This window comes from Geodermatophilus sp. DSM 45219 (genome assembly GCF_900104025.1).
Classification (GTDB): Bacteria; Actinomycetota; Actinomycetes; order Mycobacteriales; family Geodermatophilaceae; genus Geodermatophilus.
The window spans coordinates 508,982-622,777 of sequence record NZ_FNIQ01000001.1 but is presented as its reverse complement, the minus strand read 5'-3'; the positions used below and the strand labels follow the sequence as shown (position 1 = coordinate 622,777).

General features: G+C 75.9%; 109 protein-coding genes, 2 tRNA genes and 2 pseudogenes (1 of these 113 running past the window's edge). 81 read left to right on the top strand and 32 right to left on the bottom strand.

What is annotated here, in order from left to right; translation table 11 throughout:
• Window positions 1-44 precede the first annotated feature (44 nt).
• From def to cobM, 3 genes are all read left to right on the top strand, one after another.
• On the top strand, window positions 45-602 hold the full coding sequence (def, locus tag BLR12_RS03005; protein WP_091374288.1) for a peptide deformylase: 558 nt from the start codon (window positions 45-47) through the stop codon (window positions 600-602).
• Window positions 603-682: 80 nt separating this feature from the next.
• A complete protein-coding gene (gene cbiE / locus BLR12_RS03000) occupies window positions 683-1,891 on the top strand; it encodes a precorrin-6y C5,15-methyltransferase (decarboxylating) subunit CbiE (RefSeq protein ID WP_091373216.1) in 1,209 nt (402 codons plus the stop codon).
• A gap of 40 nt (window positions 1,892-1,931) precedes the next feature.
• The gene (gene cobM / locus BLR12_RS02995; RefSeq protein WP_091373214.1) at window positions 1,932-2,681 is read left to right on the top strand and encodes a precorrin-4 C(11)-methyltransferase; all 750 of its coding nucleotides are present in this window, start codon (window positions 1,932-1,934) and stop codon (window positions 2,679-2,681) included.
• Here cobM and BLR12_RS02990 read toward each other — a convergent pair.
• Window positions 2,672-3,763: a cobalt-precorrin-5B (C(1))-methyltransferase gene (locus tag BLR12_RS02990; protein ID WP_091373212.1), complete on the bottom strand. Its 1,092-nt coding sequence runs from the start codon at window positions 3,761-3,763 to the stop codon at window positions 2,672-2,674. The genes cobM and BLR12_RS02990 overlap by 10 nt on opposite strands.
• 26 nt (window positions 3,764-3,789) lie before the next feature.
• Between BLR12_RS02990 and BLR12_RS02985 the strand changes: the two genes are divergently transcribed.
• A complete protein-coding gene (locus BLR12_RS02985) occupies window positions 3,790-4,590 on the top strand; it encodes a cobalt-precorrin-6A reductase (RefSeq protein ID WP_218120514.1) in 801 nt (266 codons plus the stop codon).
• Here BLR12_RS02985 and BLR12_RS02980 read toward each other — a convergent pair.
• Window positions 4,535-4,924, bottom strand: coding sequence for a hypothetical protein (locus BLR12_RS02980; RefSeq protein ID WP_091373210.1), 390 nt, complete (start codon window positions 4,922-4,924; stop codon window positions 4,535-4,537). The genes BLR12_RS02985 and BLR12_RS02980 overlap by 56 nt on opposite strands.
• Window positions 4,925-4,962: 38 nt before the next feature.
• On the opposite strand from BLR12_RS02980, the gene BLR12_RS02975 reads away from it, so the two are divergent.
• On the top strand, window positions 4,963-5,649 hold the full coding sequence (locus BLR12_RS02975) for an HAD hydrolase-like protein (protein WP_091373208.1): 687 nt from the start codon (window positions 4,963-4,965) through the stop codon (window positions 5,647-5,649).
• Between the two features lie 109 nt (window positions 5,650-5,758).
• Window positions 5,759-6,367 carry a flavodoxin family protein gene (locus BLR12_RS02970; RefSeq protein ID WP_091374282.1) on the top strand — a complete coding sequence of 203 codons (609 nt, stop codon included), beginning with the start codon at window positions 5,759-5,761 and terminating at the stop codon, window positions 6,365-6,367.
• A gap of 35 nt (window positions 6,368-6,402) precedes the next feature.
• Here the strand turns inward: BLR12_RS02970 and BLR12_RS02965 are convergent, their stop codons facing one another.
• From BLR12_RS02965 to BLR12_RS02935, 7 genes are all read right to left on the bottom strand, one after another.
• A complete protein-coding gene (locus tag BLR12_RS02965; RefSeq protein WP_255363255.1) occupies window positions 6,403-7,620 on the bottom strand; it encodes an MFS transporter in 1,218 nt (405 codons plus the stop codon).
• Window positions 7,621-7,679: 59 nt separating this feature from the next.
• Complete coding sequence (gene mftD / locus BLR12_RS02960) at window positions 7,680-8,849, bottom strand: pre-mycofactocin synthase MftD (RefSeq protein ID WP_091373204.1); 1,170 nt, start codon at window positions 8,847-8,849, stop codon at window positions 7,680-7,682.
• A gap of 184 nt (window positions 8,850-9,033) precedes the next feature.
• Complete coding sequence (locus tag BLR12_RS02955; RefSeq protein ID WP_091373201.1) at window positions 9,034-10,548, bottom strand: precorrin-2 C(20)-methyltransferase; 1,515 nt, start codon at window positions 10,546-10,548, stop codon at window positions 9,034-9,036.
• Window positions 10,545-11,165 carry a precorrin-8X methylmutase gene (locus BLR12_RS02950; RefSeq protein WP_091373198.1) on the bottom strand — a complete coding sequence of 207 codons (621 nt, stop codon included), beginning with the start codon at window positions 11,163-11,165 and terminating at the stop codon, window positions 10,545-10,547. Before BLR12_RS02950 ends, BLR12_RS02955 begins: the two co-directional genes overlap by 4 nt.
• Entirely contained in the window at window positions 11,165-12,337 is a 1,173-nt protein-coding gene (cobG, locus tag BLR12_RS02945) for a precorrin-3B synthase (RefSeq protein WP_091373196.1), read from the bottom strand. The genes BLR12_RS02950 and cobG overlap by 1 nt, the downstream gene beginning before the upstream one ends.
• Before the next feature lie 60 nt (window positions 12,338-12,397).
• Window positions 12,398-13,111 (bottom strand): DUF4383 domain-containing protein, encoded by a 714-nt coding sequence (locus BLR12_RS02940; RefSeq protein WP_091373193.1) that lies wholly within the window; start codon window positions 13,109-13,111, stop codon window positions 12,398-12,400.
• A gap of 90 nt (window positions 13,112-13,201) precedes the next feature.
• Entirely contained in the window at window positions 13,202-13,897 is a 696-nt protein-coding gene (locus BLR12_RS02935) for a DUF4383 domain-containing protein (protein ID WP_091374280.1), read from the bottom strand.
• 126 nt (window positions 13,898-14,023) lie between these two features.
• Between BLR12_RS02935 and BLR12_RS02930 the strand changes: the two genes are divergently transcribed.
• Window positions 14,024-14,344 (top strand): tetratricopeptide repeat protein, encoded by a 321-nt coding sequence (locus tag BLR12_RS02930; protein ID WP_091374277.1) that lies wholly within the window; start codon window positions 14,024-14,026, stop codon window positions 14,342-14,344.
• A 33-nt stretch (window positions 14,345-14,377) separates the two neighbouring features.
• On the opposite strand, the pseudogene BLR12_RS24995 reads toward BLR12_RS02930, so the two are convergent.
• Window positions 14,378-14,791 (bottom strand): annotated as a pseudogene (locus tag BLR12_RS24995) (Scr1 family TA system antitoxin-like transcriptional regulator); the annotation flags it as partial.
• Window positions 14,792-14,852: 61 nt separating this feature from the next.
• Complete coding sequence (locus tag BLR12_RS02920) at window positions 14,853-15,629, bottom strand: PIG-L deacetylase family protein (RefSeq protein ID WP_091373191.1); 777 nt, start codon at window positions 15,627-15,629, stop codon at window positions 14,853-14,855.
• Window positions 15,630-15,732: 103 nt separating this feature from the next.
• Between BLR12_RS02920 and cobN the strand changes: the two genes are divergently transcribed.
• Entirely contained in the window at window positions 15,733-19,335 is a 3,603-nt protein-coding gene (gene cobN / locus BLR12_RS02915) for a cobaltochelatase subunit CobN (RefSeq protein WP_091373188.1), read from the top strand.
• Window positions 19,336-19,399: 64 nt separating this feature from the next.
• A complete protein-coding gene (locus BLR12_RS02910) occupies window positions 19,400-19,600 on the top strand; it encodes a hypothetical protein (RefSeq protein ID WP_255363254.1) in 201 nt (66 codons plus the stop codon).
• A gap of 121 nt (window positions 19,601-19,721) precedes the next feature.
• On the opposite strand, the gene BLR12_RS02905 is transcribed toward BLR12_RS02910, so the two are convergent.
• The 3 genes from BLR12_RS02905 to BLR12_RS02895 are packed head-to-tail and all read right to left on the bottom strand — an operon-like array spanning window position 19,722 to window position 21,536.
• The gene (locus BLR12_RS02905; RefSeq protein ID WP_091373183.1) at window positions 19,722-20,459 is read right to left on the bottom strand and encodes an adenosylcobinamide-GDP ribazoletransferase; all 738 of its coding nucleotides are present in this window, start codon (window positions 20,457-20,459) and stop codon (window positions 19,722-19,724) included.
• The gene (gene cobU / locus BLR12_RS02900; protein WP_091373181.1) at window positions 20,456-20,977 is read right to left on the bottom strand and encodes a bifunctional adenosylcobinamide kinase/adenosylcobinamide-phosphate guanylyltransferase; all 522 of its coding nucleotides are present in this window, start codon (window positions 20,975-20,977) and stop codon (window positions 20,456-20,458) included. The genes BLR12_RS02905 and cobU overlap by 4 nt, the downstream gene beginning before the upstream one ends.
• Window positions 20,978-20,984: 7 nt before the next feature.
• Window positions 20,985-21,536 (bottom strand): histidine phosphatase family protein, encoded by a 552-nt coding sequence (locus BLR12_RS02895; protein WP_091373179.1) that lies wholly within the window; start codon window positions 21,534-21,536, stop codon window positions 20,985-20,987.
• Window positions 21,537-21,611: 75 nt separating this feature from the next.
• Between BLR12_RS02895 and BLR12_RS02890 the strand changes: the two genes are divergently transcribed.
• Window positions 21,612-22,400, top strand: coding sequence for a Fic family protein (locus BLR12_RS02890; RefSeq protein ID WP_091373176.1), 789 nt, complete (start codon window positions 21,612-21,614; stop codon window positions 22,398-22,400).
• A 40-nt stretch (window positions 22,401-22,440) separates the two neighbouring features.
• Window positions 22,441-23,415 (top strand): aldo/keto reductase, encoded by a 975-nt coding sequence (locus tag BLR12_RS02885; RefSeq protein WP_091373173.1) that lies wholly within the window; start codon window positions 22,441-22,443, stop codon window positions 23,413-23,415.
• A 124-nt stretch (window positions 23,416-23,539) separates the two neighbouring features.
• Here the strand turns inward: BLR12_RS02885 and BLR12_RS02880 are convergent, their stop codons facing one another.
• A complete protein-coding gene (locus BLR12_RS02880; RefSeq protein ID WP_091373170.1) occupies window positions 23,540-24,388 on the bottom strand; it encodes an HAD-IB family hydrolase in 849 nt (282 codons plus the stop codon).
• Between the two features lie 127 nt (window positions 24,389-24,515).
• Here BLR12_RS02880 and ssd point away from each other — a divergent pair, with 127 nt between their 5' ends.
• From ssd to BLR12_RS02845, 7 genes are all read left to right on the top strand, one after another.
• The gene (gene ssd, locus BLR12_RS02875) at window positions 24,516-25,610 is read left to right on the top strand and encodes a septum site-determining protein Ssd (RefSeq protein WP_091373167.1); all 1,095 of its coding nucleotides are present in this window, start codon (window positions 24,516-24,518) and stop codon (window positions 25,608-25,610) included.
• The gene (locus BLR12_RS02870) at window positions 25,607-26,746 is read left to right on the top strand and encodes a TadA family conjugal transfer-associated ATPase (RefSeq protein WP_091373163.1); all 1,140 of its coding nucleotides are present in this window, start codon (window positions 25,607-25,609) and stop codon (window positions 26,744-26,746) included. The genes ssd and BLR12_RS02870 overlap by 4 nt, the downstream gene beginning before the upstream one ends.
• Window positions 26,743-27,534 (top strand): type II secretion system F family protein, encoded by a 792-nt coding sequence (locus tag BLR12_RS02865; protein WP_091373160.1) that lies wholly within the window; start codon window positions 26,743-26,745, stop codon window positions 27,532-27,534. The genes BLR12_RS02870 and BLR12_RS02865 overlap by 4 nt, the downstream gene beginning before the upstream one ends.
• Window positions 27,531-28,253, top strand: coding sequence for a type II secretion system F family protein (locus BLR12_RS02860; protein WP_091373157.1), 723 nt, complete (start codon window positions 27,531-27,533; stop codon window positions 28,251-28,253). The genes BLR12_RS02865 and BLR12_RS02860 overlap by 4 nt, the downstream gene beginning before the upstream one ends.
• A gap of 124 nt (window positions 28,254-28,377) precedes the next feature.
• Window positions 28,378-28,653, top strand: a complete 276-nt coding sequence (locus tag BLR12_RS02855; RefSeq protein WP_091373155.1) for a DUF4244 domain-containing protein — start codon at window positions 28,378-28,380, stop codon at window positions 28,651-28,653.
• Complete coding sequence (locus BLR12_RS02850; RefSeq protein ID WP_091373151.1) at window positions 28,653-29,030, top strand: TadE family type IV pilus minor pilin; 378 nt, start codon at window positions 28,653-28,655, stop codon at window positions 29,028-29,030. The genes BLR12_RS02855 and BLR12_RS02850 overlap by 1 nt, the downstream gene beginning before the upstream one ends.
• Window positions 29,027-29,434, top strand: a complete 408-nt coding sequence (locus BLR12_RS02845) for an Rv3654c family TadE-like protein (RefSeq protein ID WP_091373148.1) — start codon at window positions 29,027-29,029, stop codon at window positions 29,432-29,434. Before BLR12_RS02850 ends, BLR12_RS02845 begins: the two co-directional genes overlap by 4 nt.
• A 60-nt stretch (window positions 29,435-29,494) precedes the next feature.
• Here BLR12_RS02845 and BLR12_RS02840 read toward each other — a convergent pair whose 3' ends face one another.
• Window positions 29,495-31,978 (bottom strand): DEAD/DEAH box helicase, encoded by a 2,484-nt coding sequence (locus BLR12_RS02840; RefSeq protein WP_091373145.1) that lies wholly within the window; start codon window positions 31,976-31,978, stop codon window positions 29,495-29,497.
• Window positions 31,979-32,173: 195 nt separating this feature from the next.
• Between BLR12_RS02840 and BLR12_RS02835 the strand changes: the two genes are divergently transcribed.
• The 6 genes from BLR12_RS02835 (at window position 32,174) to BLR12_RS02810 (ending at window position 41,197) form a co-directional block, all read left to right on the top strand.
• Complete coding sequence (locus BLR12_RS02835) at window positions 32,174-34,435, top strand: sodium-translocating pyrophosphatase (RefSeq protein WP_176832313.1); 2,262 nt, start codon at window positions 32,174-32,176, stop codon at window positions 34,433-34,435.
• Between the two features lie 170 nt (window positions 34,436-34,605).
• Window positions 34,606-34,923 carry a hypothetical protein gene (locus tag BLR12_RS02830; RefSeq protein WP_091373138.1) on the top strand — a complete coding sequence of 106 codons (318 nt, stop codon included), beginning with the start codon at window positions 34,606-34,608 and terminating at the stop codon, window positions 34,921-34,923.
• Complete coding sequence (locus BLR12_RS02825; protein WP_091373135.1) at window positions 34,920-36,431, top strand: alpha/beta hydrolase; 1,512 nt, start codon at window positions 34,920-34,922, stop codon at window positions 36,429-36,431. Before BLR12_RS02830 ends, BLR12_RS02825 begins: the two co-directional genes overlap by 4 nt.
• A gap of 194 nt (window positions 36,432-36,625) precedes the next feature.
• The gene (gene topA, locus BLR12_RS02820; protein ID WP_091373132.1) at window positions 36,626-39,511 is read left to right on the top strand and encodes a type I DNA topoisomerase; all 2,886 of its coding nucleotides are present in this window, start codon (window positions 36,626-36,628) and stop codon (window positions 39,509-39,511) included.
• A gap of 5 nt (window positions 39,512-39,516) precedes the next feature.
• Complete coding sequence (locus tag BLR12_RS02815) at window positions 39,517-40,281, top strand: class I SAM-dependent methyltransferase (protein ID WP_091373129.1); 765 nt, start codon at window positions 39,517-39,519, stop codon at window positions 40,279-40,281.
• 157 nt (window positions 40,282-40,438) lie between these two features.
• A complete protein-coding gene (locus tag BLR12_RS02810; protein WP_091373125.1) occupies window positions 40,439-41,197 on the top strand; it encodes a neutral zinc metallopeptidase in 759 nt (252 codons plus the stop codon).
• A 3-nt stretch (window positions 41,198-41,200) separates the two neighbouring features.
• Here BLR12_RS02810 and BLR12_RS02805 read toward each other — a convergent pair whose 3' ends face one another.
• Entirely contained in the window at window positions 41,201-41,989 is a 789-nt protein-coding gene (locus BLR12_RS02805; RefSeq protein ID WP_091373122.1) for a trans-aconitate 2-methyltransferase, read from the bottom strand.
• A gap of 104 nt (window positions 41,990-42,093) precedes the next feature.
• Between BLR12_RS02805 and tmk the strand changes: the two genes are divergently transcribed.
• From tmk to BLR12_RS02780, 5 genes are all read left to right on the top strand, one after another.
• A complete protein-coding gene (gene tmk / locus BLR12_RS02800) occupies window positions 42,094-42,771 on the top strand; it encodes a dTMP kinase (protein ID WP_091374274.1) in 678 nt (225 codons plus the stop codon).
• Window positions 42,768-43,925: a DNA polymerase III subunit delta' gene (locus BLR12_RS02795; protein WP_091373119.1), complete on the top strand. Its 1,158-nt coding sequence runs from the start codon at window positions 42,768-42,770 to the stop codon at window positions 43,923-43,925. Before tmk ends, BLR12_RS02795 begins: the two co-directional genes overlap by 4 nt.
• Before the next feature lie 59 nt (window positions 43,926-43,984).
• Window positions 43,985-44,057: transfer RNA gene (locus BLR12_RS02790), tRNA-Thr, on the top strand.
• A gap of 463 nt (window positions 44,058-44,520) precedes the next feature.
• A complete protein-coding gene (locus BLR12_RS24230) occupies window positions 44,521-44,679 on the top strand; it encodes a hypothetical protein (RefSeq protein ID WP_176832312.1) in 159 nt (52 codons plus the stop codon).
• 57 nt (window positions 44,680-44,736) lie between these two features.
• A complete protein-coding gene (locus tag BLR12_RS02780; RefSeq protein ID WP_091373115.1) occupies window positions 44,737-47,127 on the top strand; it encodes an ATP-binding cassette domain-containing protein in 2,391 nt (796 codons plus the stop codon).
• 113 nt (window positions 47,128-47,240) lie between these two features.
• Here BLR12_RS02780 and BLR12_RS02775 read toward each other — a convergent pair whose 3' ends face one another.
• Window positions 47,241-47,735 (bottom strand): inorganic diphosphatase, encoded by a 495-nt coding sequence (locus tag BLR12_RS02775; RefSeq protein WP_091373112.1) that lies wholly within the window; start codon window positions 47,733-47,735, stop codon window positions 47,241-47,243.
• A 54-nt stretch (window positions 47,736-47,789) separates the two neighbouring features.
• Here BLR12_RS02775 and dacB point away from each other — a divergent pair, with 54 nt between their 5' ends.
• The 10 genes from dacB to BLR12_RS02725 all read left to right on the top strand — a co-directional run bounded on the left by dacB (window position 47,790) and on the right by BLR12_RS02725 (window position 57,263).
• Window positions 47,790-49,208 (top strand): D-alanyl-D-alanine carboxypeptidase/D-alanyl-D-alanine endopeptidase, encoded by a 1,419-nt coding sequence (gene dacB, locus BLR12_RS02770; protein WP_255363253.1) that lies wholly within the window; start codon window positions 47,790-47,792, stop codon window positions 49,206-49,208.
• 90 nt (window positions 49,209-49,298) lie between these two features.
• Window positions 49,299-50,384 carry a zinc-dependent metalloprotease gene (locus BLR12_RS02765; RefSeq protein WP_091373107.1) on the top strand — a complete coding sequence of 362 codons (1,086 nt, stop codon included), beginning with the start codon at window positions 49,299-49,301 and terminating at the stop codon, window positions 50,382-50,384.
• Window positions 50,385-50,386: 2 nt separating this feature from the next.
• Complete coding sequence (gene tilS / locus BLR12_RS02760; protein WP_091373105.1) at window positions 50,387-51,412, top strand: tRNA lysidine(34) synthetase TilS; 1,026 nt, start codon at window positions 50,387-50,389, stop codon at window positions 51,410-51,412.
• Entirely contained in the window at window positions 51,409-51,996 is a 588-nt protein-coding gene (gene hpt / locus BLR12_RS02755; RefSeq protein WP_091373102.1) for a hypoxanthine phosphoribosyltransferase, read from the top strand. Before tilS ends, hpt begins: the two co-directional genes overlap by 4 nt.
• A gap of 355 nt (window positions 51,997-52,351) precedes the next feature.
• Window positions 52,352-54,340, top strand: a complete 1,989-nt coding sequence (gene ftsH / locus BLR12_RS02750) for an ATP-dependent zinc metalloprotease FtsH (RefSeq protein WP_091373098.1) — start codon at window positions 52,352-52,354, stop codon at window positions 54,338-54,340.
• A gap of 29 nt (window positions 54,341-54,369) precedes the next feature.
• On the top strand, window positions 54,370-54,957 hold the full coding sequence (gene folE, locus BLR12_RS02745; protein WP_369803435.1) for a GTP cyclohydrolase I FolE: 588 nt from the start codon (window positions 54,370-54,372) through the stop codon (window positions 54,955-54,957).
• A gap of 60 nt (window positions 54,958-55,017) precedes the next feature.
• The gene (gene folP / locus BLR12_RS02740) at window positions 55,018-55,881 is read left to right on the top strand and encodes a dihydropteroate synthase (RefSeq protein WP_091373093.1); all 864 of its coding nucleotides are present in this window, start codon (window positions 55,018-55,020) and stop codon (window positions 55,879-55,881) included.
• Complete coding sequence (folB, locus tag BLR12_RS02735; protein WP_091373090.1) at window positions 55,874-56,257, top strand: dihydroneopterin aldolase; 384 nt, start codon at window positions 55,874-55,876, stop codon at window positions 56,255-56,257. Before folP ends, folB begins: the two co-directional genes overlap by 8 nt.
• Window positions 56,254-56,760 carry a 2-amino-4-hydroxy-6-hydroxymethyldihydropteridine diphosphokinase gene (gene folK / locus BLR12_RS02730; protein WP_091373087.1) on the top strand — a complete coding sequence of 169 codons (507 nt, stop codon included), beginning with the start codon at window positions 56,254-56,256 and terminating at the stop codon, window positions 56,758-56,760. The genes folB and folK overlap by 4 nt, the downstream gene beginning before the upstream one ends.
• Window positions 56,757-57,263: a DUF3180 domain-containing protein gene (locus tag BLR12_RS02725; RefSeq protein WP_091373085.1), complete on the top strand. Its 507-nt coding sequence runs from the start codon at window positions 56,757-56,759 to the stop codon at window positions 57,261-57,263. The genes folK and BLR12_RS02725 overlap by 4 nt, the downstream gene beginning before the upstream one ends.
• Before the next feature lie 119 nt (window positions 57,264-57,382).
• Here BLR12_RS02725 and BLR12_RS02720 read toward each other — a convergent pair whose 3' ends face one another.
• The gene (locus BLR12_RS02720) at window positions 57,383-58,552 is read right to left on the bottom strand and encodes an ABC transporter ATP-binding protein (RefSeq protein WP_218120512.1); all 1,170 of its coding nucleotides are present in this window, start codon (window positions 58,550-58,552) and stop codon (window positions 57,383-57,385) included.
• Between the two features lie 3 nt (window positions 58,553-58,555).
• Here BLR12_RS02720 and BLR12_RS02715 point away from each other — a divergent pair, with 3 nt between their 5' ends.
• The 4 genes from BLR12_RS02715 to BLR12_RS24225 all read left to right on the top strand — a co-directional run bounded on the left by BLR12_RS02715 (window position 58,556) and on the right by BLR12_RS24225 (window position 62,629).
• Entirely contained in the window at window positions 58,556-59,278 is a 723-nt protein-coding gene (locus BLR12_RS02715; RefSeq protein WP_091373081.1) for an ABC transporter permease, read from the top strand.
• Window positions 59,257-60,006 (top strand): ABC transporter permease, encoded by a 750-nt coding sequence (locus BLR12_RS02710; protein WP_255363252.1) that lies wholly within the window; start codon window positions 59,257-59,259, stop codon window positions 60,004-60,006. The genes BLR12_RS02715 and BLR12_RS02710 overlap by 22 nt, the downstream gene beginning before the upstream one ends.
• 275 nt (window positions 60,007-60,281) lie before the next feature.
• Window positions 60,282-61,253, top strand: a complete 972-nt coding sequence (locus tag BLR12_RS02705; RefSeq protein WP_255363251.1) for a glycine betaine ABC transporter substrate-binding protein — start codon at window positions 60,282-60,284, stop codon at window positions 61,251-61,253.
• 149 nt (window positions 61,254-61,402) lie between these two features.
• Window positions 61,403-62,629: a DUF6779 domain-containing protein gene (locus BLR12_RS24225; RefSeq protein WP_091373075.1), complete on the top strand. Its 1,227-nt coding sequence runs from the start codon at window positions 61,403-61,405 to the stop codon at window positions 62,627-62,629.
• Here the strand turns inward: BLR12_RS24225 and BLR12_RS02695 are convergent.
• Window positions 62,572-62,979 (bottom strand): hypothetical protein, encoded by a 408-nt coding sequence (locus tag BLR12_RS02695; RefSeq protein WP_255363297.1) that lies wholly within the window; start codon window positions 62,977-62,979, stop codon window positions 62,572-62,574. The genes BLR12_RS24225 and BLR12_RS02695 overlap by 58 nt on opposite strands.
• A 331-nt stretch (window positions 62,980-63,310) precedes the next feature.
• Between BLR12_RS02695 and BLR12_RS02690 the strand changes: the two genes are divergently transcribed.
• The 11 genes from BLR12_RS02690 to BLR12_RS02640 all read left to right on the top strand — a co-directional run bounded on the left by BLR12_RS02690 (window position 63,311) and on the right by BLR12_RS02640 (window position 74,631).
• Window positions 63,311-64,261 (top strand): Rossmann-like and DUF2520 domain-containing protein, encoded by a 951-nt coding sequence (locus BLR12_RS02690; RefSeq protein ID WP_091373071.1) that lies wholly within the window; start codon window positions 63,311-63,313, stop codon window positions 64,259-64,261.
• Window positions 64,258-65,106, top strand: a complete 849-nt coding sequence (panC, locus tag BLR12_RS02685) for a pantoate--beta-alanine ligase (protein ID WP_091373068.1) — start codon at window positions 64,258-64,260, stop codon at window positions 65,104-65,106. The genes BLR12_RS02690 and panC overlap by 4 nt, the downstream gene beginning before the upstream one ends.
• A complete protein-coding gene (gene panD, locus BLR12_RS02680; RefSeq protein WP_304440638.1) occupies window positions 65,103-65,618 on the top strand; it encodes an aspartate 1-decarboxylase in 516 nt (171 codons plus the stop codon). Before panC ends, panD begins: the two co-directional genes overlap by 4 nt.
• Complete coding sequence (locus BLR12_RS02675; protein WP_091373065.1) at window positions 65,615-67,285, top strand: L-aspartate oxidase; 1,671 nt, start codon at window positions 65,615-65,617, stop codon at window positions 67,283-67,285. The genes panD and BLR12_RS02675 overlap by 4 nt, the downstream gene beginning before the upstream one ends.
• 32 nt (window positions 67,286-67,317) lie before the next feature.
• Window positions 67,318-68,223, top strand: coding sequence for a carboxylating nicotinate-nucleotide diphosphorylase (gene nadC, locus BLR12_RS02670; protein ID WP_218120511.1), 906 nt, complete (start codon window positions 67,318-67,320; stop codon window positions 68,221-68,223).
• A 3-nt stretch (window positions 68,224-68,226) separates the two neighbouring features.
• Window positions 68,227-69,012 carry a type III pantothenate kinase gene (locus BLR12_RS02665; protein ID WP_091373062.1) on the top strand — a complete coding sequence of 262 codons (786 nt, stop codon included), beginning with the start codon at window positions 68,227-68,229 and terminating at the stop codon, window positions 69,010-69,012.
• A gap of 26 nt (window positions 69,013-69,038) precedes the next feature.
• The gene (gene lysS / locus BLR12_RS02660; RefSeq protein WP_091373059.1) at window positions 69,039-70,544 is read left to right on the top strand and encodes a lysine--tRNA ligase; all 1,506 of its coding nucleotides are present in this window, start codon (window positions 69,039-69,041) and stop codon (window positions 70,542-70,544) included.
• 146 nt (window positions 70,545-70,690) lie between these two features.
• Complete coding sequence (locus BLR12_RS02655; RefSeq protein WP_012946857.1) at window positions 70,691-71,044, top strand: histone-like nucleoid-structuring protein Lsr2; 354 nt, start codon at window positions 70,691-70,693, stop codon at window positions 71,042-71,044.
• A gap of 236 nt (window positions 71,045-71,280) precedes the next feature.
• Entirely contained in the window at window positions 71,281-71,604 is a 324-nt protein-coding gene (locus BLR12_RS02650; RefSeq protein ID WP_091373057.1) for a hypothetical protein, read from the top strand.
• Window positions 71,601-71,861, top strand: coding sequence for a hypothetical protein (locus BLR12_RS02645; protein ID WP_255363250.1), 261 nt, complete (start codon window positions 71,601-71,603; stop codon window positions 71,859-71,861). Before BLR12_RS02650 ends, BLR12_RS02645 begins: the two co-directional genes overlap by 4 nt.
• 241 nt (window positions 71,862-72,102) lie before the next feature.
• Entirely contained in the window at window positions 72,103-74,631 is a 2,529-nt protein-coding gene (locus BLR12_RS02640) for an ATP-dependent Clp protease ATP-binding subunit (RefSeq protein WP_091373054.1), read from the top strand.
• 249 nt (window positions 74,632-74,880) lie between these two features.
• Here the strand turns inward: BLR12_RS02640 and BLR12_RS02635 are convergent, their stop codons facing one another.
• Window positions 74,881-75,780: an HhH-GPD family protein gene (locus BLR12_RS02635; RefSeq protein ID WP_091374260.1), complete on the bottom strand. Its 900-nt coding sequence runs from the start codon at window positions 75,778-75,780 to the stop codon at window positions 74,881-74,883.
• Window positions 75,781-75,856: 76 nt separating this feature from the next.
• Here BLR12_RS02635 and BLR12_RS02630 point away from each other — a divergent pair, with 76 nt between their 5' ends.
• Window positions 75,857-76,549 carry a MucR family transcriptional regulator gene (locus BLR12_RS02630; protein WP_091373051.1) on the top strand — a complete coding sequence of 231 codons (693 nt, stop codon included), beginning with the start codon at window positions 75,857-75,859 and terminating at the stop codon, window positions 76,547-76,549.
• Window positions 76,550-76,571: 22 nt separating this feature from the next.
• Here the strand turns inward: BLR12_RS02630 and disA are convergent, their stop codons facing one another.
• From disA to BLR12_RS02615, 3 genes are all read right to left on the bottom strand, one after another.
• A complete protein-coding gene (gene disA, locus BLR12_RS02625; protein ID WP_091373048.1) occupies window positions 76,572-77,657 on the bottom strand; it encodes a DNA integrity scanning diadenylate cyclase DisA in 1,086 nt (361 codons plus the stop codon).
• Window positions 77,658-77,766: 109 nt separating this feature from the next.
• Complete coding sequence (radA, locus tag BLR12_RS02620) at window positions 77,767-79,131, bottom strand: DNA repair protein RadA (RefSeq protein WP_176832311.1); 1,365 nt, start codon at window positions 79,129-79,131, stop codon at window positions 77,767-77,769.
• Window positions 79,132-79,236: 105 nt separating this feature from the next.
• A complete protein-coding gene (locus tag BLR12_RS02615) occupies window positions 79,237-80,079 on the bottom strand; it encodes a copper chaperone PCu(A)C domain-containing protein (RefSeq protein WP_091373041.1) in 843 nt (280 codons plus the stop codon).
• Window positions 80,080-80,191: 112 nt separating this feature from the next.
• Here BLR12_RS02615 and BLR12_RS02610 point away from each other — a divergent pair, with 112 nt between their 5' ends.
• The 3 genes from BLR12_RS02610 to BLR12_RS02600 all read left to right on the top strand — a co-directional run bounded on the left by BLR12_RS02610 (window position 80,192) and on the right by BLR12_RS02600 (window position 83,320).
• The gene (locus BLR12_RS02610) at window positions 80,192-81,739 is read left to right on the top strand and encodes a cryptochrome/photolyase family protein (RefSeq protein ID WP_218120510.1); all 1,548 of its coding nucleotides are present in this window, start codon (window positions 80,192-80,194) and stop codon (window positions 81,737-81,739) included.
• Window positions 81,740-81,828: 89 nt separating this feature from the next.
• Window positions 81,829-82,422 carry an RNA polymerase sigma factor gene (locus BLR12_RS02605; RefSeq protein WP_176832310.1) on the top strand — a complete coding sequence of 198 codons (594 nt, stop codon included), beginning with the start codon at window positions 81,829-81,831 and terminating at the stop codon, window positions 82,420-82,422.
• Window positions 82,423-82,432: 10 nt separating this feature from the next.
• Window positions 82,433-83,320: a hypothetical protein gene (locus BLR12_RS02600; protein ID WP_091373034.1), complete on the top strand. Its 888-nt coding sequence runs from the start codon at window positions 82,433-82,435 to the stop codon at window positions 83,318-83,320.
• Window positions 83,321-83,339: 19 nt separating this feature from the next.
• Here the strand turns inward: BLR12_RS02600 and BLR12_RS02595 are convergent, their stop codons facing one another.
• Window positions 83,340-84,203, bottom strand: a complete 864-nt coding sequence (locus BLR12_RS02595) for a UbiA family prenyltransferase (protein WP_091373031.1) — start codon at window positions 84,201-84,203, stop codon at window positions 83,340-83,342.
• A gap of 323 nt (window positions 84,204-84,526) precedes the next feature.
• Between BLR12_RS02595 and BLR12_RS02590 the strand changes: the two genes are divergently transcribed.
• From BLR12_RS02590 to BLR12_RS02565, 6 genes are all read left to right on the top strand, one after another.
• The gene (locus BLR12_RS02590) at window positions 84,527-85,009 is read left to right on the top strand and encodes a CarD family transcriptional regulator (protein ID WP_091373028.1); all 483 of its coding nucleotides are present in this window, start codon (window positions 84,527-84,529) and stop codon (window positions 85,007-85,009) included.
• Between the two features lie 41 nt (window positions 85,010-85,050).
• Window positions 85,051-85,713: a 2-C-methyl-D-erythritol 4-phosphate cytidylyltransferase gene (ispD, locus tag BLR12_RS02585; RefSeq protein ID WP_091373025.1), complete on the top strand. Its 663-nt coding sequence runs from the start codon at window positions 85,051-85,053 to the stop codon at window positions 85,711-85,713.
• Window positions 85,714-85,789: 76 nt separating this feature from the next.
• Entirely contained in the window at window positions 85,790-86,290 is a 501-nt protein-coding gene (ispF, locus tag BLR12_RS02580) for a 2-C-methyl-D-erythritol 2,4-cyclodiphosphate synthase (protein WP_091373021.1), read from the top strand.
• On the top strand, window positions 86,287-87,690 hold the full coding sequence (gene cysS / locus BLR12_RS02575; protein WP_091373019.1) for a cysteine--tRNA ligase: 1,404 nt from the start codon (window positions 86,287-86,289) through the stop codon (window positions 87,688-87,690). Before ispF ends, cysS begins: the two co-directional genes overlap by 4 nt.
• Window positions 87,672-88,649, top strand: coding sequence for a 23S rRNA (guanosine(2251)-2'-O)-methyltransferase RlmB (gene rlmB, locus BLR12_RS02570; RefSeq protein WP_255363249.1), 978 nt, complete (start codon window positions 87,672-87,674; stop codon window positions 88,647-88,649). Before cysS ends, rlmB begins: the two co-directional genes overlap by 19 nt.
• A gap of 91 nt (window positions 88,650-88,740) precedes the next feature.
• Entirely contained in the window at window positions 88,741-89,100 is a 360-nt protein-coding gene (locus BLR12_RS02565) for a hypothetical protein (protein WP_091373016.1), read from the top strand.
• An 85-nt stretch (window positions 89,101-89,185) separates the two neighbouring features.
• Here BLR12_RS02565 and BLR12_RS02560 read toward each other — a convergent pair whose 3' ends face one another.
• The 4 genes from BLR12_RS02560 to BLR12_RS02545 all read right to left on the bottom strand — a co-directional run bounded on the left by BLR12_RS02560 (window position 89,186) and on the right by BLR12_RS02545 (window position 93,823).
• Window positions 89,186-90,466: a DUF445 domain-containing protein gene (locus BLR12_RS02560; protein ID WP_091373013.1), complete on the bottom strand. Its 1,281-nt coding sequence runs from the start codon at window positions 90,464-90,466 to the stop codon at window positions 89,186-89,188.
• Between the two features lie 88 nt (window positions 90,467-90,554).
• Window positions 90,555-91,856 carry a S1C family serine protease gene (locus BLR12_RS02555; protein ID WP_091373011.1) on the bottom strand — a complete coding sequence of 434 codons (1,302 nt, stop codon included), beginning with the start codon at window positions 91,854-91,856 and terminating at the stop codon, window positions 90,555-90,557.
• 106 nt (window positions 91,857-91,962) lie between these two features.
• Window positions 91,963-92,739, bottom strand: coding sequence for an ABC transporter permease (locus BLR12_RS02550; RefSeq protein WP_091373008.1), 777 nt, complete (start codon window positions 92,737-92,739; stop codon window positions 91,963-91,965).
• A gap of 178 nt (window positions 92,740-92,917) precedes the next feature.
• Window positions 92,918-93,823 (bottom strand): universal stress protein, encoded by a 906-nt coding sequence (locus BLR12_RS02545; protein WP_091373005.1) that lies wholly within the window; start codon window positions 93,821-93,823, stop codon window positions 92,918-92,920.
• Between the two features lie 167 nt (window positions 93,824-93,990).
• On the opposite strand from BLR12_RS02545, the gene BLR12_RS02540 reads away from it, so the two are divergent.
• The 9 genes and pseudogenes from BLR12_RS02540 to BLR12_RS02500 all read left to right on the top strand — a co-directional run bounded on the left by BLR12_RS02540 (window position 93,991) and on the right by BLR12_RS02500 (window position 103,236).
• Window positions 93,991-94,629, top strand: coding sequence for a hypothetical protein (locus BLR12_RS02540; RefSeq protein ID WP_091373002.1), 639 nt, complete (start codon window positions 93,991-93,993; stop codon window positions 94,627-94,629).
• A gap of 88 nt (window positions 94,630-94,717) precedes the next feature.
• Window positions 94,718-96,121 (top strand): annotated as a pseudogene (locus BLR12_RS02535) (3' terminal RNA ribose 2'-O-methyltransferase Hen1); the annotation flags it as partial.
• Window positions 96,118-98,652 carry a polynucleotide kinase-phosphatase gene (locus BLR12_RS02530; protein WP_091372998.1) on the top strand — a complete coding sequence of 845 codons (2,535 nt, stop codon included), beginning with the start codon at window positions 96,118-96,120 and terminating at the stop codon, window positions 98,650-98,652. The pseudogene BLR12_RS02535 and the gene BLR12_RS02530, both read left to right, overlap by 4 nt.
• Before the next feature lie 168 nt (window positions 98,653-98,820).
• Window positions 98,821-99,462, top strand: coding sequence for a hypothetical protein (locus tag BLR12_RS02525; protein ID WP_091372995.1), 642 nt, complete (start codon window positions 98,821-98,823; stop codon window positions 99,460-99,462).
• A 287-nt stretch (window positions 99,463-99,749) separates the two neighbouring features.
• The gene (locus BLR12_RS02520) at window positions 99,750-100,352 is read left to right on the top strand and encodes a DUF1326 domain-containing protein (protein WP_091372992.1); all 603 of its coding nucleotides are present in this window, start codon (window positions 99,750-99,752) and stop codon (window positions 100,350-100,352) included.
• Between the two features lie 4 nt (window positions 100,353-100,356).
• The gene (locus BLR12_RS02515; protein ID WP_091372989.1) at window positions 100,357-101,187 is read left to right on the top strand and encodes a DUF2182 domain-containing protein; all 831 of its coding nucleotides are present in this window, start codon (window positions 100,357-100,359) and stop codon (window positions 101,185-101,187) included.
• Window positions 101,188-101,327: 140 nt separating this feature from the next.
• Window positions 101,328-101,400 (top strand) — tRNA-Thr (locus BLR12_RS02510).
• Between the two features lie 135 nt (window positions 101,401-101,535).
• Complete coding sequence (locus tag BLR12_RS02505; RefSeq protein WP_091372987.1) at window positions 101,536-102,732, top strand: low temperature requirement protein A; 1,197 nt, start codon at window positions 101,536-101,538, stop codon at window positions 102,730-102,732.
• 132 nt (window positions 102,733-102,864) lie between these two features.
• Window positions 102,865-103,236 (top strand): nuclear transport factor 2 family protein, encoded by a 372-nt coding sequence (locus BLR12_RS02500; RefSeq protein ID WP_176832309.1) that lies wholly within the window; start codon window positions 102,865-102,867, stop codon window positions 103,234-103,236.
• Window positions 103,237-103,251: 15 nt separating this feature from the next.
• Here BLR12_RS02500 and BLR12_RS02495 read toward each other — a convergent pair whose 3' ends face one another.
• Window positions 103,252-104,610: a sensor histidine kinase gene (locus BLR12_RS02495; protein ID WP_091372981.1), complete on the bottom strand. Its 1,359-nt coding sequence runs from the start codon at window positions 104,608-104,610 to the stop codon at window positions 103,252-103,254.
• Window positions 104,611-104,748: 138 nt separating this feature from the next.
• On the opposite strand from BLR12_RS02495, the gene BLR12_RS02490 reads away from it, so the two are divergent.
• A complete protein-coding gene (locus tag BLR12_RS02490) occupies window positions 104,749-105,459 on the top strand; it encodes a response regulator transcription factor (RefSeq protein WP_091372978.1) in 711 nt (236 codons plus the stop codon).
• Here the strand turns inward: BLR12_RS02490 and BLR12_RS02485 are convergent.
• Entirely contained in the window at window positions 105,423-105,851 is a 429-nt protein-coding gene (locus BLR12_RS02485) for a hypothetical protein (RefSeq protein WP_091372975.1), read from the bottom strand. The two genes, BLR12_RS02490 and BLR12_RS02485, sit on opposite strands and share 37 nt — an antisense overlap.
• Before the next feature lie 199 nt (window positions 105,852-106,050).
• Here BLR12_RS02485 and BLR12_RS02480 point away from each other — a divergent pair, with 199 nt between their 5' ends.
• On the top strand, window positions 106,051-106,260 hold the full coding sequence (locus tag BLR12_RS02480; protein WP_091372972.1) for a dodecin: 210 nt from the start codon (window positions 106,051-106,053) through the stop codon (window positions 106,258-106,260).
• 107 nt (window positions 106,261-106,367) lie between these two features.
• On the opposite strand, the gene BLR12_RS02475 is transcribed toward BLR12_RS02480, so the two are convergent.
• The gene (locus BLR12_RS02475; protein WP_091372969.1) at window positions 106,368-106,778 is read right to left on the bottom strand and encodes a DUF5313 family protein; all 411 of its coding nucleotides are present in this window, start codon (window positions 106,776-106,778) and stop codon (window positions 106,368-106,370) included.
• A gap of 90 nt (window positions 106,779-106,868) precedes the next feature.
• Between BLR12_RS02475 and BLR12_RS02470 the strand changes: the two genes are divergently transcribed.
• The 6 genes from BLR12_RS02470 to BLR12_RS02445 form a co-directional block, all read left to right on the top strand.
• A complete protein-coding gene (locus BLR12_RS02470; protein WP_091372966.1) occupies window positions 106,869-107,300 on the top strand; it encodes a CBS domain-containing protein in 432 nt (143 codons plus the stop codon).
• Between the two features lie 46 nt (window positions 107,301-107,346).
• Window positions 107,347-108,264, top strand: a complete 918-nt coding sequence (rarD, locus tag BLR12_RS02465; RefSeq protein WP_091372964.1) for an EamA family transporter RarD — start codon at window positions 107,347-107,349, stop codon at window positions 108,262-108,264.
• Between the two features lie 262 nt (window positions 108,265-108,526).
• Window positions 108,527-108,835, top strand: coding sequence for a DUF3263 domain-containing protein (locus BLR12_RS02460; protein WP_255363248.1), 309 nt, complete (start codon window positions 108,527-108,529; stop codon window positions 108,833-108,835).
• A 419-nt stretch (window positions 108,836-109,254) separates the two neighbouring features.
• Window positions 109,255-110,505, top strand: coding sequence for a LytR C-terminal domain-containing protein (locus BLR12_RS02455; RefSeq protein WP_091372958.1), 1,251 nt, complete (start codon window positions 109,255-109,257; stop codon window positions 110,503-110,505).
• A 92-nt stretch (window positions 110,506-110,597) separates the two neighbouring features.
• Window positions 110,598-113,468: an alpha/beta fold hydrolase gene (locus BLR12_RS02450; protein ID WP_255363247.1), complete on the top strand. Its 2,871-nt coding sequence runs from the start codon at window positions 110,598-110,600 to the stop codon at window positions 113,466-113,468.
• Window positions 113,465-113,796, top strand: the beginning of a protein-coding gene (locus BLR12_RS02445; protein ID WP_091372955.1) for an ABC transporter permease. It continues 541 nt past the right edge of the window; 332 of the gene's 873 nt are visible here — the first part of the coding sequence; its start codon is at window positions 113,465-113,467; its stop codon lies beyond the right edge, outside the window. Before BLR12_RS02450 ends, BLR12_RS02445 begins: the two co-directional genes overlap by 4 nt.

The following is a 113,796-nucleotide window of genomic DNA, read 5'->3' as shown; positions in this document are numbered from 1 at the left end:
CGTGCCAACCGGCTGCCGGGGCGCCGTCCCTAGGATCGGTGGTCATGCGCCTGCCCGGCCGTTACAGCGGCGTCGCCCGGCCGATCGTCACCTACGGCAGCAACCCGGTGCTGCACCGGTCGTGCGCGCCGGTGACCGAGTTCGGCCGGGACCTCCGCCGCCTGGTCCTCGACATGTTCGCCAGCATGGAGGCCGCCGACGGGGTGGGCCTGGCCGCCAACCAGATCGGCGTCGACGCGCGGGTCTTCGTCATCGACTGCCCGGACGCCGACGGCGAGGACGTCGTCGGCTACGTGGTGAACCCCGGGCTCACCGTGCTCGGGCCGCGCGAGGGCGAGCCGGCCGAGGAGGTCACCGACGAGGGCTGCCTGTCGGTGCCCGGCCCGTACGCCGAGCTGCCGCGGGCCTTCCGCGCGCGGGTGGACGGCGTCGACGTGGCGGGTGCGCCGGTGTCGATCGAGGCGACCGGGATGGCCGCCCGCTGCCTGCAGCACGAGGTCGACCACCTCGACGGGACCGTCTACGTCGACCGGCTGCCCGGGGAGCTGCGGGAGCGCCTGCTCGCCGAGGCCGCCGGACCGGCGGGGGAGCTGCCGGCGTGACGACGGCCGCGGGAGCATCGCAGCGAGCGCCAGCGAGCGAGGAGCGGACGGCGGCGCGGAGTCGCGCCCGTGGACTCGGCGTGAGCACGCCGATCGTGGTCGTCGGCATCGGGGCGGACGGCTGGGACGGCCTCTCGCCCCGTGCGCGCCGGGCCGTCGAGGACGCCGACGTGCTGCGCGGCAGTGCCCGCCAGCTGGCCCTCGTGCCGGACGGCGTCCCCGCGGAGCGGGTGCCCTGGCCCTCGCCGATGGCGCCCGCGCTGGCCTCGCTGACGACCGACCACCCGGGCCGCCGGGTGGTCGTGCTGGCCAGCGGGGACCCGATGCTGTCCGGCGTCGGCACCTCGCTCGTCCGGCTGCACGGGGCGGGTGCGGTCGAGGTGGTGCCGCACCCGTCGTCGGTGACGCTGGCCTGTGCCCGGCTGGGCTGGGCGGTGGAGGACACGCAGGTGGTGTCGGTGGTCGGCCGGCCGGTGGAGCTGGTCGTGCCGCACGCCACCCCCGGACGCCGGCTGCTGGTGCTCGGCTCGGACGGCACCACCCCCGCAGCGGTGGCGCGGCTGCTCACCGAGCGGGGTCTCGGCGCCAGCCGGCTGACCGCGCTCGCGCAGCTGGGCGGGCCCGCCGAGCGGGCGGTGGCCGGCACCGCCGCGGCCTGGCCGCACGCCGACCCCGACCCGCTCGTGGTCACCGCCGTCGAGGTGGCCGCCGACCCCGGCACCGTGCCGCTGCCGACCGTGCCCGGCCTGCCGGACGACGCCTACGCCCACGACGGCCAGCTCACCAAGCGCGACGTCCGCGCGGTCACCCTGGCCCGGCTCGCGCCGCTGCCCGGCCAGCTGCTGTGGGACGTCGGCGCCGGCGCGGGCTCGATCGGCGTCGAGTGGATGCGGGTGCACCCCTCCTGCCGGGCGGTGGCGGTGGAGAGCTCGGCGGAGCGCGCCGCGCGCATCGCGCAGAACGCCGTGCGGCTCGGCGTCCCCGGGCTGCAGGTGGTCGAGGGCCGGGCGCCGGCCGCGCTGGCCGGGCTGCCCACGCCGGACGCGGTGTTCGTCGGCGGCGGGCTCACCGGCGAGGGGCTGCTGGACACCTGCTGGGCCGCGCTGCGCCCGGGCGGCCGGCTGGTGGCCAACGCGGTGACCGTCGAGGGCGAGGCGGTGCTGGCGGAGTGGCGCGCCCGGGCCGGCGGCGAGCTGACCCGGCTGTCGGTGGCACGTGCGACGCCCGTCGGCGGCTACACCGGCTGGAGGCCCGCGATGCCGGTGACCATCTGGAGCGTGACCCGGTGAGGGGCCCGCACGGTGCCTCCTGCGCGCGGAAGGCAGTGCCGTGACCGTGTTCTTCATCGGGGCGGGGCCGGGTGCGGCGGACCTGGTCACGCTGCGGGCGGCGCGCGTCATCGCGGCCGCCCCGGTGTGCCTGTACGCCGGTGCGCTGGTGCCCCGCGAACTGCTGGACACCGCGCCCGCCGGTGCCCGGCTGGTCGACACCGCCGACCTGGACCTCGACCGGATCACCGCCGAGCTGGTCGCCGCGCACGAGGCGGGCCTCGACGTGGCCCGGCTGCACTCCGGGGACCCGTCGATCTGGAGCGCCATGGCCGAGCAGATGCGCCGGCTGGACGCGGCCGGGGTGCCCTACGAGGTCGTGCCCGGGGTGCCGGCGTTCGCGGCCGCCGCCGCGGCGCTCAAGCGGGAGCTGACCGTACCCGGGGTCGGGCAGACCGTCGTCCTCACCCGGACCAGCGCCCGGTCCACCCCCATGCCGCCGGGTGAGCAGCTCGCCGCCTACGCCGCGACCGGCGCGACGCTGGTGCTGCACCTCGCCGTCCAGCGGATCGCCGAGCTCGCGCCAGAGCTGGCCGAGCACTACGGCGACGACGGCCCGGTCGCCGTGGTGGCCCGCGCCAGCCGGGACGACGAGCTGGTGCTGCGCGGCACGCTCGCCGACATCGCCGGCCAGGTGGAGGCGGCCGGGGTCAGGCGGACGGCGGTCGTCGTCGTCGGCCCGGTGCTCGCGGCGGCGGAGTTCCCCGACAGCCACCTCTACTCGACGACCCGATGCCGAGGTCAGGCGTGACCCACCACGGTGCCGGCGCGGTCGATGACCACGACGTCCACCTCGACCGGCGCCCCGCGGAGCACGCCGAGCGCCGTCTCCCGGGCGCCGGCGGCCACCAGGTCGCCCAGCGGCAGCCCGGCCGCCTGGCACTGCTGCAGCGCGTGGAGCGCGGTGTTCGCCCCGCGCACCCCCTCGACCAGCTCCGCCGACCCGCCGGCGTCGCGCACCATCGCGGCCAGCGACGCAGGGGACACCTGCGAGCGGCCGGAGTGCAGGTCGAGGTGGCCGTCGGCGAGCTTGGCCAGCTTCCCGATGCCGCCGGCGACGGTCAGCCGGGGCACCGGGTGGCGGCGCAGGTACTTGAGCACCGCGCCGGCGAAGTCGCCCATGTCGAGCAGCGCGTCCTCGGGCAGCCCGTACAGCTCGGTGACCACCCGCTCGCTGGTCGAGCCGGTGCACCCGGCCACGTGCTCCCGCCCGGCCGCGCGGGCGACGTCGATGCCGCGGCGGATCGAGTCGATCCACGACGAGCACGAGTAGGGGACGACGACGCCCGTCGTCCCCAGGATCGACAGCCCGCCGAGGATGCCCAGCCGCGGGTTCCACGTCTTGCGGGCCAGCTCCGCGCCGTTCTCCACCGACACCTCGACCACGACGTCCCCGGTGCCGCCGTGCCGCGCCGCGACCGCGGCGACGTGCCCGCGGACGAACTGCCGGGGCATCGGGTTGATGGCCGGCTCGCCGACCGGCAGCGGCAGTCCGGGCTTGGTCACCGTGCCGACGCCCTCGCCGGCGCGGAAGACGACGCCGGACCCGGGCTCGCCCCGGGTGACCCGGGCCGAGACCAGGGCACCGTGGGTGACGTCGGGGTCGTCGCCGGCGTCCTTGACGATCCCGGCGCCCGCCTCGCCGTCCCCGAGCCACTCCCGCGCCAGCGCGAACGCCGGGTGCTTGTCGTGCGGCAGGTCGATGGTGACGGGGTCGGGGAACTCGCCGGTGAGCAGCGCGGTGTACGCGGCGGTCGTGGCGGCGGTGGCGCAGGCGCCGGTCGTCCAGCCGTGGCGCAGCCCCGTGCCGCCCTCGCGCCCCGCCCCGCTCACCTGGTCAGCATGCACGGGCCGGGCCGGTGACCGAGCCCGGGAGGTCGCGCGGCGAGCTCGGCACCGGCCGGGTGCTGGTCCTCGGCGGGACGGCGGAGGCGCGGCGGCTCGCCGCGCGGTTGGTCGCCGAGGGCGTCGACGTGCTCAGCTCGCTGGCCGGCCGGGTCGCCGACCCCGTGCTCCCGGCCGGGGAGGTGCGCATCGGCGGCTTCGGCGGCGCCGCGGGCCTCGCGGCCGCGCTGGACGGGGTCGCCGCGCTGGTGGACGCCACCCACCCCTTCGCCGCCACCATGACCGCGCACGCGGCGGAGGCGGCCGCGGCCACCGGCACCCCGGTGCTGCGGCTGCAGCGCCCCGGCTGGACCGCGCGCCCCGGCGACGACTGGCGGTGGGTGGACACCCTCGAGCAGGCCGCGGCGGCGGTCGCCGGCTGCCGCTCGGTGTTCCTGACCACGGGCCGGCAGGGGCTGGCGGCCTTCGCCGGGCTCACCGCCCACTGCGTCGTCCGCTCGGTCGACCCGCCCGGGCCGCCGCTGCCGGCGCAGGCCACGGTGGTCCTCGCCCGCGGGCCGTTCACCGTGGAGGACGAGCGGGCGCTGATGACCGCGCACGGCGTCGACGTCCTCGTCACCAAGGACAGCGGCGGGCCGATGACCGCGGCCAAGCTGACCGCGGCCCGGCAGCTCGGCGTCCCGGTGGTGCTGGTCCGCCGCCCCCCGCTGCCCGCCGGCGTGCCGGTGGTCGCGACCGTCGAGGAGGCCGCGGCCTGGCTCAGGGGGCGGTTGGGCGGAACGACCATGCCGCCAGCCACGCCGTGCCCACGGTGAGCACCAGGGCCAGCGGGACGTGCGTCGTGATCGAACCCGAGCTGCCCAGCGCGGCCTGCACGAAGGTGAGCACGAAGACCGCCCCGGCCAGCGCGGCCGGCCACCAGACCCGCGTGCGCCGTCCGTGCAGCACGGTGGCGAGCAGGAGCAGGCCGGTGGTGGCGTGCAGGGCGATCGCCCCGGCGCCGTGGCCGCCGGTCGCGTCCTCGCCGACCATGATCCGGCCGGCGGAGACGAACTGCCAGAGCAGCACGAGCAGGGCCAGCGCGGCGGTGGCCTGCACCGCCCGGAGGGTCGAGGGGGCGGTCGCGGCGGTGTCGCGGGTCCGGGTCATACGGGTCCTCCGGGGCGGACGACGGCAGGGAGAGGTGCTTGAAGAGCGAAGCAGCTGACCGCGCTGCGCACCAGGGGCTGGCCGGTCGTCTCATCCTGTTCGACCTCGACGGCACCCTGGTGGACTCCACGCCGGGCATCTGGGCCTCGGTGCGCGTCGCGGCCGCCGAGCTGGGCCGGCCCGAGCCCACCCCCGAGCAGCTGCGCGGCATGGTCGGCCCACCGCTGGAGGACGGCTTCGCCCTGGTGCTCGGCGTCCCGGTGGACGACGTCCCGCGGGCGGTGGCCGCCTATCGCGCGCACCACTCCGCCGGCGCGCTGCTCCGGGCGACCGTGTACCCCGGCGTCCCCGCGCTGCTGGCCGCGCTGACCCGGGCCGGCGCCACGCTCGCCGTCGCGACCAGCAAGCCCGAGCCCTTCGCCGTCCGGCTGCTGGCACACGGCGGGCTCGACGGCTTCTTCGCCTCGGTGCACGGCGCCACCTTCGACGGCACCGTCCGGCACAAGGACCAGGTGGTCGCCGCCGCGCTGGCGGCGCACCCGGACGGCGAGCGGCCGGTGCTGGTCGGCGACCGGGCGCACGACGTGCTCGGCGCGGCGGCGCACGGGCTGCCCTGCATCGGTGCCGGCTGGGGCCCCGCGCCGCCCGGCGAGCTCGCGGAGGCCGGGGCCGCCGCGGTCGCCGCCACCCCCGCGGAGGTGCTGACCGTGCTGAGGAGCGGCTGAGCAGCGGGTGCCGGGCTTCCTGGACGCCGTGCTGCGCTGACCGGCCCGGCCGGATGACGGGTGGATGACACGGGTGTGCCGGACCACCGGGTCGGGCACGGGCGAGGTCATGACCGAGACCGTGTCCCTCCGTGCCCTCGCCCTCGTGTGCAGCCTCAAGCCCTCGCCCGCGCCCTCCAGCAGCGAGAAGATGGCCCGGGAGGTGCTGGACGCCCTGGGGGACGGCGTGACCGGTGAGGTCGTCCGCGTGGTCGACCACGACGTGAAGCCCGGCGTCGAGGTCGACATGGGCGAGGGCGACGAGTGGCCGGCCATCCGGGAGAAGCTGCTGGCCGCCGACATCCTGGTCGTCGCCACCCCGACGTGGGTCGGTCACATGAGCAGCGTCGCCCAGCGGGTGCTCGAGCGGCTGGACGGCGAGCTGTCCGAGACCGACGACTCCGGCCGCCCGCTGATCGCCGGCACGGTGGCCGTGACCGCCGTCGTCGGCAACGAGGACGGCGCGCACAAGATCACCGCCGACCTGATGCAGGGGCTCAACGACATCGGCTTCACCATCCCGTCCCAGGGCGGCACGTACTGGAACGACGAGGCGATGGGCGGCCGCGACTACCTGGACCTGGACGAGACGCCGGAGGCGGTCGCCTCGACGACGTCCACGCTGGGGGCCAACGCCGCCCACCTGGCCCGCTTGCTCAAGGCCGACCCCTACAGCTGAGCCCGGCCCCCTTGCAGGGGCCCGCCGCGAGGTCGTTACATGGCGACCGGCTGGGGACGCCGTTCCGTGGCGCGGCGTCGCACGCGCAGCAACCCGACCGCGGCCGCGACGGCGAGGACGGCGACGGCGGCGCCGTACACCTGGCCGGTGGGCCGCAACCCCACCTGGCTCGCCGCCAGCCCGGCGGCCATGGCGGGGATGCTGAAGGCGAGGTAGCCGACGACGAAGACGCTGGAGAGGAGCCCCCCGCGCTCCCCCGCCGCCACCCCGCGGGTCACCGTGGCGATCGCCCCGACGAAGGCGGCGCCGAAGCCGAAGCCGGAGACGGCCGCCGCGGTGAAGAACAGGGCGGTGTTGCCGGTGGTCAGCGAGACGACGGTGCCGCCGACCCCGGTGGCGAAGACCAGGCAGCCGAGGAGCATCGCGGTGCTCGGCTCGGTCCGCCAGAGCGCCACCGAGGCGATCGCGCCGGTGCCGTTGACCGCCACCAGCAGCAGGCTGCCCACCAGGTGGTCCTCGATGCCGAAGACGCCGGCCGCCAGTGACGGGCCCAGCGAGAGGTACAGCCCGCCCAGCGCCCACAGCGCCACGAGGCACGGTGTCGCGACGACGAAGGCGGCGCGCTGGGCGGCGGGTACGTGCACGCGCGGGCGCAGCGACGCCAGCGCGCCGGGCACCCGCGGCGAGGTCTCGGGCAGGAGCGGGACGACGACCAGCACGGCGAGCGAGAAGAGCACCGCCAGCACGCCGAACACCCAGGCGGTGGGGGCGCCCAGCCCCTCGATGGCCAGCCCGGCCGCGACCGCACCGAGCGCCAGGCCGACGCCTGGCGACGCACTGTTGAGCAGCGCGGCCCTCGGCCGGTCGCTGCGCTGGGAGTCCAGGAGGATGGCCCCCAGCGTCCCGGTGAGCGCCCCGACCGACAGGCCCTGCACCACGCGCGCGGTCAGCAGCCAGCCCACCCCGTCGGCGGAGAGGAACAGCAGGCTGGCGGCCACCTGCAGCAGCAGCCCGGCGACCAGCACGGGCCGTCGTCCCACGTGGTCGGACAGCCGGCCGACGACGAGCAGTGCGCCCAGCAGGGCGAAGGCGTAGATGCCGAAGACGGCCGTCAGCACGCCGGAGGAGAAGCCGAAGCGCTCCTGGTAGACCCGGTACAGCGGTGAGGGGGCGGCCGAGGCAGCCAGCACCAGGACCAGCAGCGCGGCGGCGGTCCAGAACGTCGCGGCCCGGGACGAGCGGAGGGCGGGCACGCCACTGCGCAAGCCCGCCCGCCCCGACCGCATTCCCGCCGCCCGGCGGGTCGGGCGGCTCAGCTGCGGGTGAAGCCCGGCGGCAGGACGACGTCCTCCCGGGTGAGGTCGTGCACCGACGCCTTGCCCAGCCCGAGCAGCGCCTCGTCGATGCCCTGCCGGAGGATCGCCAGCACGTTCTGCACGCCGCGCTCGCCGTTCGCGGCCATGCCCCACAGGTACGCGCGGCCGATCATGACGGCCTTGGCGCCCAAGGCCATCGCCTTGACGACGTCGCCGCCGCGGCGCACGCCGCCGTCCATGAGCACCTCGACCTGGTCGCCGACCGCGTCGACCACGCCGGGCAGCGAGCGGATCGCCCCGGGCGTCCCGTCGAGGTTGTTGCCGCCGTGGGTGGAGACCGAGATGGCGCTGACGCCGGCGTCGACGGCGCGGCGGGCGTCGTCGGGCCGGGTGATCCCCTTGAGCATGAAGGGCCCGCCCCACTGCTCGCGCAGCCAGGCGACGTCCGCCCAGGTGGGCAGCGGGGTGCCCATCCACTGGCCGTAGGCGCCGAAGAAGTTGGGCGGGTCCTCGCCGCCGAGCGCCAGGTTGGGCACGCTGAGCTCGGGGATGCCGCCCGAGCGCAGGTAGGTGGCCAGCCAGCGCGGCTTGCGCACCACCTCGGGGGCGAACTTGATCGCGTTCCTGAGGTCGATCTTCTCGGGGATCGGCGGGCTGCCCCAGTCCCGCCGCGAGGCGAACGACCAGTCCAGCGTCATGATCAGGCCCGTGGCGCCCGCGGCGCGGGCCCGCTCGGCGCGGGCGAGGATCGTCTCCCGCGAGCCGACCCAGTACATCTGGAAGAACAGCTTGGAGTGCGCCGCGCCGACCTCCTCCACCGGCTTGCTGGCGAAGGAGGACAGGCCCATCGCGACGTCCGCGGCGGCGGCCGCGCGGGCGACCGCCACCTCGCCGTCCGGGTGCACCGCCTGCACGCCGGTGGGGGAGACCAGCACCGGCATGGACACCTCCTGGCCCATCACCGTGGTGGCCAGCTCCCGCTTGCCGTGCAGGTCGGCCACGTGCGGGCGCCAGGCGATCTCGTCGAAGGCCGCGACGTTGTCGGTGGCCGTCAGCCCCTTCTCGCTGCCGGCGACCAGCGCCAGGTACACCGATCGCGGCAGCCGCTTCTTCGCGCGGTGCTGGGCCTCCTCGACGGTCTCGAACCAGTCCCTGGTGCTCGCCATGGAAGCCCTCCCGCGGTCGCCCGGCCGTCGGCACCGTCCCGTCTCAGGGTGACGCGCGCCACTGGCAGGTCATCGTGCCAGCGGTGGCACTGAGTGTCACGCGGCCCCCAGAAGGACCCCGTCCTCCTCACCCCTCGCAAGCTCGGGGCGAGCCTCTGGACGGGGCCTCGCCGGGGATCCTCCTTCAGGAGGCGTCGGAGTGGGTCCGTGGGCTGTAGACGGCGCCGCCGCGGCTGACCCGGGTCTGCGAGGAGCCGACGATCACGCAGCAGCGCATGTCGACGGTCTCCGGGTCGAACTCGCCGAGCGTGGTGACGGTGACGCTCTCCTCCGGGCCACCGACGTCCCGGCCGACGACGACCACCGTGTCGGGCTTGCGGCCCTCGAGCAGCACCGCCTGCGCCTCGGCCAGCTGGTGCGGGCGGGCCTTGGACCGCGGGTTGTAGAGCGCCAGCACCAGGTCGGCGGCCGAGGCGTGGCGCAGCCGCTCCACGACGACGTCCCACGGCTTGCGGACGTCGGACAGGCTGACCACCGCGAAGTCGTGCCCCAGCGGCGCGCCGACCCGGGCGGCGACGGCCTGCGCGGCGGTCAGGCCGGGCAGCACCCGCACCGGGACGCCGGCGTACTCCGGTCGCTCGGCGACCTCGAGCACCGCGGCGGCCATCGCGAAGACGCCGGGGTCGCCGCTGGAGACGACCGCGACCCGCCGTCCGGACCGGGCCAGCTCCAGGGCGTGGGCGGCCCGCTCGGCCTCCACCCGGTTGTCGCTCGGGTACCGGGTCTGCCGCGGGTTGGCCGGTACCCGGTCCAGGTAGGGGCCGTAGCCGACCAGGTCGTCGGCGGCGGCCAGCGCCTCGGCGGCTTCCGGCGTCGTCCAGGACCGGCGGCCGGGGCCCAGGCCCACGACGACGACCTCGCCGGTGCGGGGTGCCGCCTCGTCGTGCTGCTCCGAGCCGGGGGTCGGGCCGGTCAGCGGGCTGGGCAGCAGGGCGAGGGAGAAGTAGGGGACCGTCACCGGGTCGACGTCGGCCAGCGGCATCGTGCGCTGGCGGCTGGTGCTGGCCCGCTCGACGTAGAGGGCGCGGTCGAGCACCCCGGCGGCGTCGAACGCCTCCCGCACGTTGCCGAACGTGCGGCCCAGCTTCATCACGGCGGCGGCGTCCGTGGTCGCCAGCCACTCCGCGAGCTCCTCGGCCGGCAGCGTGCCCGGCAGCACGGTGAGCACCTCGTCCCGCTCGACCAGCGGCCGGCCGACCGCCGCGGCGGCCCCGCTGACGCTGGTCACGCCCGGCACCACCTCGGTCGGGTACCGGTGCGCCAGTCGCTTGTGCATGTGCATGTAGGAGCCGTAGAAGAACGGGTCCCCCTCAGCGAGGACGACGACGTCGCGGCCGGCGTCCAGGTGCGCGGCCAGCCGGGCCGCCGCCGCCTCGTAGAACTCGTCGATCGCGCCCTGGTAGCCCCCGGGGTGGTCGGTGGTCTCGGTGGTCACCGGGTAGACCAGCAGCTCCTCGACCTGGCCCGCGCGCAGGTAGGGCGCGGCCACCGACCGGGCGACCGAGCGGCCGTGCTGCGCGGCGTGGAAGGCCACGACGTCGGCTGCGGCGATCAGCCGGGCGGCCTTGACGGTCACCAGCTCGGGATCGCCGGGGCCCAGCCCGACGCCGTACAGCCGACCGGTGCGGGGTCCGCTCACTCGACGTCGCTCGCGATCGCGTTGACCGCCGCCGCGGTGATGGCGCTGCCGCCGCGCCGGCCGCGCACCACCAGGTGGTCCAGGTCGGAGGCGGCCAGCGCGTCCTTGGACTCCACCGCGCCGATGAAGCCGACCGGGATGCCGATCACCGCGGCCGGGCGGGGTGCCCCGGCCGCGACCAGCTCCAGCAGGTGGAACAGCGCGGTCGGTGCGTTGCCGATGGCGACCACCGCGCCGTCCAGCCGGTCGCGCCACAGCTCGAGCGCCGCGGCGGTGCGGGTGGTGCCGAGGTCGGCGGCCAGGGCCGGCGTGCGCGGGTCGTTGAGCGTGCAGACGACGTCGTTGTCCTCGGGCAGCCGCCGGCGGGTGATCCCCGAGGCCACCATCTCCGCGTCGCACAGCACCGGGGCGCCGGCGTCCAGCGCCTCGCGGGCCCGCGCCACGACGTCGGGTGAGTACGCGAGGTCCTCGACCAGGTCGACCTGGCCGCAGGCGTGCACCATCCGCACGGCTACGCGGGCCACGTCCCCGGGCAGGCCGGTCAGGTCGGTCTCCGCGCGGATGGTGGCGAACGAGCGCCGGTAGATCTCCGCGCCGTCCTTCTCGTACTCGTACATCAGCTCTTCCCGACTCGGTATCCGGTCCCGGTCGCCACGACGTCGACGACCTCGCCCCGCGGCCGGCCGCAGCGCCGCTCGCACCCGGCCCAGTGCTGGCGGGTGCCATCGGCCGGCAGGGTGCCGGTCGCGACGGCCCGGGCGGCATCGGCCCGGACGTCGGCCAGCGACTTCGCGCACCCCGGCCGCCCGGCGCAGGCGGTGACCCGGGTCCAGGGGCTGGCCTCGTCGAACACCATCCCGGTCCGGTGCAGGGCGACCGCGACGTCGTCGACGGCGTCCTCGGTGAGGTCGGGGACGACGACGCTGCGCCACGGCGTCAGCTGCACCTCGCCGGTGACCCGGGCCAGCAGGTCGGCCTGAGCGGCGTCGAGGCGCCCCAGCGGCACGACGGCGATCAGCGCCACCCGCCCGTCCCGCTGCACCACGGATCCGACCGAGGGCGTGGTGCCAATATCGCGATAAAGGCGGTGGGGGGCGGCGGGGAGGGTGGCACCCAGGCGGGCGGCGACGCGGGCCGGCCCGTCCTCGAGCTCGGCCAGGCGCCATGCGCTCGAGGCCTGGGCGGCGCGCTCGGCGAGGAAGCCGCGGGTGGCGGCCAGCGCCAGGGGGACGGCGTCGTCGGGGTGCACGCGCAGGCCGGCGTCGGCGCCCCCGAGGGTCAGCGCGACCTCGTCGGGGGACAGCGCCTGCAGGCCGACGTCCCCACCGAGGCCGGCCACGTCACCGCGGCCGTCGTCCAGCGTGGCCAGGTACCGGCCGGGCAGCCCGGCCAGCGCGGGGTCGGCGCACAGGCCGGCGTCCAGGGCCCGCACCCACGGCCGGACGTCGACGTGCCCGCCGGCGCGGCCGGTGAGCGCGCTGGCCAGCAGGTTGCGCACCCGCTCGTGGGTGGGGCTGGGCAGCAGGCCGGCGGCGGCCAGCCGGTCGCCCAGCTCCGGCTCCGTGCCCGCGGCCAGCCCGCGCAGCTGCACGTTGCCCCGGCTGGTCAGCTCCAGCGCCCCGTCGCCGAGGTCGCGCGCCACGGCCGCCAGCGCCCGCAGCTGGCCGCCGCTGAGCAGCCCGCCGGGCACCCGTACCCGGGCCAGCGCGCCGTCGGCGGCGGCGTGGGTCTGCAGTGCACCCGGGCAGGCGTCGGCGCCCACGCGGACGGCTGCGGGAGGAGCGGTCATGGCGCTGGCGAGGGTACGGCCCGCGGTCCCGTCCCGTCCGGTGACCGGCGGCCGGTCCCCTCAGCGCAGCTCGCGCCCGGCCCCGTCGAAGGACATCCACACCCGGCGCCGGTCGCCCCGGCTGTGCACGCGTGCCATCGCCGCCACTCGCCGGCGCTGGTCGTTCGTGGCGACGTGCTGGACGACGGCGACCTCGGCCTCGCGCATCGCCTGCTCCGCGGCGATCTCGGCCGGGGTGGCCGGGAGGTCGCTGGTCAGGTCGATCTCCTCGTCGTCGCCCGGCCGCGCGTGGGCGTACGGGCTGTCCCCCGGCAGGTGGCCGCCGATCCGGCCGTACGCGCCGAGCGTCAGCAGGAGCAGGCCGACCACGACGGAGAAGACGACGTTCTCGAACTCGAAGGCCAGGATGTTGAACGACGTCCGCAGGACCGCGAGGTTCACCAGGGCGGAGAGCAGGAACAGCGTGCCGACGACGATCATCACGGTCGAGGCCACGCGCGGGCTGCGGGCGGCAGCGACGAGCAGCACGAGGGCCACGACCACCGAGATCGTCGACAGCAGACCGTTGGAGGACAGACCCAGGATCTGCCTGCCCTCGGTCGAGAAGTAGTCCAGGCCGCCGGCGAAGCCGAGGACGCCGAAGACGAGGAGGAACGCCGCCACCAGGACGGCGCCCGCCCGCTGGACGGCGAACACGCGTGCGCCCAGGTGTGGATCGCCGGCCGGCGCAGGGGACCGCGTCGTGCGGTGCGGGAGGTGCAGTCGCGGTGCCATGGCGGACTCCCCGATGGGTGGGCTTCCGACCATCCTCCGCCTCCGCGGCCGGTCCGTACACCACCGCGGCGCCGTGGGTGCCGGCGCGGCTCAGCGGAGCTCGCGGCCGGCCTCGTCGAAGGACATCCACACCCGGCGCCGGTCGCCCCGGCTGTGCACGTGCGCCATCGCCGCCACCCGCCGACGCTGCTCGTTGGTGGCGACGTGCTGGACGACGGCGACCTCGGCCTCGCGCATCGCCCGCTCCGCGGCGACCTCGGCCGGGGTGGCCGGGAGGTCGCTGGTCAGGTCGATCTCCTCGTCGTCCGTGCCGGCCCGGGCGTAGGGGCTGTCCGGCGGCAGGTTGCCGCTGACCCGGCCGTAGGTCCCGAGGACGAGCAGCACCAGCCCCGCCACCACGGAGAAGACGACGTTCGGGAACTCGAACGCCAGGATGTTGAAGCTGGTGCGCAGCACGGCCAGGTTGACCAGCGCGGAGACCAGGAACAGCACGCCGACGACGATCATCACCGTCGAGGCGATCCGCGGCCCGCGTGCCGCGGCGACGAAGAGCACCACGGCCGTGACGATCGAGATGGTCGAGAGCAGGCCGTTGGAGGACAGGCCCAGCACCCGCTCGCCCTCGGTGGAGAAGAACGCCAGCTGGTTGGCGAAGCCGAGCAGGCCGAAGACCAGGATGACCTGGCCGACGACGATCGCTCCGATCCGCTGGACGACCAGCACGCGCTCGCCGCCGGCCGCGGGCCGGTCCGCTGTCTGCTGCCGGGCCTGGGGACGCAGTCTCATGGGGGCTCCCTGGAGGGGTGTGGGGGACAGCCGTTCTTCGCCGGGGCGGCGCTCAGTGGATTCACTACAGCCATGGTGCGACCCGGGGCGCGGGAAGGCGCGGCGAGACCACGGTGTTCCCCCCGCATGACCCAGCGCGACCTGCACTCGGAGTTCCTCCGCGCGGACCTCTTCCTCGCGATGGGCCAGCCGATCGAGGCGGCCCGCCTGCTGGAGCCCCTGGTCCGGGCCGAGCCGACCAACGAGGCCGCCCTCGAGCTGCTGGCCCGGTCCTACTTCGGCTCCGCCCAGCTGGCGCGGGCGGAGGAGGCGCTCACCCGCCTGGTCGCGATGGCCCCGGCCAACGGCTGGGCGCGGCGGGCGCTGGCCCGCACGCTGGAGCGGCAGAGCCGGGCCGGCGAGGCGGTGGCCCACCACCGGGTCGCCGACGCCCTGGGCGCCGCCTGATCCCCACCGGTCGAGCAGCTCCCCGATCCAGCGGACCGACACGTCGGGGTCCAGCGCCATATCGATGAGCAGCTCGAACGCCCGGCCGTAGCGGTGCACCTCGGCCTCGCCGTCGACGAAGGGGATCCGCGTCTCGTCCTCCAGGTAGACGACGTCCGGCGTCCCGGTGGCGCGTGACTCGAGGACGGAGAACGAGCCGGCGGTCACCGGCGGCAGCCCGGCGTCGAGCGGCAGCACCTGTGCGGTGACGTGGGGGCGCGCGGCGACCTCGACCGACCACGCCAGCTGCCCGCGCAGCACCGCCGCGCCCTCGGGCGACCCGGGGGCGCGTGCGGTGCGGCGGAGCACGGACTCGTCGAGGACCGCCCACAGCCGCAGTCCCCACCGGGCAGGGGCGGGAGCACGGCTCTGGCGGTGGCGCGGACGCCGGCGCAGGTGGCTGGGGTGGCGGCTTCGGCGACTGCGGCGGCGGAGGCGGTGGCGGAGGGGACGGGGGCTGCTGACCGGTTCAGCCGGCCGTCCCGGCGGCCGCCGCCATCGCCTCCTGCGCGATGGGCGGCGGCGCGAACAGGTCCCAGGCGCGGAGGAGCACCGCGTGCGGCACCCCCATCGCCCGCCCCTGCAGCGCCGTGATCCCGGTGATCATCGGCCGCGGGGGCGGGTGGCCGGGGATGCCGGCCAGGTACTGCCCGTGCGCCTCCAGCGAGGCGATGCCCCGTTCCAGCGCCTCGCCGGTCACGTCGACCCCGTGGGTCGGCCGGGGGTCACCGCTGCTCAGCAGCCAGCGCACCGCCCAGGGCTCGAGCCCCTCGTCGAGCAGTTCGGGGAACACCCAGCGGTTGCCGGCGTCGCGCAGCGCGTCCAGCCCGGCGAGCCCCGCGACGCGGTGGTCGGCCTGGTTGAGCCCGGCGGCGAACTCGATCTCCCACGTGCCGACCAGCAGGGCGTCGGGGCGGTGCTCGCGGATGACCCGGGCGATGTCGCGGCGCAGTGCCGGACCGTGCTCCAGGACGCCGTCCGGGTGGTCGAGGAACCGGACCTCGGTGACGCCGACCGCCTCGGCGGCGGCCAGCTGCTCCGCCGTCCGCAGCCGGGCGGTCTCCTCGGGCCGGAGGGCGTCCATGCCGGCCTCGCCGCGGGTGAGCAGCAGGTAGGCCACGTCGATGCCCCGGGCGGTCCAGGCGGCGACGGCCGAGGAGGTGCCGTACTCGACGTCGTCGGGGTGGGCGACGACGCACAGCACGCGGCCGAACGCGTCGTCGGGGAGCGGCGGCACGGGAGGCATGCGCGGACGCTAGGGCCGCGGTGTCGCCCGTTCCGGCCGGTCGTGCGTGCGGACCCGGGCGTCCGGGGCGTCGCCACCGGCCGGTCCCGGTAGCGTGCCGTCGGTGTTCACGCTGCTGTCGACCAGCGACACCGACCTCCTCTCCGCCCGCGCCAGTGGCGCCCACTGGCGGCTGGGCAACCCCTCCCGGCTGGACGACGCGGGCATGGCGTCCCTCGCCGAGGGGGCGGAGCTCGTCGTCGTCCGCATCCTGGGCGTGCGGCGGCAGTACGAGGAGCGGCTGGCGCCGCTGCTGGCCGGGCCTGCGCCGGTCGTCGTCCTCGGCGGGGAGGCGCTGCCCGACGCCGAGTTGATGGAGTTGTCCACCGTCCCGATGGGCGTGGCGACCGAGGCGCACGGCTACCTCGCGCAGGGCGGGCCGGACAACCTGGTCCAGCTGCACCGGTTCCTGTCCGACACCGTGCTGCTGACCGGCGAGGGCTTCGAGCCGCCGGTGGTCGCGCCGGACTGGGGCCTGCTGGAGCGGACCCCGCGGGACGACGGCGGGCCGACCGTCGCCGTCCTCTACTACCGGGCGCACCACCTGGCCGGGAACACCGCCTTCGTCGAGTCGCTGTGCGGGGCGATCGAGGACGCCGGCGGCCGCGCGCTGCCGGTCTTCACCTCCTCGCTGCGCAGCGTGTCCGACGAGCTGCTGGACGTCCTGCGCACGGCCGACGCGCTGGTCGTCACCGTGCTGGCGGCCGGCGGCTCGCGGCCGGCCACCGCCCAGGCCGGCGGGGACGACGGCGCGTGGGACGTCGGCCAGCTCGCCTCGCTCGACGTGCCGGTGGTCCAGGGGCTGTGCCTGACCCGGTCGCGGGCGGAGTGGTTGGCCGACGACGACGGACTGTCCCCGCTCGACGTCGGCAACCAGGTCGCCATCCCGGAGTTCGACGGCCGGCTGATCAGCGTGCCGTTCTCCTTCAAGGAGACCGACGACGACGGCCTGACCAGGTACGTCGCCGATCCCGAGCGGGCCGCCCGCGTGGCCGGCACCGCCGTCGCGCACGCCCGGCTGCGGCACACCCCGCCCGCCGAGCGCCGCATCGTCGTGATGCTGAGCGCCTACCCGACCAAGCACGCCCGCATCGGCAACGCCGTCGGCCTGGACACCCCGGCGTCCGTCGTCCGGCTGCTGGCCGCGATGTCCGGCGCCGGGTACGACGTCGGCCCGTTCGACGGGCCCGACGCGCTGCCCGGCGTGGCCGAGCTGGACGGCGACGCGCTGGTGCACGCGCTGATCGCCGCCGGCGGGCAGGACGCCGACTGGCTCACGTCGGAGCAGCTGTCCGGGAACCCCGTCCGGATCCCGGCCGCCGAGTACCGCGCGTTCTTCGACACGCTGCCCGAGGACCTCCGCGGGGCGATGGTGCAGCACTGGGGTGAGCCGCCGGGCACGCTGTTCGTGGACGGGGACGACATCGTCTTCGCCGCGCTGCGGGCCGGGAACGTCGTGGTGATGGTCCAGCCGCCGCGCGGCTTCGGGGAGAACCCGATCGCGATCTACCACGACCCGGACCTGCCGCCGTCCCACCACTACCTGGCCGCCTACTGGTGGCTGCGGTCGGTGTTCGGCGCGCACGCACTCGTGCACGCCGGCAAGCACGGCAACCTGGAGTGGCTGCCCGGCAAGACCGTGGGCCTGTCCGCGTCGTGCGCGCCGGACGCCGCACTCGGCGACCTGCCGCTGGTCTACCCGTTTCTGGTCAACGACCCCGGCGAGGGCTCGCAGGCCAAGCGGCGCGCGCACGCCACCCTGGTCGACCACATGGTGCCGCCGATGGCCCGCGCCGACTCCTACGGCGACATCGCCCGGCTGGAGCAGCTGCTCGACGAGCACGCCAACATCGCGGCGATGGACCCGGCCAAGCTGCCCGCCGTCCGGGCGCAGATCTGGACGCTTCTGCAGGCCGCGAAGATGGACTCCGACCTGGGGCTCACGGAGCGGCCCGAGGACGACCGGTTCGACGAGATGATCCTGCACGTCGACGGCTGGCTCTGCGAGATCAAGGACTCGCAGATCCGCGACGGCCTGCACGTGCTCGGCACCCCGCCGTCCGGGCGGGGCCGGGTCGACCTGGTGCTGGCGATGCTGCGCGCCCGGCAGATCTGGGGCGGTCAGGTGGCCCTCCCGGGGCTGCGCGAGGCGCTCGGGCTGGCGGAGGGGGCCGACCGCGTCACCACCGACGCGGTCGAGGCCCGGGCCGAGGCGCTGGTCGCCGGCATGGAGGCGGCCGGCTGGGCGGCGTCCGCGGTGCCGCCGGTCGTCTCGGACGTGCTGGGGCGCCCGGACGACCGCGTCGAGGCGGTGCTGCGGTTCGCCGTCGACGAGGTGGTGCCCCGGCTGGAGCGCACCACCGACGAGCTGGACGCGACCCTGCACGCCCTGGAGGGCGGCTACGTGCCGGCCGGGCCGTCGGGCTCGCCGCTGCGCGGGCTGGTCAACGTGCTGCCGACCGGGCGCAACTTCTACTCCGTCGACCCACGGGCGATCCCCTCCCGGCTGGCCTGGGAGACCGGCCAGGCGATGGCCGACTCCCTGGTCGAGCGCTACCTCGCCGACACCGGCACCTACCCGCCGTCCGTGGGGCTGTCGGTCTGGGGGACCTCGGCGATGCGCACCTCGGGGGACGACGTCGGCGAGGTCCTCGCGTTGCTCGGCGTCCGCCCGGTGTGGGACGACGCCTCGCGGCGGGTGACCGGCCTGGAGCCCGTGCCGCTCGAGGAGCTCGGCCGGCCGCGGATCGACGTCACCGTGCGGATCTCCGGCTTCTTCCGGGACGCCTTCCCGCACGTGGTGACCATGCTCGACGACGCGGTGACGCTGGTGGCCGCGCTCGACGAGCCCGCGGACCGGAACTTCGTGCGCGCCCACGTGGACGCCGACGTCGCCGGGCACGGCGACCGCCGGCGGGCCACGACCCGCGTGTTCGGCTCCAAGCCCGGCGCCTACGGGGCCGGGCTGCTGCCGCTCATCGACTCCCGCGACTGGCGCGGGGACGCCGACCTCGCCGAGGTCTACGCGGTGTGGGGCGGCTACGCCTACGGCCGCGACCTGGACGGCGTGCAGGCCCGCCCGGACATGGAGGCGGCCTACCGGCGGATCGCGGTGGCGGCCAAGAACGTCGACACCCGCGAGCACGACATCGCCGACTCCGACGACTACTTCCAGTACCACGGCGGGATGGTGGCGACGGTCCGCGCGCTGACCGGCTCCTCGCCGCGGGCCTACATCGGCGACTCCACCCGGCCGGAGTCGGTGCGCACCCGGTCGCTGACCGAGGAGACCGCCCGGGTGTTCCGCGCCCGCGTGGTCAACCCGAAGTGGCTGCAGGCGATGCGCCGGCACGGCTACAAGGGCGCCTTCGAGCTGGCCGCCACCGTCGACTACCTCTTCGGCTACGACGCCACGACCGGCGTGGTCGCCGACTGGATGTACGAGAAGCTCGCCCAGACCTACGTGCTGGACCCGGAGAACCGCGCGTTCATGGATCGGGCCAACCCGTGGGCGCTGCACGGCATCGCCGAGCGGCTGCTGGAGGCGGTCGACCGGCAGATGTGGGCCGAGCCCGACCCGGCGCTGCTGGCCGAGCTGCAGCAGGCGTACCTCGACACGGAGGGTGACCTGGAGGGTGGCGAGACGCCGGCGTCGAGCCGTTCCTGATCTCCGGTGCATCGACCGGTCCGGTGCGGGGTAGGCCACCGCCATGAGCATCCTCGGACGACTGATGGGCACGGCAGAGAACACTGCGCGCAGCGCGGCCCGCGGCGGGCGGACCGGGCGGGGCATGCCCCGCTCCACCGGACGGATGTCGACCGGGCGCGGCTACGGCCGGGCCACCACGGGTCGCGTGGGCCGGGGGCGGCCCGCCACCCCCGCGGCCTCCGGGCTCGCCGGGCTCGTCGGCGGGCTGCTGCGCCGCCGCTGAAGAAGGACCCTCTCGCCCCCCACGCCTCGTAGGAGGACCCCGTCCCTCTCCCCCCTCGCAAGCTCGGGGTGGGCCTCCGGACGGGGCCGGCGGGGCCCTGCGAGGGGGCCGTTCCAGCACGTCACGGGAGGGCGGCCGCGGCCACCAGCAGGGTGGCCGCGGCCGCCGTCTCGCCCATCGCACCCATCACGTCGCCGGTGACGCCGCCCAACCGGGTGCGCGCCCGGCGCAGGAGGAGCTCGGCCGCGAGCAGGCCGGCCACGGCGCTCGGCACCAGGGCCGGGTCGACGACGGTCAGCAGCGCCGCGCTCGCGAACACCCACCCGGCCAGCCAGCGCGCCGAGACCGTGCCGGCGACCGACCGCCCGAGTGCTGAGCCCGCGGCCATCGGGACGCCGGGCAGGCCGGTCCGCGCCATGGCCAGCCGGGCGACCAGGGGCGCCGCCCACAGCGCCGTCCAGCCGCCGTCCGCCGCGAGCAGCGTGGCCGCGCAGGCGACCTGCAGCAGGACGGTCAGCAGCAGCGTCACCACGCCGAACGGGCCGACGTCGCCCTGCCGCATGACCTGCAGCGCCCGCTCCCGGCCGCGCAGCGGGCCCAGCCCGTCGGCGGTGTCGGCGAGGCCGTCCAGGTGCAGGCCGCGGGTCAGCGCCGCGAGCACCGCGACGAACAGCACCGCGCCGGCCAGCGGTGAGACGAGCTGCGTGCCGGCCACGGCGACCCCGGCCGCCGGCCCGCCCAGCACCAGCCCGACCAGCGGCGCCCACGGCAGCACGCCGCGGGTGGACGCCGCCGCGCCCGCCGGCACGCGCAGGACGGTGAGCAGCGCGGCGGACTCCAGCGGCCCGGTCCACCTCATCGCAGCCGCTGCGGCAGCCCCGCCACCACGAACCACACCTCGTCGGCGGTGCCGGCCAGCCGCTGGTTGACCGTGCCCAGGGTGTCGCGGAACAGCCGCCCGGAGCGCGTCTCGGGCACCACGCCCAGGCCCACCTCGTCGGACACCGCGACCACGTGCGCCGGCGTCATCGTCCAGGCCTCGACCAGCGCGTCGCAGCGGCGGGCGAGGCGCTCGTGGGCGCCCGGCTCGCCGGCCCAGACGCCGGTCTGGTCCATCAGCGCGGCCACCCACGTGGTGATGCTGTCGACCAGCACCGTGCCGCGCCGCAGCAGGTCACTCGGCGCGGTCGTCTCCAGCGTCGTCCATCCCGCGGGGCGGCGGGCGCGGTGGGCGGCCACCCGCTCGGCCCACTCGGCGTCCTGGTCGGCCGGGGGAGAGGTGGCCAGGTAGACCACGTCGTCCGCCCCGGCGAGCAGCGACTCGGCGTGCGCGGACTTGCCCGACCGCGAACCGCCGAGCACCAGGACCCTGCTCACCTGGCGCTCACAGCGCGAGCTCCAGTGCGGTCACCGTGCCGTTGTGCGGGGTCACCGCCGGCATCGCGTCCGGGCCCAGCCCCGCGGCGACCGCCTGGGCGGCCCGGATCGTGTCGCCGTGGGTCACCAGCGCGACCACCTCGGCCGGCGGCTCGGCGCACAGCTGCCCGAGGTAGGCCGCCACCCGGGCGTGCAGTTCGGCCAGGCTCTCCCCGCCCTGCGCCGCCCAGTGCGGGTCGGTCCAGTCGACGACGTCCCACAGCTCGCGCGAGGGTCGGCCCTCCAGCACCCCGTAGCCCTGCTCGCGCAGCGCCGGCGTGGTGCGCACCGGCAGGCCGGTGGCGCGGGCGCAGTGCTCGGCGGTCTGCACCGCGCGGCGCAGGTCGCTGGAGACCAGCGCGCCGGGCCGCAGGGCCGCCAGCTGCCGTGCCGCCTCGGCCGCCTGGGCGTGCCCGAGGTCGGTCAGCGGCACGTGCGCGGTCTGCCCCTGCATGAGGCCCGCGGCGTTCCACTCGCTCTGCCCGTGGCGCACGAGCAGCAGGGTCAGGGGCCGGGGCATGGTGGCAGGGAGCCTAGTCAGACCCCTGGTCAGGGTGCCGCCGGTTCCCGCGGGCCGCCTCGTACCGTCGGGACCGTGACGATCCCCGTGCGTCCCGGCGCCGGCCGCCCGGCGGCCCGGCCGGCCGCCGCCGACCCGCTCGCCCCGCTGCTGGACCTGCCCGGTGTGCGGGACGCCGCCGAGGGCGCCCGCGCCGCCGTCGACCGGCTGCTGCGGCACCGGCTGATGCGCAACCGGTCGGCCGAGGTCAGCACCGAGTCGGCACTGCGGGGCGCCCGCGCGTCCGCGGCCCTCGAGGGCGTCGACGTGCCGCTGGCCGAGCTGCGCGCCGGCCGGGTCGACGACCCGGTGGTGCAGGGCTCGCTGCGGGCGTCGGTCGCCCTCGGCTCGATGCAGGACACCTGGTCCCGGGCGCCCGGGCAGGTGCTGGCCCGGTTGCACGTGCTGGCCGCCGCGGACCTCACCGACCGCGCCGACCTCGGCCGCCCCGGTGCCCACGCCGGCACCCGCCTCGGCGGGCTGTTCGGCCTGGTGACGGGGGAGAGCTCGGTGCCGGCCGTCGTCCTGGCCGCGGTCGTGCACGGCGAGCTGGCCGCGGTCGCGCCCTTCGGCACCGCCGACGGCGTCGTCGCCCGCGCGGCCGCCCGGCTGACCGGCATCACCCGGGGCCTGGACCCCAAGGCCGTGTCGGTGCCCGAGGTCGGCTTCGTGGAGCTGGGCCGCGAGGAGTACGCCCGCGCGCTGGCCGGCTACGGCTCCGGGCGACCGGACGGCGTGGCCGCGTGGCTGGTGCACTGCTGCCGTGCCACCGAGCACGGGGCGCTGGAGGGCCTGGCGATCGCGGAGAGCCAGCTGCGCGGCTGACGTCCCGCCCCTCCGTCGCGGAGCGGGCAGACTGGCGGTCGTGCGCTTCCTCGACGTCGACGGGCTCGGTGCGGTCAGCCGGGTCGGCCTGGGCACCTGGCAGTTCGGCTCCCGGGAGTGGGGCTACGGCGACGCCTACGCCTCCGGGGAGGCCCGGGCGATCGTCCGGCGGGCCCGCGAGCTCGGCATCACGCTGTTCGACACCGCCGAGGTCTACGGCTTCGGCCGCAGCGAGCGGATCCTCGGCGAGGCGCTGGGCGAGGAGCGGTCCGCGGTCGTCGTCGCCAGCAAGGTGTTCCCCGTCGCCCCGTTCCCGCCGGTGGTGCGCAACCGGCTGGCCGGTAGCGCCCGCCGCCTCGGGCTGGACCGCGTGCCGCTCTACCAGGTGCACCAGCCCAACCCGGTGGTGCCGGACTCGGTGACGATGCCGGGCATGCGGCAGCTGCTCGACGAGGGCCGCATCGGCGCCGTCGGCGTCTCCAACTACTCCCTCGCGCGGTGGCAGGCCGCCGACGCCGCGCTCGGCCGGCCGGTGGTCAGCAACCAGGTGCACTTCTCGCTGGCCGCTCCCTCGGCGCTCGAGGACCTGGTGCCCTTCGCCGAGCGCGAGGGCCGGATGGTCATGGCCTACAGCCCGCTGGCCCAGGGCCTGCTCGGCGGCCGCTACGGCGTCGCGAACCGGCCCGGTGGGGTCCGGGCGGCCAACCCGCTGTTCGGCACCGAGAACCTGCGCCGCATCGAGCCGGTGCTCGGCGTGCTGCGCGAGGTGGCCGCGGCCCACGACGTCACGCCGGCGCAGGTCGCGCTGGCCTGGCTGGTGTCCCTGCCGCGGGTGGTGGTGATCCCGGGGGCGTCCAGCGTCGCGCAGGTGGAGGCGAACGCCGCGGCGGCCGAGGTCGACCTGCGCCCCGACGAGCAGGCGGCGCTCACCGCGGCCGCGCGGGCGTTCCGGCCGGTCTCGGCCGTGCGCACCCTGGTCGACCGCGTGCGCGAGCGCCTGCCGGTCCGACAGTGAGGTGCTGGAACGGCCCCGTCCAGAGGCTCGCCGCCGGCTCCGTCCCGGGTCCCGCCCCGAGCGTGCGAGGGGTGGGGAGGACGGGGTCCTTCCACGGTGAGGAGGGCGGGTCCTCCTACCTGCTTCAGGCCCCGCGGCGGCGCCAGCGGCCGGACACCGGGGCGGGTGCCGGCGGTGGGGCAGCGACCACGCGCAGGGCGCGCCGGCGGGCGTACCAGGCCAGTCCCACGACCGCGGCCCCGACGCCCATCGCCGCTCCGGTGACCACCGGGGCGGAGGTGATCGGGAAACGCGAGCGCATGGTGACCGGCCGGCTGAACTCCAGCACCGGCCAGCCGCGCTCGGCCGCGGCCCGGCGCAGCGCCCGGTCGGGGTTGACCGCGGTGGGGTGCCCGACCGCCGCGAGCATCGGCAGGTCGGTGATCGAGTCGCTGTAGGCGTGGCAGTCGGCCAGGTCGTAGCCGCTCTCGGCGGCCACCTGCCGGACGGCCACGGCCTTGTTCTCGCCGTAGGCGTAGAAGTCGATCTCGCCGGTGTAGCGGCCGTCGACGGTCACCATGCGGGTGGCCACCACGCGGTCGACACCGAGCATCTCGCCGACCGGCTCGACCATCTCCGCCCCGCTGCTGGAGACGATGACGATCTCCCGGCCGGCCGCCCGGTGCTCCTCGATCAGGTCGGCGGCCTCGGCGTAGACCATCGGCTCGACGATGTCGTGCAGGGTCTCGCGGACGATCTCGTGCACCGTGGCGACGTCCCACCCGGTGCACATCTCGGTGATCTGCGCCCGCATGCGCTCCATCTGCTGGGCGTCGGCGCCCATGAGCGAGAAGACGAACTGCGCGTACGCGCTCTTGAGCACGGCGCGCCGGTTGATCAGCCCGCCCTGGAAGAACGGGCGGCCGAAGGCCAGGGTGCTGGACTTGGCGATGACGGTCTTGTCCAGGTCGAAGAACGCCGCTGCGCGGGTCACGGTTCACGACTGTAGGTGTGCACGACGACAGTGACGGAGCCCACGCCGCCGTCCACACCCGTTCGGGTCGTCCACAGATCCCGCGCGCCCCTCGCGGCCCGTCCGTCCCCGCGCTGGGCTGGCCGCCGTGCCCACCCGCCACCTGCTGCCAGCCCGCCCGCTCGTCGCCAGTGCCGACGAGGACCTCCTCGACGACCTGCTCCGGCTGCTCGCCGCGGCCGGCGCCGAGCCGGAGGTGGCCACGGGCGGCCCCGCGCTGCGCCGCGCCCACCGCGACGCGCCCTTGGTGCTGCTCGGTGCCGACGTCCTGGGGTCCCCGCCGGTCCGTGGGCTGCCGCGCCGGCCCGGGGTGGTCGTCGTCGCGCCGGGGGAGCCGCTCCCGGCGGTCTGGGCGGCCGCGGTCGAGCGGGGCGCCGAACGGGTGGCGGTGCTGCCCGCTGACGAGGGGTGGCTGGTCTCCCGGGTCGCCTCGGCGCTGCGCCGACCGGTCGACCGGGGCCGGCTCGTGGTCGTGGGCGGCAGCTGCGGTGGCGCGGGGGCGAGCACGCTGGCGACGGCGCTGGCCCTGACGGCCGCACCCGACGGGGGCGTCCTGCTCGTCGACGCCGACGGCTGGGGTGGCGGGCTCGACCTGCTGCTCGGCGCGGAGCGGGACGAGGGCCTGCGCTGGCCCGAGCTCGCCGGGCTCCGCGGCCGGGTGGGCGGCGACGCCCTCATGGCCGCGCTCCCCGAGGTCGCGGGCGTCTCCGTGCTTGCCGCCTCGCGCTCGGCCCCCGGCGAGGTCGGTGCGGAGGCGCTGATCGCCGTCGTCGAGGCGGCCCGGGCAGGCGGCTGGCCGGTGGTCGTCGACCTGCCCCGGACGGCGGACCCCGCCGCGGCCGCGGCGGTGCTGGCCGAGGCCGACCTCGCGGTGCTCGTCGTCCCGGCCCGGCTGCGGGCGGCATCGGTCGCCCGCCTGCTGGTCGAGCCGCCCGCCGACGGGGGTCCCGCGCCGTGGTCCGCGGCCCGGCTCGTAGTGCGCCCGGTGCCGGGCGGGTTGTCCGCCGCCGAGGTCGCCGACGTCGTCGGCCGGCCGGTGCTGGGCGAGCTGGGGCACGACCGCACCGCCCTGCCCCGCGGCGAGCAGGGCCGGCCACCGCAGGCCGGTGCGCGGTCACCGCTGGGTGCGCTGTCCCGGCGGCTGCTGGCCGAGCTGGCCCGGGCCGACGAGGCCGCGGCGTGAGCGGGGCCCTGGTCGACCGGGTCCGCGCACGCCTGGTGCTCGAGCCCGGGGTGCCCAGCCGCACCGCCGTCGCCGCGCTGGTGCGGGAGGAGTCCGGCGGCCTGCTGGGGGACGACGACGTGCTGCGGGCGGTCCGCGACGCGGTCGACGAGCTGGCCGGCGCCGGTCCGCTGGAGCCGCTGCTGCGCGAGCCCGGGGTGAGCGACGTGCTGGTCAACGGGCCGGACCAGGTCTGGGTCGACCGAGGCGGCGGGCTGGAGCGGACGCTCGTGCGGTTCCCCGACGAGGACGCCGTGCGCCGCCTCGCCGTCCGCCTGGCGGCCGCGGCCGGGCGCCGGCTCGACGACGCCGCGCCCTGGGTGGACGCCGGCCTGCCCGACGGCACCCGGTTGCACGCGGTGCTGCCGCCGGTGTCGGGTGGCGGCACCTGCCTGTCCCTGCGGGTGCTGCGCCGGGCCTCGCTGTCCTTCGCCGACCTCGCCGCGCGCGGTGCGCTGCCCGGCGGGTCCGGCGAGCTGCTCGGGGAGCTGGTCGCCGCGCGGCTGGCCTTCCTCGTCACCGGCGGCACCGGGTCGGGCAAGACGACGCTGCTGTCCGCCCTGCTCGGCCTCGTGCCCGCGCGGGAGCGGCTGGTGCTGTGCGAGGACGCCCCGGAGCTGGTGCCGGCGCACCCGCACGTCGTCGCGCTGGCCACCCGCCCGCCGAACGTGGAGGGCGTCGGCGAGGTGACGCTGCGCGACCTGGTGCGCCAGGCGCTGCGGATGCGGCCGGACCGGCTGGTGGTCGGCGAGGTGCGCGGCGCCGAGGTCACCGACCTGCTCACCGCGCTCAACACCGGGCACGACGGCGGCTGCGGCACCCTGCACGCCAACCGGCCGGCCGAGGTGCCGGCGCGGCTGGAGGCACTCGGCGTGGCCGCCGGCCTGGACCGGCTGGCGGTGCACAGCCAGGCGGCCGCGGCCCTGTCGGCGGTGGTGCACCTGCGCCGGACGCCGTCCGGTCGCCGGGTCGAGGAGGTCGGCGTGGTGCGCCGCGCCGGGGACCTCGTGGTGGTCGAACCCGCGTGGCGGGCCGACGGCGGTCCCTGCCCGGGGGTGCAGCGGCTGACCGGGCTGCTCGCGGCGGGCCGCGGGTGACCGGGGCGCTGCTGGTGCTCGCCGCCGCCCTGCTGCTCTGGCCGGGGTCGGCGGCCCGCCGCTCCCAACGCCGTGGCTCGGTGAGCGCGCCGCGCGACACGGCATCCGGCCTGTCCAGCCGCGTCCCGCTCCCGGTCGTCGCCGCCGTGGGTGCCACCGCGGTCACCGGGCTGCTCAGCACTCCGCTGGTCGCGGTGCTCGCCGGCGGTTGCGCGGCGCTGACCGCCCGGGCCGAGCTCCGGCGGCGGGCGGGCGTGCGGGAAGAGGCCCGGCTGGCGGCGCTCGGGGAGGCGCTCACCGCGCTGGGGGCGGAGCTGCGGAGCGGCCGCTCGCTGGACGAGGCCACCCGCGCCGCCGTCGGCGCCTGCGCCGACGAGGGCAGCGGCCGGGCGCTGGCCCGCGCGGTGCGCTCACCGGAGGACGGCACGGGTGGGGTGCCCACCGACGAGCTCGGGCAGGCCCTGGGCCGGGTCGCCGCGGCCGCCCGGCTCAGTGCCCGCACCGGCTGCTCGCTGGCCGCCGTGGTCGGCGCCGTGGAGGACGACCTGCGCGCCCGGTCCCGGCAGCGGCTGGAGCTGCGGTCGGCCACCGCCGGGTCGCGGGCGAGCGCGGCGCTGCTCGCCGGACTGCCGGTGCTGGGCCTGGTGATGGGCGGCGGCGTCGGCGCGGACCCGTGGCGGGTGCTGACGACGACCGCCACCGGCCAGGTGCTGCTGGTGGCCGGCGTCGGGCTCGAGGTCGCCGGGCTGGCCTGGTCGGCGCGGCTGGTGTCCCGGGCCGTGCGGTGAGCGCTCCGGCGGTGGCGCTGCTGCTGGCGGCGGCGCTGCTCTGCTGGCCGGTGCGGTCACCGGTGGCCGTCCGCGCCCGGTGGCTGGCGGCGCGGGACGACGGGTCGCCGCCGGCGCCCTCGGAGCCCCCCGGCGCGCGCCGGCGCTGGCTGCTCGCCGGAGCCGCCGGCGTGGCTGCCGGACTGCTCGTCGGCGGGGCGATGGGCGCCGGGGTGGCGGTGGTCGGGACCATCGGCGGCGAGCGGCTGCTCCGCCGCGGCGGCCGGGTCGACGCCCGCAGCGGCCCGGACCCGGCGGCGGACCTCCCGGTGGCCTGCGACCTGCTCGCGGTCTGCCTGGAGGCGGGCCTGCCCGTGGGCGGCGCGCTCACGGCGGTGTCCACCGCGCTGCCCGGCCGGGTCGGGCCCGAGCTGGCCACGGTCGCCGGCCTGTACCGGCTGGGGGCGTCGCCACGGCGGGCGTGGGCCGAGGTGCCCGCCGAGCTGGCGGCCCTGGGTCGGGTGCTGGTGCGCGCCGGGGAGTCGGGCTCGACCGTCGTCCCGGCGCTGCGGTCGCTGGCCGCCGACGCCCGCGCCGGACAGCGCAGCCGCGCCGACGCCGCGGTCCGACGGGCCGGCGTGTGGGTGCTGGCGCCGCTGGGCGTCTGCTTCCTGCCGGCGTTCCTGTGCCTGGGCGTGGTGCCGCTGGTGCTGGGCATCGCCGCCGACGTCTTCGGCTGACCCCACCGGTGTCCACAGCAGGCGGCCGCGTCCACAGATCCGTTTCGTCCCCGTGACCGGTCCGGCCCGGCGGCGAGGGTCGGGACGACGGCCCGAGAGGCGGGCCCGACCCCGAGGAGATCCCGTGACCGTTCCCTGCGAGACCCGGTTCGACGGCGAGGAACAGCCCGATGCGAGCGGCGCCGCGGCCGAGGGGGAGACGACCCCGACCGGTGGACTGCGTGCCCGCTGGGCTCGCGTCCGGGCCACCGCTGAGGCCGGCATGAGCACCGCCGAGTACGCCGTCGGCACCGTGGCGGCCTGCGCCTTCGCCGCCGTCCTCTACCGCGTGGTCACCGGCGGCTCGGTCGTCGACGGGCTCAGCGCCCTGGTCGCCGACGCGCTGGCCACCCTGTCCTGATGGTCCGGCGGCACCGCACCGGCCGGCTCGGCGGCGCGGCCGGCATGGTGACGGCCGAGACGGCGGTCGTGCTGCCCGTGCTGCTCCTGGTCCTGGCCGGGGCGGTCGCCGCGGTGACCGTCGTCGGGGCGCAGCTGCGCTGCGTCGACGCCGCCCGGGAGGGGGCGCGGGCAGCCGCCCGGGGCGAGGACACCGCGGTGGTGAGGGCCCTCGCCGGCCGGGCCGCGCCGGACGGTGCGGTGACCGCGGTCGCCGCGGACGGCGCGACGGTCACCGTCACGGTCTCGGCGGACGTGGCGGCGCTGGGGCCGGTGCCGCTGCGCGTGCCGGTGTCGGCCTCCGCGGTGGCCCAGCGCGAGCCGGGCGCCGCGGGGTGAGCAGGCTGGCCGGGGAGCGGGGCTCGGCCACCGTCTGGGTGGTCGCGCTATCCGGTGTGCTCGCCGCGATCGGGGTGGCGTCGGTGCTGGTCGGGGCGGCCGTGGTGGGCCGGCACCGGGCCACCGCCGCCGCCGACCTGGCCGTGCTGGCCGCCGCGGAGCTCGCCGTCCGCGCCGAACCCGGGGCGTGCGCCGCGGCCGGTGCGGTGGCCGGCGCCAACGGCGCCCGGCTGACCGCCTGCACCGTCGGGGACGGAGCGGTCGTGGAGGTCGCCGTCGTGGTGCCGGTCCGGCTCGGGCCCCTGGGCGTCAGCGAGGCCGGCGCCCGGGCACGCGCCGGCCCGGTCACGCCGTCGGCCCCCGGGAGGACCCCGTCCTCCTCACCCCTCGCAGGCTCGGGGTGAGCCTCGGGACGGGGCCGGGACGGGGCCCACCTCCGACGGGTGGGAGCCGGGGGGCCCGTCTCAGAAGACCAGGTCGTCCTCGGCCGCCGGCGGCTCCGCGGGGGCGGCGTCGTCCTCGTCGCGGTCGTCGTCGCTCCCGTCGGCCTCGGGTTCGCCGGTCGCCTCCGCGGCGGCCAGCTCGTCCAGCACCACGTCCAGCACCCGGACGGCGCCGGCCTTGTCCAGCGGCTCGTTGCCGTTGCCGCACTTGGGCGACTGGACGCACGAGGGGCAGCCGCTCTCGCACTCGCAGCTGGCCACCGTGGCCCGGGTGGCCTGCAGCCAGCGCCGGAGCACGGCGAACCCGCGCTCGGCGAAGCCCGCACCGCCGGGGTGGCCGTCGTAGACCACGATCGTGGCCGCGCCGGTGTCGGGGTGCAGCGCGGTCGAGACCCCGCCGAGGTCCCACCGGTCGCAGGTGGCCAGCAGCGGCAGGAGGCCGATCGCGGCGTGCTCGGCGGCGTGCAGCGAGCCGGGCAGCTCGGCGTCGTCCACCTCCGCCCGGCCCACGGCGCGCTCGTCGAGCGTCAGCCACACGGCGCGGGTGCGCAGCTGCCGGGCCGGGAGGTCCAGCGGGAACTCGGCCAGCACCTCGCCGGTCCCCAGCCGGCGGCGCTGGTAGGCCACCACCTGGTTGGTCACGTCGACGACCCCGGTGTGCGCGGTCACGGTGCCCAGCGACCGCGACCGGTCGGTGGTCACGATCGCGAGGTCGGTGACGTCGCGCGCGACCGTCGTCCACTCCGGGCTCTCGGCGTGCACGGCGGCGACGGCCTCCTCGACGTCGAACTCGTCGACGACGTAGGTCTCGCCGCGGTGCACGTAGACCGCGCCGGTGTGCACGGTGGCGTGCGCGGCGTCGCCGTCGACGGTGCCGAGCAGCCGTCCGGTACCACCCTCGATGATCGTCACCGGTGCGAGGCCGCTGCCCCGGATGTCCACGTCCGGGCGGCCCCGCCCGGCCCAGTACCAGCCGGTGGGACGGCGGCGCAGCAGCCCCTCGGCGACCAGCTCCTCGACGCGGGCCTCGGCGGCCGCGCCCCCGAACTGGGCCAGGTCCTCGGGCACCAGCGGCAGCTCGGCGGCCGCGCAGCACAGCTGCGGGCCGAGCACGTAGGGGTTGGTCGGGTCGGTGACCGTGGCCTCCACCGGGCGGCCGAAGACCGCGCGCGGGTGGTGGGCGAGGTAGTGGTCCAGCGGGTCGTCGCGGGCGACGAACACCACCAGCGACTCGCGCTGCGCGCGACCCGCCCGCCCGGCCTGCTGCCACAGCGAGGCCAGCGTGCCCGGGTAGCCGGCCAGCACCACGGCGTCCAGGCCGGCGATGTCGATGCCCAGCTCGAGGGCGTTCGTGGTGGCCACCCCGAGCAGGTCGCCGGCCGACAGGGCCCGCTCCAGCTCCCGCCGCTCCTCGGGCAGGTAGCCGCCGCGGTAGGAGTCCACCCGGCGGGCGAGGTCCCGGCGGCCGCGGTCGAGCAGGACGTGGCGGGCCTGGTCGGCGACCGACTCCGCGCTGCGCCGCGACCGGACGAAGGCCAGCGTGCGGGCGCCCCGCTCGACCAGGTCGGCCAGCAGCGTCGCGGCGTCGGCGGCAGCCGAGCGGCGCAACGGGGCGCCGTGCTCGCCGGTGCGCTCGGTCAGCGGCGGCTCCCAGAGCGCGAAGGTCGCGCCGGGTCGCGGGGACCCGTCCTCGGTGACCGCGACGACCGGCGCGCCGACCAGGCGGGACGCCGCGGCGGCGGGCTCGGCCACCGTCGCCGACGCCAGCAGGAACACCGGCTCGGCGCCGTAGCGGCGGCAGATCCGCCGCAGCCGGCGCAGCACGTGGCCCACGTGCGAGCCGAAGACGCCGCGGTAGGCGTGGCACTCGTCGACGACGACGTAGGCCACCCGGCGCAGCGTGCTGGACCACCTCTGGTGGGCCGGCAGCACACCGCGGTGCAGCATGTCGGGGTTGGTGACGATCCAGCGCGAGTGCCGCCGGACCCAGTCCCGCTCCTCCATGGGGGTGTCGCCGTCGTAGGCGGCCGGGCGCACCGACGGGTCGGCCAGCTCGGCCACCGATGCCAGCTGGTCGCGGGCCAGGGCCTTGGTCGGCGCCAGGTACAGGACGCAGGCGCGCGGGTCCTCGGCGAGCCGGGTCAGGGCCGGCAGCTGGTAGGCGAGCGACTTGCCCGACGCCGTGCCGGTGGCCACCACGACGTGGGCGCCGTCGCGGGCCAGCTGGGCGGCCTCGACCTGGTGCCGCCACGGGGCGGCGACGCCGCCCGCCTCGAGCCGGGCGCGCAGCTCCGGGCGCACCCAGTCCGGCCACGGCAGCGTGCGGCTGTCCCGCACCGGCATCCGGTGCACGTGGGTGACCGGCTGGTCCTCGTCCGGTGTCCCGGCGAGGAGTGCGGCCAGCAGGTCGGCCCCCGGCGGCGGCGCACCGGCGGAGGAGGGCGACCCACCCGGGGGAAGACGGTCCGTGCCGGGAGCCGGCCGGACCGGGTGGAGCGTGGTCACCTCCCCACTGTCACACCTCCGGGTGACGTCGCGCTGGCCCCGCGTACCGGAATCCGGTCGCCGCAGGACTACCGGTACAGGGTGTGACCTCCCTTACACTCCCGCGCACCAGCCGCGCAGGCCCGTGCGGACTGGACGCGTACCTCCGCCGACCGGAGCGGATGCCCGGCGGCAGCCGACCGCATGGAGGAACACATGCCGGACAGTGCGCTCTCCGGCGGGGACATCGCCCTGGTGACGATCGTCCTCGCCGTCTCCCTCGCCGCCCTCGCCTTCGCCGCGTACCTCGTCCGCGCCGTGCTGGCCGCCGACCAGGGCACGGTGAAGATGCGCGACATCGCGCAGGCGGTGCAGGAGGGTGCCGCGGCGTACCTGCGCAGACAGTTCCGCACGCTCGGCGTCTTCGCCGTGGTCGTCTTCCTCGTCCTGCTGGTGCTCCCGGTGGCCGACGGCGGCTGGGAGACCCGCGTGGGGCGAGCGGTCTTCTTCCTCGTCGGCGCGCTGTTCTCCGCGTCGGTCGGGTTCATCGGCATGACCCTGGCCACCCGCGGCAACGTCCGGGTGGCCGCGGCCGCCCGCGGCGGGGGCTTCATGGCGGCCTTCCGCATCGCCTACCGCACCGGTGGCGTCGTCGGGATGATCACCGTCGGCCTCGGGCTCTTCGGCGCCGCGCTGGCCCTGCTCCTCTTCGACGAGACCGCCCCGATCGTGCTGGAGGGCTTCGGCTTCGGTGGCGCGCTGCTCGCCATGTTCATGCGCGTCGGCGGTGGCATCTTCACCAAGGCCGCGGACGTCGGTGCCGACCTGGTGGGCAAGGTCGAGGCCGGCATCCCGGAGGACGACCCGCGCAACGCCGCCACCATCGCCGACAACGTCGGCGACAACGTCGGGGACTGCGCCGGGATGGCGGCCGACCTGTTCGAGTCCTACGCCGTGACCCTGGTCGCCGCCCTGATCCTCGGCCAGGTCTTCTTCGGCTCCGTCGGCATGGTGTTCCCGCTGCTCATCGCCGCCATCGGCGTCATCGCATCGGTGGTCGGCATCCTGGCGTCCAACCCCGGCAAGTCCGACTCCAGCGGGATGGCGCCCATCAACCGCGGCTTCTTCACGTCGGCGGCCGTCTCCCTCGTGCTGGTCGCCGCGGCGGCGTTCGTGTACCTGCCCAGCGTCGGGGACGCCGCCGACCTCTCGGTCAGCCCCCAGGTCCTCGGGTTCGTCTCGGTGCTCATCGGTGTCGTGCTCGCCGCCGCGATCCAGCAGCTCACCGGCTACTTCACCGAGACCAGCCGCAAGCCGGTCAAGGACATCGGTCGCAGCTCCCTGACCGGTCCGGCCACGGTGATCCTCTCGGGCATCTCGCTCGGCCTGGAGTCCGCCGTCTACGCGGCGATCCTCATCGGCGGCGCGGTCTACGGCGCCTTCCTCATCGGCGGCGGCGCGGCCCTCTACGCCGTGGCGCTGGCCGGCTGCGGTCTGCTCACGACCGCGGGCGTCATCGTCTCGATGGACACCTTCGGGCCGGTCAGCGACAACGCGCAGGGGATCGCCGAGATGTCCGGCGACATCGACGAGGAGGGCGCCCGGGTGCTCACCGACCTCGACGCCGTCGGGAACACCACGAAGGCGATCACCAAGGGCATCGCGATCGCGACGGCGGTCCTGGCCGCGACCGCGCTCTTCGGCTCCTACAACGCGCAGATCGGGGTGGCCCTCGACGAGGCCGGGGACACCCTCGGGAGCGCCTTCAGCCTGGTGAACCCGAACAACGTGGTGGGCGCGGTGCTGGGCGCCGCCGTCGTGTTCTTCTTCTCCGGCCTGGCGATCAGCGCGGTGTCCCGCGCGGCCGGCCGGGTGGTGTTCGAGGTGCGGGAGCAGTTCCGCACCCGGCCCGGGATCATGGACTACAGCGAGCGCCCGGACTACAGCGCCGTCGTGGACATCTGCACGAAGGACTCGCTGCGCGAGCTGGCCACACCCGGCCTGCTCGCCGTCCTCGCGCCGGTGGCCGTCGGCTTCGGCCTCGGCTTCGGCCCGCTGGCGGCCTACCTCGTCGGCGCCATCGCGGCCGGCACCCTGATGGCGGTCTTCCTCTCCAACTCCGGCGGGGCCTGGGACAACGCCAAGAAGATGGTCGAGGACGGCGCCTACGGGGGGAAGGGCAGCGAGGCGCACGCCGCCACGGTCATCGGCGACACCGTCGGCGACCCGTTCAAGGACACCGCCGGCCCGGCGATCAACCCGCTGATCAAGGTGATGAACCTGGTGGCGCTGCTCATCGCGCCGGCCGTGGTCGGGATGTCGGTGGGGGAGGACCAGAACACCGCCGCCCGCATCGCCATCGCGCTCGTGGCCACGCTGATCGTGGTCGGCGCGGTCGTGGTCTCCAAGCGCCGTTCGGTCGTCGTGGGCGGCGCCTCCACCGACAGCTCGACCTCGCTGACCACCAGCGTCCCCTGACCGCACGCACCGGACCCTCCGCCACGGACCCGTCGTGGCGGAGGGCCGGCACGGTCCTGTGGACGACGTCCGGCGTTGTGAACACCCGGCGCCGGGGTGACGCCGGTCCGCCCTAGCGTCCCGCCGCACCGGTCCCACCGTGGGCCCGGGAGACGCCGGGAGGTCCTGCCGTGTCCACGACCATCACCGCCCAGTTCGACGCCATCGAGCAGCTGGCGGCGGAGCTGGCCGGCCTCGCGGCCGAGCTGACGGAGGAGTCACAGCTGTGCCGGTCGACGGCCCACTCGCTGGGGACGGCGGTGAGCGGGGCGACCGGTGAGCGCGCCGGCGCCGCGGGTTCGGGCTGGGCCGGCGTGCTGGAGCTCCTCGGCCGGCAGACCGGCGCGCTGGCCGCCACCCTGTCCGCGGCGGTCGACTCGTACCGGACCGCCGACGCGGTGCTCGCCGACCGGGTGCTCGCCCGGCGTCACCCCGCGGCCGCCCGGTGACCGCCCCGACGCTCCCCGAGGTGGCCGGCTGGGACGTCCCGCTGCTGCGCGGGGCGGTCTGGACCCTCGACTCCGTCGCCGGCGCGCTGCCCGCCTGGCGGGCCCGGGTGGAGGCGGTGGGCCGGTCGCTGGAGCACGCCGACTGCTGGTACGGGCCCGCCGCCCAGTCGGCCGGTGCCGCCCTCGTCGAGGTCTCGACGGTGGCCACGGCGGTCACGTCGGCCCTCGCCGGGTCGCTGGAGCACGCGCAGCGGCTGCTCGCCGACGCGGACACCGCCCAGGAGCTCGCCGAGCAGGCGCTGGCCGCGGCCGCCGCGGTCCCGGTCACGCTCGACGGTGCCGGACGACTGGCGGCGCCGCTGCCGGTGGACCCCGTGACCGGCCTCGCGGCCGAGGACGCCTCCGCCGCCCTGCGGGCCGAGGCGCTGGCTGCCGACGCCCTGGCCGCCGCGCACACGGCCGCACTCGCCGCGAGCCAGGCGGCGGACGCCCTCGCCGGGCTGGGCACCGGAGGGGCGCTCGCACCGGCGACCTTCGACGACCTGTCCTGGCTGGTCGGCGTGACCGGCTCGGGAGGGTCCGTCCCCTGCCCGCCGACGGGTGGCGACCCGGCCGCGGTGGCCGCCTGGTGGGCGAGCCTGTCCACTGCCGCGCGCACCGCAGCCATCCGCGGGGACGCCGACCGGGTCGGGCAGCTCGACGGCCTCCCGGCGTGGGCCCGGGACGAGGCCAACCGGCAGCACCTGGCACAGGTGCTCGCCGATCCGGACGCCGAGGGACGTGACGTCGCCCAGGCCGTCGCCCGCGAGATCGCTGCCCGCGAGGCCGCCGGAGAGGTCGTGCAGCTCTACCAGTTCGTCCCCGAGGACGATCTCGTCGCACTGGCCACGGGGGACGTCGACACGGCGGACGCCGTCGCCGTGGTGGTGCCCGGCATCTTCACCACCCCCACCGACGACCTCGACGACCTGGCCGACGACGCCACCGCCGTCGCCCAGGCCGCCGAGGCCGCCGACCCGGGGCTGGCCGTGGCCAGCATCGCCTGGTTGGGCTATCGGACGCCCCAGGCCCTGGCCCCGGCGGCCACCACCCGCACGGCGAAGGTGGGTGGCACGGCGCTGGCCGCGGCACTCGACGGCCTCGGCGCCCTGCGCGGTCCGGATCCCGCGAGGACCACGGTGGTCGCCCACAGCTACGGCACCGTGGTCACCGAGCACGCTGCCGCAGCGCCGGGGCCGTTCCGGGCGGACGCACTCGTGCTCAACGGGAGCCCGGGGCTGGACCGGACGGCCGCGGAACTGGAGGTCGACGAGGTCTACGAGGCCACCTCGGCGTCCGACTACGTCACCTGGCTCGAGCTCCACGGCGAGCAGACGTGGGAGTCGGGCTTCGGCGCCGTGTCACTGCCGACCGACCGGGACATGGGGCACACCGGCTACTACGACCCCGAACACCCGACGTTGACCGCGATCGGCGAGGTCGTGGCCGATGTGCGGGAGCCGGGATGAGCCGGACGGTGCCGGGAACACCCGGTCGCTCCCGGCCATTGGAGCGGGTGACGGCACGCCCACGGTGGGTCGCCACCGGGCTCCCGGTCGCCCCCGTGGCCTACCGTGGCGTCGCCGAGGGCGTGCGGACCGCAACCGCGTCGTCCGGCGCCGGACCGCCGGCGCCTGCAGCGAGCACCACCGACAGGAGCACCGTGGCACCCACGAAGACCACGAACGACGGCAGCCGGACCGCCGCCACCGCAGGCGGCACGAGCACACCTGCCCGCCGCCGCACCGCCGCGACCGGCGGGGGGCGGCCACTGGTCATCGTGGAGTCGCCGACCAAGGCCGGGAAGATCGCCGGCTACCTCGGCAACGGCTACGTCGTCGAGGCCAGCGTCGGGCACATCCGCGACCTGCCGCGCAACGCCGCCGACGTGCCGGCCGAGCACAAGGGCGCCTCGTGGGCGCGCCTCGGCGTGGACGTCGACAACGCCTTCGAGCCGCTGTACGTGGTCAGCCCCGACCGCAAGCAGCAGGTCAGCCGGCTCAAGCAGCTGGTCAAGGACGCCAGCGAGGTCTACCTCGCCACCGATGAGGACCGCGAGGGCGAGGCCATCGCCTGGCACCTGGTCGACACCCTCAAGCCACGGGTCCCGGTGCGCCGCATGGTGTTCCACGAGATCACCCCCGAGGCGATCGCCCGCGCCGTGGCCAACCCGCGCGAGCTGGACACCGCGCTGGTCGACGCGCAGGAGACCCGCCGCATCCTCGACCGGCTCTACGGCTACGAGGTCAGCCCCGTGCTGTGGAAGAAGGTCCTGCCGAAGCTCTCGGCCGGCCGGGTGCAGTCCGTGGCCACCCGGATCGTCGTCGAGCGCGAGCGCGAGCGGATGGCGTTCCACGCCGCCGACTACTGGTCGCTGGAGGGCACCTTCGCCGTTCCCGGCCGCAGGTCCGGCGCCGACGAGGGCGAGCCCACGACGCTGCGGGCCCGCCTGGTCAGCGTCGACGACAGCCGGGTCGCCACCGGCCGCGACTTCGACCCCGCGACCGGTCGGGTGACCGGGGAGGTCGTGCACCTCGACGAGGCCGGCGCCCGGGGGCTGGCCGCCCGGCTGGAGGGCCGGCAGGTCACCGTCAGCCGGGTCGACGAGAAGCCCTACCGGCGGCGTCCCTACGCCCCGTTCACCACCTCGACCATGCAGATGGAGGCCGGCCGCAAGCTCGGCTGGTCGTCGGCGCAGGTCATGCGGGTGGCCCAGCGGCTGTACGAGAACGGTCACATCACCTACATGCGGACCGACTCGACCAACCTGTCCAACGAGGCGATCAACGCCGCCCGCACGCAGGCCCGCCAGCTCTACGGCGACGCCTACGTCCCCGCCGAGGCCCGCCGCTACGCCAAGAAGGCCAAGGGCGCGCAGGAGGCGCACGAGGCGATCCGCCCCGCCGGTGACAACTTCCGCACCCCCGGTCAGCTCGCCGGTCAGCTGGCCCGCGACGAGTTCCGCCTCTACGAGCTCGTCTGGCAACGCACCATCGCCTCGCAGATGGCCGACGCCGTCGGGCAGAGCGTCAGCATCCGGCTCGCGGGGCGCAGCAGCACCGACGAGGCGGTGGAGTTCACCGCCAGCGGTCGCACCATCACCTTCCCGGGGTTCCTCCGGGCCTACGTCGAGTCGCGGGACGAGAGCGCCGCGGGCGACGACGACCACGGCAGCGACGACGCCGAGCGCCGGCTGCCGCGGGTCGAGCGGGGCCAGCAGCTCGACACCCGCGAGCTGGACGCCAAGGGGCACACGACCACCCCGCCGTCCCGCTTCACCGAGCCGAGCCTGATCGCGCGGCTCGAGGAGCTCGGCATCGGCCGGCCGTCCACCTACACGTCGATCATGCAGACCATCCAGGACCGCGGGTACGTCTGGAAGAAGGGCGCCGCGCTGGTGCCCACCTTCGTGGCCTTCGCGGTGGTCAACCTGCTGGAGCAGCACTTCGCCCAGCTCGTCGACTACGACTTCACCGCCTCGCTGGAGAGCGAGCTCGACGAGATCGCCAACGGCGAGCTGGGCCGCGTCGACTGGCTGACCGAGTTCTACTTCGGCGGCGCGGGCCGCCACGCCGGCGGGATCGCGGCCTCCGGCGGGCTCAAGTCGGTCATCGGCCAGCGGCTCGAGGAGATCGACGCCCGCGGGGTCAACTCCATCCCGCTGCGGGCCACCGGTCCCGGCGGCGAGGCGGTCGTCGTCCGGGTCGGCCGCTACGGGCCCTACCTGCAGGTCGGCGGTGAGGACGGGCCGCGCGTCAGCCTGCCCGAGGACCTCGCGCCCGACGAGCTGACCCAGGACAAGGTCGAGGAGCTGCTCGCCGCGCCCTCCGGCGACCGCGAGCTCGGCACCGACCCGGAGTCCGGCCTGCCGGTCGTGGTCAAGGCCGGCCGGTACGGCCCCTACGTCACCACCGTCGTGCCCGAGGGCAGCAAGGAGGGCCCGCGGACGTCGAGCCTGCTCTCCTCGATGTCACCGGAGACGGTGACGCTGGAACAGGCGCTGCAGCTGCTGACCCTGCCGCGCACGGTCGGCACCGCGCCGGACGGCGAGGAGATCCAGGCGCTGAACGGCCGGTACGGGCCCTACCTGAAGAAGGGCAGCGACTCGCGCTCGCTGGAGTCGGAGGAGCGGCTGTTCACCGTCACCCTCGACGAGGCGCTGGCCGTCTTCGCGCAGCCCAAGCAGCGGGGTCGCCGGGCCGCGGCCGCCCCGCTCAAGGAGCTGGGGGCCGACCCGGTCACCCAGGGGGCGATCACCGTCCGCGAGGGCCGCTTCGGGCCCTACGTGACCGACGGGGAGACCAACGCCAGCCTGCGCAAGGGCGACGACGTCGAGAGCATCACCCTCGAGCGCGCCGCCGAGCTGCTGGCCGACCGGCGGGCCAACCCGAGCACCAAGAAGAAGGTCACCAAGAAGGCCACCGCCGCGAAGAAGACGCCCACGAAGTCGACGGCGAAGAAGGCCACGGCCAAGAAGACCGCCGCGAAGAAGACGACGGGGGCCACGAAGGCCGCAGCGGCCGGCAGCGACGCCGTCCCCGCGGGCTGACCTCCGTGCCGGACGTCCGCCCGGACCCGGACGAGTGGGCCCGCCGGCGGACGTCCTTCGGGTCCGTCGCGGCCGGGTACGCGGCCCACCGGCCGGACTACCCGGCCGACGCCGTGGCCTTCCTCGTGGGTGAGCGGCCGCGGCTCGTGCTGGACGTCGGCGCCGGCACCGGTCTGCTGACCGGCGTGCTGCTGGCCGCCGGGCGCGAGGTGGTCACCGTCGACCCGGCCGAGCCGATGCTCGCCGAGCTCCGGGCGCGGTACCCGCGGGTGCGCACCGGCGTCGGTGCGGCCGAAGCCCTCCCGCTGCCCGGCGGCAGCGTCGACGCCGCGGTCGCCGGGCAGGCCGCGCACTGGTTCGACCCCGCCCCCGCGGCGACGGAGCTGCGGCGGGTGCTGCGCCCCGGTGGGGTCGTCGGCCTGGTCTGGAACACCCGTGACGACGGCGTCCCGTGGGTGGCGGACCTGCAGCGCCTGCTGGCCGGCGAGGCGCGCGGGCACGAGGCCGACCAGGGTGTCGTCGACGCCTTCGCCCGGGCGCTGCCAGCGCGTGTCGACCACTCCCGCTCCGGCTTCGTGCAGCGGCTCGACCCCGAGCAGGTGGTCGCCGGCATCGCCACCCGCAGCTACGTCGCGATGATGGACGACGTCCGCCGCGGGGAGTTCCTCGGCGAGGTGCGTGCGCTGCTGGCCACCCATCCCGGCACCCGGGGTCGCGACGTCCTCGAGCTGCCCTACCGCACCGACGCGTACCGGCTGACGCCCTCCTGATCCGTCCGCACCTGTTCCGGATCAGCGACGAACGGCTCCAGTGCGGCCACGCGCCGTCACTGACTCACCCCGTCCCGGCGAGTGCCCCGGACACACCTTGCGGGCACCGGGGGCGGCGCCCCTAGCCTGCCCGCGTCCTCGACGGAGGGAGCGGGTCATGGTCCAGCGCGCAGCCCGACTGCTGGTGGCCCTGGTGGCCGCCGTGCTCCTCGGCACGGCCACCCCGGCCGCGGCCGGAGCGCCCGGCCCCACCGGGTACACCGCGGATCCGGCGCCGGTGACCGGCCAGGACGGGGTCCCCTCCGACGAGCTCGACGTCGACTACGCCATCGCCCTGGAGGCCGTGGACGCCTGGTGGCGCGCGTCCTGGAGCGAGTACTTCCCGGGCACGTACACCGCTCCCGGGCTGGCCCCCGCCGCCCGGGCGCCCGGCCTCTTCGACGCCCCGCAGGAGCAGGTGTACTGCGGCGACCTGCTGCTCACCGACGGCAACGCGTACCACTGCCCGATCGGCGACTTCCTCGCCTTCGAGGTCGACCTCATGCTGCTGTCCGGCCAGCTGGGCGACGCCTTCGTCTACCTCGTCGTCGCCCACGAGTGGGCCCACTCGATGGTCTCCCACCTGGACCCCGCGCTGGTGTCCGAGGCCTACGAGCTCCAGGCCGACTGCCTGGCCGGCGCGGCGTTGCAGGGGGCGGTCGACGACGGCCTGCTGAGGCTGGAGCCCGGCGACGAGCAGGAGTTCACCGCCGCGCTGACCGCCGTCGCCGGCGAGAACGACTGGGGCACCGTCTACGTGGACACCGACGGCCAGCAGCGGACCGAGACCCACGGCAGCGCGCAGGAGCGGATCGACGCCTTCCAGCGCGGCGCCGGCAACGGGGTCCGGGCCTGCCTGCCCAACGCCGCAGGCTGACCCTCACCCCGCCGCGTGCCCGACGGCGAACACCCGCCGGAAGGGCAGCAGCGTCGTCCCGTCGGGCCGGCGCGGGTAGGCGGCCCGCAGTGCCGCGGCGTACTCCGCGGTCAGCTCCGCGGCGTCGTCGTCCCCGAGCCGGTCGAGCACGGGACGCAGCACCGTGCTGCGCACCCAGCCGAGCACCGGGTCCTCCCCGTGCAGCACGTGCAGGTAGGTCGTCTCCCACGCGTCGGCGGCCAGTCCCGCGCCGGTGAGGACCTCGAGGTAGCCGGCCGGGTCGAGGACGGCGTCCGCGGCGGGCGCCGCGTCGCCAGCGAGGGCCGACCAGCGCGGGGAGCGGCACAGCGCGGCCAGCAGCGCGTGGGTCGGCGCCCGCCAGTTGCCGGGGACCTGCGCCGCCAGCCACCCACCCGGCGCCAGCTGCCCGGCCCACCGGCGCAGCAGGTCGGCGTGCCCGGGGACCCAGTGCAGGACGGCGTTGGTGACCAGGACGTCGACCGGCTCCTCCGGCTGCCACCCCCGCACGTCGCCCTCGACGAACCGCACCCGCCCGGGGACGGCGTGGGCGGCGGCCGCGGCGAGCATCTGCGGCGAGGAGTCGACCCCGGTGACCCGCGCGCCGGGCCAGCGGGCCGCCAGCGAGGCGGTCAGCGCGCCCTCGCCGCACCCCAGGTCCACCACGGTGAGCGGCTCGCGGGCGCCGACGCGGGCGAGCAGGTCGGTGAACGGCCGGGCCCGCTCGTCGCCGAAACGGAGGTAGCCGACGGGGTCCCAGGTGGTGCTCGCCACGCCCCGACCCTAGGCCGCGCGGCCGCCCGGGACCGTGGGTGCCCACCGGTACCGTGGCGGCCGCACCGCCCCTCCTCCGAACCGACTGGGAGCCCGCGATCCCCGTGTCCGACGACGGCCCGCTCGCCCTGTCCGCAGCCGCGGCCGGCCGGTCCCGCGGGCTGTTCGTCGCCTTCGAGGGCGGCGAGGGCGCGGGGAAGTCCACCCAGGTCCGGCTGCTGGTCGAGTGGCTGACCGCGCAGGGCCGCAGGGCGCGGGCCACGTTCGAGCCCGGCGGCACCCCGGCCGGTGCCGCCGTGCGGGCGATCGTCCTGGACCGCGCGCACACCGGCCTCGCCCCGCGCGCGGAGGCGCTGCTGTACGCCGCCGACCGCGCCCACCACGCGCACGCCGTGCTGCGCCCGGCGCTGGAGGCCGGCGAGGTGGTGGTCACCGACCGGTACGTCGACAGCTCGCTCGCCTACCAGGGCGCCGGCCGCACCCTCGACCTCGCCGACGTCGCGGCGATCTCCCGCTGGGCCACGCAGGGGCTGCGCCCGGACCTCACCGTCCTGCTCGACCTGCCGCCGGAGACCGGGCTGGCCCGCGCCCGGGGCCGCGCCGAGGCCGACCGGCTGGAGTCCGAGTCGATCGACTTCCACCGCCGGGTCCGCGACACCTTCCGCGCGCTGGCCGCCGCCGAGCCCGGCCGCTACCTGGTCCTCGACGCCACCCGCGGGACCGGCGAGCTCGCCGCCGACGTCCGCGAGCGGGTCGGCGCGCTGCTGGAGGTGCACGCATGAGCGTCTGGGAGCGGGTCACCGGACAGCCGGCCGTCGTCGCCGAGCTGCAGGCCGCCGTCGCCGACCCGACCGCGATGACGCACGCCTGGCTGTTCACCGGCCCACCCGGCTCGGGCCGGTCGGTGGCCGCCCGGGCGTTCGCCGCCGCGCTGCAGTGCCCCGACGGCGGCGACGGCACCTGCCACGCCTGCCGGACGGTGCTCGCCGGCACCCACGCCGACGTGCAGACGATCGTCCCGGAGGGGTTGTCGATCGGCGTGGCCGAGGTGCGCGAGCTGGTGCGCATCGCCGGGCGGGCGCCGTCCCAGGGCCGCTGGCAGGTGGTCCTGGTCGAGGACGCCGACCGGATGACCGAGCAGGCGTCCAACACCGTGCTGAAGATGCTGGAGGAGCCGCCGGCGCGGACGGTGTTCCTGCTCTGCGCGCCCAGCCTGCACCCCGACGACGTGCCGGTGACCATCCGCTCCCGGTGCCGGGTCGTCGGCCTGCGGCAGCCCCCGGTCGACGCGGTCGCCGACGTGCTGGTCCAGCGGGACGGCGTCGACCCGGCGCTGGCCGCCTGGTCGGCCGCGGCCGCCGGGGGGCACGTCGGGCGCGCCCGGCACCTGGCCCGTGACGAGGACGCCCGGCTGGCCCGCAAGGCGGTGCTGGACGTCCCCGTCTCGCTGGTGTCGCTGGCCGCCTGCCTCAACGCCGCCGACGACCTGGTCGGCGCCGCCAAGGAGGAGTCCGACAAGGCCTCCGCGGAGCTCGACGGCGCGGAGACCGAGGCGGTCAAGCAGAGCCTCGGCGTGGGCGCCCGCGGTCCCGGCGTGGCCGCCGCCAGCCGCGGGGCCGGGCAGCTCAAGGAGCTGGAGAAGCGGCAGAAGTCGCGGGCGACCCGACTGGGCCGCGACTCGCTGGACCGGGCGCTGGTCGACCTCGCCGCCCTCTACCGCGATGCGCTGGTCGTCGCCACGAGCGGGGGAGGGGACGTCACCCTCGCCCACCCCGACCGGCGCGCCGACGCCGAGGAGCTGGCCCGGCGGATCGGCCCGGAGGGCGCCCTGCGCCGCATCGACGCCGTCCTGGAGTGCCGGACGGCGCTGGAGCAGAACGTGAAGCCGCAGATCGCCGTCGAGGCGCTCACCGTGGCGCTGCGGCTGCCCTCCTGAGCCGGCGGGGCCTGCGCCGGAGGGGCGGAGCGGTCACGTAAGCTGGGCCGCGCACGTCCGCCGCCTTAGCTCAGTCGGTAGAGCATCTCACTCGTAATGAGAAGGTCGTCGGTTCGATTCCGACAGGCGGCTCGCACCCCACCAGCGGCTCCGTCCCCCGTGGACGGGGGCGCTGCGTCGTCTCCGGGGCCTCGCGGGCGCGCCCGCTGGGGCCGGGATCGTCGGCACCACGTGGCACGATCCCGCGGGTGACCGGCCGATCCGACACGGAACAGCACCTGCGCGACCTCGCGCGGCTGCGCCGCGTCCGCGACCGGATCGACCGGGAGTACGCGCACCGCTGGACGTCGAGACCTGGCCCGCGGCGTGCACATGTCGGCCGGGCACCTCGGCCGCGAGATCCGGCGCGCCTGCGGCGAGTCCCCGTACGCCCACCTGATGACGCGGCGCATCGAGCACGCGATGGCGCTGCTGCGTCGCTGGGCACCTCCAGCACGCGCTTCACCGAACTGGTCGGTGTGTCGCCCAGCGCGTACCGGCGGGACGCGGCGCGGGCGACGGCGGGACCGATGAGAAGCGCACCTCCCTGGAGCTGGTGGCCGAGGGCAGCTGCTTCGGCGTCGACCTGGCGACCACGGACCTCGACGGCACCTCCGCCACGCCGGAGGGCAGCGGCGCCGAGGTCGTCCTGGAGCCCATCGAGCAGCCCTACGGCGTGCGCGACCGTGCCTTGCGCGCCCCGCGGGCACCATGACCCGCCTTCAGGAGCTGCGCTGACCCCGACCCGAGAAGGCAGGACGAACGGGACACGATGAGCATCGACACCACGGACGCCCAGGGGTTGAGCGAGCACCCTGCCGACAGCCACGACCTGATCCGCGTGCACGGCGCGCGGGTGAACAACCTCAAGGACGTCAGCGTCGAGATCCCGAAGCGCCGGCTGACGGTGTTCACCGGAGTCTCCGGCTCGGGCAAGAGCTCGCTGGTCTTCGACACCATCGCCGCCGAGTCGCAGCGGCTGATCAACGAGACCTACAGCGCCTTCGTGCAGGGCTTCATGCCGACGCTGGCCCGGCCCGAGGTCGACTTCCTGGACGGGCTGACGACGGCGATCATCGTCGACCAGGAGCGGATGGGCGCCAACCCGCGCTCCACCGTCGGCACCGCCACCGACGCCAGCGCGATGCTGCGCATCCTGTTCAGCCGGCTCGGCACGCCGCACATCGGTCCCCCCACCGCGTTCTCCTTCAACATCCCGACGCGCAAGGCGAGCGGGGTGATGAGCACGGAGAAGGCGGGCGGCCGGGTCGAGAAGAACGTGGTGCGCGACGTCGTCTACCTGGGCGGCATGTGCCCGCGGTGCGAGGGCATGGGGTCAGTCTCCGACTTCGACCTCACGGCCCTCTACGACGGGTCGAAGTCCTTGAACGAGGGCGGCCTGATGGTCCCGGGCTACAGCATGGACGGCTGGTACGGCCGCCTCTTCCAGGGCATCGGCCTCGACCTGGACAAGCCGATCGGCACGTACACGAAGAAGGAGATGGACACCCTCCTCTACGAGGAGCCGACCAAGATCAAGGTCGAGGGTGTCAACCTCACGTACGAGGGGGTGATCCCGAAGGTCCAGAAGTCGATGCTCTCCAAGGACGTCGACGCGCTGCAGCCGCACGTCCGGCGCTTCGTCGATCGGGTCATCACGTTCCAGACCTGCCCCGAGTGCGAGGGAACGCGGCTCACCCCGGAGGCCAGGTCGTCGAGGATCGAGGGCAGGAACATCGCCGACCTCTGTGCGATGCAGATCAGCGACCTCGCCGTGTGGGTCCGCGCGCTCGACGAGCCGTCCGTCGCCCCGCTGCTCGCCGGTCTGCGGCACCTGCTCGACTCGTTCGCGGAGATCGGGCTGGGCTACCTCTCACTCGACCGGCCGGCGGGGACGCTGTCCGGGGGAGAAGCACAGCGCACCAAGATGATCCGCCACCTGGGGTCGTCCCTCACCGACGTCACCTACGTCTTCGACGAGCCCACCATCGGGCTGCACCCGCACGACATCGAGCGGATGAACGACCTGCTGCTCCAGCTGCGGGACAAGGGCAACACCGTGCTGGTCGTCGAGCACAAGCCCGAGACGATCGCGATCGGCGACCACGTCGTCGACCTCGGCCCCGGTGCGGGCACCGGCGGTGGCGAGGTCGTGTACGAGGGCAGCGTCGACGGCCTGCGGACCAGCGGCACGCTGACCGGCCGGCACCTCGACCACCGGGTGTCCCTGAAGTCCTCGGTGCGCACCGCCTCGGGAGCCCTCGAGGTGCGCGGCGCTGACACCCACAACCTCCGGGACGTCGACGTCGACATCCCGCTCGGCGTGCTGGTGGTGCTCACCGGTGTGGCCGGGTCGGGGAAGAGCTCGCTGGTCCACGGGTCGGTGGCGCCCCGAGACGGCGTCGTGGTGGTCGACCAGGGTGCGATCCGGGGCTCGCGGCGGAGCAACCCGGCGACGTACACCGGACTGCTCGAGCCGATCCGCAAGGCGTTCGCCAAGGCGAACGGCGTGAAGCCGGCGCTCTTCAGCTCCAACTCCGAGGGTGCCTGCCCGACCTGCAACGGCGCCGGCGTCATCTACACCGAGCTGGGCGTCATGGCCACGGTGGAGTCCCCCTGCGAGGAGTGCGAGGGGAAGCGGTTCCAGGCGTCGGTGCTCGAGTACACGCTCGGCGGCCGGAACATCGCCGAGGTGCTCGCGATGTCGGTGACGGAGGCGGAGGAGTTCTTCGGGGACGGCGAGGCCCGCACGCCGGCCGCTCACACGATCCTCGACCGGCTGGCCGACGTCGGGCTCGGCTACCTCACCCTCGGCCAGCCGCTCACCACGCTGTCCGGCGGCGAGCGGCAGCGGCTCAAGCTGGCCGCCCAGATGGCCGAGAAGGGCGACGTCTACGTCCTCGACGAGCCGACGACCGGCCTGCACCTCGCCGACGTCGAGAACCTGCTGGGCCTGCTCGACCGGCTGGTCGAGTCCGGGAAGTCGGTCCTCGTCATCGAGCACCACCAGGCCGTCATGGCGCACGCCGACTGGATCATCGACCTCGGCCCCGGCGCCGGCCACGACGGCGGCCGGGTCGTCTTCGAGGGCCCGCCCGCTGACCTCGTGGCCGCCCGCTCCACCCTCACCGGCGAGCACCTGGCGGCCTACGTCGGCGCCTGAGCGAGGCGCGACGGACCCTCGACACGCCGACGGCGGCGCACCCGGGAGGGGTGCGCCGCCGTCGGGGTCCGTCGTGCGCTCGGCGGCCGCTCGAAGAGGGCCAGGGTGGTCTTTCAGTGGTGGGCTTCGGCTTCCTCGGCCCGCTGGAGCGAGGCGGTGATCTCCGCCTCGGCCTCGGTGTGGCCGACCCACTCGGCGCCCTCGACCGACTTGCCCGGCTCGAGGTCCTTGTAGGTCTCGAAGAAGTGCTGGATCTCCAGCCGGTCGAACTCCGACACGTCGTGGATGTCCGCCAGGTGCGCCATGCGCGGATCCGTCGCCGGCACGCAGAGGACCTTGTCGTCCCCACCCGCCTCGTCCGTCATCCGGAACATGCCGATGGCCCGGCAGGTGATCAGGCACCCGGGGAACGTCGGCTCGTCGAGGATCACCAGGGCGTCGAGCGGATCGCCGTCCTGGCCCAGGGTGTTCTCGATGTAGCCGTAGTCCGCCGGATAGCGGGTGGAGGTGAACAGCATCCGGTCCAAGCGGATGCGTCCGGTGGCGTGGTCCAGCTCGTACTTGTTCCGCTGGCCCTTCGGGATTTCTACCGTCACGTCGAACTGCACGGTCGTAGTGTGGCGGATCGGACCCCGGGCGACCGCCGGAGGTCGCTGTTGGGGGTGGGCACCATCGCGTCGAGCGGGTCGACGACCGTCACGCCGAAGTACTCCAGGCTCCGTCGCCGCCTCCTCCTCGGGCTCCTCGCGCTGCTCCTCGTCGTGGGTGCCGGCGTCTGGTTCGTGGTCGCCCCGCGGGGGGACGACGCCGCGACGGAGGTCGCCGCCGCGGAGTCCCGGCTGCCCGAGGTCGCCCCGGCCCGACCGGTCCTCGCGGGGTTGTCGGCGCAGGCGCCCGCCCCGGAGTCCACCGTCCTCGCCGGCGAGCTCGCGCCGCTGCTGGCCGACCCCGCCCTCGGGGCCGGCGTCGAGGCGCGGGTCGTCGACGTCGCCTCCGGCGAGGTGCTGCTGGACCAGGACTCCGAGGTCCCCTCCACGCCGGCGTCCACCGCCAAGCTGCTCACCGCCGTGGCGGCGCTGACCACCCTGGGCCCGGAGGCCACCCTGGAGACGACGGTCGTCGCGGGCGCGGCCCCCGGTGAGGTGGTGCTCGTCGGTGGCGGCGACCCGACCCTCTCGCGCACCGCCCCCTCGCTGACCTACCCCGGCGCGCCCACGGTCGCCGACCTCGCCGCCCAGGTGCAGCAGGCGCTGCCCGCCGGCACCGAGGTCAGCCGTGTCGTCGTCGACAACTCGCTGTTCGAGGGCCCGCTCACCGCCGCCGGCTGGGGTCCGGACGACGCGCCGTCCAGCTACGCCGCGCCCGTCACCGCCACCGCCGTCGACGGCGCCCGGGTGCGCTCCGGCGACCTCCCCCGCAGCGGGGCGCCGGGCACCGACGCCGGTGCGGCCCTCGCCACCGCGCTCGGCGTCCCCGGCGCGGCCGTCTCCCTGGGCGAGGCCCCGCAGGGTGCGCAGACCCTGGGCGCCGTGCGGTCCGCGCCGGTCGCCCGGCTGGTCGAGCAGGCCCTGTCCCAGTCGGACAACCTGCTGTCGGAGGCGCTGGCCCGCCACGTCGCCCTCGCCCGCGACCTGCCGGCCACCTTCGAGGGCTCCGCCGAGGCGGTCACCGACGCGTTGGCCGACGCCGGCCTCGACGTCACCGGTGTCTCGCTGTCCGACGGCAGCGGGCTGGCCACCACCGACCGGGTGCCGGTCGCCCTGCTCGCCGACCTGCTCACCGGCGCCGCCGACGGCACGCTGGCCGACACCTCCGCCGTCCTGTCGGGTCTGCCCGTCGCCGGCTACGACGGCACCCTCGCCGAGCGCGGCGACGAGGACCCGGCGACCGCGCCGGGCGCGGTGCGCGCCAAGACCGGCACGCTGCTGGGTGTGCACGGTCTGGCCGGCACCGTGGTCACCGCCGAGGGACGGCTGCTGACCTTCGCCGTCGTCGCCGACGGCGCCCCGGCCAACGGGGCGGCCGCGGAGGCCGCGCTGGACGACGTCGCCTCGGCGCTGGCCGCCTGCGGGTGCAGGTGACGGACCGGAACGGCCGGCCTCCAGGGGCCCGCAGCGAGCGTGCGAGCTGAGGGGGGCAGGAGGGTCCTTCACCCCGCGTACCGTGGGCGGATGAGCAGCTCCGCACGGATGGTCGACTGGGACCTCGCCGGACGCACCGCCCGCCGCCTGGTCGGACCCGGCCCGGAGACGACGCGGGAGGAAGCGGCCGCCGTCGTCCGCGAGCTGCACGACGCGTCGGCCACGGCCGTCGCGCACGTCGAGGCCCTCACCGGGCTCACCCCGCTGCCGGGCGGCCCGGCACCGGAGGTCGCCGTCGTCGACCGGCCCGGCTGGGTGGACGCCAACACCCAGGGCATGTCCGCGCTCCTCGACCCGCTGGTCGACGCGCTCGCCGCCCGGCAGGACACCGCCCCCAGCCCGCTCGCCGTCGCGATCGGCTCCCGCGCGACCGGGGTACAGGCCGGCGGCGTGCTGGCCTTCCTGTCCTCGCGCGTGCTGGGCCAGTACGAGGTCTTCGGCACCGGCGGCCGGCTGCTGCTCGTCGCGCCGAACATCGTCGACGCCGAGCGCCGGATGGGCGTGGACCCCAGCGACTTCCGGCTGTGGGTCTGCCTGCACGAGGTCACCCACCAGCTGCAGTTCACCGCCGTCCCCTGGCTCAAGGACCACCTCGAGGGACAGATGGGCCAGTTCGTCGAGGCCACCGACCTCGACCCCGACGTGCTCCGCGACCGGCTGCGCGACGTGCTGCGCAGCGTCCTCGACGCCGCCCGCGGCACCGACGGCGGCGACGACGCCGGGCTGATGGCGCTGGTGCAGGACCCGGCCCAGCGCGAGGTCCTCGACCGGGTCACCGCCGTGATGAGCCTGGTCGAGGGGCACGCCGAGTACGTGATGGACGGCGTCGGCCCGGACGTCGTCCCCTCGGTGGTCACGCTGCGCAAGCGCTTCGCCCAGCGCCGCAAGGGTCGCGGCCCGATCGACCGCGTGCTGCGCCGGCTGCTGGGCCTCGAGCAGAAGATGAAGCAGTACGCCGAGGGCCGGGTGTTCGTCGGCGGCGTCGTCGACCTCGTCGGCATGGAGGGCTTCAACCGGGTGTGGACCAGCCCGGAGACCCTGCCCCGCATCGAGGAGCTCACCGACCCCGCCCGCTGGGTCGAGCGGGTGCACGGCCGCCCCGCCATCCCGGCGTAGCCGTGGCCGGCCCCCCACGGGCCGTCGCGGTCCTGCGGACGGCGGTGCGGCCCGGGCTGCGGGGGAGCGACCGGCCGGTCCTCACCGCGTGCAGCGGGGGAGCGGACTCCGTGGCCCTCGCCGCCGCGCTCGCCTTCGAGGCGCGGTCCGCCGGCGCCCGGGTCGGCGCGGTGACCGTCGACCACGGCCTGCAGCCTGGCTCGGCGGACCGGGCCGCCGGGACGGCGGAGCTGCTGCGCGGGCTCGGGCTCGACCCGGTCCTCGTCTGCCGGGTGCCGGTCGGGGCCGAGGGCGGTCCGGAGGGTGCCGCCCGCGCCGCCCGGTACGCGGCGCTCGCCGCCGCGGCGGCCGGCCTCGGCGCCCGCGTCGCGCTCGGGCACACCCTCGACGACCAGGCCGAGACCGTGCTGCTGGGCCTCGGCCGCGGTTCCGGCCCGCGGTCGGTCGCCGGGATGGTCCCCGAGCGGACGGCGGACGGCGTCCTGTGGTGGCGCCCGCTGCTCGGCGTCCGCCGCGCCACCACCCGCGAGGCCTGCGCCGAGCAGGGCCTGCCGGTGTGGGACGACCCGTGGAACGCCGACCCCGCCTACACCCGGGCGCGGCTGCGCGGCGAGGTGCTGCCGCTGATGGACGACGTGCTCGGCGGCGGCGTCGCGCCCGCGCTGGCTCGCACCGCCGAGCTGCTCCGCGAGGACCTCGACGCCCTGGACTCCCTGGCCGCGGCAGAGCTGGCCCGCCTCACCGGGGAGGACGGGCTGCCCGCGCGCGAGCTCGGGGTCCTGCCCGCGGCGCTGCGCCGCCGGGTGCTCCGCGGGTGGCTGCACGCAGCCGGCGTCCCCGACGTCCAGGCGGTGCACCTGCGCGCGGTCGAGGCCCTGGTCACCCGCTGGCACGGGCAGGTGCGGGTGGACCTACCCGGCGGTGCAGGGGTCCTCCGGACGTCTGGCAGGCTGGTGCTGTCGCCCCCCGCCGCGCGGGGCCCCCGTCTCCAGGACACCCCCCAGACCCGCGAGGAGTCCCGCCCGTGAGCGAGCCCGCCAGCGCTGCAGCAGAGCTCGGCAACGACCACGGCTACGGCCCCGACATCGACCACGTGCTGCTCAGCGAAGAGCAGATCACCGAGAAGATCGTCGAGCTTGCCGACCAGGTCGCCCGTGACTACGCCGGGCGCGAGGTGCTGCTGGTCGGCGTCCTCAAGGGCGCGGTGCTGTTCATGAGCGACTTCGCCCGGGCGCTGCGGCTGCCCACCCAGATGGAGTTCATGGCCGTCTCCTCCTACGGCTCGGCCACCAGCTCCTCCGGCGTCGTGCGGATCCTCAAGGACCTCGACCGCGACATCAGCGACAAGCACGTCCTCGTCATCGAGGACATCATCGACTCGGGACTGACCCTCTCCTGGCTGCTCAAGAACCTCGGCGGCCGGCGTCCGGCCTCCCTCGAGGTCTGTGCGCTGCTGCGCAAGCCCGACGCGGTGAAGGTCGACGTGCCGGTGCGCTACGTCGGCTTCGACATCCCGAACGAGTTCGTCGTCGGTTACGGCCTCGACTACGCCGAGCGGTACCGCGACCTGCCCTACATCGCCACGCTCAAGCCCGAGGTGTACTCGAGCTGATCGTCGGTCGGTCCTCGATGATCAGCTGAGCTGATCGTCGAGGGTCCTGGCTCACCACCGGTCCTGAGCCAGGACGCGCAGACGTGAGCTGAGCTGATCGTCGGCGGAGGGAACGGTGGCGGGCGGGCCGCGGGGCGGTCCGGTAGGACCGCGATGACACAGCCCACCCGCCTGGGGGTTGTCAGCGTCCGCCCTGCTGTCGCACAGCTGTCGCACAGGCGCGCCGGTGTACCGTCGATCCAACGACGCTGCGCCGTAGCGCCAGGGTGCCCGCCCGGGCCGCAGGGAGCGTCCCCCGGACGATCAGGAGGGTGGACGGGACAGGCCGGAGCACCCGGCCGCCCGGCATCGGTGTATGGAACGTAAGAAGCTCTTCCGCTCCGTGTGGTTCTGGGTCGTCCTCGTCGTCCTCCTGGCGCTGGCGTTCTCCTCGCTGTTCCGCGGCAACGGTGGCTACCAGGAGGTCAGCACCGCCGTCGCGCTCGAGCAGATCACGAGCGGGAACGCCGAGCGGGTCACGATCAACGACAAGGAACAGACGCTCGACCTGGAGCTGGCCGACCCCGTCGAGGGCAGCGACCAGATCACCGCGTCCTACCCGCTGGGCGCCTCCGAGGACGTGTTCGACCTCGTCTCCGGCCTCGGCGAGGGCGACGGCGTCGACTTCAACACCAACGTCACCCAGGACAGCGTCCTGGTCAGCCTGCTGATCAGCTTCCTGCCGTTCGTGATCCTCCTGCTCCTGCTGTTCTGGCTGTTCAACTCCATGCAGGGCGGTGGTCGCGGGGTCATGGCCTTCGGCAAGTCCAAGGCCAAGCAGGTCACCAAGGACACCCCCAAGACGACGTTCGCCGACGTGGCCGGTGCCGACGAGGCGATCGAGGAACTGCACGAGATCAAGGACTTCCTCGCCAACCCGGTCAAGTTCCAGGCCGTGGGCGCGAAGATCCCCAAGGGCGTGCTGCTGTTCGGCCCGCCCGGCACCGGCAAGACGCTGCTCGCCCGCGCCGTCGCCGGCGAGGCCGGGGTGCCGTTCTTCTCCATCTCCGGGTCCGACTTCGTCGAGATGTTCGTCGGTGTCGGTGCCAGCCGCGTCCGCGACCTGTTCGAGCAGGCCAAGCAGAACGCCCCGGCGATCATCTTCGTCGACGAGATCGACGCGGTCGGCCGGCACCGTGGCGCCGGCATGGGCGGCGGGCACGACGAGCGCGAGCAGACCCTCAACCAGATGCTCGTCGAGATGGACGGCTTCGACGTCAAGGGTGGCGTCATCATGATCGCGGCCACCAACCGGCCGGACATCCTGGACCCGGCGCTGCTGCGCCCGGGCCGCTTCGACCGGCAGATCGCCGTCGACCGCCCCGACCTCGAGGGACGCAAGAAGATCCTCGAGGTGCACGCCAAGGGCAAGCCGCTGGCCCCCGACGTGGACCTGGAGACCGTGGCGCGCCGGACGCCGGGCTTCACCGGCGCCGACCTCGCCAACGTGCTCAACGAGGGTGCGCTGCTGACCGCCCGCAACAACGGCTCGGTGATCACCGACGACGTGCTCGAGGAGGCCATCGACCGCGTCATCGCCGGTCCCGAGCGCAAGACCCGGGCGATGAGCGAGAAGGAGAAGAAGGTGACCGCCTACCACGAGGGCGGGCACGCCCTCGTGGCGCACGCGCTGCCGAACCTCGACCCGGTGCACAAGGTCACGATCCTGCCGCGCGGCCGCTCGCTCGGGCACACCCTCGTCCTCCCGACCGAGGACAAGTACACCCAGACCCGCTCGGAGATGATCGACACCCTGGCGTACGCCCTCGGCGGGCGGGCGGCCGAGGAGCTGGTCTTCCACGAGCCGACGACGGGCGCCGGCAACGACATCGAGAAGGCCACGGCGATGGCCCGCGCGATGGTGACGCAGTACGGGATGAGCGCCAAGCTCGGCGCGGTCAAGTACGGCAGCACCGACTCCGAGCCGTTCCTGGGCCGGGACATGGGCTCGCGGCCGGACTACTCCGAGGCCGTCGCCGCCGACATCGACGCCGAGGTCCGCGCGCTCATCGAGGCCGCGCACGACGAGGCCTGGGAGATCCTGGTCGAGTACCGCGGTGTCCTGGACCAGCTCGTCCTCGAGCTGATGGAGAAGGAGACCCTCTCCAAGGACGACATGGCCCGCATCTGCACGCCGGTCACCAAGCGTCCCTCGCTGGCGCCGTACAACGGCTTCGGCAAGCGGACGCCGTCGGACCAGCCGCCGGTGCTGACCCCGGCCGAGCGCGCCGCCCAGAACGGCAACGGCCACATCAGCCACGGCAGCACCGCTGTGGGGGACGTGGGCGCCCCCGTCCAGCGGTGAGCGAGCTCCCCGCGGAGCCGGACGACCAGGTGCTGAGCCGGCCCCGGGAGGGTGTCGACCTCGCGCGGGCCGCGGCCGCGGTCCGCGAGCTGCTGCTCGCGGTCGGGGAGGACCCTGACCGCCCCGGCCTGCAGGACACCCCCGGCCGGGTCGCCCGGGCGTACGCCGAGATCTTCGCGGGGCTGTGGCAGGACCCGGCCGAGGTCCTCTCGACGACCTTCGACGAGGACCACGACGAGATGGTCCTGGTCAAGGACATCCCGATGTACTCGACCTGCGAGCACCACCTGGTGCCCTTCCACGGCGTCGCGCACGTCGGCTACATCCCGGGCGAGGACGGCCGGGTCACGGGGCTGTCCAAGCTCGCCCGCCTGGTCGAGGTCTACGCCCGGCGCCCGCAGGTGCAGGAGCGGATGACCAGCCAGATCGCCGACGCGCTGGCCGACGTCCTCAAGCCGCGGGGGGTGCTGGTCGTCATCGAGGCCGAGCACCTGTGCATGGCCATGCGCGGCATCCGCAAGCCCGGTGCCTCCACGGTCACCTCGGCCGTGCGCGGCGTCTTCCGGGACAGCGCGGCGACCCGCAGCGAGGCGATGAGCCTCGTGCTGGGCCGGTAGCCGGGGGCGACAGCGAGTGAGCATCGCAGCGAGCCCTGCGAGCGAGCGCGGAGCCGAGCGATGACACCAGCCTCGCCGTTGCCGCGCCCGGACCACTGCGTGGTCATGGGGGTCCTCAACGTCACGCCCGACTCGTTCTCCGACGGCGGCTGCTTCGCCGACGCCGCCACGGCGATCGCGCACGGCCTGGCCATGCACACCGCCGGGGCCGACTACGTCGACGTCGGCGGGGAGTCCACCCGCCCGGGTGCCGACCGCGTGGATGCCGAGGAGGAGTGCCGCCGGGTCGTCCCGGTGATCCGCGAGCTCGCCGGCTCCGGCGTGCGCACCAGCGTCGACACCACCCGGGCCGAGGTCGCCGAGGCCGCGCTCGACGCGGGGGCGGTGCTGGTCAACGACGTCAGCGGCGGGCTGGCCGACGCCGGGATGGCGAAGCTGGTCGCCGAGACCGGCGTGCCCTGGGTGCTCATGCACTGGCGCGGCCACAGCCGCGAGATGTACGCCGCCGCGCAGTACGGCGACGTGGTCACCGAGGTCTGCGCCGAGCTCACCGCGCGCGTGGAGGACGTCGTCGCCGCAGGCGTGGCGCCGGCGCAGCTCGTGCTCGACCCCGGTCTCGGCTTCGCCAAGCGCGCCGAGCACAACTGGCGACTGCTCGCCGGCCTGGACCGGATCGTCGGTCTGGGCCTGCCGGTGCTCGTCGGCGCCTCCCGCAAGTCCTTCCTCGGCCGGCTGCTCGCCGCCCCCGACGGCACCCTGCGCCCGGCCGAGCGGCGCGACGCCGCGAGCCTGGCCACCACGGTGCTCGCCGCGGAGGCCGGCGCCTGGGGCGTGCGGGTGCACGACGCCGCGGCCTCGGTCGACGCCGTCCGCACCGTCGCCGCCGTCCGGGCGGCCCGCTCCCACGGAGACCGACGTGGCTAGCACCTCCCCGTCCCGCCCCGACCGCATCACCGTCCGGGGCCTCACCGCGCACGCCTTCCACGGGGTGTACGAGGCCGAGCGACGGCTCGGTCAGACCTTCCGCGTCGACGCCGTCCTGGAGCTCGACACCGCCCCCGCCGCCGCCGGCGACGACCTCGAGCGCACCGTCAACTACGCCGAGCTGGCCCGCGCGCTGCACACGGTGCTGACCGGGGAGCCGGTCGACCTGCTCGAGACCCTCGCCCAGCGGCTGGCCGACGTCTGCCTGGCCGACCCGCTGGTGGACGCCGTGGAGATCACCGTGCACAAGCCCGAGGCCGACCTCGGCGTCCCCTTCGACGACGTCACCGTCGGCATCCGGCGGGAACGGCCGTGAGCCGGGCGGTCCTGTCGCTCGGCGCGAACCTGGGGGACCGGGCCGCTGCGCTGCGGACCGCCGTCCGCGCACTCGAGGACGACGGCGTGCTGGTGGCCCGCTCGACGCTCTACGAGACGCCGCCGTGGGGGCCGGTCGAGCAGCCGCCGTACCTGAACGCCGTCGTGGTGGTCCGCGGGGACCGGGACGCAGCCGGCTGGCTGGCCCGTGCGCAGGAACTGGAGCAGGCCGCCGGACGGACCCGCGACGTGCGCTGGGGCCCGCGCACCCTCGACGTCGATGTCGTCACCGTCACGGGGGACGACGGCCGGCCGGTGCTCTCCGACGACCCCGTGCTGACCCTGCCGCACCCCCGCGCCCACGAGCGGGCCTTCGTCCTGGTGCCGTGGGTCGGCCTCGACCCGACCGCGGTGCTCCCCGGGCGTGGCCGGGTGACCGACCTGCTGGCCGCGCTGCCGCCGGAGGACGTCGCGGCCGTCGTCCGCTGGGAGCACCTGCAGTGAAGCCGGTCAACCGGCGCGACCTGCTGGTCCTCGCTGCCGGCCTGGCACTGGCCACCTGGCTGGTGGTCCGCGCGTCGTACGGCTCGCTGCCCGCGCTGCGGTGGTGGCTGCCGTTGCCGCTGGGCCTGCTCGCCGCGGCGGAGCTCCTCGGCGCCCGCACGCTGCGCGTCCGGCTGGCCGCCCAGCGGGACCGCCGTCCGCCGGCCGAGCGGGGCGGCGCGCCGGTCCGGCCGGTGGAGCCGATGCTGGTCGCCCGGCTCGCCGTCCTCGCGCAGGCCAGCGCGTACGTGGGGGCGGCCCTGGCCGGCGTCTGGGTCGGCCTGCTGCTCTACGTGGCGCCGGCGGTGTCGCGCCTGCAGGCCGCCGGGGCGGACACCGTCACCGGGATCGTCGGGGTGGTCTGCTCGGCCGCCCTGGTCGGGGCCGCGCTGTGGCTGGAGTCGATCTGCCGCATCCCGCCGAACCCGGACGACGAGCGACCGCCGGGCGCCGTCCGCACGTGAGCGCCACGGCACCGGGGCCCGCTGCCGTCCGCTGAGCCTCGCGGCCGCCGTCTGCGGGGAAGGCGGGGTCGCAGCGTCGGTCCCAGCGCCGACTTCCCCGCAGTCGCGGGCTCGCTGCCTCAGCCGGCGTGGACCGAACGCCGCAGCGCCGCGTGCAGGGCGTCGGGGGTGAGGACGCCGAGGTAGCGGTCCCCGTCGAGCACCGGCACCCACCCGGCGTCGGACTGCAGGATCGTGGCCAGCGCCGTCCGGAGTGAGGCCTGCACCGGCACGGCGCCGTCCGAACGCACCACCGCCGCATCGACCGTCCCCGCGCCCGAGGTGCGATCGGCGGGCAGCCACCCGGCCGGGCGGCCGGCGGGGTCGAGCACCACGGCGAAGCCGGCGCGGGCGCGGTCCAGGGCCGCCCCGGCCTCGGCCAGCCCGTCGCCCAGGCGCACCACCGGCGGCTGCTGCAGGTCGGCGCGGTCGATCGGGGTGACGGCCAGCCGCTTGAGCCCCCGGTCGGCGCCGACGAAGTCGGCCACCGTCTCGTTGACGGGCCGCCCCAGCAGCTCGGCGGGCGGGGCGAACTGCTCGACGTGCCCGCCCCCGCTCATCACCGCGATGCGGTCGCCGAGCCGCACCGCCTCCTCGATGTCGTGGGTGACGAAGACGATCGTCTTGCGCACCGTCTCCTGCAGCCGTAGGAACTCCGACTGCAGCCGCTCGCGCACCACCGGGTCGACGGCGGAGAACGGCTCGTCCATCAGCAGCACGCCGGGGTCGGCGGCCAGCGCCCGCGCCACACCGGCCCGCTGCCGCTGCCCGCCCGAGAGCTGGGCGGGGTAGCGGTCGCCGTGGACCGCCGGGTCCAGGCCGACCAGCTCGAGCAGTTCCTCGACGCGGTCGCGGATCTCCCGGCGGTCCCAGCCGAGCAGCCGGGGCACGGTGGCGACGTTGGCCCGCACGGTCTGGTGGGGGAAGAGCCCGACGCTCTGGATCACGTAGCCGATGCGCCGGCGCAGCCGGTCGGCGTCGACCCGGGTGACGTCCTCGCCGCCGAGCAGGATGCGCCCGGTGGTCGGCTCGATGATCCGGTTGACCATCTTCATGGTCGTCGTCTTGCCGCAGCCCGACGGCCCGACCAGCACCGACAGCTCCCCGGCGGCGAAGGTGAGGTCCAGCTCGGCCACCCCCACGGTGCCGTCGGGGTAGACCTTGCTGACCCCCTCCAGCCGGATCTCCGGCGCCTCGCCGGCGGTCCGGTCCGGCGTGCGCGGCGGTGCCGGCGCAGCAGTAGCGTCCACGGCGTGGCCTCCCTGGGTGCGCTGAGCGCGGCGAGCGACCCGGCGGCCGGGGTGCTCGCCGCGGACGAGGCGCCGAACCCCTGGTTCGACCCGTCGTACGTGACCGAGAACTGGGACTCCATTGTGGGCTACCTGGGCCAGCACGTCAGGCTCACCGTGGGAGCGGTGCTGCTCGGCGCGCTGATCGCGCTGCCGCTGGCCCTGATCGCCCGCCGTGCCCGGCTGCTGGCCGGCCCCGTCCTCGGCCTGAGCTCGGTCGTCTACACGATCCCGTCCCTGGCGATGTTCGGCTTCCTCGCACCGTTCACCGGGTCGCTCTCGCCGGTCACGGTGCTCATCGGGCTGACCCTCTACACCCTGGTGATCCTGGTGCGGGCCTTCCTGGCCGGGCTGCAGGGCGTGCCGGCCGACGTGCGCGAGGCCGCCCGCGGCATGGGCTACAACCGGGCCCGGCTGTTCCTGCGGGTCGACCTGCCGCTGGCCCTGCCCACGTTCATGGCCGGGCTGCGGATCGCCACCGTCTCCACCGTCGCCCTGGTCACCGTCGGGGTCATCACCGGGAACGGCGGGCTCGGGCAGCTGATCGTCGGGGGGTTCAACTCGAACTTCTACCGGGCCGAGATCGTCACCGGCGCGGTCGGCTGCGTGCTGCTCGCGCTGGCCGCCGACGTGCTGCTGGCCGGGCTGGAGCGGGTGCTGACCCCGTGGACGCGGGCGGCCCGGTGACCGCCTTCGGCGACGCGCTGGTCTACCTCAACGACCCGTTCAACTGGACCCGGACCGGCGGCATCCTCGACCTGCTGGTCCAGCACCTGCGGATCTCCGCGCTCGCCGTGCTGCTCGCCGCCGTCCTGGCCATCCCGATCGGGGTCCTGCTGGGCCGCAGCGGCGGGGGCGCCGGAGCGATCGTCGTGCTGTCCAACGTCAGCCGGGCCGTGCCGACGCTGGCGCTGCTCACGGTCCTCGCGGTGACCCCGCTGGGGTTCAGCGAGACCGGCACGGTCCTCGCGCTGGCGGCCTTCGCCGTCCCCCCGATGGTCACCAACACCTTCGTCGGCTTCCGGGAGGTCGACCGCGACGTGCGCGAGGCCGCCCGGGCGATGGGGATGAGCTCCCGCCAGATGCTCACCCGGGTGGAGTTCCCCCTGGCGCTGCCCCTGGTGACGACCGGCGTGCGGACGGCGGCGGTGCAGGTCGTCGCGACCGCGACCCTGGCCGCGCTGGTCGGCGGGGGGACGCTCGGCCGGATCATCAACCTCGGCTTCGGCCAGCAGGACCACGGCACGATGCTCGCCGGCGCCGTCCTGGTGGCCGCCCTGGCGCTGCTCACCGAGCTGCTCCTGGTGGTCCTCTCGGCGGCGGTGACCCCCGGCCCGCGCCGGTGGCCGGTGCGCCGCGTGCGCACCGAGCGGGCGGGGGAGCCCGAGCCGACCTCCTCCGGCGTCCCGCTGTAGGAGGACCCCTCCGCCCCCCGCCGCAGGTCGGCCTCGCCCGGGGGCTCAGCGCGAGCGTGCGAGGGCTGGGAGGGGCGAGGTCCTGCTACCTGCAGAGGGGCCTCACGTAACAACCGGGCAACACCTGAGCCGTCGGCGTGGCCCGACCGTGCCGCGCACGGTTGCATGGCGGCGCGGGGCGATCCCCGCCAGACACGCGCCGCGGCCGTCGGCCGCGCGGGACACAGAAGGCGGGCCACATGCGCACTCGTGCACGCACACTCCTCCCCCTCGCCGTGGCGGGGGTCCTGCTCACCGCCTGTGGCGAGTCCGGCTCCTCGGGCACCGGTGGCGGCCAGGCCGCGGGCACCAGCGCGTCCGGGGACACCTGCGCCCCCGTGGCCGGTGAGCAGCTGGTCGTGCTCGAGGACGACCAGCAGCTGCAGAACGCCGACAACATCGTCCCGGCGGTCAACCTGGCCACCGCGCAGGCCAACCCCGCGCTGCTGCCCGCGCTCGACGCGGTCTCGGCAGCCCTGACCACCCAGGAGCTCATCGAGCTCAACGCCGCGGTGGACCTGGAGCGGCAGAGCGCCGAGGACGTCGCCGCGACCTGGGTCGAGGAGAACGTCGACACCGCCGCCCTCGAGCAGGGCAGCGGCCCGGTGGTGGTCGGCGGCGCGAACTTCACCGAGTCGACGATCCTGGCGAACGTCTACGCCGACGTCCTCCGTGCCGCCGGCTTCGACGCCTCGGTCCGCGAGGTCGGCAACCGCGAGCTCTACCTGCCGGCGCTCATCTCCGGCTCGGAGCTCCAGGTCTTCCCCGAGTACCTGTCGACGGCGACGGAGTTCCTCAACCGGCAGGTCAACGGCTCCGACGCCGAGCCGGTCGCCAGCGGTGACGTGCAGGAGACGGTGAGCGCGCTGCAGCCGCTGGCCGAGCAGGCCGGGCTGGTGTTCGGCGAGCCGTCGGAGGCCGCGGACCAGAACGCCTTCGCCGTCACCCGGGCCTTCGCCGACCAGGTGGGCGTCTCGACGCTGTCCGAGCTCGCCGACGCCTGCGGTGACGGCTCGCTGGTCCTGGGCGGGCCGACGGAGTGCCCGGACCGGCCGTTCTGCCAGCCCGGCCTCGAGGAGACCTACGGCCTGCAGTTCGAGAGCTTCCGCGAGCTGGACGCCGGCGGCCCGCTGACCAAGGCGGCGCTGCAGCAGGGCGAGATCTCCATCGGCCTGGTCTTCAGCTCCGACGGGGCCCTGGCCCAGTAGGAGAAGGACCTCCCTGCCCCCCACCCCTCGCAGGCTCGGGGCGGGACCCTGCAGGGAGGCCGTTCCAGCACGTCACCGGGCTCGCGGCTGTGCGGTGGCTCGACCCTGCGTTCCGTGATCGCGGGCCTCCGCGCCGTTACGCTGAGCGGATGCGGGGGAAGCGGATCGAGGCGTCGGCGCACGGCTCCCCGGTGACCGGCCCGGGGTCCCCGCAGCTGCGCACGGTGGGCCTGGCTGCCGGGTCGGTCCTGGCGGTGGCCGCCACCGTCGTCGTCTTCCTGACCGAGGACCCGCAGGTGCTGCGGCTGGCGGTCGTCGCCGCGGCCTGGGCGTTCGTGCTGGCCCTGCTGGTCGGGTCCAGGCCGGGCGCGCGCGGCACCGACGTGGACGGCGGGACGCTGGCCGAGCACGAGCGGGCGGCCGCCGAGCGCGAGGCCGACCTGCGGGTGGCCTACGAGCTGGAACTGGAGCGCGAGGTCGCGGCCCGCCGCGAGCACGAGCTGCGGGTGGAGAACGACCTGCGGCGCACCGCCGAGCAGTCGATGCGGGCCGAGCTCGACGGGCTGCGCGCCGAGCTCGCGCAGGTCACCGAGCTGCGGCGGGAGCTGGGCCAGGTGGCCGAGCTGCGCCGCGAGGTGGCCGAGGTGGCCGGGCTGCGGCGCGACCTCGCCGGCCTCGCCGAGCTGCGCAGCACGCTGGCCGGCATCGATTTGACCCCGCTGGCCGAGCTGCGCGCCGACGTCGGCCGGCTGCGGACCGAGCTGGCCGAGCAGCTCTCCAGCGAGATGCTCGTCGAGCGGGTCCTGCTGCGCACCCAGTCGACCCGCACGACCCCGGCCGTCGGCGCCGGCAGCTGGGACGGACCCGACCCGACCGCTGCCTGGCCGGCCGTGCGAGCCGACGACACGGTCGCCGGGACGCGCCGGCCGGGGGACCGCGTCGAACCGGAGCCGGCCCCGCCGCCGCCGGCCCCGCTGGACTGGCTGGCCCACCGGTCCCTGCTCGACGAACCGCCCGCCCCCTCGGCCGAGCCCGGGCACGGCCGCCGGCGCACCGACCCCGCGGCCCCGGTGGCTCCGCCGGCGCCCGACGAGCTGCTGACCACCGAGCGACCGGTCGCCCGGCGGGAGCGCCCGCCCGTCCCCCCACGACCGGTGCCGCCCGTCCCCCCGCGACCGGCGCCCCCCGTCGCCCCGGCTCCGGCGCCTGCCCTCACGGCGCCGCCCGCGCCGGCCGAGGAGCAGCCGGCGACGCGGCTGGCCGAGCTGATCGCCGAGAGCGGGCTCACCCCGCCGTCCGGCGGCCGGCGCCGGCGCCGCTACCGGGAGGACGACGAGACCGACGACGTCCTGTCACGGGTGCTGGGGCGGAGCTGAACGGGCCCTCGCCGAGACGGGGCCGCGGGACAGCGCGCCGCCGTCGAGCACCAGCGTCTGGCCGGTGACCCAGCCGGCGCCGTCCCCGAGCAGGTAGGCCGCGACCTCGGCCTCCCGGCCCTCGTAGAGCGCCCCGGCCGACCAGCGGGCCGTGGACCGGGGTGATCCCGACGTCGCCGACCAGCATCTCCCAGGCTGCCGAAGGTCTCCAGGGCTGTCCGCACGGCCACCGCCCGGTGCTCGCCGTCCCCCGCGTTGCCGGTGACGCCCGGGCCGCCCAGCGCCGTCACCGCCTCCGCCAGGGCGTCCGGCTCGCGGCCGGTGACGACGACGCCCGCGCCGCGCGCCACCAGGCTGTGCGCGATCGCCAGGCCGATGCGGCGGCTCGTGCCGGTGACCAGCGCCGTCCGCCCCTCGAGGGCGCCCACCCGTGCCGTCCGTGCCGGTGCGTCGGACACCGTAGGTGGCGTCGGAGTGAGACACACCACAGGGCCGGGGCGTTGCACGCGCCGGGAACCGGTCACACACTCGCCTTCGGCGCGTCATCCGCGTGACACCTCAGGTCGCAGCGGGGCCCGCGCCGGCACCACCGCAGGACCGCAACACCCGACGGGCTCCGGCGGCGGAGCCCGCGGACCACGAGTCCGGTACCCGCGAGGGACTGGAACGAGAGGTGCACCGATGCCTGCTGCCCGCAGGACGCCCCGCGCTGCCGGTCTCCCCCCGGCCGCCTCCGCCCCCGCCCGCCTCCGCGTCGGCATCGTCGGCGCCGGGCGCGTCGGCGCCGTCCTCGGCGCCGCCCTCGCCGCCGCCGGCCACGACGTGGTCGCCGCCGCCGGCCTCTCCACCGCCTCCGCCGAGCGCGCCGCCCGCCTGCTGCCCGACGTCCCGCTGCTGCCCACCGACCAGGTCGTGGCCGCCGCGGACCTGGTGGTGCTCGCCGTCCCCGACGACAGCCTGGCCGGGCTGGTCTCCGGCCTGGCCGGGACCGGGGTCTGGCGGGCCGGTCAACTGGCCTTCCACACCTCCGGGGCGCACGGCCTGGCCGTGCTCGCCCCCGCCGCGCGGGCCGGCGTCCTGCCGCTGGCGCTGCACCCGGCCATGACCTTCACCGGCGCGCCCGAGGACGCCGACCGGCTCACCGGCGCCCCCTTCGGCGTCACCAGCGCTCCCGAGCACCGTCCGGTCGCCGAGACCCTGGTCCTGGAGATGGGCGGCGAGCCGTTCTTCGTCGCCGAGGCCGACCGCGGGCTGTACCACGCCGCGCTGGTCACCGGCGCCAACCACCTGGTCACGCTGGTCGCCGAGGCCGCGGACCTGCTGCGCACCGCCGGCGTCGCCGAGCCGGGCCGGGTGCTCGCCCCGCTGCTCACCGCGGCGCTGGACAACGGCCTGCGCCGGGGCGACCGCGGGCTCACCGGCCCGGTCAGCCGGGGGGACGTCGGCACCGTCCGCCGGCACCTGGACACCCTGGCCGAGCGGGCGCCCGACTCGGTCGCTGCCTACGTCGCGCTGGCCCACCGCACCACCGAGCGCGCCCTGGCCACCGGCCGGCTCAAGCGGCACGAGGGCGCCCCGCTGGTCGAGCTGCTGGAGAGCGCGCGCGACGGCGACCCACTGGGCTCCCGGTGAGCACCCGTCCCGTGGTCGCCGAGACCGCCGCCGACCTGCGCGAGCTGGTCGCCGAGCTGCCCGGCCCGGTCGCCCTGGTGCCCACGATGGGCGCCCTGCACGAGGGCCACCGCGCGCTGGTCCGCGCCGGCCGCGGCCGCGCCGGCAGCGTCGTCGTCTCGGTGTTCGTCAACCCGACCCAGTTCGGCCCGGGCGAGGACTTCGACCGCTACCCGCGCACCTGGGACGCCGACCTGGCCGCGCTGGCCGACGAGGGCGCCGACGTCGTCTTCCACCCGCCGGTCGACGAGGTCTACCCCCCGGGCGCGGCCGGCGTGACCGTCCACCCCGGGCCGCTGGGCGACGTCCTCGAGGGCGCCGTCCGCCCCGGGCACTTCGCCGGCGTGCTCACCGTCGTGGCCAAGCTCTTCGGCCTGGTCCGCCCCGACCTCGCGCTGTTCGGCGAGAAGGACTACCAGCAGCTCACCCTCATCCGGGCGATGTCCCGCGAGCTGGCCCTGGGCGTCGAGGTCGTCGGCGTGCCCACCGTCCGCGAGGGCGACGGCATGGCGCTGTCCTCCCGCAACCGCTACCTCTCGCCGGAGCAGCGGGCCACCGCTGCCACGCTGTACCGCGCGCTGCGGGCCGGGGCGGACGCCGGGCCGCACGGCGCCCGGGCCGTACTCACCGCGGCCCGCGAGGTGCTGGCCGGCGCCCCCGAGCTGGTCCTCGACTACCTCGAGCTGACCGGCCCCGACCTCGGCCCGGCGCCCACCGCCGGCCCCGCCCGCCTGCTGGTCGCCGCCCGCGCCGGCAGCACCCGACTCATCGACAACACCGAGATCCAGCTGGGAGACCCGCGATGATGCGCACGATGCTCAAGTCCAAGATCCACCGTGCGACGGTCACCCAGGCCGACCTGCACTACGTCGGCTCGGTGACGATCGACGAGGACCTCCTCGACGCCGCCGACCTGATCCCCGGCGAGCAGGTCGCGATCGTCGACGTCACCAACGGCGCGCGGCTGGAGACCTACGTCATCCCCGGCGAGCGGGGCAGCGGTGTCATCGGCATCAACGGCGCCGCCGCGCACCTGGTGCACCCGGGCGACCTGGTCATCCTGATCAGCTACGGCCTCATGGACGAGACCGAGGCGAAGTCCCACATCCCCAGGGTCGTGCACGTCGACGGCGCCAACCGGGTCGTCGAGCTCGGTGGCGACCCCTCCGCGCCGGTGCCCGGCGCCACCGACCACGAGCGGAGTCCGCTGGCGGCATCGCCGGCCACGGTCGAGCCGCGGCCTCGTCCCGGGTTCCCTCGCGAGCGTGCGAGCGGAGGGGAGGACGAGGTCCTGCCGCTCGGCGTCCCGGTCCGGTGACGCTGGCGGCGCCCGTCACCGGCCTGCCCACCCGGCTGGCCGCCCCGGCGCCCGGCTGGGAGCTGTCCGCCGACGTCTGCGTGGTCGGCTCCGGGATCGCCGGGCTGTGCGTGGCCCTGCACGCGCGGGCGGCGGGGCTGTCGGTCGCCGTCGTCACCAAGGTGCGGGTGGACGACGGGTCGACCCGCTGGGCGCAGGGCGGGATCGCCGCCGTCCTCGACCCGGCCGACACCCCCGAGGCGCACGCCCGCGACACCGAGGTCGCCGGCGTCGGGCTGTGCGAGACCGACGCGGTGTCGGTGCTCGTGCACGAGGGCCCCGGCCGGCTGCGCCAGCTGATCGACTGGGGGGCGGCCTTCGACCGCGACCCGGCCGGCCGGCTGCTGCTCACCCGCGAGGGCGGGCACTCCGCCGACCGCATCGTGCACGCCGGCGGCGACGCCACGGGCTCGGAGGTGCAGCGGGCGCTGCAGGACGCCGTGCGCGCCGACCCCGGCGTCACCCTCGTCGAGCACGCGATGGTGCTCGACCTGCTCACCGACGCCGACGGCCGCGCCGCCGGGGTGACCCTGCACGTGCTCGGCGAGGGCAGTGCGGACGGCGTCGGCGCGGTGCGGGCCCGCGCGGTCGTGCTGGCCACCGGCGGCATGGGCCAGGTCTACGCCGCGACCACCAACCCGTCGGTGTCCACCGGGGACGGCGTCGCCCTCGGCCTGCGCGCCGGGGCGGTCGCGACCGACCTGGAGTTCGTCCAGTTCCACCCGACGGCGCTGTACCTGGGCCCGGGCGCGCGCGGCCAGCAGCCGCTGGTCAGCGAGGCGCTGCGGGGCGAGGGCGCGGTGCTGCGCGACGGGGTGGGGGAGCGCTTCATGCTGGGCGTCCACCCGCTCGCCGAGCTCGCGCCGCGGGACGTGGTCGCGAAGGCGATCACCCGGGTGCAGCTGCGCGACGGGGTCGACCACGTGTGGCTCGACGCGCGCGCGGTGCCGGACCTGACCGCGCGGTTCCCGACCATCGTGGCCAGCTGCCGTGCGGCCGGCATCGACCCGGTGGGCGAGCTGGTGCCGGTCACCCCGGCGGCGCACTACGCCTCCGGTGGGCTGGTCACCGACCTGACCGGGCGGACGACGGTGCCCGGGCTCTACGCCTGCGGCGAGGTGGCCTGCACGGGCGTCCACGGGGCCAACCGGCTGGCGTCGAACTCGCTGCTCGAGGGGCTGGTCTTCGCCGCCCGCATCGGCGCCGAGCTCGCCGGGCGACTGCCCGCGTCGTCCCCGGCGGTGACGGCCGAGGCGGCGCCGTCCGGTCTGCTGGACCCCGCAGGGCGCCGCGTGGTCACCGAGACCATGTCGGCCCGGGTCGGGGCGCTGCGCAGCGGTGCCGGGCTCGCCGCGGCCACCGGCCGGCTGGCCGCCCTGGCCGCCGGTCTCGGGCCGGACGTCACGCCGGGCGTGGCCGGCTGGGAGGCCACCGACCTGCTCACCGTCGCGAGCGCCCTGGCCACCGTGGCCGCGGCCCGCGAGGAGACCCGCGGCTGCCACTGGCGCGAGGACCATCCCGAGACCGAGGAGGACTGGCGGGTGCACCTGGACGTGCGGCTCGGCGAGGACGGCTCCCTGCGGGTCACCCCCCGCCCGGTGGGGACGCCGGCGGTGAGGGGCTGGTGAGCGGGCGTGCGAGCTCACCTCCCGGTGGGACGGTGGGCGACCCGCGCTCGCTGGAGGGGACCGGGTTGGACGAGGCGTGGGTGGCCGAGCTGGTCGAGCGCACGCTGGCCGAGGACCTCACCGGGGGCGCCCCGCTGCCCAGCGCCCCCGACCTCGCCGTCACCTACGACGTCACCAGCGCGGCCACCGTGCCGGCCGCCCGGCTCGGCACCGCCGACCTCGTGGCCCGGGCGGACGGCGTGGTCGCCGGCCTGCCGGTCGCCGCACGCGTCTTCACCCGGCTGGCCCCCGGCGCCACCCTCACCGCGAGTGCGGCCGACGGCGACCGGGTGGCCCGCGGCGACGTGCTGCTGACCGTCCGCGGTCCGGTGCGGGCGCTGCTGGCCGCCGAGCGCAGCGCGCTGAACGTCGCCAGCCGGGCCAGCGGCATCGCCACGCTGACCCGCCGCTGGGTGGACGCCGTGCAGGGCACCGGCGCGGTCGTCCTGGACACCCGCAAGACCACGCCGGGGCTGCGGCCGCTGGAGAAGTACGCCGTCCGGTGCGGCGGCGGGTCGAACAAGCGCATGGGCCTGTACGACGTCGCCATGGTCAAGGACAACCACGTCGCCGCCGCGGGCTCGGTGGCCGCCGCCGTCGCCGCGGTGCGCGAGCGGGCGCCCCGGGTGACCGTGCAGGTGGAGGTCGACCTGCCCGCGCAGGCGGTGGAGGCGGTCGAGGCCGGGGCGGACTTCCTGCTCTGCGACAACATGCCGCCCGACGTCCTGCGCGAGGTCGTCGCGCTGGTCGGCGGCCGGGCGGAGCTGGAGGCCACCGGGGGGCTGACCCTGGAGGTGGCCCGGGCGGTGGCCGAGACCGGCGTGGACTACCTGTCGGTCGGCGGGCTGACGCACTCCGCGCCGATCCTCGACCTCGCCCTCGACCTGCGGGCGGGCTGACCGGTGCTGCTGACCGTCGACGTCGGCAACAGCCAGACCGTGCTGGCCACCTTCGACGGCGCGCGGCGGGTGGACTCCTGGCGGGTGACGACCGCGCCCCGCGCCACCTCCGACGAGCTGCGGATGGTCTGGCGCGGGCTGCTGCGCGACACCGAGGTGACCGGGGTGTCGGCGTGCTCGACGGTGCCCGCGCTGCTGCCCGCCCTGCGCGCGCTGCTGGACTCCCTGGAGGTGCCGGTCGTCCTCATCGGCCCGGGCGTGCGGACCGGCGTCCCGCTGCACGTGGACAACCCGCGCGAGGTCGGCGCCGACCGGGTGGTCACCGCGCTGGCCGCGCACGAGATGTTCGGCCGCGGTCCCGGTGGGCGCGGGCGGCCGGTCGTCGTCGTGGACTTCGGCACCTCGACCAACGTCGACGCCGTCGGCCCCGACGGGCAGTTCCTCGGCGGCGCCCTGGCCCCCGGCGTGGAGGTCAGCCTGGAGGCGCTGGCCACCCGTGCCGCCCAGTTGCGCTCGGTCGAGCTGACCGTGCCGGCGCAGGCGATCGGCAAGAACACCGTCGCGGCACTGCAGTCGGGCCTGGTGCTGGGCTTCGCCGGGCTGGTCGACGGGCTGGTGGGCCGGATCGCCGCGGAGCTGGTCGCCCAGTTCGGCGCCGCGCCGGTCGTCGTCGCCACCGGGGGCCTCGCGCCGCTGGTAGCCGACAGTTGCCGGACGATCGCCGAGCGGGAGCCCGACCTCACCGTGCACGGCCTGCGGCTGGCCTTCGAGCGACAGCAGGGTCGCTGAGCGGCCTGCCCGTAGGCTCGCGCCCCGTGAGTGGACTACCCCCTGGCCCGCCGGACGACGAACTGCCCGAACAGCTCCGGGTGCGCCGGGCGAAGCTGGACCGGATGCGCGAGGCCGGCGTCGACCCCTACCCGGTCGCCGTCGCCCGCACGACCACGCTGGCCGAGGTGCGCGAGAAGCACCCCGACCTGGAGCCGGACACGACGACCGGCGAGCGGGTCGGCGTCACCGGGCGGGTCATCTTCGTGCGCAACACCGGCAAGCTGTGCTTCGCCACGCTGCGCGAGGGGGACGCCGAGCTGCAGGTCATGCTCTCCCTGGACCGGGTGGGCGAGGAGTCCCTGGCCGCCTGGAAGGCCGACGTCGACCTCGGTGACCACGTCTTCGTCGAGGGCGAGGTCGGGACGTCGCGGCGCGGCGAGCTGTCGGTGTTCGCCGACTCCTGGCAGCTGACCGCCAAGGCGCTGCGCCCGCTGCCGGTGGCGCACAAGCCGATGAGCGAGGAGCTGCGGGTCCGGCGGCGCTACGTCGACCTGATCGTCCGGGACGAGGCCCGCCGCACCGTCCGCCAGCGCGCGACGGTCATGTCGACGCTGCGCCGGGAACTGGGTGCCCGCGGTTACCTCGAGGTCGAGACGCCGATGCTGCAGACGGTGCACGGGGGCGCGGCGGCGCGGCCGTTCCGCACGCACATGAACGCATTCGACCTCGACCTGTACCTGCGCATCGCGCCGGAGCTGTTCCTGAAGCGGTGCATCGTCGGCGGGCTGGAGCGGGTCTTCGAGATCAACCGGAACTTCCGCAACGAGGGTGCCGACAGCACCCACTCGCCGGAGTTCGCGATGCTGGAGACCTACCAGGCCTATGCCGACTACCAGGTGATGGCGACGCTCACCCGCGAATTGACGCAGGAGTGCTGCGCCGCGCTGTTCGGCGACCACGTGGCGCGGCACAACGACGGCACCGAGATCGACCTGTCGGGGGAGTGGCGGCAGGTGCCGCTCTACACCCTGGTCTCCGACGCCGTCGGCGAGGCGGTCACCCCGCAGACGCCGGTGGAGACGCTGCGCGCGCTCGCCGAGCGGCACGACGTGGGCGTGGACCCGGCGTGGGTGCCGGGCAAGGTCGTCGAGGAGTTGTTCGAGGCGCTGGTCCAGGACTCGCTGCAGGAGCCGACCTTCGTCGTCGACTACCCGGTGGACACCTCGCCGCTCACCCGCGCGCACCGGTCGCAGCCGGGGCTCGCCGAGAAGTGGGACCTGTACATCGCCGGTGTCGAGCGGGCCACCGCATACTCCGAGCTGGTCGACCCGGTCGCGCAGCGCGAGCGCCTGGTCGCCCAGGCCGTGCTCGCGGCGAAGGGCGACCCCGAGGCCATGGCCTTCGACGAGGACTTCCTCGAGGCGCTGGAGTACGGCATGCCGCCCACCGGTGGGATGGGGATGGGCATGGACCGCCTGATGATGACGCTCACCGGATTGGGCATCCGGGAGACCATCCTCTTCCCGTTGGTGCGGCCACTGTCCAGCTGAACTGCCGGGTGCCCTTTCTCACCCCATTGTGCCGGTGGTGTTCTCCTCGAGCGGAAATGGTCTATGGTCTCGGCGACGGAAGAGAACGACTCCGGGTCGGGGCAAGAGGCCCTGTTCTCCGGAACGCATGGGAGTGGAGAACGCGAATGGCGCGCAAGGTGCAGGTCATCCTCAGCGACGACCTCGACGAGAACGTCCCCGCGGACGAGACGGTGAGTTTCTCGCTCGACGGCACGAACTACGAGATCGACCTGTCGGAGAAGAACGCGCAGGAGTTGCGCGACGCCTTCTCCCGCTACGTGCAGGCCGCGCGCAAGGTCGGCCGCGGCGGCGGCCGGGCCTCCGGCGGTGGCCGGTCGCGGGCCACCGGTGGCGGCGGCCGCATGGACCGCGAGCAGGCCGGCGCGATCCGTGACTGGGCGCGGAAGAACGGCCACGCGGTCAGCGACCGCGGGCGCATCCCGGCCAGCGTCGTCGAGGCCTACGAGGCCGCGCACTGACGAAGGACCCTCCCGCCCCCCGCCACTCGCAGGCTCGCGGCGGGGCCCTGCAGGAGGGCCGCCCGGGGCCCCGCCACTCGTGAGTTGGCGGCGGGGCCACCGCACGGCTGACCGACGGCCCGGTTCCCTCGACGAAGGAGCCGGGCCGTCGTCGTCCGCTGACGCACCGTCACCAGCGGCGCGGGCAGGGACTTTCGACCCTGGGGTGTTCCGGACTGACTCGTGACGGTTGTGCCATGAGCCAGGACGCGGCCGAGACCACCGCTCGGTACAGCCGGATGCCCACGGGCGGTGGGCCGACCGCCGACCCGGGCCCCCAGGCCCCGAGCTTCACCGCCAGCCTCGACCAGCACCGGGGCGTCGTCCGGGCGCGGGGACACCTCGACGTCCTGGCCGCGGACCTGCTGTGCGGCAGCATCGTCGCCATGCAGCAGCGGGGGCACCGGCAGGTCACCGTCCACCTCCGGCCGCTGGCCACCGCCGACGACGCCGCGCGCGAGCTGCTGGCCTGCCTGGGGGAGGAGCTGGCCGCCGAGGGCGTGCGGCTGGTGGTCGAGTGAGCACCGTCGAGGGGCCCTGGCCCCTCGCTCCCACCCAGGACAGCTGGACCGTCGGCGTGGACGCGGTGGCGCCCCGGTCGCCCTGGGGCGGGACGGCGCCCAGTCGGCTGCACGCGGTCGGCGACGCCGGACTGGTCGCCGGCCGGGCCCTGTGCCTGGCCCCGGTCACCCTCCTCGACCCGGCGCTGTGGGCGTGGCCGGACGACGGGGACGAGGAGTCGCCGCTGTGCTGGGTGTGCCTCGCGCTGACCTGCTGAACGCGGACCCGCCCGCGACGCGCCGTCCGCTGTCGGCGTAACGGGCCCGGAACACCGGTCCGCGACCATCGGTTGGACCGGACAGCTCCGCTCCTCCCGCCCCGGCCGTGCGCCGACGGAGGGTCGGAGTCCGCGACTACAGTGGAAAGACCGGTGCCCCCGCGCCGACGGACGTCGGGTGCTCCTCCCCACCACACGGGGAGGGCAGTGCCGGACCAGCCGGTCAGAGGAGAAGCAGCAGATGTTCGAACGGTTCACCGACCGAGCCCGCCGGGTGGTCGTCCTGGCCCAGGAAGAGGCCCGGATGCTCAACCACAACTACATCGGCACCGAGCACATCCTCCTGGGCCTGATCCACGAGGGTGAGGGCGTCGCCGCCAAGGCGCTCGAGTCCCTCGGCATCTCGCTGGAGGGCGTCCGCCAGCAGGTGGAGGAGATCATCGGGCAGGGCCAGCAGGCCCCGTCCGGGCACATCCCCTTCACGCCGCGCGCCAAGAAGGTGCTCGAGCTGTCCCTGCGCGAGGCGCTGCAGCTCGGCCACAACTACATCGGCACCGAGCACATCCTGCTCGGCCTGATCCGCGAGGGCGAGGGCGTCGCCGCCCAGGTCCTGGTGAAGCTGGGCGCCGACCTCAACCGCGTCCGCCAGCAGGTCATCCAGCTGCTCTCGGGCTACCAGGGCAAGGAGCCGGCCGCGGCCGGCGGCCCGGCCGAGGGCACCCCGTCGACCTCGCTGGTGCTCGACCAGTTCGGCCGCAACCTGACCCAGGCCGCGCGCGACTCCAAGCTCGACCCGGTCATCGGGCGGGCCAAGGAGATCGAGCGGGTCATGCAGGTCCTGTCGCGGCGGACCAAGAACAACCCCGTCCTCATCGGCGAGCCCGGCGTCGGCAAGACCGCCGTCGTCGAGGGCCTGGCCCAGGCGATCGTCAAGGGCGAGGTCCCCGAGACGCTGAAGGACAAGCAGCTCTACACCCTCGACCTGGGCGCGCTCGTCGCCGGTTCCCGCTACCGCGGTGACTTCGAGGAGCGGCTGAAGAAGGTCCTCAAGGAGATCCGCACCCGCGGCGACATCATCCTGTTCATCGACGAGATCCACACCCTCGTCGGTGCCGGTGCCGCCGAGGGCGCGATCGACGCCGCCAGCATCCTCAAGCCGATGCTGGCCCGCGGTGAGCTGCAGACCATCGGCGCCACCACGCTCGACGAGTACCGCAAGCACCTGGAGAAGGACGCCGCCCTCGAGCGCCGCTTCCAGCCGATCCAGGTGGGCGAGCCGACGCTCACCCACACGATCGAGATCCTCAAGGGGCTGCGCGACCGGTACGAGGCGCACCACCGGATCAGCATCACCGACGGCGCGCTGGTGGCCGCCGCGACGCTGGCCGACCGGTACATCTCCGACCGCTTCCTGCCGGACAAGGCGATCGACCTGATCGACGAGGCCGGCGCCCGGATGCGGATCAAGCGGATGACCGCCCCGCCGGACCTGCGTGAGTTCGACGACCGGATCGCGGCCATCCGCCGCGAGAAGGAGTCCGCGATCGACGCGCAGGACTTCGAGAAGGCCGCGTCGCTGCGCGACAAGGAGAAGACCCTCCTGGGCGAGAAGGCCGAGCGCGAGAAGCAGTGGAAGGCCGGCGACATGGACGTCGTCGCCGAGGTCGACGACGAGCAGATCGCCGAGGTGCTGGCCAACTGGACCGGCATCCCCGTCTTCAAGCTCACCGAGGAGGAGACCACCCGCCTCCTGCGCATGGAGGACGAGCTCCACAAGCGGATCATCGGCCAGGAAGAGGCCATCAAGAGCGTCAGCCAGGCGATCCGGCGCACGCGGGCGGGCCTCAAGGACCCGCGCCGTCCCGGTGGCTCGTTCATCTTCGCCGGCCCCTCGGGTGTCGGTAAGACCGAGCTGGCCAAGGCGCTGGCCCAGTTCCTGTTCGGTGAGGACGACGCGCTCATCCAGATCGACATGGGTGAGTTCCACGACCGCTTCACCGTCTCGCGGCTGGTCGGTGCCCCTCCCGGCTATGTCGGCTACGACGAGGGTGGCCAGCTGACCGAGAAGGTGCGGCGCAAGCCGTTCTCGGTGGTGCTGTTCGACGAGATCGAGAAGGCGCACGCGGACGTGTTCAACACGCTCCTGCAGGTGCTGGAGGACGGCCGGCTCACCGACGGTCAGGGCCGGATCGTGGACTTCAAGAACACGATCCTGATCCTGACGACCAACCTCGGCACGCGGGACATCTCCAAGGCCGTGGGCCTGGGCTTCCAGGTCGGCAACGACACGCAGTCGAACTACGAGCGGATGAAGCTCAAGGTCAACGAGGAGCTCAAGCAGCACTTCCGGCCGGAGTTCCTCAACCGCATCGACGACATCGTGGTGTTCCACCAGCTCACCGAGGACGAGATCATCGAGATCGTCGACCTCATGGTGGCCCGGGTGGAGGGCCAGCTGGCCAACAAGGACATGGCCCTGGAGATCACCCCGGCGGCCAAGAAGTTGCTGGCGCACCGCGGGTTCGACCCGGTGCTGGGTGCCCGGCCGCTGCGCCGGACCATCCAGCGCGAGATCGAGGACGCGCTGTCGGAGAAGATCCTCTACGGCGAGCTGACCGCCGGTCAGATCATCGTGGTGGACGTCGACGAGGCGGAGGGCGCGGCGCAGAAGTTCGTCTTCCGCGGCGAGGCCAAGCCGATCGACCTCCCCGACACCCCGCCGGTCGCGCTGTCGGTCGGCGACGAGGAGCCCCCGGCCCAGGCCGAGTGATCCTCTAGCAGCACGCCCGAAGGGCCCCTCCGCTCACGTGAGCGGAGGGGCCCTTCGGCGTCGTCGGGCACGGTGACGGCGGGCCGGCGGTCCTCGACCGTCCCACCGCTGAGCCGTTGGCCCACTCTGGTGTCGATCACGGAGTTGTCGCCGGTGACACGCGCCGACACGCCGCGACAGCCGCCCACGACCCCATGATCGACACCGCGGGAGACAGGAGGCGGGAGGGCGCGGAACAGGCGTCGGTGGTCACGCCGGGAGGCGGAACCGGCCGTCGCGGGTCTGCTCGACCAGGCCGTCGGCGAGCAGCGAGTCCAGACAGCGCGAGCGCTGGGCGGCGTCGTCCCACGCCTCGTCCAGCAACGGTGCCGCCACCGGCCCCTCAGCGGCCCGCAGGACGTCGAGCAGCCGCCCGCGCACCTGCCGGTCCGTCCCGGCGAACTTCTGCACCCTGCGGGGCGGACCGTCGGACGCCGGGTGGCCGGCCAGCCGCCACGCGCAGCTGGCGCGCACCGGGCACGCCGGGCACCGCGGCGTCCGGGCCACGCACACCAGCGCACCGAGCTCCATGACCGCCACCGAGAAGCGCACCGCCCGCTCCGGGTCCGCCGGCGCGAGCGCGGCGACGTCGGTCAGGTCGGACGCCCGCGCCGGCGCCGCCTCGGCCCGCCCGTGCACCAGCCGGGCCACCACCCGCCGCACGTTGGTGTCGACGACGGGCTGCGGCCGGCCGTGGCCGAAGCAGGCGACGGCGCGGGCGGTGTAGGTCCCGATGCCCGGCAGCGCCTCGAGCGCGGCGACGTCCGCCGGGACGACGCCGCCGTGCCGCTCGGTCAGGGCCACCGCGGTCTCCCGCAGCCGCAGTGCCCGCCGCGGGTAGCCGAGCTTGCCCCAGGCGCGGATGACCTCCGCGGGGGACGCCGCGGCTAACGCCGCCGGGGTCGGCCAGCGGGCCAGCCACTCCCGCCACACCGGCTCGACGCGGGCGACCGGCGTCTGCTGGAGCATCACCTCGCTGACCAGCACGGCCCACGGGTCGGTGCCGGGCCGCCGCCACGGGAGGTCGCGGGCCGCCGTGGCGAACCAGTCGACGAGGACGTCGCCGACGCCGTCGTCCGGGGGCGGGAGGGTGGGGGCCGGGCTGTCCACGGGATCCCAGTGTGCCGCTGCCCGGGTCGGCGCGCCGTCGCAGGTCAGCGGCCCGCCCCGCACTACGGTTCTCGGCGTGCTGCACCCGGTCGGCCCCCTGCCCGCGGCGGTCTACTGGCGGCGCCGGCTGCTCGTGCTGGTCCTGCTGCTGGCCGTGCTGGGCGGCGGGGGCTGGCTGGCGTTCGCCGCGCTGGACGGCACGGGCGGGACGACACCCACGGCCACCGCGGCGGCCACGAGCGAGGTCGCCGCCGCCTCCACCGAGCCGCCGGCGCTCGCCCGAGTGCTGCCGTCGCTGGCCGGCGTGCAGACGCCGACCCCGGCCCCCGAGCCGTCCGCGGAGCCCGCGCCCGCGCCCGCGGCGGCGACTCCCGCCCCCGGAGGGCCGTGCACCGACGAGATGGTCGGGCTGGAGGTCCGCGCGCCCGGCAGCGCGCCGGTGGGTGACAAGCCGACGTTCGAGCTGGTGGTCACCAACGTCTCGCCGGTGCCGTGCGTGCGGGTCCTCGACGCGGGCCTGCAGGAGGTCCTGCTCGTCGACTCCGCCGGCAACCGGGTCTGGGGCAGCAACGACTGCTTCCCCGGCACCAGCAGCGACACCCGCACCCTGGCGCCGGGGGAGTCGGTGGCCTTCCCGTTGGTGTGGGGCGGCCTGACCAGCGAGCCGTCCTGCACGGCCGCCCGGACGACGCCGGCTCCGGGTCAGTACGCGCTGCGCGGCCGGCTGGACACCGAGGTCAGCCCGGACGTGCCCTTCACGCTGACCTGAGGAGACCCAGGAGGGTCCTCGTTCAGCTGTAGCGGTCGAGGATCGAGGTCTCGGCCAGCCGGGAGAGCCCCTCGCGGATGCCCCGCGCCCGGGCCTCGCCCACGCCCTCGACGGCCAGCAGGTCCTCGATGGTGGCGGCGAGCAGCTTCTGCAGGCCGCCGAAGTGGTCGACCAGGCGGTCGATGATCCCGGCCGGCAGCCGCGGGACGCGGGCCAGCAGGCGGTAGCCGCGGGGGCTGACGGGGGAGTCCAGCGCGTCGGCGGAGGTCGGCAACCCGTAGCAGCGGGCCACCGCGGACAGGTCGAGCAGCTCGGTGGCCGAGAGCGCGCGCAGGTCGGCCAGCACCTCGTCGATGCCCCTGGGGCGGCGCAGACCCGAGGGCAGGTAGTCGCGCACCAGCAGCGCGCGGTCCTCCTCCACCCCGGCGAGCATCTCGTCGAGCTGCAGCGCCAGCAACCGCCCGTCGGTACCGAGCTCCACGACGAAGCCCTCGATCTCGTCGGCGATCCGGCGGACCATCTCCAGCCGCTGGCTCACGCTCATCGCGTCGCGGACGGTGACCAGGTCCTCGATCTCCAACGCCGACAGCGTGCTGGCCACCTCGTCGAGGCGCAGCTTGTACCGCTCCAGCGCGGCCAGCGCCTGGTTCGCGCGGGCCAGGATCGTCGTCGGGTGCTCCAGCGTGTACCGCCGTCCGGCGACGTAGACGCTGATGATGTGCATCGACTGGCTCACCGAGATCACCGGGAAGCCGGTCTGGATCGCGACCCGCTCGGCGGTGCGGTGCCGGGTGCCCGACTCCTCGGTGGGAACGGTCGGGTCGGGCATCAGGTGGACGCCGGCCCGCACGATCCGCGAGCCGTCGTAGGAGACGATCACCGCGCCGTCCATCTTGGCCAGCTCGCGCAGCCGGGTGGCCGAGAGGGCGACGTCGAGGGCGAAGCCGCCGGTGCAGATCGACTCCACCACGCGGTCGTAGCCGAGCACGATCAGCGCGCCCGTCCGCCCGGCCAGGATGCGCTCCAGGCCGTCACGCAGTGCGGTGCCCGGTGCGATGCGGCCGAGCAGTTCGCGGAGCGCGACCTCGGAGTCCACAGCGGGGGGCACGAGCGCTCCTGACGTTCGGGTGGTGGAGGCTGATCCTACGTGTCCACCACGGTACTGGCGGTCGCCGGTGGGCCACCTCACCGCAGCCGGGGACCGTGAGGCCGGAGGGTCAGAACAGGCGGCTGAAGGCGGCGCCGAGGTCGGGCACCTCGACCAGCCGCATCCCCTTGGGCGCGGGGCCGGCGTCCTCGGGGACGAAGGCCACCTTGTAGCCCTGGCGGGCCGCCTCGGCCAGCCGCCGGCCGGTGCCGCCGACCCGCCGGATCTCCCCGGACAGCCCCACCTCGCCGACCGCGACCAGCCCCCGGGGCAGCGGTACGTCCTTGGCCGCCGACGCGATGGACAGCGCCAGCGCGAGGTCGGCCGCGGGCTCGGCGATCCGCACCCCACCCACGGACGCGGCGAAGACGTCGGCGTCGGCGAGCTTGACCCGGCCCCGCCGCTCGACGACCGCGTTGACCATGGCCACCCGCTGCGAGTCCAGCCCGCTGACCGCCCGCCGCGGCGAGCCGCCCCCGCTGCTGGCGGCCACCAGCGCCTGCACCTCGGCGAGCAGCGGCCGGCTGCCCTCGAGCGTCACCGTGACGCAACTGCCCGGCACCGGCGCGCTGCGCCGCGACACGAACAGGTGCGAGGCGTCGGGGACGCCGACCACGCCGCGGTCGCCGATCTCGAAGCAGCCGATCTCGTCGGCCGGCCCGAAGCGGTTCTTCATCGCCCGGACCAGCCGCAGCGTCGAGTGCCGCTCGCCGTCGAAGGAGACGACGACGTCGACGAGGTGCTCGAGGGTCCGGGGCCCGGCGATCGCGCCGTCCTTGGTGACGTGCCCGACCAGGATCGTCGTCATCCCGCGGCTCTTGGCCACCGCGGTGAGCGCGCTCGCCACGGCGCGCACCTGCGTGGCCCCGCCGTCGGTGCCCTCGACGGCGGGGGAGCGCACCGTCTGCACGCTGTCGAGGACCAGCAGCGAGGGGGCGACGTCCTCCACGTGGGCCAGGACGGCGGACAGCTCGGTCTCCGCGGCCAGGTACAGCTGGTCGTGCAGGGCACCGATCCGCTCGGCGCGCAGCCGCACCTGGGCCGCGGACTCCTCGCCGCTGACGACGAGCGCGGGACCGTTGGCCGCAGCCACCCGGTGGGCGACCTCGAGCAGCAGGGTGGACTTGCCCACCCCCGGCTCGCCGGCGACCAGCAGCACCGCGCCGGGCACCAGGCCGCCCCCGAGGACGCGGTCGAACTCGGTGATGCCGGTGGGCACCGCACGGGCGGTGGCGAGCTCCACCTGGGCGATGGGAACCGCCGGGGCGGTCACCGGGCCCGCGGCCACCGCACGCAGCGGCGAGGCGGGGGCGCCGGCCTCCTGGATGGTGCCCCAGGCCTGGCACTCGGGGCAGCGACCGACCCACTTGGCCGAGGCGTAGCCGCACTCGGTGCAGCGGTGGGCGGGACGGGACCTCACTCCGGCAGGTGGCACGCGGCGACGTTAACCGCCGGGTACGACGTTTCCCGGGAGGAGCAGGTCGGCCCCGTCCAGAGGCTCACCCTGAGCTGGCGGAGGGTGCGGAGGGCGGGTCCTCCCTCAGTTGCCCTCGCCGGGGTCGCCACCGGCCTCGGTCTCGGCCTCGCGGGCGATGTCCTCGGCGCCCTCGGAGTCCTCCTCGGCGCCCTCCTCGTGGTGGAAGTCGAAGGGCTCCTCGCGGGGCAGCACCTCGTCGGGCGTGGCCACGAGCACCGGCACGGTGATCTCGCCGGCGCGCTCGAAGGTCAGCGTGACCTCGATGCTCTGGCCGGCGGTGAGCTCCTCGGACAGGTCGGCGAGCTCGACCGTCGCGCCGTCGGCGCCGCCGAGGAACACCGTCGATCCGGCGGGGACCGGGATGTCGACCTCGGTGCTGGTCTCGGGCGCGGTCGGCGTCGCCGGCGCGCTCGGCGTGGCGGTCGCCGCGGGCTCGGTCGCCTCCGGGCCGGTCGTGGCCGCCTCCGGGCCGGTCGTGCCGGCCGCCGGCGTCTCGCCCGCAGTCGTCCCCGGCGCGGTGGTCTCCCCGGCCGGGGCCGACGACGGTGCGGTCGACGACGGGGCGGCGGACGGCGAGCTCGGGACGGCGGGGGAGGCGGTGGCCTCGCCGGCCACGACGACCCCGTCGAACGCCTCGCCCTCGATCCCGATCAGCGTGTCGTCCTCGGTGTCGCCGTTGACGATCGCCAGCTGCAGCTCGGCGTCCTCGCCCTCCTCGTACAGCCCGTCCTCGGGGTACGCGAGGGTGATCGCCCGCAGGGTGAGGTCGCCGACCGCGGCCTCGGGGCCGACCTTGTCGCGGTTCTGGGTGGCCGTCTGGGAGACCTGGCCGGCGCTGCACGCGGTGAGCGCGATCGGGCTGAGCAGCAGGGCACCCATCGTGGCGGCGCGCAGTGCGCGGTTCACAGCCGTCGACCTCCAGGGACGTGCCGGCCACCGCACGTCGATGGCCCGAGTCGCGCCGAGCCTAACGCCCACTCCACGATGGTCGCCGGGAGGTGAGGCAGTGGAGCCCGGCATGCCGCGACCGGCCGCGGGCGACCCGGCGCTGGCCGCGTTCCCCGCCCGCGCACCGGCCACCCGGCGGTGGTGCTTCGCCGACCAGCTCGGCCCGCACTTCCTCGACCACCCCGACCAGCCGGTGCTGCTGATCGAGTCCAGGGCGGTCTTCGCGCGCCGCCGGTTCCACCGCCAGAAGGCGCACCTGGTGCTCTCGGCGCTGCGCCACCGGGCCGCCGAGCTGGGTGAGCAGGCGGCGTTCTCCCAGGTGCACACCTACGCCGAGGCGCTGGACCGGGTGCGCGGGCCGCTGAGCGTCTGCGCGCCCACCACCTGGAGCAGCCGCGACCACGTCCTCCGCCGTCCCGACCTCACCGTCCTCGCCGCCCGCGGGTTCGTCGCCACGCAGGAGGAGTTCGCCGGCTGGGCCGGGGGCCGGGGCCGCCGGCGGCTGCTCATGGAGGACTTCTACCGGGACAACCGGCGACGCCACGACGTCCTGATGGACGGCGCCGAGCCGGTCGGCGGGCGCTGGAACCTCGACCACGACAACCGGGAGCCGCCGCCGTCCGACGGGCGGTCCCCGGCGCCCGAGCCGTGGTGGCCGGAGGAGGACGAGATCGACGAGCGGGTGCGCGCCGACCTCGACCGCTGGGAGGCCGACGGCGACGTCGCCTTCGTCGGGGACGACGGGCCGCGGTTGTTCCCGGTGACCCGCGGCGAGGCGCTGACCCGGCTGCAGGACTTCCTCGACCACCGGCTCGGCGCGTTCGGCCCGCACGAGGACGCGATGCTCGCCGGCGAGCGCTGGATGGCGCACTCGCTGCTCTCACCGGCGCTCAACCTGGGTCTGCTCGACCCGGTCGAGGTCGTGCAGGCCGCGGAGCAGCGGTACCGCGACTCCGTGGCCGACGGCGACCCGTTGCCGCTCAACAGCGTCGAGGGCTTCGTCCGCCAGGTGATGGGCTGGCGCGACTACATCTGGCACCTGTACTGGTACCTCGGCCGGGACTTCCGGCACGCCAACGCGCTCGACGCGCACGAGGCGGTGCCGGACTGGCTGGCCGACCTCGACGACGGCGCGGTCGACGCGGCCTGCATGTCCGACGTCCTCGGCGACCTGCGGCGGGACGGCTGGGTGCACCACATCCCGCGGTTGATGGTGCTCGGCAACTACGCGCTGCAGCGCGGCATCGACCCGCTGGCCATGACCGACTGGTTCCACCGCAGCTTCGTCGACGGCTACGACTGGGTGATGGTCGCCAACGTCGTCGGCATGAGCCAGCACGCCGACGGCGGGCTGCTGGCCACCAAGCCCTACGCGTCCGGGGGCGCCTACATCGACCGGATGAGCGACTACTGCCGCGGCTGCCGGTACGACCCGAGGAAGCGGCTGGGCGAGGACGCCTGCCCGTTCACCGCCGGCTACTGGGCCTTCCTCGAGCGCAACCGCGAGCGGCTGGCGCCCAACCAGCGGATGCGCCGGGCCCTGCAGGGCCTGGACCGGCTCAAGGGCCTGGAGGAGGTCGTCGAGCAGGAGCACCTGCGCGGCACCGGGGCCGTCTAGACCGCACCCGGTCGGGTGACCGTGGTCCGGTCCGGCCCGGCGGCTGCCGATCCCAGGGACGACGGGATCGGCGGCGGCAGGAGGTGCGGGTGCGGACGGGACCGGCCTTCGACGACGTCCTGGCCGCGGCGCAGGCCGGGGCGGCCTGGGCCTTCGAGGTGCTCTACCGGGACCTGTCGCCGGCGGTCACCGGCTACCTGCGGCTGCACGGTGCGGCCGAGCCCGACGACCTCGCCAGCGAGACCTTCATCAGCGTCCTGACCGGTCTGTCGGGCTTCCGGGGCGACGAGGACGCCCTGCGCGCCTGGGTCTTCACCATCGCCCACCGCCGGCTGGTCGACGACTGGCGGCGGCGGGGACGACGTCCGCAGGTCACCGACGACGACGCGCTGCTCGACGAGCGCCGCGGCGGCGACGTGGAGGACGACGTCCTCGTGCGGGTGGGCGCCGCGGACGTGCACCGCCTCTGCGCGACTCTGCCGGCCGACCAGCGGGCGGTGCTGCTGCTCCGGGTCCTCGCCGACCTGACGGTGGAGCAGGTCGCCCAGGTCCTCGGCCGGTCCGTCGGCTCGGTCAAGGCGCTGCAGCGGCGGGGCCTGCGCAGCCTGCGGACCACCCTCGACGCGGCCTCACCCGGAGGGGTGGGGGCCGGCGCGCACCCTTCTGCGGCCCTCCGGCGATGACAGGGACGAGATGACCACACCAGCCGACGCCACCGCCGACGAGCGGGCCTTCGAGGCCTGCCTCGCCGGGCGTCCCGTGCCGGACGGCGCCGCCGGCCTGGCCGCGTTCACCGACGCGGTCCGGGCCGGCGCCACCGAGCCCGGGCGGCCCAACGCGGCGCTGGCCGAGCTGCTGGTGACCGGTCTCCTCGTCCCCACCCAGGAACCGTCCCGCGGGACGGCCGGGCGACCCGCCCGGACCTCACGGAAGAGGCCCCGAATGCTGATCACCACCCTCGTCGCCAAGTTCGCGGCGGCCGGCGCCGTCGCCAAGGCGGCCGCCGGCACCGGCGTCGTCGTCGTGGCGCTGACCGGCACCGCGACCACCGTCGCGCTGACCACCCCGGAGGAGCCGGCGCCCGCCGTCGAGACCACGACCGAGGTGCCCACGACGACGGACGAGCCCACGACGGACGTGCCGGCGTCGGACGTGCCGGCCCCGGCCGGGGACGAGACCGTTCCCGACCCCGGGGACACCGGCACGGAGCCCGTCGTGGAGCCGGCACCCGAGCCGGCGCCCGTGCCGGCACCCGAGCCGGTGACCGGGGACGTGGCGGACCCGGCCGGCACCGCGCTGACCGAGGAGCGGTGGTCCGAGGGGCCGGCCGCGGGCCAGTCGCACGGTGACTGGGTGAGCGAGGGCGCCCGGCAGGGCTGGGTCGACGGCGGCACGGTGAGCCGGGAGGCGCACGAGCGCAACGACGCCCGCAAGGCCGAGCGCGCCGCCGTCCCCGCGCCGGTCGCCGAGGAGCCGGCCGCGGAGCTGCCGGCCGCGCCGGCCGGGGCGGAGCCGGTGGACGGCAACGGCAAGGGGAACGGCAACGGCAACGGCAACGGCAAGGGCAACGGCGGGAAGTGACGCCGCGGCGGGGCCGCGGTCACACCCTGACCGCGGCTCCGCCGGCCAGCAGCAGCACCACGTCGAGGACGGCCAGCAGCAGGACGGCGGGGAAGGCCGACCGCCGGAAGCGCGCCGTCCCCGCCAGCGCGGCGACCACGACGGCCGGCAGCGCCAGCGCCAGCCCGGCCCACCCGGTGGCCGACGGCGGCCCCTCGGGGCCGAGCACCAGCACCAGCGTCGCGGCGCCCAGCAGCACCGCACCGGTGACGGCGGAGCCGCGGGCACCCAGCCGGTGCGGCAACCCGCGGACGCCGGTGGCCAGGTCGTCCTCCAGGTCCGGCGCCACGTTGGCCAGGTGCGCGGCCGCACCCAGGGCCGCTCCGGCGGTGACCAGCCACCACGGCGCGGCCACCCAGCCCGACCCACCCGGCGCGGCCGCGACCACCCCGGCCGGGAGCGCACCGAAGCCGGTCACGTACGGCAGCGCGGAGGTGGCGGTGCGCTTGAGCCCGGCGTTGTAGGCCCAGCCGCTGGCCACCAGCACGAGCAGCAGCAGCCCCGGGACGACGCCCAGCAGCAGCGACAGGACGACGGCCGTGGCGGCCGACCCGAGCGCCAGCGAGCGCAGCAGCCCGGGTGCGACGGCGCCCTGGACGACGGGCTTGTCGGCTCGCGCGACCGCCCGGTCGCGGTCGGCGTCGAGCCAGTCGTTGCTCCACCCGATGGAGACCTGACCGGCGAGGACGGCCAGCGCCACGAGCAGCACCCGGCCCGGTGGTGAGCCCGCGGCCACGGCCAGCAGGGTGGCCACCACGGTGACCGCGACGGTCGGTCCGGCGTGCGTCGCCGCCACCAGCGCACGGGGCGACGTCCCCTGCTTAGGACCGGGGGCCTGGACCACGCGGCGAGCCTAGGGGTGCGGTCCGGCCGCGACGGCACGACCGGCGTCCGGACGGACCCGTGACCGGCTGAACGCCGCCGCACCGGCGGACGTACCCACCACTGGCGCCCACCCCTCGCAGCGGGGCCCGGCGGACCGTCACGGGGCGGTGCCGCCGGGACCCGCCGCCCGGCCGCCGGGGCGTCGAGGCACACCGACCGTGGCCCTGTCAACCCCTCCGCCGTAACGAACGGGCCTCCTGACCTGCGGGTTTACAAGTCCGGACGGTCCCGTTCGTCAGGGTGTCGTGGTAACCTGTGGACAGCGAAAGGGGTCACACACACATGGGCTTCACTGTCGGCGAGACCGTTGTCTACCCGCACCACGGAGCCGCTCTCATCGAGGCGATCGAGACGCGGACCATCAAGGGTGAAGAGAAGGCCTACCTCGTGCTGAAGGTCGCCCAGGGCGACCTGACCGTGCGCGTACCGGCTGACAACGCAGAGATCGTCGGCGTCCGCGACGTCGTCGGTCAGGACGGACTGAACCGGGTCTTCGAGGTGCTGCGCGCCCCGCACACCGAGGAGCCGACCAACTGGTCGCGCCGCTACAAGGCCAACCTCGAGAAGCTCGCCTCCGGCGACGTGAACAAGGTCGCCGAGGTCGTGCGTGACCTGTGGCGTCGCGACAAGGACCGTGGCCTGTCGGCCGGCGAGAAGCGGATGCTCTCCAAGGCCCGCCAGATCCTGGTCAGCGAGCTCGCGCTCGCCGAGGGCACCAACGAGGATAAGGCCGAGGTCCTCCTCGACGAGGTCCTCGCCAGCTGAGCTCGGCTCTCGAGCCCTCCCCGCACCTCCCGACCACTCCCGTGCACGCTGTCGGCATCGTCCCAGCGGCCGGGAGTGGTCTGCGTCTGGGGGCGGACCGGCCGAAGGCGCTGGTCCCGCTGGCCGGCCGGGCGCTGGTCCGCTGGTCGGTCGACACCCTGCGCGCCAGCGGGGTGGGCGACGTCGTGGTCGCGGTGCCCGGCGACGAGCTCGCCGCCTTCGCCGCGGTCCTCCCCGCCGACGTCCGGTTGGTCGTCGGCGGCGCCACCCGGACGGCGTCGGTGCGCGCCGCCCTGGCCGCCGCCCCGGAGGCCGCCGACGCCGTCCTCGTGCACGACGCCGCCCGCCCGCTGACCCCGACCGACGTGGTGGCCCGGGTGCTCGGGGCGCTGGCCGGGGGCGCGCCGGCGGTCGTGCCGGTGCTGCCGGTCGTCGACGCCACGGTCAGCGTGGACGGCGACGGCGTGGTCACCGGCGCCCTCCCGCGGGAGACGCTGCGCCGGGTGCAGACCCCGCAGGGCTTCGCCCGCCCCGTCCTGGCCGACGCCTACGACCGGCTGCCGCCCGGCGCCGAGCTGGCCGACGACGCAGCGGTGGTCCGCGCCGCCGGCGTCCCGGTGAGCACGGTGGCCGGGGACGAGCGCTCGGCCAAGGTGACCGTGCCGCACGACCTGGCGCTGGCCGAGCTGGCCGTGGCCCGTTGAGCGCGAGGACGACGGGGGAGCGAGCACCGCAGGGAGCGCTGGCGACCGAGGAGCGGAACGAGCCCGGAGTCGAGCCATGAGCAGCGACCTGCCGCGCGTGGGCATCGGGGTCGACGTCCACCCCGTGGAGGCCGGCCGCACCTGCTGGCTGGCCGGGCTGGAGTGGCCGGGGGCCGACGGCTGCGCGGGGCACTCCGACGGCGACGTCGTGGCCCATGCCCTCACCGACGCCGTCCTCTCCGCCGCCGGGCTGGGGGACATCGGCGGCCTGCTGGGCACCGACGACCCCCGCTGGGCCGGGGCGCGCGGAGCCGACGTCCTGGTGCACGTGCGCGAGGTCCTCGAGGCCGCCGGGTGGCGGGTCGGCAACGCCGCCGTGCAGCTCGTGGGCACCACCCCGAAGATCGGCCCGCGCCGCGCCGAGGCCGAGCAGGTGCTGAGCGGGGCGCTCGGTGCGCCGGTGAGCGTCACGGCCACCACGACCGACGGCCTGGGCCTGACCGGGCGCGGCGAGGGCCGGGCGGCGGTGGCGACGGCCCTGGTGGTCCGGGCGGGGTCCGTAGACTCCCCGCAGTGAGCCTCCGCCTGTACGACACGGCCGCCCGTGCGGTCCGTGAGTTCACGCCCCTGCGTGCCGGGCAGGCCTCCGTCTACGTCTGCGGGCTCACCGTGCAGGGGCCGCCGCACGTGGGCCACGTGCGCGCCGCGCTGTCCTTCGACGTGCTCCGCCGCTGGCTGACCGCGTCCGGCCTCGAGGTCACCTACGTCCGCAACGTCACCGACATCGACGACAAGATCCTCGCCAAGGCCGCCGACCGGGGCGTGCCGTGGTGGGCCTGGGCCTACACCAACGAGCTGGCCTGCACCCGCGCCTACGACGCCCTCGGGGTGCTGCCGCCCACCTACGAGCCGCGCGCCACCGGGCACGTGCCGGACATGGTCGAGCTGGTGCAGCGGCTGGTCGACCGCGGTCACGCCTACGCCGTCGACGGCGATGTGTACTTCGACGTCCGCTCGTTCCCCGAGTACGGCGCGCTGACCGGGCAGAAGCTCGAGAACCTGGAGCCGGCCGGCGACACCGACACCGACGCCCGCAAGCGCGACCCCCGCGACTTCGCGCTGTGGAAGGCGCACAAGGACGGTGAGCCGGAGACCGCGTCCTGGCCCACCCCGTGGGGTCGCGGCCGGCCGGGCTGGCACCTGGAGTGCTCCGCCATGGCCGAGCGGTACCTCGGCCCGGAGTTCGACGTCCACGGCGGCGGGCTGGACCTGCGCTTCCCGCACCACGAGAACGAGCAGGCCCAGTCGCGGGCCGCCGGCGACGGGTTCGCGCGGTACTGGCTGCACAACGGCTGGGTGACCCTGGGCGGTGAGAAGATGAGCAAGTCGCTGGGCAACACCGCGCTGGTCGACGAGGTCGTGCGGCGGGTGCGACCGGTGGAGCTGCGCTACTACCTCGTCGCCCCGCACTACCGCTCGACGGTCGAGTTCACCGACGCCGCGCTCGCCGAGGCCGGCGCGGCCTACCGGCGCATCGAGTCGTTCGTGAAGCGCGCCGCCGAGCGGGTGGGTGCCGACGCCGGGAGCCCGGTGCTGTGCGCCGACTTCAGCAACGCCCTCGACGACGACCTCGGCACCCCGGCGGCGATCGCCGCGGTCCACGAGGTGGTGCGGGAGGGCAACACCGCGCTGGCCGAGGGCGACGAGAAGGCGGTCGCCGGCACGCTGGGCTCGGTGCGGGCGATGCTCGGCGTCCTGGGCCTGGACCCGCTCGACCCGCACTGGGCCGCCGCGGGCGGGGACGACGGGCGGGCCCGGGTCACCGACGGCCTCGTCGCGCTGGCGCTGGAGCAGCGGCAGGCGGCCCGCGCCCGCAAGGACTACGCGACAGCGGACGCGATCCGCGACCAGCTCGCCGGACTCGGTGTCCAGGTCGAGGACACCCCGCAGGGACCCCGATGGGAGCTGAGCCGCTGATGGCCGGCAACAGCCAGCGCCGTGGCCGCACCACCGGCGCGCACAAGAAGGGCGCCGCCGGGGGCACCGGGGGCAAGAACCGCCGGTCGCTGGCCGGCCGCGGTGCCACCCCGCCGGCGGAGCAGCGCACCGGCCACCCGGCGCAGCGGCGCGCGGCCGCCGACGCCCGGCGCCGGGCCGAGCGGGACCGCAGCCGGCAGCGAGCCGAGGAGGCGCCGGAGCTGCTGCTCGGCCGCAACCCCGTGGTGGAGGCGTTGCGCGCGCAGATCCCGGCGACCGCGCTGTACGTGGTCACCGGGGACACCCGGGCGGCGACCGACGAGCGGATCACCGAGGCGCTGCACCTGGCCAACGACCGCGGGCTGCCGCTGCTGGAGGTCGGCAAGGCCGAGTTCGACCGGATGTCCAACGGTGCGCTGCACCAGGGCATCGGGCTGCAGGTGCCGCCGTACCAGTACGCGCACCCGGACGACCTGCTGGACGTCGCCCGTGACTCGGGCCGCCCGCCGCTGGTCGTCGCGATGGACGGCGTCACCGACCCGCGGAACCTCGGCGCCGTCGTCCGTTCGGCCGCCGCGTTCGACGCGCACGGCGTCGTCGTGCCGCAGCGCCGCTCGGTCGGCATGACCGCCTCGGCCTGGCGCACGAGCGCGGGTGCCGCCGCACGCCTGCCCGTGGCCCGCGCGGTCAACCTGGCCCGCGCGCTGGCCGCCTACCAGGACGCCGGGCTGATGACGGTCGGCCTGGCCGGCGACGGGGACGTCGACGTGCACGAGTTCGACGGGTTCGCCGACCCGCTGGCGCTGGTGGTCGGCGCCGAGGGGGCGGGACTGTCGCGGCTGGTGCGGGAGCGCTGCGACGTCGTCGTGCGCATCCCGATCGCCCGGGACACCGAGTCGCTCAACGTCAGCGTCGCCGCCGGCATCGCCCTCTACGCCGCGGCGAGTGCACGGCGGTAGGCGCGACGGTGTGCGCTGAGGCGCAGTTCCCGGCCGTGGAACTGCGCATCTGCGCCCACCGTTCGGCCGCTCGGGCTGGTTGGTTGGGGACATGCCTTCGTTGACCTCACTCGTCGGCGCTGCCACGGCCGCCTTCTCGGCTGCGCTGGTCGTGGCGCCCGGGGTCCTCATCGGACCCGCCCGGCTGACCGACACCGCCGACACCCGCAGCCTCGTCCGCGCCCTGGGCGCCCGGGACGCCGTCACCGGCCTGGCCCTGGTGGCGGCACCCGCCGGTCGGGCGCGACGGCTCGCGGCCGCGGCACGGGTGCTCTGCGACTGGACCGACGCGGTCGTGTTCCCCGCGGCGGTGGCCGGCCGCGGGACGGGACGCCTGGTCGCCGTCTCGGCCTGGGGCTGGGGTGCGCTCGCCCTCGGCGCACTCGTGCTCGACGAGCGCGCCGGTAGATGAGCGCTGGCCTCTCCAGCGACGAGATCGGCGATCTCGTACGGACACGGCCGTCGAAGCGTGCGAGATCGGCGATCTCGCCGGAGCCTCAGCCCAGGAGCTGGGCGACGGTGTAGATGAGCAGGCCGGCCAGGCCGCCGACGACGGTGCCGTTGATCCGGATGAACTGCAGGTCCCGGCCGACCTGCAGCTCGATGCGGCGGCTGGTCTCCTCGGTGTCCCAGCGGGCGACCGTGCTGCCCACCAGGTCGGCGACGTCGCCGGAGAACCGCTCCACCAGGTAGCCGGCGATGCCGTGCGCGTGGCGCTGCACCAGCTCGCGCACCCGCGGGTCGGTCTCCAGCAGCCGGGCGGCCTCGCGGACGAGGTCGGCCACCCGGGCGCGCAGCACCGAGTCGGGGTCGGCGGCCGCCTCGAGGACGGCGTCCTTGACGTTGGTCCACAGCGACCCCGACCAGGTCCGGACGGCGGGGTGCTCCAGCAGCTCCTTCTTCAGGTCCTCCACGCGGGCCGCGGTGGCGGGGTCGGTGCGCAGGGCGTGCACGTACTTCCGCAGCCGGGCGTCGTAGGCCCGCCGCAGCTCGTGCCTGGGGTCGTCGCCGACCTCCTCGAAGAACTGCTGGACGCCGGCGAAGGCCCGGTCGAAGACGCGGTCGTCCACCCAGTCCGGCACCCACGCGGGTGAGGCGTCGCCCAGCTGCGCGCGGAAGACCACCCGGTTGTCCTGCAGGAACCGGGCCAGCCCGCGCAGGCCTGCCGAGAGCACCTCCTGGTGCCGGTCGCCGTCGACCACCAGCTCCAGGACCCGGGCCACCACCGGGGCGGCAGGGGTGGCGTGCAGCTTGCGGTCCACCAGCCCGGCGACGGCCGGCTGCAGGTCGTCGTCCTTCAGCAGGCCGGAGAGGGAGTGCAGCAGCGCCCCGGCGTCCCCGGCCAGCCGCTCGGCCCGGCCCGGGGCGGCGAGGAACGCGCCCAGCCGGCCGGGCACGTCGATGGTGGTCAGCTTCTCCTCGACCACCGCCCGGGTGAGGAAGTTGTGCTGCACGAAGGTGCCCAGGCTCGCGCCGATCTGGTCCTTCTTGCGCGGGATGATCGCGGTGTGCGGGATCGGCAGCCGCAGCGGGTGGCGGAACAGCGCGGTGACGGCGAACCAGTCGGCCAGCGCCCCGACCATCGAGGCCTCGGCGGTGGCCCGCACGTAGCCGACCCAGGCGCCGGCCTCCTCGCCGAGCAGCACGCAGCCGAGGAAGACGGCGGCGGCGACCAGGAACAGGCCGGTCGCCAGCCGCTTCATCCGGGCCAGGTCGCGGGCCCGCTCCGGGTCGTCGAGGGAGGCGGCCAGGGGAGCCTGCGCGGAACTCGACGACACCCGTCCCACCCTAGAAGGACCCCCCTGCCCCACGGCTCGCACGCTCGCCGCGGGCCCCGGCAGGGGGGCCGTTCCAGTCCGTTGCGGTTCAGCCCTCGGTGGCACCCAGGCTGACGTCGAGCTGCTCGGTGGCCTGGCCGCGGCGCACGGTCAGCGTCACCTCGTCGCCGGGGGCCGAGCTGCGGACGGCGGCGGTCAGCTCGGTCGAGGTGGTCACGACCCGGTCGCCGACCGCGGTGACCACGTCGCCGGCCCGCAGGCCCGCGTCGGCCGCGGGCGTGCCCGGCTCCACCTGCACCACCTGGGCACCGGTGCCGACCTCGGCGTTGGCGTCGTCCGCCGCGGTCTGGGCGCGCACGCCCAGGTAGGTGATCTCGGCGGAGCCGTCGGCGATGAGCTCCTGGGCGATCCGCGCGGCGGTGTTGCCGGGGATGGCGAAGCCGACGCCGATGCTGCCGCTCTGCGCCGAGGCGCCGGGCGCGCCCGCGGCGACCGTGGCGATGGCGGTGTTGATGCCGATCACCTCGCCGGCGCCGTCGACCAGCGCGCCACCGGAGTTGCCGGGGTTGATCGCCGCGTCGGTCTGCAGGGCGTCGATGACGGTGGCGTCACCCTCGGCCGAGCCGGTGGCCACGGCCCGGCCCTTGGCGCTGATGATGCCGTCGGTCACGGTGTCCGACAGGCCCAGCGGGGCGCCGATGGCGACGGCCAGGTCACCGACCTGCACCTCGTCGGAGTCGGCGAACTCGGCCGGGACCAGGCCCGAGGCGCCCTCCAGCTTGAGCACCGCCAGGTCGTAGACCGGCTGCGTGCCCACGATCGTCGCGTCGTACAGCGTGCCGTCGGCGGTGCGCACCGAGACGATGGGCTCGCCGGCGCCGTCCAGGCCGACCACGTGGTTGTTGGTCAGGACGTAGCCGTCCTCGCTGAGGATGACGCCCGACCCGCTGCCGGAGCCCGCGCCGTCGGTCACGTAGACCGTGACCGAGCTCGGCGCGGCCTTGGCCGCGGCGGCGGTGACGGCGGTCGCCGTCTCGGGGTTGGTGATGGTGACGTTCTGCGCGGCGGCCGTGCCACCGCCGCCGACCGTGCCGTCCTGGCCGTCGGCGAGCGCGACCACACCGGCCCCGGCGCCACCGCCGATCAGCGCCCCGGCGAGCAGGCCGGCGACGCCCATCCGCAGCCGGCCGGACCCGCGGGGCGACGGCGGGACGGGCGGGAGCTGACCCGGCTGCTGGGCGGGGAGCGGCTGGCCGGGGAGGGGCTGTCCGTGCCCGGCGGACCCCGGGGCCTGCGGGCCCGGCGCGGACTGCCCGCCGGCGGGCGGCTGCGGCCAGGTCGGCGGGGCCCAGGGGCCCGACGCCGAGGTGGGGGTGCCGTAGGGGTTCACGTGTCCTCGTCCTCCTCGTGGGCGGCACTCCACCGCCCTCCGACGACCACTGTGGTCCGTGCGGCTGGCCCAGGGCTGACGGTCTCCTGTGAGGTCCCTGGACGCCTCAGCGGGGGACGTCGGGGAGCAACCGGCCGCGGGCCACCAGCTCCACCACCGTCCACACCGCGGTGACCTGCGCTGCCAGCAGGCCGACGAGCACCAGCAGCTGGGCCGCGCCGGCCTCCAGCGGGCTGCCGCCACCGAGCAGCACCCCGACGAAGGCCCCGGGGAGCGTGACGAGCCCGACCGTGCGGGTCTGGTCCAGCGGGGGGACGAGCGCGGTGCCCGCCGCCTGGCGCAGCACCAGCCGGACGGCGTCCTGCTGCGGCAGGCCCAGCGCGAGGGCGGCCTCGACCTCGCCGCGGCGGGTCGCCAGCTCCTCGCGCAGCCGGCGGCCGGCCAGGGACGTGCCGGTCATCGCCCCGCCGACGAGGATCCCGGCGATCGGGATGACCGCCTCACCGCGCAGCGGCACGGCGCCGCCGGACAGCACCAGGGCCACCACCGGGGCGGCGCCGGCCAGCACGGGCACGGCCGCGGTGCCCACCCGGCGGGCGGCGCCCGGGCTGCGCAGGGCCAGGCCGGTGACCCGGCCGGCCGCGGTCACCGCCGCGACGCCGAGCATGAGCAGCACGAACAGCGCCGACAGGGCCAGCGAGCGCACGACCACCAGCAGGACGGCGGACACGGCGGCCAGCTGCACCGTCGCCCGAACGGCCGCGACGACGACCGGGCGGTCCTGGCCCAGCCCGGGCAGCCGGCCGGCGACCGCGGCGAGCACGGTCAGCGCGACCAGCACCACCGCGAGCCGAGGGCCGAGGTCGACGACGGAGGAACCCACGGGCGGTGATCTTGCCCGGCCGTCCGGTACTGCACAGCGGCGCCGTCCCCAACTGCCTTCCGCGCGCGAAAGGCAGTGGCGACGTCCTGGAACGGCCCCTCAGCAGGGTCCCGCCGGCCTCCCTGCAGGGTCCCGCCGCGAGCTTGCGAGTGGTGGGGAGCAGGGAGGTCCTTCGACTTCACCCGACGGCGATGATCTCCTCGCGCGGCTCGGTGCCCGTCACCCGGTGCACCGGCGGCACGAACGCCATCGGCGAGGTGCAGTGCCGCAGCAGCCAGCGGTGCAGCGCGTCCATCGGCCGGTGCAGCAGCCCGCCGTGTCCGGCGCTCATCGACAGCAGCGGGGTCGGGCAGGCCGCGGCCAGCACCCGCCCGCCGGTCGGCCCGGGTACCGGCGTGTGCGACAGCTGCAGCTCCGGCCACCGCTCGGCCCACCGCCCCGAGTCCGCGGCCCACTCACCGCCGTCGTCGGACCGCGTGTGCAGCACCAGCAGCGGCTGGCCGGAGCGCAGGGCCTCCTCGGCGGCGAAGGCGGCGACCGGTTCGTCGTCCTCCTGCTCGCCCAGGCCCAGCACCGCCACGTGCGGCCGGGAGCCGGTGCCGCCGGGGCGGGACCGGGGGACGACGACCACCGGCCGGGGTGACCGCGCGGCGACCCGCTGGGCGACCGAGGCCAGCACCAGCTCGTCGGCCGCGCCGGTGGTGGTGATGCCGAGGACGACCAGCTGGGCGTCCTCGGCCGCGCGCAGCAGCGCGGACACCGGCTCCCCGGGCACCAGCTCGGTGGAGACCGCGACCGACGGCGCGGTGTGCCGCGCGACGGTGTAGGCCTGCGCGGTCGCCCCCCGGGCGCGGGGCAGTTCGGTGGCGGGGCTGCCGGCCACGCCCCGGCGCCCGTGGTGCGGGGTGGCGTGCACGATCCGCAGCGGTGCGCCCCGACGGACGGCCTCCTCCGAGGCCCACCGCACCGCCCGCAGCCCGCAGTCGCTGCCGTCGGCCCCGACCACGATGGGGGCCTGCGGGTCGTCGCCCGCCGGGCCGGGCGCGGGCAGCGTCCCGGCGGGAGTGGGAGTCGTCGTGGGCACGGGCACCTCCGGATGACAGTTGTCCCCCGTGGCTGGCGTCGAGGGTCCTCGCCCCGGGCGCCGCTGGGAAGACGGTCCGGACACGGAGGGTGCAAGAGACGTGCGGTTGGGTAGGGGCGGGACCCCGGGCCGCCGTTCGCCCGGCCCCGTCCTGGAGGGTGCCCCCCGTGTCCGACCGCGGTCCGCTTCCCCGCTTCCTGCTCGGTGTCGGCGCCGTCGTCGGCGCCGGGCTGGTCGCCGTCGGTGGCCTGGCCCTGCGACCGGCGGGCCTGGTCGCGGTGGGCCTCGCGGCGGTCGTCTCCTCCTGCCTGGCCGCCGGGGTGGCCCGCGAGTCGCGGCCCGAGCGGTCAGCCGTCGTCGAGGCGGCGTGGAAGGCCGGGGCCACGACCGTCGGGGTGCTGCTCCTGCTCTCCGGCACCGCGGTCCTCGGCGGCGCGGTGCTCACCCTGCTGGTGGCCGGGGCCGCTGCCGCGGCGTGGGCGGTCGCGGCACTCGTCCGCGGCTCGCGGGCGGCGACGACGCGGGCCGCGGTGGCGGCGCCACCGATGCCGGCGCCGTCCGCCCCGCTGCCGCCGGTGTCCGCGCTGTCGACCGGCGACCTCGGCCGGGAGTGGGTCCGGACGACGACGGCGCTGAGCGGCCCGCTGGACGCCCGCAGCCGCGAGGCGATCGTCGCCCGCCGCCGGGAGACCCTCGACGAGCTGGAGCGGCGCGACCCCGAGGGCTTCGCGCGCTGGCTGTCCGGCGTCCCGCTCCCCGGCAGCGACCCGAGCGGCGAGATGCGGCACGGCGACGCGGCGGCCTGAGACCCGGAAAGAGGTCGACCACCCGGGGGCGGACGGTCACACTGCGGCGTGCTCGTCACCTTGTCCACCACGCACGCGCCCGCCACCCGACCTCGGGTTCCTGCTGCACAAGAACCCCGCCCGGGCGCAGCAGGTGGCGGTCTCCACCGGCACCGCGCACGTCTTCTACCCCGAGGCGCACGAGCAGCGCTGCACCGTGGCCCTGCTGCTCGAGGTCGACCCCGTCGGGCTCGTGCGGAGCGCACGGGCCGGCGGGGCCGAGGGGACGGCGCTGGCGCAGTACGTCAACGACCGTCCCTACGCCGCGTCCAGCCTGCTGGCCGTGGCACTCGGCAAGGCCTTCTCCAGCGCCCGCCGCGGCGTGAGCAAGGAGCGCCCCGAGCTCGTCGACGTCCCCCTGCCGCTGGAGGTGCACGTGCCGGCGCTCTCCTGCCGCGGGGGCGCGGAGACGGCACACCGCTTCTTCGCCCCGCTGGGCTGGCGGGTCGAGGCGACGGCGGTGCCGCTGGACGGGACGCGCCCGGACTGGGGGGACTCCCGGTACGTCGACCTGCGGCTCGCGGACGCGCTCAACCACCTCTACGTCGCCCTGCCGGTGCTCGACGACGCCAAGCACTACTGGATCGGGGACGACGAGGTCGAGAAGCTGCTGCGCGCGGGCGGTGGCTGGCTGGCCACGCACCCGGAGCGCGACCTGATCACGCGCAGGTACCTGGGCCACCGGACGGGGCTGACCCGCCGCGCCATCGAGCGGCTCGCCGAGGTCGACGACGTCGAGGCCGACGTGCTGGACGACGCCACCGCCCCGCCGGTCGCGGCGGCGGGCGGCCCGCGGACCACGGACGGCGAGGAGGCGGCCGACCGGCCGGTGCCCCTGGTGCTCCAGCGGCACGGGGCGGTGCTGGCGGCGCTCCGCTCCGTGGGCGCCCAGCGGGTCGTGGACCTGGGCTGCGGTGCGGGGGCGCTGCTCGGCACGCTCCTGGCCGAGCCGGCGTTCACCGAGGTCCTCGGCGTGGACGTCAGCGCCCGGGCCCTGGAGGTGGCCGCCCGGCGGCTGCGGCTCGACCGGCTGCCCGAGCGGCAGCGGGCGCGGATCCGGCTCCTGCAGAGCGGCCTGACCTACACCGACGCCCGGCTGCGGGGCTACGACGCAGCGGTGCTGATGGAGGTGGTCGAGCACCTGGACCCGGACCGGCTGCCGGCGCTCGAGCACGCCGTCTTCGGCGCCGCCGGCCCGGCCACGGTCGTCGTGACCACGCCCAACGTCGAGTACAACGTCCGGTTCGAGGGGCTGCCGGCCGGCGCGTTCCGGCACCGGGACCACCGGTTCGAGTGGACCCGGGCGCAGTTCGCCGGCTGGGCCGCCGCGGTCGGCGACCGGTACGGGTACGCGGTCCGGCTGCTCGGCGTCGGCGAGGTGGACCCGGAGGTGGGGACGCCGACGCAGATGGCCGTGTTCACCCGCGGCGGGACGGCGGAGGTGGCGGCGTGACGGGGGAGCCGCGCACCGTCGTCGTCCCCGACCTGGCCCTGGTCGTGCTCATCGGGGTGAGCGGTTCGGGCAAGAGCACGTTCGCCCGCCGGCACTTCCGGCCCACCCAGGTGCTGTCCAGCGACGCCTGCCGCGGCCTGGTCGCCGACGACGAGGACGACCAGTCGGCCACCCCGGCGGCCTTCGCGCTGCTGCACCACATCGCCGGCGTCCGGCTGCGCGCCGGGCGGCTGACCGTCGTGGACGCCACCAACGTCAAGGCCGAGGACCGCGCCTCGCTCGTCCGGCTGGCGCGCGACCACGACGTGCTGCCGGTGGCGATCGTGCTCGACGTGCCCGAGGCGGAGTGCCTCGCGCGCAATGCCGCCCGGCCGGACCGCGACCTGGCTCCGGGGGTCGTCCGGCGGCAGCGGGCCGACCTGCGGCGCGGCCTGCGTGGTCTGGGCCGTGAGGGCTTCCGCAAGGTGCACGTGCTCGACGGCACCGACGAGGTCGACCGCGCGGTCATCGCCTACGAGAAGCAGTACAACGACCGGCGCGAGGACAGCGGCCCGTTCGACGTGGTCGGGGACGTGCACGGGTGCCGCACCGAGCTCGAAGAGCTGCTCGGGCAGCTCGGCTACGACCTCCGCCGGGACGACCGCGGCCGGCCCGTGGACGCCGAGCACCCGGCCGGACGCCGTGCGGTCTTCGTCGGCGACCTCGTCGACCGCGGCCCGGACTCACCCGGCGTGCTGCGCCTGGTCATGGGCATGGTCGCCGCCGGGCATGCCCTGTGCGTCCCCGGCAACCACGAGCACAAGCTGGTGCGCGCCCTGCGCGGGCGCAACGTGCAGGTCACCCACGGCCTGGAGCGCACGCTGGCCCAGCTCGAGTCGGAGGACGAGCACTTCCGGCGCGAGGTCGAGACCTTCTGCCACGGCCTGGTCAGCCACTACGTCCTCGACGGCGGCGCGCTCGTGGTCGCGCACGCCGGACTGAAGGAGTCGCTGCAGGGGCGGTCCAGCGCCCGGGTGCGGGACTTCGCGCTGTACGGGGAGACGACGGGGGAGACCGACGAGTTCGGCCTGCCGGTGCGCTACCCGTGGGCGGAGGAGTACCGCGGCCGCGCGACGGTCCTCTACGGGCACACCCCGGTGCCGACGCCGGAGTGGGTGAACGGCACGCTCTGCCTGGACACCGGGTGCGTCTTCGGCGGCCGGCTCACCGCGCTGCGCTACCCGGAACGGGAACTGGTCAGCGTGCCGGCACAGCAGACGTACTACGAGCCGGCCCGCCCGTTCCTGCCCGCGGAGGACGCCGCCCCACCGGTGGCGGAACGGCGCCCGGACGGCGTCCTGGACGTGGACGACGTGCTCGGCAAGCGCGTGGTGGAGACCCGGCTCGCGGGCCGGGTGACCGTGCGCGAGGAGAACGCGGCGGCGGCGATCGAGGTGATGAGCCGGTTCGCCGTCGCCCCGGCGCAGCTGCTCCACCTGCCGCCGACGATGAGCCCGTCGGCCACCTCGACCCGGCCGGGGCTGCTCGAGCACCCGGCGGAGGCGTTCGCGTACTACCGGGGCGAGGGCGTGGCAGACGTCGTGTGCCAGGAGAAGCACATGGGTTCCCGGGCGGTGGCGCTGGTCCGCCGCGACGGCAGCGGCGTCCTGCACACCCGGACCGGCCGCTCCTTCACCGGGCCCGAGGTCACCGCCGCCTTCACCAGCCGGCTCTCGGCCGCCGTGGAGGGCGCCGGGCTGTTCGACGAGCTGGGCACCGACTGGGTGCTGCTGGACGCCGAGCTGCTGCCCTGGTCGGCCAAGGCCGGCGACCTCATCCGCAGCCAGTACGCGGCGGTCGGGGCCGCCGCCCGGGCGGCGCTGCCGGCGGCCCTCGCGACGCTGGAGGCCGCGACCGGGCGGGGTCTGGACGTGGGGGACCTGCTCGACCGCCAGCGGCGGCGGTCAGCCGACGCCGAGGCGTTCACGGAGGTCTACCGGCGCTACTGCTGGCCCACCGACGGGCTGACGGGCGTCTGCCTCGCGCCGTTCCAGGTGCTCGCCACGGCGGGGACGACGTACGCCGACCGGCCGCACGCCTGGCACCTCTCGGTCGCCGACCGCCTGGTCGGGGCCGACCCCGAGCTGGTCCGTGCGACCCGCTCGCGCGCCGTCGACGTCACCGACCCGGCCGCGGAGGCCGCGGCGACGGAGTGGTGGGAGGAGCTGACCGCGGCCGGCGGGGAGGGCATGGTCGTGAAGCCGGCGGCCAACCTGACCCGGGGACGGCGGGGCTACGTGCAGCCCGGCCTCAAGGTCCGTGGACGTGAGTACCTGCGGCTGGTCTACGGCCCGGACTACACCGAGCCGCAGCACCTCGACCGGCTGCGCGAGCGCTCGCTGGGGCGCAAGCGGGGGCTGGCGCTGCGCGAGTACGCGCTCGGTCTCGAGGCGTTGGAGCGGCTGGCGCGGGGTGAGCCGCTCTGGCGGGTGCACGAGTGCGTCTTCGCCGTCCTGGCGCTGGAGTCCGAGCCGGTCGACCCGCGGCTGTGACCAGCCGGGACCCGTGCGCACGCCGGCGGTCCCCCTGCAGGTGAGAGGACGGCTTCCCTCGTCACCCGGGGGCGGCTCCCGGATGATGACCCGGGTGACGGGACGGCGGTGGACCGGGCGGTGGGCCGCCGGGGCCGCCCTGGGCGTGCCCGCCGCCGGGTAGGAGCCGTGACCCCCGGCGATGACCTGATGCGCGGCGCCGCTGCGGTCGCCGCGCGGGTGCTGGCGGACCTGTGGCCGGATGACCGGGCCGTGGTCGGCACGGAGGACGTCAGCGCCACGCACTTCGTGGTGTGCGCCCACCACGACGGTGTCCGCGTGCGCCGCACGGGCGAGGCGGACGGGGGGCTGGCGGACGTCGTGGACCTGGGGTCTGCGGAGCCCTTCCGGCTGCCGCCGGGCGCGCGCCGGGTCTCGGACGGCGTCGTGGCGGTCCGGCTGCCCCGGCGGGGCCTCCGTCGCCGTCCGCGACCGGTGGACTGGACCCCGACGGAGGTCGAGGACCTCTGCCGGCGCCTCAACGCCGCCGACGCGCTGGTCATCGGCACCGCGGAGACCTCCTGCCGGGTGTGCGGCTTCGCCGACCAGCTCGGGTCGGAGCGCTGGTTCGCCGGTGAGCCGCAGTACCTGACCTGCTCCTGCTGTGGCAGCCGGTCGGGGTCGGACGACCTGCGGCCCGACCTGGTCCGGTGGTCACGTCGGAGGTGGGTGGACGGTGGCCGGGCCTGGCGGTACCCCGAGGACCGGCCGGCCGACTGGGACCCGGACGCCGCCGTCGCCGCGCTGCCGACGAGGTGGCGGGACCCCTGATCCCCGCGGGCGGTGCGCCCGTGTCCAGGAGACCCCGGGGGTCCACCTGGTGCCGGACCTCGCCGACTGCCGAGCCGAACCGGCCCCACAGCTCCCGGAGGCCGTGGTGGTTACGGCTGGCGGGGCCCGTGTCCCCATGGCGTCCACGTCACGGTCCGTCGACCCCGAGGGTGCGTCGGGCGCACGACACGGGTCGGCGCCCTGCCGGCATGCCCGTGCACGGGAGAAGTGGTTGCCGCGTGTCGTCCGTGGGATGGAGACTTGCCGCCCCGTGGAGGGAGCCGGCGATGTCGTGGAACCTCAAGGGCAGCTACGCCGAGACCTGCTCGTGCGAGCTGATGTGCCCGTGCAACCTCTCGTTCGACCACGGCGCCACCTACGACTTCTGCCGGGCGACGCTGGCCTTCGACATCCGCGAGGGTGAGGTCGACGGCACCGACGTCCGGGGCCGCAAGGTGGTGACGATCATCGACACCCCGAAGGTCATGACCGATGGCAACTGGCGACTCGGGATGTTCGTCGACGACCAGGCCAGCGACGAGCAGTTCGACAAGCTGGTCAAGGTCTTCGGCGGACAGCTCGGCGGCCCGATGGCGGCGCTCGCGCCGCTGGTGGGCGAGGTCGTCGGGGTCGAACGGGCGCCGATCGAGATGCGCGACGACGGGCTGCGGCACAGTGTCCGCGTCGGCGACGCCATCGACTTCGAGGTCGAGGACATCGTGCCGTTCGGCAAGGAGGACGGCCGGCCGGTCCGGTTCGACGGCGCGTTCCACCCGGTCGCGTCGAACCTGACGATGGCCGAGGCGCGGCGCTCGCGGATCGACGCCTTCGGCATCCGCTACGAGGGCAGGACCGGCGTCTCCACCGCGGAGTTCTCCTGGACCGCGTGACCCGATGACCGCTCCGGCGCAGGCACGCCCCACCGGAGGCGGCGGCCTCGCGCCGGCCTTCGCCGCCGTCCGCGCCCGTCTGGGGCTGGTCGCCGTCCTGTTCGCCCTCGCCGCTGGCGGCTGGTGGTGGACCGCCCGGCAGATGCGGGGCATGGACGAGGGGCCGTGGACCGGCCTGGGGACGCTGGGCTGGTTCCTCGGGATCTGGGTCGTGATGATGGCCGCGATGATGTTCCCGTCGGTCGCGCCGACGGTCGCGCTGTACTCCCGCACGACCCGCCGGCGGTCCCCGCTGTCGCCCCTGCTGTTCGTGCTCGGGTACCTGGTCACGTGGGCCGGCGCGGGACTGGTGGCCTTCGCGCTCATCACCCTCGTGGGCCGGGCGGCGGGTGACGTCCTCGCCTGGGACCGGACGGGCCGGTGGGTCGCCGGTGCCACGCTCCTCGTCGCGGCGGGCTACGAGTTGAGCCCGCTCAAGGACGTCTGCCTCGGCAGGTGCCGGAGTCCGCTCGGCTTCCTGCTCGGTGCCTGGCGGGACGGCCACGGGGGAGCACTGCGGATGGGCGCGCGGCACGGCGCCTGGTGCGTCGGCTGCTGCTGGGCGCTGATGGCCTCGCTGTTCGCGCTGGGCGTCATGAGTGTTGCCTGGATGGCCTTCGTCGCGGGCCTGATCGCTCTCGAGAAGACCCTGCCGTGGCGCCGGGTCGCGGTCTACGGGACGGCTGCCGTCCTGCTCACCCTCGGCGTCCTGCTGCTGGCCGCCCCCGACGCCGTCCCGGCTCTCACCGTCCCCGGCGCCGGCCAGATGGACGAGATGGAGCCCATGGGCTCCTAGCGGTTCCGGCGCTGACGGACCGGTGTCAGCAGGACCGGGACTCCCGCCGTCCTGGCCGGCACGGTCCCGCGATCCGGCGCTGGTCGGTCGTCCCCTGCGGTGTCCCTATCCTTGGAGGCCGGGGCGTGGCCCCGTGTCCCGCCGGCGTGGCGCAACTGGCAGCGCACCCGACTTGTAATCGGGCGGTTGGGGGTTCGAGTCCCCCCGTCGGCTCACTCCTCTCCCTCGCGCTGCATCCGCCGGGGCGTAGCGCCCCGCGGACGGGGTAGCACTGCGAGACGCAGTCGGCCACGTCGGTCCTCGGTCGCTGCCACCTCCTGCAGCGCACTCCCGACGACGAGGACCCCTGTGGCCACGGACACCAGCACCCACGACGCGGCTCCCCTGATCAGCCCGCCCCGTCTCCGCACGGACGAGGACCGCACCGCGTCACGGCTCGAGCTGTTCCTCGACCTCGCGTACGTGCTCGTCGTCGCCCAGCTCGCCACCGCCCTCGCGGAGGACCTGACCTGGCACGGCGCCGGGGTGTTCGCCGGGCTCTTCACCGTCACCTGGTGGTCGTGGGTGACCATTACGCTCTACGCCAACCGGTTCGACACGAACGACGTGGTCTACCGGATCGTCAAGCTCGCCGGCATGTTCGGGGTGGCGGTGATGGCGGCCGGGGCCACCGAGGCCGTCGGCGCGCAGTCCGGGGTCTTCACCCTCGGCTACCTGGCCACCCGGGTGATGCTGCTCGTCCTCTACGCGCGCGCGTGGCGGCACGTCACCGAGGCGCGGGGGACCGTCGCGGTCTACCTGGGCAGCACCGGCGCCGGGGCTGCGCTGTGGACGGTGTCGCTGGCGGTGCCCGCGCCCGCGCGGTACTGGCTGTGGGCCGCGGGCATCCTGCTCGAGGCGGCCGGACCGCTCGTCGCCACCCGCTACGGCCGTGACGTGCCCCTGCACGTCGAGCACCTGCCCGAGCGGTTCGCCCTCTTCGTGATCCTGGTCCTCGGCGAGTCCGTCACGTCGGTGGTCAAGGGCATGTACGAGACCGACTGGCGGACGTCGTCGGTCGTCGTGGCCGCGGTCGGGTTCGTCATCGCCGCCGCGCTGTGGTGGAGCTACTTCGACCTCGGCGGGGCGGCCGGCAAGCAGCACCTGCTCGCGGGCGACGGGGCCGAGCAGCGCAGCGGCACCGCCGACCGCTACGTGTACGGGCACCTGCCCCTCACCCTCGGGCTGGCCGCCGTGGGGGTCGGCATCGAGCAGTACGTCGTCCACCCCGTCGGGGAGCTGACGACCGGTGGGCGCTGGGCGCTGTGCGCCGGGACGGCACTGTTCCTGGCCGGCACGGCGGTGCTCATCGCCGGGACCTCCGGCTCGTGGCGGGCGGCCTGGCCGTGGCCCACCGCGGCGATCCCGGTCGTCGTCGCGGTCGGCGTCTTCGACGAGGTCGTGCCGTTCGTGACCGTGAGCGCCATCGGCGTCGCGCTGCTCCTCGTCGTGCTCGCCGGCATCCGGGAGCAGCGCCGGGGCAGGATCGAGACGACCGAGACCTGACCTGCCGAGCCCCGGCGGGACGCGTACCGCTGCGTGCCGACCCGGACCGGCGCGCTCGTGTCGGTCGAGAGCGTCCTGCTGGCCTGCGAGGAGCGCGTCCAACGGGCTGCGCCGGCTGGCTATGGTCGGCGGGTGAGCGGGGAGCACGTGGTGCGGGACCTCTACGAGCGCTACCAGGCGCGCGACTGGGAGGCGGCGACCGCGCTGCTGCACCCGGAGGCGCGGCTGCGCATGCCGGCCACCGACGAGCAGCTGACCGGTCGGGAGCAGCTGATCGCCTTCCAGCGCGACTACCCGGAGCCGTGGGGTGACCTGCGGGTCCTCCGGGCGGTGGGCGCCTCGTCGACGTGTGCCGCGGAGGTCGAGATCGTCAGCGAGGCCGCGGTGTTCCGCTGCGCCGCCTTCTGGACCGTCCGGGACGGCCTGCTGCACGACGGCGTCGAGTACTGGGTGACCGTCGGCGGTGACCGGCCGCCGGAGCACCGCGTGGCCGCGCCCGGCTGACCCGGTGAACGGAGCTCAGCGACCGTAGTGCGGGGAGGCGATGACGTCGGCCTCCTGTCCCTCCCGCGGCTCGGACGGGACGGCCGGCAGCAGCAGGGTGAACACCGGCGGCGCGACGCGGGTCAGCGTGAGCCGGCCCTGCTCGGCCTCGACCAGGCGGCGGGCCAGCGCCAGGCCGATGCCGTGCCCGTCCCGCCGGTCGACCTGCCGGGAGAAGAGCACGCCCTCGGGGTCGTGCACGCCGGGGCCCTCGTCGCTGATGTCGACCGCCACGGCGCCGGAGGCCTCCCGGACGGCGACGGTGACCGTCCCGCGGCCGTGCGTGGTGGCGTTGTCCACCAGCACGCCCAGCACCTGGCGGACCGCTGCCGTGGAGGCGAGCGCGTCCGGCGTGCCCGGCTCGACGCGCACCTCCAGGTCCCGGCCGTGCAGTGCCAGGCGCGCCCCCCACTCGGGGGACAGCTCACCGAGCAGCCTGTCCAGGTCGACCGGTCCGGACGACGCGGCCTGCCCGGCGCGGGCGAGGGCCAGCAGCTCGTCGATGATCGCCTCGAGGCGGTCGGCGTCGACCAGGCTCGCGGCGATCGCCGGCCGCGGATCGGCGTCGGTGCGCTCCAGCGCTGCCTCCAGGCGCAGCCGCATGCCCGCCAGCGGCGTCCGGAGCTGGTGCGAGGCGTCGGCGGAGAACGCCCGCTCACGCGCGAGCAGGTCGTCCAGGCGGGCCGCCGTCGCGTCGAGTGCGGCGCCGACCGCGTCGATCTCCTCGACGCCGCCCCGGCGGTTGCGGACGGTGAAGTCGCCCTCCCCGAGCCGGCGGGCGCTGGCCTCCAGGTCCTCCAGCGGGCGCGCCAGCCGGCGGGCCTGCCGGCGTGCCACCAGCCAGGTGACGGTCACCGCCGCGGCGGCCAGCCCGGCCATCCCGGCCCAGGTGAGGACGACCCCACCGAGCACGTCGGCGCGGTCCTCGGTGACCAGCACGGCGCCGATCACCTCCTGCCCGTGGGTGACCGGGACCCCCGCCACCAGCAGGTCCCCGTCGATGCGGGACCTCACCTCCCCGTCCAGGGCCTCCCAGAGGACGGCGACGTCGCGGTCGGGCGCGGTCCCGGCCAGCAGGCGGCCGTCCTCGTCGAACACGGCCGCGGTGAGCTCCTCGTCGTCGTGGCCGATGTCGGTGAGGGCGTCGGGGTCGATGGGGATGTTCCAGTCCACCTCCTCCGCGACGTCGATGGAGACGTCGCTGGCCTCCCGCACCAGGTGGCCGCGCTCCTGTCCCAGCAGGTGCGCGTACACCGCGTAGCCCAGCGGGACGGCGAACAGGCAGGTGGCGAGGGCAGAGGCCAGGACGGCCAGGGCGACGATCCGGGTGCGCACGGGCGTGGCCTCCGTTCCGCGGTCGGCGGGTACCGCGCCGGGTGGCCGCCAGCGTGCCCCGCCGCCCCTGCCCTGTCACCGTCTCCGGCCGCGGCGCGACGGGCCCCGGAGCGGGCGGAGCGGTGCCACGATGCCCGCATGGCCGGTCGGGTCCTGCTGGTCGAGGACGATGCGTCGATCGGCGAGGTGCTGGCCGCGAGCCTGCGCAGCCACGCCTACGACGTCGCCTGGGAGCGCACCGGCGCCGGGGCGCTGGCCCGCGCGGCGGTGGGTCCGGTGGACCTCGTGCTGCTCGACCTGGGCCTGCCCGACCTCGACGGCGTGGAGGTCTGCCGGCAGCTCCGGGGGTCCCAGCCGGGCTGCGTGCTGGTGATGCTGACCGCGCGCTCGGCGGAGATGGACGTCGTCGTCGGCCTGGAGGCGGGCGCCGACGACTACCTGGTCAAGCCGGTCCGGCTGGCCGAGCTGCACGCCCGGCTGCGCGCGCACCTGCGCCGGGGCGGCAGCGGGACGACGGGGCCGGCCGTCCGCGCCGTGGGGGACCTGGTGGTCGACGTCGCCCGGCACCGGGTCACCGTGGCCGGCGGGGAGCTGCACCTGCGGCCCAAGGAGTTCGACCTGCTCGCGCGGCTGGCCGCGCAGCCGGAGGTGGCGCACAGCCGGGAGCAGCTCATGGCCGACGTGTGGGACGAGAACTGGTTCGGCTCCACCAAGACCCTCGACGTCCACGTCGCCGCGCTGCGGCGCAAGCTGCACGAGGGGTCGCCGCCCGGCCGCCGCGTCCCGCAGATCGTCACCGTCCGCGGGCACGGCTACCGGTTGGAGCTGGCCGCCCCCGACGCGCGGTAGGCCGCAGGCTGCCCGAGGACGCTGGCCGCCACCGGCGCCAGCGCCCAGGTGGCCGCCCGGGACACCGTGCCCTCGCCGATGTCCGGCGGGTCCGCGGCGTCCAGCCGCTCGGCGGCGACCGGCCCGTCGGTGAGGACGGCGTGCACCTCGTCCAGGACGGCGTCGAGGCAGCGGTGCGGCTGGGCGACGTCCCGGGGCACGAACGCCTCGACGGTGAGCAGCTCGCCGCCGGCCGGGGCGCCGGGGCGCTCGTCGGGCGCCCAGCTCGGGACGATCGAGGACGGCGTCGGCGCGTGCTCCCACTGCAGGCTGACCGCGTGGTTGAGCAGCAGCGGGCCGAGCAGCGGGTTCCGTGTGAGGAGCCCGCCGACCACGAGGTGGAGGTCCGTCATCGCCGTCCTGCCCGCTGCGTCGGAGGGGTCGGGGGAGTGCCCCCAGACGCTAGGCGAGCGGCGGCCAGCGCGGGACCACGTCCGGGTAATAACCGGGTTAACCGGCGTGGCGTGGTGGGCCGGCGGCCGCGCCGCTAGCGTCGGCCCCCGTCCGGCGGCGAGACCACGGCGCCGGGGTCCGAACCCGAGGAGGCGGCCCGTGTCCGACCACGTGTACCGGCTGAGCGAGATCGTCGGCAGCAGCCAGACCAGCGTCGACGACGCCATCCGCACCGCGATCCGCAAGGCCGCGCAGACCGTGCGGCACATCGAGTGGTTCGAGACCAAGGAGATCCGCGGCCAGGTCGTCGACGGCGACGTCGGCTACTTCCAGGTGCGGCTGGCCGTCGGCTTCCGCGTCGAGGAGTAGCGGACCCCGAGCCTGGTGACGTGCTGGAACGGCCACCCTTCAGGGGCCCGGCCCCGTCCAGGGCACCGCCCCGAGCGTGCGAGGGGTGGGGAGGACGGGGTCCTTCGTCAATCGAAGCTGCCCGCGCCGTCCTGCCGGTAGGGGCTGCGGCGCTCGCGCTGCTCCCGCTCGCTGCGCTCGGCCCGCAGCCGCGCCGCCGTGCCCGGCGGGTACCCGGCCTTGGCCACCCGGTGCTCGGTCGTCTCGACCATGAACGCCAGGGAGAAGATCAGCCCCATGAGCAGCCCGCCGAAGGCGGCCGAGACCCGGTAGACCAGCGGCACCGGGACGACCGCCAGGCAGAGCACCAGCACGGGCAGCAGCTGCACCACCGCCCGGGTCAGGTGGCGGCGCACCCAGCCGGGCTCGGTCGTGTCGGCCAGCACCCACGGTGAGAGCCGCCGCGGCAGCCGGCCCCCCAGCGCGTAGCGCACCCACTGCAGCGGCGTGGGGCGCAGCGGCGCGGAACGGGTTCGCACATCACGACGGTAGGCCGGTGAGGGCGTTGCCGGGGACCTGTGGGCGGGAGCACACTCGCCCCGCGCGACCCGACGGCGAGGAGGACCGGCATGCACATCCGACAGCTGCTCCGTCGCAAGGGAGGGGACGTCGCCACGGTCGACGCCACCGCCAGCGTCCGCACCGCGCTGGAGCTGCTGGCCCGGCACCGGGTCGGCGCGCTCGTCGTCTCCGCCGACGGTCGCAGCGTCGACGGGATCCTGTCGGAGCGCGACGTCGTCCGCGCGCTGCACGAGCGGGGCGCCGGTCTGCTCGCCGACCCGGTGTCCAGCGTGATGACCCCGCAGGTGCACACCTGTGTGCCGGCCGCGGGTGTCGAGGAGCTGGCCCGGACGATGACCGAGCACCGGGTGCGACACGTGCCGGTCGTCGACGGCGGCGTCCTGGTCGGCATCGTCTCCATCGGCGACGTGGTCAAGGCGCGGCTCGACGAGCTGGAGGACGAGCGGGCCCAGCTGGTCGGCTACATCCAGACCAGCTGAGGAATCCGGTGGACCGGCCGCCGGGCGCCGGACGTACCGTGCAGCGGTGGACGAGCGGCGCACCGGGATCCTCTGCGGCCTGGGCGCCTACGGCCTGTGGGGGCTGTTCCCCCTGTACTTCCCGCTGCTCGAGCCGGCCGGCGGCGTGGAGATCGTCGCCCACCGGGTGGTCTGGTCGCTGTTGTTCGTCGCCGTCCTGCTGACCGTCCTGCGCGCCTGGCCGCAGGTGCGCAGCACGGTCACCGACCGCCGCTCGCTGCTCGTGCTGCTCGGCGCCGCGGTGCTGATCGCGGTCAACTGGCTGGTCTTCGTGTACGGGATCAACTCCGGGCACGTGGTGGAGACCTCGCTCGGCTACTTCATCAACCCGCTGGTCAGCGTGCTCCTCGGCGTCGTGGTGTTCGCCGAGCGGCTGCGCCGGCTGCAGTGGGTGGCCGTCGGCACCGCCGCGGTCGCGGTGGGCGTGCTGACCGTCGACTACGGGCGCCCGCCCTGGATCGCCCTGGCGCTGGCGGTCACCTTCGGCCTCTACGGGCTGATGAAGAAGCTGGTGCGCGTCGCGGCGGCCCCGGGCCTGTTCGTGGAGACCGCGCTGGTCGTCGTCCCGGCGGTGGCGGTGCTCGCCGTGCTGCACGCCCGGGGCGACGGGACCGCCGGTACCGCCGGCACCGGCCACCTGCTGCTGCTGCTCAGCTCCGGCGTGGCGACCGCCGTCCCGCTGCTGCTCTTCGCCGGCGCCACCCGGCGCATCCCGCTGTCCACGGTCGGGCTGCTGCAGTACGTCACCCCGCTGATGCAGCTGGCCATCGGCGTGTTCGTCTACGGCGAGCCGATGCCGCCCGCCCGGCTGGCCGGCTTCGTCATCGTCTGGGTCGCGTTGGCCGTCTTCACCGTCGACAGCCTGCGTGCGGCCCGGGCCGGCGCGCGCCGTCGCGCGGCGGAGGTCGCGCCCGCACCGGCCTGAGGAGGACCCCCGCACAGGCTCGCGTCCGGCCCCGTCCAGGGCACCGCCCCGAGCGGAGCGAGGGGTGGGGAGGACGGGGTCCTCCCACGGTGAGGGGGACGGCGTCCCCCTGCCGGCGAGGGGCCCGACGGGAGCGGCCCGGCGACCCCCGGGATGTCGGTGGGCGGGACTACCGTCGGAGGCGTTCCGAAGGAGGACTCCCGTGTCTGCCGAACCAGCTCCCGCGGTCTCCCCGCCGGGGGGCGAGGTGCCCCTTCCCCCGGTGGCCGACCCGTCGACCGACCCCGTGCCCGACCAGGCCCTCCGGCCCGGCGGCCTCACCCGGCGCGAGCACGAGCTGCTCGCCTTCGAGCGGCAGTGGTGGCGCCGGCCGGGCGCCAAGGAGACCGCGATCCGCGACCGCTTCGGCCTGGCCCCGACCCGCTACTACCAGGTGCTCAACGCCCTGGTCGACCGGCCCGCGGCGCTCGAGGCCGACCCGCTGCTCGTCCGGCGGCTGCGCCGGCTGCGCGCCGCGCGCGGGCAGCGGCGATCGTCTCAGTTCCTGGGCAACGAGGGCCGCGGCATCTAGATTTGCTCACCGTGGGCAGGCACGCGGCGCCAGGCGGTGACGGACCGGACCGGGGGAACACCCCGATCCCGCACGGTCGTCGCCGCACCGACGGCCCGCCGGGCCCGCCTCCGGCCGGGTCCGGGCTGAGCGACCACCCCACGGCCCCGAGCCGCAGCCGCGCCGACCGCAGGCGTGACGGGCTGCTCGACGCGGGGGAGGACCCGGGTCGTCGCCGTCCACCGCCGGGCCGGCCGCTGCCCCCTGCCGCGCCACCGCCCGCCACGCCGTCCCGCGCCGCGGCGCCCGCCCGTCCCGCCGTCCCGGTCTCGGCGCGCGGCGCCACCCCGGCCGCGCGACCCGACGTCCCGGTCCGGCCCACGCCGGGCGCCACCCGGGCCGGTGGAGCCCCCGCCCGGCCGGTCCCGGTACCGGTCCCGGTGGGCGTCCCGGCCGGCGCCGCCCCGGCCGCCGCCCGCGAGCCGCGCCGCGCCGAGCCCGCACCGCAGACCCGCATGCGGCTGCCGGTCCCGCCGTCCGCCGCAGCGGCACCCGCGGCCCCGGCCGCGCCGCGCACCACGGTCGCGCCCTTCCAGGCCGTGCCCGCTCCGGAGCCCGCCGACGAGCCCGCGCCGGCACCGGCCCCCGCCGTCCGGACCCCCCGCCGCCGCGCCGCGGACCGGGTGCGTCCCTGGTCCGACGACCCGGCAGTGACGACCGGCTCGCCGGCCGTGACCGCGCGGGACGAGCCCGCGTGGGCAGTCGCCGACGCGCCGCCCGCCGGTGCGCCGGTCCGGGGGGCCGCACCGGGCTACGGCGACTGGACCAGCCCCTCCCGGACCCGCGACGAGCGCCCGGCCCCGCCACCGGCCACCGAGGCGATCCCGGACCGAGCGCCCGCCGGCTCCTCGCGCGCGGCTGCACCGGCCACCGAGGCCATCCCCGACCGGACGCCCGTCCGGGACGACGACGAGGACGACCGGTACGCCGACGACGGGTACGACGACCACGGGGACGACGGGTACGACGACGACCGGCTGGACGAGCGCCGCGGACCCGACACCGGCAGCTCGACCGGCGTGGTGGGCGGTCGCGCCGCCTTCCGCGCCGAGCGCCAGGCGGCGGAGGTCGAGCGGCTCAAGGCAGTCCGCGCGGCCCGGCAGGAGGCCCGTACCTCGCCGGTGCGCCGGGCGGCCATCGGCCTGCTCGCCGTCGCCGTGGTCGCCCTCGTGGTCCTCGGCGTCTACTCCTTCACCTCACCCGAGGCCCAGGAGGCCGCGACCGGCACCACGGCCGCCCCCACCACCTCGGCACCTCCGGCCGTCCCGAGCGCGGCCCTGCCGCCGCTGGAGCTCACCCCGCTGCCCCCGGCCGACGCCGCGCCCGGCGCGCCTGTGCGAGCGCCGGTGACGGTGCTCAACGCGACCGGCGTCTCCGGGCTGGCCGCCGACGTCGCCGCCGAGCTGACCACCGGGGGCTGGGAGTCCGCGGGCACCGGCCCGTACCCGGGCGCCGACATCGCCACGACCACCGTCTACTACACCGAGGGCGACCAGGCGCAGTACGACGCCGCCGTCAAGCTCGTCCAGCAGTTCCCGCAGATCAGCGGGCCGGCGGTGCGCTTCTTCGAGGTCCCCGACGTCTCGGCGCCGGGTCTCGTGGTGGTCACCACCGGCGAGTGGCTGCCCTGACCGCTGCCCGGGTCCCGGCCCGGCTCGCCCACACCCGGAACCCCGGGGCCCGGTCGTCCGTTGGCGGCTCCGTGCGTCCCGTCCGCGGGCCCGTGCGTCCCCGCCCGCGCCCCGGCGCCCGTGCGACGCCAGCTGCCCTGCTCCTGCTGTTCACCCTGGCGCTGGCCGGGCTGCTGCCCCCGGCCCCGGCCGGGGCGGCCGGGGACGTCGCCACCGAGGAGGCGCGGGTCGCCGTCGACGGCGGCGTCGAGCTCGACACCACCCTCTTCCTGCCCGCGGCCGGCGAGCCCGCGCCGGCGGTGGTGCTCGCCCACGGCTTCGGCGGCAGCAAGGACTCGGTGGCCGACGACGCCCGCGACCTCGCCGACCGCGGCTACGTCGTCCTCACGTACTCCGCGCGCGGCTTCGGGGAGAGCACCGGACAGATCGGGCTCAACGCCCCCGACGCCGAGGTGGCCGACCTCTCCGCGCTGCTCGACCGGCTCGCCGAGCGGGACGACGTCCTGCTCGACGCCGCCGGCGACCCACGCGTCGGCATCGCCGGGGCCTCCTACGGCGGGGCCCTGGCGCTGCTCGGCGCCGGCTACGACGACCGCGTCGACGCGATCGCCCCGCAGATCACCTGGCACTCGCTGACCGCAGCCCTGTTCCCCTCGCAGGTGGGCGAGCCGGCCGCCGGCACGGTCGCGGCCACCCCGCAGGCGCCGGACGGCGGGGTCTACAAGCGGCTGTGGTCGGGCCTGTTCTTCGGCGTCGGGTCGGCGCCCACCGGTGGTCTGCTGGGCGCGCTCGGCGGCGGGGACGACCGTGGGGACGGCGCCGCGTCGGGGAGCCTGCCGGCGGACCTCCCGGCCGACCTCGGCTCCCTCGACCCCTCCTCGGTCGACCCCCAGGCCGTGGAGCAGCTGCTCACCTGCGGGCGCTTCACCGCCGAGGTGTGCGCCGCCTACCAGTCGGCGGCGTCCACCGGCACGCTGACCCCTGAGGTCGCCGCCGTGCTCGACCGAGGCAGCCCGGCGACCGTGCTCGACCGGATCGACGCCCCCACGCTGCTGGTCCAGGGCACCCAGGACTCGCTGTTCGGCCTCGGCCAGGCCGACGCCAACGCCCGCGGCATCGCTGCCGACGGCACCCCCGTCAAGGTCGTCTGGTACCAGGGCGGCCACGACGCGCAGGCCTCGGAGCGCACCACCGAGGACCTGCGCGAGCAGGTCGCCGGCTGGTTCGACCGGCACCTGCGGGGTCAGGGGGAGGACCCCGGCACCGGCTTCGAGTTCCCCGCACCCACCGGCGTCACCGCGTCGGTGGGCACCGTGCAGGGCGGCAACCGCACCGTGACCGCGCCGGCCTACCCCGGCCTGGCCGGCACCGGGCCCGCGCAGCGCACCGCCGTCGCCGTCGACGGGTCGCTGCAGCCGGTCGTCACCCCCGCGGGGGGCACGCCGGCCGCGATCACCGTCGTCCCGGGGCTCGGCTCGCTGGCCTCGGCGCTGGCGGGCTCCGCGTTCGAGATCCCCGGCCAGTTCGCCGCCTTCGAGAGCGAGCCGCTGGACGAGGCGGTCGAGGTCGTCGGCGCTCCGACGATCGACCTCGCCGTCGCCTCGCCCGGGGGCTCGGCCACCCTGTTCGCCAAGCTCTACGACGTCGCCCCCGACGGGCAGGCGACGCTGCCGGCGGGCCTGGTCGCGCCGCTGGCGCTGACCGGCTTGTCGCCCGACCCCACCGCGCCCACCACGGTCGGCGTGACGCTGCCGGGGATCGTGCACCGGTTCGAGGCCGGTCACACCATGCGCGTGGTCGTCTCCTCCACCGACCAGGCGTTCGCGCTGCCGGCGCAGGCCGGCGTCTACTCCGTCGCGCTGGCCTCGGGAGGGGACGCCGCCGCGCTCGCCGTCCCGACGGTCGACGGCCGCACCGAGGCCGCCGGCGGCACCTCCCGCTGGTGGGTGCTGCTCGGGGTGCTCGCGGCGCTGGCCCTGCTGGGCTGGCTGGCCGCCGTCCTCTGGGGCCGCCGGCGCCGGAGGCGGGTGTCGGAGGTCGAGCCCGACGGCGAGGACGTGCCGCTGCGCTTCACCGGCGTCACCAAGGCCTACAAGGACGGCTTCGTCGCCGTCCGCGACCTCTCCTTCGAGGTGCGCCGAGGCCAGGTGCTCGGCCTGCTCGGCCCCAACGGCGCGGGCAAGACGACGTCGCTGCGGATGCTCATGGGGCTGATCCGGCCCACCGACGGGCGGATCACCGTCTTCGGCCACGAGATCGGGCCCGGTGCCCCGGTGCTGTCCCGGCTGGGCTCCTTCGTCGAGGGCACCGGACTGCAGCCGCACCTGTCCGGCCGGGACAACCTGCGGCTGTACTGGGCCGCCACCGGCCGTCCCGAGGCGGACGCGCACATGGAGGAGGCGATCGAGGTCGCCGGCCTGGGCGCGGCGCTGGACCGGCCGGTGCGCCGCTACAGCCAGGGCATGCGGCAGCGGGTCGCGATCGCGCAGGCGATGCTCGGCCTGCCCGACCTGCTGGTGCTCGACGAGCCGACCAACGGGCTCGACCCGCCCCAGATCCACGCCATGCGCGCGGTGCTGCGCTCCTACGCCGCGACCGGCCGCACGGTGATCGTGTCCAGCCACCTGCTCAGCGAGATCGAGCAGACCTGCAGCCACGTCGTCGTCATGGCCAAGGGGCAGAAGATCGCCCAGGGCACGGTGGAGGAGCTCGTCGGCACCGGCGGCTCGGTGCTGGTCGGGCTGGCCGACGACGCCGACGCCGGCCGGGCGGCCGCCGTCCTCGCCGGGCTGCCCGGCGTGACGGTGGAGCGCACCGACGAGGGGCTGGTGGCCGACCTCGACGGCACCAGCCGCGCGCGGGCCCTGCAGGAACTGGTGGCCGCGGGCATTGCGGTGGACGCGTTCACCCCGCGGCGCCGGCTGGAGGACGCGTTCCTGCAACTGGTGGGGGAGGGCTCGTGAGCACCAGCCAGCACGTCCAGCCGACGGGCGCGATCGCCGGGTACCGGCCCGAGCGCACCCTGCGGCTGTCGGTCGAGCTGCGCCGCCAGTTCAAGCGCCGGCGCACCCTCGGTGTCTTCGCGCTGATGGTGGCGCTGCCGCTGATCCTGATCGCCGCCCTGCAGCTCGGCGGCACCGAGGAGGCGGAGGAGAACGCCCGGATCAACCTGGTCGACGTCGCGACCGCCAGCGGGCTGAACTTCACGCTGTTCGTGCTGTTTGCGACGACGAGCTTCTTCCTGGTCGTGGTCTACGCGCTGTTCTTCGGCGACACGGTGGCCGCCGAGGC

Excerpts from the sequence above, each read along its gene's own strand:
- BLR12_RS24225 (WP_091373075.1), top strand. The coding sequence starts at position 61,403 with ATGCGGGGGAAGCGGATCGAGGCGTCGGCGCACGGCTCCCCGGTGACC.
- BLR12_RS02610 (WP_218120510.1), top strand. The coding sequence starts at position 80,192 with ATGCCGCGACCGGCCGCGGGCGACCCGGCGCTGGCCGCGTTCCCCGCC.
- BLR12_RS02520 (WP_091372992.1), top strand. The coding sequence starts at position 99,750 with ATGTCGTGGAACCTCAAGGGCAGCTACGCCGAGACCTGCTCGTGCGAG.
- ispF (WP_091373021.1), top strand. The coding sequence starts at position 85,790 with ATGAGCAGCGACCTGCCGCGCGTGGGCATCGGGGTCGACGTCCACCCC.
- BLR12_RS02640 (WP_091373054.1), top strand. The coding sequence starts at position 72,103 with ATGTTCGAACGGTTCACCGACCGAGCCCGCCGGGTGGTCGTCCTGGCC.
- BLR12_RS02485 (WP_091372975.1), bottom strand. The coding sequence starts at position 105,851 with ATGACGGACCTCCACCTCGTGGTCGGCGGGCTCCTCACACGGAACCCG.
- BLR12_RS02515 (WP_091372989.1), top strand. The coding sequence starts at position 100,357 with ATGACCGCTCCGGCGCAGGCACGCCCCACCGGAGGCGGCGGCCTCGCG.
- cobG (WP_091373196.1), bottom strand. The coding sequence starts at position 12,337 with ATGACCGCTCCTCCCGCAGCCGTCCGCGTGGGCGCCGACGCCTGCCCG.
- BLR12_RS02795 (WP_091373119.1), top strand. The coding sequence starts at position 42,768 with ATGAGCGTCTGGGAGCGGGTCACCGGACAGCCGGCCGTCGTCGCCGAG.
- BLR12_RS02910 (WP_255363254.1), top strand. The coding sequence starts at position 19,400 with ATGGGCACGGCAGAGAACACTGCGCGCAGCGCGGCCCGCGGCGGGCGG.
- BLR12_RS02590 (WP_091373028.1), top strand. The coding sequence starts at position 84,527 with ATGGGCTTCACTGTCGGCGAGACCGTTGTCTACCCGCACCACGGAGCC.
- ftsH (WP_091373098.1), top strand. The coding sequence starts at position 52,352 with ATGGAACGTAAGAAGCTCTTCCGCTCCGTGTGGTTCTGGGTCGTCCTC.
- BLR12_RS02490 (WP_091372978.1), top strand. The coding sequence starts at position 104,749 with ATGGCCGGTCGGGTCCTGCTGGTCGAGGACGATGCGTCGATCGGCGAG.
- def (WP_091374288.1), top strand. The coding sequence starts at position 45 with ATGCGCCTGCCCGGCCGTTACAGCGGCGTCGCCCGGCCGATCGTCACC.
- BLR12_RS02835 (WP_176832313.1), top strand. The coding sequence starts at position 32,174 with ATGCCGGACAGTGCGCTCTCCGGCGGGGACATCGCCCTGGTGACGATC.
- BLR12_RS02470 (WP_091372966.1), top strand. The coding sequence starts at position 106,869 with ATGCACATCCGACAGCTGCTCCGTCGCAAGGGAGGGGACGTCGCCACG.
- BLR12_RS02970 (WP_091374282.1), top strand. The coding sequence starts at position 5,759 with ATGACCGAGACCGTGTCCCTCCGTGCCCTCGCCCTCGTGTGCAGCCTC.
- BLR12_RS02980 (WP_091373210.1), bottom strand. The coding sequence starts at position 4,924 with ATGACCCGGACCCGCGACACCGCCGCGACCGCCCCCTCGACCCTCCGG.
- BLR12_RS02930 (WP_091374277.1), top strand. The coding sequence starts at position 14,024 with ATGACCCAGCGCGACCTGCACTCGGAGTTCCTCCGCGCGGACCTCTTC.
- BLR12_RS02950 (WP_091373198.1), bottom strand. The coding sequence starts at position 11,165 with ATGTACGAGTACGAGAAGGACGGCGCGGAGATCTACCGGCGCTCGTTC.
- folP (WP_091373093.1), top strand. The coding sequence starts at position 55,018 with ATGACACCAGCCTCGCCGTTGCCGCGCCCGGACCACTGCGTGGTCATG.
- BLR12_RS02780 (WP_091373115.1), top strand. The coding sequence starts at position 44,737 with ATGAGCATCGACACCACGGACGCCCAGGGGTTGAGCGAGCACCCTGCC.
- BLR12_RS02940 (WP_091373193.1), bottom strand. The coding sequence starts at position 13,111 with ATGGCACCGCGACTGCACCTCCCGCACCGCACGACGCGGTCCCCTGCG.
- BLR12_RS02905 (WP_091373183.1), bottom strand. The coding sequence starts at position 20,459 with ATGAGGTGGACCGGGCCGCTGGAGTCCGCCGCGCTGCTCACCGTCCTG.
- BLR12_RS02765 (WP_091373107.1), top strand. The coding sequence starts at position 49,299 with ATGAGCAGCTCCGCACGGATGGTCGACTGGGACCTCGCCGGACGCACC.
- BLR12_RS02850 (WP_091373151.1), top strand. The coding sequence starts at position 28,653 with ATGGTCCGGCGGCACCGCACCGGCCGGCTCGGCGGCGCGGCCGGCATG.
- mftD (WP_091373204.1), bottom strand. The coding sequence starts at position 8,849 with ATGGCGAGCACCAGGGACTGGTTCGAGACCGTCGAGGAGGCCCAGCAC.
- BLR12_RS02655 (WP_012946857.1), top strand. The coding sequence starts at position 70,691 with ATGGCGCGCAAGGTGCAGGTCATCCTCAGCGACGACCTCGACGAGAAC.
- BLR12_RS02895 (WP_091373179.1), bottom strand. The coding sequence starts at position 21,536 with ATGCCCCGGCCCCTGACCCTGCTGCTCGTGCGCCACGGGCAGAGCGAG.
- BLR12_RS02690 (WP_091373071.1), top strand. The coding sequence starts at position 63,311 with ATGCCTGCTGCCCGCAGGACGCCCCGCGCTGCCGGTCTCCCCCCGGCC.
- rlmB (WP_255363249.1), top strand. The coding sequence starts at position 87,672 with ATGGGAGCTGAGCCGCTGATGGCCGGCAACAGCCAGCGCCGTGGCCGC.
- BLR12_RS02810 (WP_091373125.1), top strand. The coding sequence starts at position 40,439 with ATGGTCCAGCGCGCAGCCCGACTGCTGGTGGCCCTGGTGGCCGCCGTG.
- panD (WP_304440638.1), top strand. The coding sequence starts at position 65,103 with ATGATGCGCACGATGCTCAAGTCCAAGATCCACCGTGCGACGGTCACC.
- BLR12_RS02650 (WP_091373057.1), top strand. The coding sequence starts at position 71,281 with ATGAGCCAGGACGCGGCCGAGACCACCGCTCGGTACAGCCGGATGCCC.
- BLR12_RS02565 (WP_091373016.1), top strand. The coding sequence starts at position 88,741 with ATGCCTTCGTTGACCTCACTCGTCGGCGCTGCCACGGCCGCCTTCTCG.
- BLR12_RS02920 (WP_091373191.1), bottom strand. The coding sequence starts at position 15,629 with ATGCCTCCCGTGCCGCCGCTCCCCGACGACGCGTTCGGCCGCGTGCTG.
- BLR12_RS02600 (WP_091373034.1), top strand. The coding sequence starts at position 82,433 with ATGACCACACCAGCCGACGCCACCGCCGACGAGCGGGCCTTCGAGGCC.
- BLR12_RS02935 (WP_091374280.1), bottom strand. The coding sequence starts at position 13,897 with ATGAGACTGCGTCCCCAGGCCCGGCAGCAGACAGCGGACCGGCCCGCG.